Origin of the sequence: Paraburkholderia sp. Tr-20389, assembly GCF_017104565.1 — a bacterium.
GTDB lineage: Bacteria > Pseudomonadota > Gammaproteobacteria > Burkholderiales > Burkholderiaceae > Paraburkholderia.
Map to the genome: position 1 here is coordinate 57,672 of NZ_JAAGPD010000018.1, position 113,538 is coordinate 171,209.

The 113,538-nt window shown below is 62.3% G+C and carries 110 protein-coding genes and 1 riboswitch (2 of these 111 running past the window's edge); of the genes, 64 read left to right on the top strand and 46 right to left on the bottom strand.

Going from position 1 to position 113,538, the window contains the following annotated elements; all coding sequences use genetic code 11:
- The 3 genes from G3N95_RS18380 to G3N95_RS18390 form a co-directional block, all read left to right on the top strand.
- A protein-coding gene (locus G3N95_RS18380) for an NCS1 family nucleobase:cation symporter-1 (RefSeq protein WP_205971519.1) crosses the window boundary here: on the top strand, positions 1–235 show its final stretch. Its footprint begins 1,235 nt before the window's first position; the window shows 235 of its 1,470 coding nt (coding positions 1,236–1,470); its start codon lies beyond the left edge, outside the window; its stop codon occupies positions 233–235.
- Between the two features lie 242 nt (positions 236–477).
- Positions 478–1,404 (top strand): LysR family transcriptional regulator, encoded by a 927-nt coding sequence (locus G3N95_RS18385; protein WP_205971520.1) that lies wholly within the window; start codon positions 478–480, stop codon positions 1,402–1,404.
- 103 nt (positions 1,405–1,507) lie between these two features.
- The gene (locus G3N95_RS18390) at positions 1,508–2,059 is read left to right on the top strand and encodes an Rrf2 family transcriptional regulator (RefSeq protein ID WP_205971521.1); all 552 of its coding nucleotides are present in this window, start codon (positions 1,508–1,510) and stop codon (positions 2,057–2,059) included.
- Between the two features lie 75 nt (positions 2,060–2,134).
- Here G3N95_RS18390 and G3N95_RS18395 read toward each other — a convergent pair whose 3' ends face one another.
- The 3 genes from G3N95_RS18395 to G3N95_RS18405 form a co-directional block, all read right to left on the bottom strand.
- Positions 2,135–2,806, bottom strand: coding sequence for an NAD(P)H-dependent oxidoreductase (locus G3N95_RS18395; RefSeq protein ID WP_205971522.1), 672 nt, complete (start codon positions 2,804–2,806; stop codon positions 2,135–2,137).
- A 523-nt stretch (positions 2,807–3,329) separates the two neighbouring features.
- On the bottom strand, positions 3,330–3,653 hold the full coding sequence (locus G3N95_RS18400) for a DUF3331 domain-containing protein (protein WP_241018682.1): 324 nt from the start codon (positions 3,651–3,653) through the stop codon (positions 3,330–3,332).
- A gap of 449 nt (positions 3,654–4,102) precedes the next feature.
- The gene (locus G3N95_RS18405) at positions 4,103–4,534 is read right to left on the bottom strand and encodes a cupin domain-containing protein (protein WP_205971524.1); all 432 of its coding nucleotides are present in this window, start codon (positions 4,532–4,534) and stop codon (positions 4,103–4,105) included.
- A gap of 275 nt (positions 4,535–4,809) precedes the next feature.
- Between G3N95_RS18405 and G3N95_RS18410 the strand changes: the two genes are divergently transcribed.
- Entirely contained in the window at positions 4,810–6,030 is a 1,221-nt protein-coding gene (locus G3N95_RS18410) for a YbfB/YjiJ family MFS transporter (protein WP_205971525.1), read from the top strand.
- Positions 6,031–6,201: 171 nt separating this feature from the next.
- The gene (locus tag G3N95_RS18415) at positions 6,202–6,684 is read left to right on the top strand and encodes a hypothetical protein (RefSeq protein WP_205971526.1); all 483 of its coding nucleotides are present in this window, start codon (positions 6,202–6,204) and stop codon (positions 6,682–6,684) included.
- A gap of 17 nt (positions 6,685–6,701) precedes the next feature.
- On the opposite strand, the gene G3N95_RS18420 is transcribed toward G3N95_RS18415, so the two are convergent.
- Positions 6,702–7,592 (bottom strand): LysR family transcriptional regulator, encoded by an 891-nt coding sequence (locus G3N95_RS18420; protein ID WP_205971527.1) that lies wholly within the window; start codon positions 7,590–7,592, stop codon positions 6,702–6,704.
- Between the two features lie 90 nt (positions 7,593–7,682).
- Between G3N95_RS18420 and G3N95_RS18425 the strand changes: the two genes are divergently transcribed.
- From G3N95_RS18425 to catC, 3 genes are all read left to right on the top strand, one after another.
- Positions 7,683–8,840 (top strand): muconate/chloromuconate family cycloisomerase, encoded by a 1,158-nt coding sequence (locus G3N95_RS18425; protein WP_205971528.1) that lies wholly within the window; start codon positions 7,683–7,685, stop codon positions 8,838–8,840.
- A gap of 79 nt (positions 8,841–8,919) precedes the next feature.
- On the top strand, positions 8,920–9,822 hold the full coding sequence (catA, locus tag G3N95_RS18430) for a catechol 1,2-dioxygenase (RefSeq protein WP_205971529.1): 903 nt from the start codon (positions 8,920–8,922) through the stop codon (positions 9,820–9,822).
- Positions 9,823–9,947: 125 nt separating this feature from the next.
- The gene (gene catC, locus G3N95_RS18435; RefSeq protein WP_205971530.1) at positions 9,948–10,238 is read left to right on the top strand and encodes a muconolactone Delta-isomerase; all 291 of its coding nucleotides are present in this window, start codon (positions 9,948–9,950) and stop codon (positions 10,236–10,238) included.
- 115 nt (positions 10,239–10,353) lie between these two features.
- Here catC and hmpA read toward each other — a convergent pair whose 3' ends face one another.
- Positions 10,354–11,535 carry an NO-inducible flavohemoprotein gene (hmpA, locus tag G3N95_RS18440; protein WP_205971531.1) on the bottom strand — a complete coding sequence of 394 codons (1,182 nt, stop codon included), beginning with the start codon at positions 11,533–11,535 and terminating at the stop codon, positions 10,354–10,356.
- A gap of 131 nt (positions 11,536–11,666) precedes the next feature.
- Between hmpA and norR the strand changes: the two genes are divergently transcribed.
- The 10 genes from norR (at position 11,667) to G3N95_RS18490 (ending at position 26,772) form a co-directional block, all read left to right on the top strand.
- Positions 11,667–13,265, top strand: coding sequence for a nitric oxide reductase transcriptional regulator NorR (gene norR, locus G3N95_RS18445; RefSeq protein ID WP_205971532.1), 1,599 nt, complete (start codon positions 11,667–11,669; stop codon positions 13,263–13,265).
- Between the two features lie 87 nt (positions 13,266–13,352).
- Complete coding sequence (locus G3N95_RS18450) at positions 13,353–13,790, top strand: MarR family transcriptional regulator (protein ID WP_205971533.1); 438 nt, start codon at positions 13,353–13,355, stop codon at positions 13,788–13,790.
- Positions 13,791–13,948: 158 nt separating this feature from the next.
- Positions 13,949–14,386 carry a MarR family winged helix-turn-helix transcriptional regulator gene (locus G3N95_RS18455; protein WP_205971534.1) on the top strand — a complete coding sequence of 146 codons (438 nt, stop codon included), beginning with the start codon at positions 13,949–13,951 and terminating at the stop codon, positions 14,384–14,386.
- Between the two features lie 36 nt (positions 14,387–14,422).
- On the top strand, positions 14,423–15,931 hold the full coding sequence (locus G3N95_RS18460; RefSeq protein ID WP_205971535.1) for an efflux transporter outer membrane subunit: 1,509 nt from the start codon (positions 14,423–14,425) through the stop codon (positions 15,929–15,931).
- Positions 15,932–15,976: 45 nt separating this feature from the next.
- Entirely contained in the window at positions 15,977–17,278 is a 1,302-nt protein-coding gene (locus tag G3N95_RS18465; RefSeq protein WP_205971536.1) for an efflux RND transporter periplasmic adaptor subunit, read from the top strand.
- Between the two features lie 71 nt (positions 17,279–17,349).
- Positions 17,350–18,906, top strand: a complete 1,557-nt coding sequence (locus G3N95_RS18470) for a DHA2 family efflux MFS transporter permease subunit (protein WP_205971537.1) — start codon at positions 17,350–17,352, stop codon at positions 18,904–18,906.
- Positions 18,907–19,482: 576 nt separating this feature from the next.
- A complete protein-coding gene (mprF, locus tag G3N95_RS18475; protein WP_205971538.1) occupies positions 19,483–22,077 on the top strand; it encodes a bifunctional lysylphosphatidylglycerol flippase/synthetase MprF in 2,595 nt (864 codons plus the stop codon).
- Positions 22,074–23,351 (top strand): virulence factor family protein, encoded by a 1,278-nt coding sequence (locus G3N95_RS18480; RefSeq protein ID WP_205971539.1) that lies wholly within the window; start codon positions 22,074–22,076, stop codon positions 23,349–23,351. The genes mprF and G3N95_RS18480 overlap by 4 nt, the downstream gene beginning before the upstream one ends.
- A 665-nt stretch (positions 23,352–24,016) precedes the next feature.
- Positions 24,017–26,323, top strand: coding sequence for a molybdopterin cofactor-binding domain-containing protein (locus G3N95_RS18485; RefSeq protein WP_205971540.1), 2,307 nt, complete (start codon positions 24,017–24,019; stop codon positions 26,321–26,323).
- On the top strand, positions 26,311–26,772 hold the full coding sequence (locus tag G3N95_RS18490) for a (2Fe-2S)-binding protein (RefSeq protein ID WP_205971541.1): 462 nt from the start codon (positions 26,311–26,313) through the stop codon (positions 26,770–26,772). The genes G3N95_RS18485 and G3N95_RS18490 overlap by 13 nt, the downstream gene beginning before the upstream one ends.
- A gap of 30 nt (positions 26,773–26,802) precedes the next feature.
- Here G3N95_RS18490 and G3N95_RS18495 read toward each other — a convergent pair whose 3' ends face one another.
- Positions 26,803–27,156, bottom strand: a complete 354-nt coding sequence (locus G3N95_RS18495) for a BON domain-containing protein (protein ID WP_205971542.1) — start codon at positions 27,154–27,156, stop codon at positions 26,803–26,805.
- A 234-nt stretch (positions 27,157–27,390) separates the two neighbouring features.
- Between G3N95_RS18495 and pobA the strand changes: the two genes are divergently transcribed.
- Positions 27,391–28,563: a 4-hydroxybenzoate 3-monooxygenase gene (gene pobA, locus G3N95_RS18500; protein WP_205971543.1), complete on the top strand. Its 1,173-nt coding sequence runs from the start codon at positions 27,391–27,393 to the stop codon at positions 28,561–28,563.
- Between the two features lie 20 nt (positions 28,564–28,583).
- On the opposite strand, the gene G3N95_RS18505 is transcribed toward pobA, so the two are convergent.
- A complete protein-coding gene (locus tag G3N95_RS18505; RefSeq protein WP_205971544.1) occupies positions 28,584–29,477 on the bottom strand; it encodes a helix-turn-helix domain-containing protein in 894 nt (297 codons plus the stop codon).
- Positions 29,478–29,622: 145 nt separating this feature from the next.
- On the opposite strand from G3N95_RS18505, the gene G3N95_RS18510 reads away from it, so the two are divergent.
- The 4 genes from G3N95_RS18510 (at position 29,623) to G3N95_RS18525 (ending at position 34,031) form a co-directional block, all read left to right on the top strand.
- The gene (locus G3N95_RS18510; protein ID WP_205971545.1) at positions 29,623–30,453 is read left to right on the top strand and encodes an SDR family oxidoreductase; all 831 of its coding nucleotides are present in this window, start codon (positions 29,623–29,625) and stop codon (positions 30,451–30,453) included.
- A 29-nt stretch (positions 30,454–30,482) separates the two neighbouring features.
- On the top strand, positions 30,483–32,246 hold the full coding sequence (locus tag G3N95_RS18515) for an FAD-dependent oxidoreductase (protein ID WP_205971546.1): 1,764 nt from the start codon (positions 30,483–30,485) through the stop codon (positions 32,244–32,246).
- An 11-nt stretch (positions 32,247–32,257) separates the two neighbouring features.
- Positions 32,258–32,596 (top strand): NIPSNAP family protein, encoded by a 339-nt coding sequence (locus G3N95_RS18520; protein ID WP_205971547.1) that lies wholly within the window; start codon positions 32,258–32,260, stop codon positions 32,594–32,596.
- Positions 32,597–32,666: 70 nt separating this feature from the next.
- On the top strand, positions 32,667–34,031 hold the full coding sequence (locus tag G3N95_RS18525; protein WP_205971548.1) for an aromatic acid/H+ symport family MFS transporter: 1,365 nt from the start codon (positions 32,667–32,669) through the stop codon (positions 34,029–34,031).
- Between the two features lie 34 nt (positions 34,032–34,065).
- Here the strand turns inward: G3N95_RS18525 and G3N95_RS18530 are convergent, their stop codons facing one another.
- From G3N95_RS18530 to G3N95_RS18560, 7 genes are read right to left on the bottom strand one after another with little or no spacing between them, the layout of a single operon-like run.
- Positions 34,066–34,833 (bottom strand): ABC transporter ATP-binding protein, encoded by a 768-nt coding sequence (locus G3N95_RS18530; RefSeq protein WP_205971549.1) that lies wholly within the window; start codon positions 34,831–34,833, stop codon positions 34,066–34,068.
- Complete coding sequence (locus tag G3N95_RS18535; protein WP_205971550.1) at positions 34,830–35,711, bottom strand: ABC transporter ATP-binding protein; 882 nt, start codon at positions 35,709–35,711, stop codon at positions 34,830–34,832. Before G3N95_RS18535 ends, G3N95_RS18530 begins: the two co-directional genes overlap by 4 nt.
- Position 35,712: 1 nt before the next feature.
- Positions 35,713–36,627 (bottom strand): nickel transporter permease, encoded by a 915-nt coding sequence (nikC, locus tag G3N95_RS18540; RefSeq protein ID WP_205971551.1) that lies wholly within the window; start codon positions 36,625–36,627, stop codon positions 35,713–35,715.
- A gap of 58 nt (positions 36,628–36,685) precedes the next feature.
- Positions 36,686–37,756 carry an ABC transporter permease gene (locus G3N95_RS18545; protein WP_205971552.1) on the bottom strand — a complete coding sequence of 357 codons (1,071 nt, stop codon included), beginning with the start codon at positions 37,754–37,756 and terminating at the stop codon, positions 36,686–36,688.
- 12 nt (positions 37,757–37,768) lie between these two features.
- Positions 37,769–39,376, bottom strand: a complete 1,608-nt coding sequence (locus G3N95_RS18550; protein WP_205971553.1) for an ABC transporter substrate-binding protein — start codon at positions 39,374–39,376, stop codon at positions 37,769–37,771.
- A 58-nt stretch (positions 39,377–39,434) separates the two neighbouring features.
- Entirely contained in the window at positions 39,435–40,001 is a 567-nt protein-coding gene (gene ddpX, locus G3N95_RS18555; protein ID WP_205971554.1) for a D-alanyl-D-alanine dipeptidase, read from the bottom strand.
- Positions 40,002–40,006: 5 nt separating this feature from the next.
- Positions 40,007–40,885 (bottom strand): MurR/RpiR family transcriptional regulator, encoded by an 879-nt coding sequence (locus G3N95_RS18560; RefSeq protein ID WP_205971555.1) that lies wholly within the window; start codon positions 40,883–40,885, stop codon positions 40,007–40,009.
- Positions 40,886–41,317: 432 nt separating this feature from the next.
- On the opposite strand from G3N95_RS18560, the gene G3N95_RS18565 reads away from it, so the two are divergent.
- Complete coding sequence (locus G3N95_RS18565; RefSeq protein WP_205971556.1) at positions 41,318–42,751, top strand: catalase; 1,434 nt, start codon at positions 41,318–41,320, stop codon at positions 42,749–42,751.
- Positions 42,752–42,829: 78 nt separating this feature from the next.
- On the opposite strand, the gene G3N95_RS18570 is transcribed toward G3N95_RS18565, so the two are convergent.
- Entirely contained in the window at positions 42,830–43,318 is a 489-nt protein-coding gene (locus G3N95_RS18570; RefSeq protein WP_205971557.1) for a GAF domain-containing protein, read from the bottom strand.
- 186 nt (positions 43,319–43,504) lie between these two features.
- Between G3N95_RS18570 and G3N95_RS18575 the strand changes: the two genes are divergently transcribed.
- Positions 43,505–44,596 carry a linear amide C-N hydrolase gene (locus tag G3N95_RS18575; RefSeq protein ID WP_205971558.1) on the top strand — a complete coding sequence of 364 codons (1,092 nt, stop codon included), beginning with the start codon at positions 43,505–43,507 and terminating at the stop codon, positions 44,594–44,596.
- A gap of 13 nt (positions 44,597–44,609) precedes the next feature.
- On the opposite strand, the gene G3N95_RS18580 is transcribed toward G3N95_RS18575, so the two are convergent.
- Positions 44,610–45,281 carry a nitroreductase gene (locus G3N95_RS18580; protein WP_205971559.1) on the bottom strand — a complete coding sequence of 224 codons (672 nt, stop codon included), beginning with the start codon at positions 45,279–45,281 and terminating at the stop codon, positions 44,610–44,612.
- 191 nt (positions 45,282–45,472) lie between these two features.
- Between G3N95_RS18580 and G3N95_RS18585 the strand changes: the two genes are divergently transcribed.
- Entirely contained in the window at positions 45,473–46,126 is a 654-nt protein-coding gene (locus G3N95_RS18585; RefSeq protein ID WP_241018703.1) for a hypothetical protein, read from the top strand.
- Positions 46,127–46,173: 47 nt separating this feature from the next.
- On the top strand, positions 46,174–46,593 hold the full coding sequence (locus G3N95_RS18590) for a DUF6632 domain-containing protein (RefSeq protein ID WP_205971561.1): 420 nt from the start codon (positions 46,174–46,176) through the stop codon (positions 46,591–46,593).
- On the opposite strand, the gene G3N95_RS18595 is transcribed toward G3N95_RS18590, so the two are convergent.
- Positions 46,582–47,340 carry a sulfite exporter TauE/SafE family protein gene (locus G3N95_RS18595; RefSeq protein ID WP_205971562.1) on the bottom strand — a complete coding sequence of 253 codons (759 nt, stop codon included), beginning with the start codon at positions 47,338–47,340 and terminating at the stop codon, positions 46,582–46,584. The genes G3N95_RS18590 and G3N95_RS18595 overlap by 12 nt on opposite strands.
- 75 nt (positions 47,341–47,415) lie before the next feature.
- On the opposite strand from G3N95_RS18595, the gene G3N95_RS18600 reads away from it, so the two are divergent.
- Entirely contained in the window at positions 47,416–48,309 is an 894-nt protein-coding gene (locus tag G3N95_RS18600) for a LysR family transcriptional regulator (RefSeq protein WP_205971563.1), read from the top strand.
- A gap of 2 nt (positions 48,310–48,311) precedes the next feature.
- On the opposite strand, the gene G3N95_RS18605 is transcribed toward G3N95_RS18600, so the two are convergent.
- The 3 genes from G3N95_RS18605 to G3N95_RS18615 all read right to left on the bottom strand — a co-directional run bounded on the left by G3N95_RS18605 (position 48,312) and on the right by G3N95_RS18615 (position 51,159).
- Positions 48,312–48,926, bottom strand: a complete 615-nt coding sequence (locus G3N95_RS18605) for a lytic transglycosylase domain-containing protein (protein WP_241018685.1) — start codon at positions 48,924–48,926, stop codon at positions 48,312–48,314.
- Between the two features lie 117 nt (positions 48,927–49,043).
- A complete protein-coding gene (locus G3N95_RS18610) occupies positions 49,044–50,597 on the bottom strand; it encodes a phospholipase D family protein (RefSeq protein ID WP_205971564.1) in 1,554 nt (517 codons plus the stop codon).
- A gap of 88 nt (positions 50,598–50,685) precedes the next feature.
- Positions 50,686–51,159, bottom strand: a complete 474-nt coding sequence (locus tag G3N95_RS18615) for a response regulator (RefSeq protein ID WP_205971565.1) — start codon at positions 51,157–51,159, stop codon at positions 50,686–50,688.
- Positions 51,160–51,587: 428 nt separating this feature from the next.
- Between G3N95_RS18615 and G3N95_RS18620 the strand changes: the two genes are divergently transcribed.
- The 3 genes from G3N95_RS18620 to G3N95_RS18630 all read left to right on the top strand — a co-directional run bounded on the left by G3N95_RS18620 (position 51,588) and on the right by G3N95_RS18630 (position 54,406).
- Complete coding sequence (locus tag G3N95_RS18620) at positions 51,588–51,806, top strand: hypothetical protein (protein ID WP_205971566.1); 219 nt, start codon at positions 51,588–51,590, stop codon at positions 51,804–51,806.
- 366 nt (positions 51,807–52,172) lie between these two features.
- Positions 52,173–53,735, top strand: coding sequence for a methyl-accepting chemotaxis protein (locus tag G3N95_RS18625; protein ID WP_205971567.1), 1,563 nt, complete (start codon positions 52,173–52,175; stop codon positions 53,733–53,735).
- Between the two features lie 416 nt (positions 53,736–54,151).
- Entirely contained in the window at positions 54,152–54,406 is a 255-nt protein-coding gene (locus G3N95_RS18630) for a hypothetical protein (protein WP_205971568.1), read from the top strand.
- 38 nt (positions 54,407–54,444) lie between these two features.
- On the opposite strand, the gene G3N95_RS18635 is transcribed toward G3N95_RS18630, so the two are convergent.
- A complete protein-coding gene (locus G3N95_RS18635; protein ID WP_205971569.1) occupies positions 54,445–55,344 on the bottom strand; it encodes a hypothetical protein in 900 nt (299 codons plus the stop codon).
- Positions 55,345–55,548: 204 nt separating this feature from the next.
- Here G3N95_RS18635 and G3N95_RS18640 point away from each other — a divergent pair, with 204 nt between their 5' ends.
- The 4 genes from G3N95_RS18640 to G3N95_RS18655 all read left to right on the top strand — a co-directional run bounded on the left by G3N95_RS18640 (position 55,549) and on the right by G3N95_RS18655 (position 58,407).
- Positions 55,549–56,082 carry a carboxymuconolactone decarboxylase family protein gene (locus G3N95_RS18640; RefSeq protein ID WP_205971570.1) on the top strand — a complete coding sequence of 178 codons (534 nt, stop codon included), beginning with the start codon at positions 55,549–55,551 and terminating at the stop codon, positions 56,080–56,082.
- Between the two features lie 200 nt (positions 56,083–56,282).
- The gene (locus tag G3N95_RS18645; protein ID WP_012403284.1) at positions 56,283–56,687 is read left to right on the top strand and encodes an FKBP-type peptidyl-prolyl cis-trans isomerase; all 405 of its coding nucleotides are present in this window, start codon (positions 56,283–56,285) and stop codon (positions 56,685–56,687) included.
- A gap of 246 nt (positions 56,688–56,933) precedes the next feature.
- Positions 56,934–57,449, top strand: coding sequence for a protein tyrosine phosphatase (locus G3N95_RS18650; RefSeq protein WP_205971626.1), 516 nt, complete (start codon positions 56,934–56,936; stop codon positions 57,447–57,449).
- Between the two features lie 124 nt (positions 57,450–57,573).
- Positions 57,574–58,407: a CHAD domain-containing protein gene (locus G3N95_RS18655; RefSeq protein WP_205971571.1), complete on the top strand. Its 834-nt coding sequence runs from the start codon at positions 57,574–57,576 to the stop codon at positions 58,405–58,407.
- Between the two features lie 79 nt (positions 58,408–58,486).
- Here the strand turns inward: G3N95_RS18655 and G3N95_RS18660 are convergent, their stop codons facing one another.
- From G3N95_RS18660 to G3N95_RS18670, 3 genes are all read right to left on the bottom strand, one after another.
- Positions 58,487–58,684: a DUF3562 domain-containing protein gene (locus G3N95_RS18660; protein ID WP_205971572.1), complete on the bottom strand. Its 198-nt coding sequence runs from the start codon at positions 58,682–58,684 to the stop codon at positions 58,487–58,489.
- 266 nt (positions 58,685–58,950) lie between these two features.
- Positions 58,951–59,286 (bottom strand): hypothetical protein, encoded by a 336-nt coding sequence (locus tag G3N95_RS18665; protein ID WP_205971573.1) that lies wholly within the window; start codon positions 59,284–59,286, stop codon positions 58,951–58,953.
- A gap of 35 nt (positions 59,287–59,321) precedes the next feature.
- Positions 59,322–59,741 (bottom strand): secondary thiamine-phosphate synthase enzyme YjbQ, encoded by a 420-nt coding sequence (locus G3N95_RS18670; protein WP_205971574.1) that lies wholly within the window; start codon positions 59,739–59,741, stop codon positions 59,322–59,324.
- Between the two features lie 138 nt (positions 59,742–59,879).
- On the opposite strand from G3N95_RS18670, the gene G3N95_RS18675 reads away from it, so the two are divergent.
- Both G3N95_RS18675 and G3N95_RS18680 read left to right on the top strand, forming a co-directional pair.
- A complete protein-coding gene (locus G3N95_RS18675; protein WP_205971575.1) occupies positions 59,880–60,146 on the top strand; it encodes a cupin in 267 nt (88 codons plus the stop codon).
- A gap of 123 nt (positions 60,147–60,269) precedes the next feature.
- Complete coding sequence (locus tag G3N95_RS18680) at positions 60,270–61,133, top strand: oxidoreductase (protein ID WP_205971576.1); 864 nt, start codon at positions 60,270–60,272, stop codon at positions 61,131–61,133.
- A 122-nt stretch (positions 61,134–61,255) separates the two neighbouring features.
- Here the strand turns inward: G3N95_RS18680 and G3N95_RS18685 are convergent, their stop codons facing one another.
- Positions 61,256–61,516: a hypothetical protein gene (locus G3N95_RS18685; protein WP_205971577.1), complete on the bottom strand. Its 261-nt coding sequence runs from the start codon at positions 61,514–61,516 to the stop codon at positions 61,256–61,258.
- Positions 61,517–61,660: 144 nt separating this feature from the next.
- Positions 61,661–62,029, bottom strand: a complete 369-nt coding sequence (locus tag G3N95_RS18690; RefSeq protein WP_205971578.1) for a ribbon-helix-helix domain-containing protein — start codon at positions 62,027–62,029, stop codon at positions 61,661–61,663.
- Between the two features lie 191 nt (positions 62,030–62,220).
- Between G3N95_RS18690 and sctC the strand changes: the two genes are divergently transcribed.
- The 15 genes from sctC (at position 62,221) to G3N95_RS18765 (ending at position 75,283) form a co-directional block, all read left to right on the top strand.
- On the top strand, positions 62,221–64,149 hold the full coding sequence (sctC, locus tag G3N95_RS18695; RefSeq protein ID WP_241018688.1) for a type III secretion system outer membrane ring subunit SctC: 1,929 nt from the start codon (positions 62,221–62,223) through the stop codon (positions 64,147–64,149).
- Positions 64,146–65,246 carry a hypothetical protein gene (locus G3N95_RS18700; RefSeq protein WP_205971579.1) on the top strand — a complete coding sequence of 367 codons (1,101 nt, stop codon included), beginning with the start codon at positions 64,146–64,148 and terminating at the stop codon, positions 65,244–65,246. The genes sctC and G3N95_RS18700 overlap by 4 nt, the downstream gene beginning before the upstream one ends.
- A 139-nt stretch (positions 65,247–65,385) precedes the next feature.
- Positions 65,386–65,565: a hypothetical protein gene (locus tag G3N95_RS18705; RefSeq protein ID WP_205971580.1), complete on the top strand. Its 180-nt coding sequence runs from the start codon at positions 65,386–65,388 to the stop codon at positions 65,563–65,565.
- An 87-nt stretch (positions 65,566–65,652) separates the two neighbouring features.
- Positions 65,653–65,964 carry a hypothetical protein gene (locus G3N95_RS18710; protein ID WP_205971581.1) on the top strand — a complete coding sequence of 104 codons (312 nt, stop codon included), beginning with the start codon at positions 65,653–65,655 and terminating at the stop codon, positions 65,962–65,964.
- Positions 65,964–66,785, top strand: coding sequence for a type III secretion inner membrane ring lipoprotein SctJ (gene sctJ, locus G3N95_RS18715; RefSeq protein WP_205971582.1), 822 nt, complete (start codon positions 65,964–65,966; stop codon positions 66,783–66,785). Before G3N95_RS18710 ends, sctJ begins: the two co-directional genes overlap by 1 nt.
- Complete coding sequence (locus G3N95_RS18720) at positions 66,782–67,357, top strand: type III secretion protein HrpB4 (RefSeq protein WP_205971583.1); 576 nt, start codon at positions 66,782–66,784, stop codon at positions 67,355–67,357. Before sctJ ends, G3N95_RS18720 begins: the two co-directional genes overlap by 4 nt.
- Complete coding sequence (locus G3N95_RS18725) at positions 67,351–68,082, top strand: FliH/SctL family protein (protein WP_205971584.1); 732 nt, start codon at positions 67,351–67,353, stop codon at positions 68,080–68,082. The genes G3N95_RS18720 and G3N95_RS18725 overlap by 7 nt, the downstream gene beginning before the upstream one ends.
- Positions 68,079–69,062 carry a FliM/FliN family flagellar motor switch protein gene (locus G3N95_RS18730; protein WP_205971585.1) on the top strand — a complete coding sequence of 328 codons (984 nt, stop codon included), beginning with the start codon at positions 68,079–68,081 and terminating at the stop codon, positions 69,060–69,062. The genes G3N95_RS18725 and G3N95_RS18730 overlap by 4 nt, the downstream gene beginning before the upstream one ends.
- Positions 69,059–69,706 carry an EscR/YscR/HrcR family type III secretion system export apparatus protein gene (locus G3N95_RS18735; RefSeq protein WP_205971586.1) on the top strand — a complete coding sequence of 216 codons (648 nt, stop codon included), beginning with the start codon at positions 69,059–69,061 and terminating at the stop codon, positions 69,704–69,706. The genes G3N95_RS18730 and G3N95_RS18735 overlap by 4 nt, the downstream gene beginning before the upstream one ends.
- Positions 69,703–69,978 carry a type III secretion system export apparatus subunit SctS gene (gene sctS, locus G3N95_RS18740; protein WP_205971587.1) on the top strand — a complete coding sequence of 92 codons (276 nt, stop codon included), beginning with the start codon at positions 69,703–69,705 and terminating at the stop codon, positions 69,976–69,978. Before G3N95_RS18735 ends, sctS begins: the two co-directional genes overlap by 4 nt.
- A complete protein-coding gene (locus G3N95_RS18745) occupies positions 69,978–70,703 on the top strand; it encodes a flagellar biosynthetic protein FliR (protein ID WP_205971588.1) in 726 nt (241 codons plus the stop codon). The genes sctS and G3N95_RS18745 overlap by 1 nt, the downstream gene beginning before the upstream one ends.
- A complete protein-coding gene (locus G3N95_RS18750) occupies positions 70,700–71,440 on the top strand; it encodes an EscU/YscU/HrcU family type III secretion system export apparatus switch protein (RefSeq protein WP_205971589.1) in 741 nt (246 codons plus the stop codon). The genes G3N95_RS18745 and G3N95_RS18750 overlap by 4 nt, the downstream gene beginning before the upstream one ends.
- Position 71,441: 1 nt before the next feature.
- The gene (locus G3N95_RS18755) at positions 71,442–73,517 is read left to right on the top strand and encodes a flagellar biosynthesis protein FlhA (RefSeq protein ID WP_205971590.1); all 2,076 of its coding nucleotides are present in this window, start codon (positions 71,442–71,444) and stop codon (positions 73,515–73,517) included.
- 24 nt (positions 73,518–73,541) lie between these two features.
- Positions 73,542–74,852: a FliI/YscN family ATPase gene (locus G3N95_RS18760; RefSeq protein WP_241018690.1), complete on the top strand. Its 1,311-nt coding sequence runs from the start codon at positions 73,542–73,544 to the stop codon at positions 74,850–74,852.
- Between the two features lie 5 nt (positions 74,853–74,857).
- Positions 74,858–75,283: a hypothetical protein gene (locus G3N95_RS18765; protein ID WP_205971592.1), complete on the top strand. Its 426-nt coding sequence runs from the start codon at positions 74,858–74,860 to the stop codon at positions 75,281–75,283.
- A gap of 101 nt (positions 75,284–75,384) precedes the next feature.
- Here the strand turns inward: G3N95_RS18765 and G3N95_RS18770 are convergent, their stop codons facing one another.
- A complete protein-coding gene (locus tag G3N95_RS18770; protein ID WP_205971593.1) occupies positions 75,385–76,251 on the bottom strand; it encodes a DUF1521 domain-containing protein in 867 nt (288 codons plus the stop codon).
- A gap of 208 nt (positions 76,252–76,459) precedes the next feature.
- The gene (locus tag G3N95_RS18775; protein WP_205971594.1) at positions 76,460–79,936 is read right to left on the bottom strand and encodes a hypothetical protein; all 3,477 of its coding nucleotides are present in this window, start codon (positions 79,934–79,936) and stop codon (positions 76,460–76,462) included.
- 262 nt (positions 79,937–80,198) lie between these two features.
- On the opposite strand from G3N95_RS18775, the gene G3N95_RS18780 reads away from it, so the two are divergent.
- A complete protein-coding gene (locus G3N95_RS18780; RefSeq protein WP_205971595.1) occupies positions 80,199–80,675 on the top strand; it encodes a glycine zipper 2TM domain-containing protein in 477 nt (158 codons plus the stop codon).
- 46 nt (positions 80,676–80,721) lie between these two features.
- Here the strand turns inward: G3N95_RS18780 and atzF are convergent, their stop codons facing one another.
- From atzF to G3N95_RS18820, 8 genes are all read right to left on the bottom strand, one after another.
- On the bottom strand, positions 80,722–82,551 hold the full coding sequence (gene atzF / locus G3N95_RS18785) for an allophanate hydrolase (RefSeq protein WP_205971596.1): 1,830 nt from the start codon (positions 82,549–82,551) through the stop codon (positions 80,722–80,724).
- A gap of 41 nt (positions 82,552–82,592) precedes the next feature.
- A complete protein-coding gene (gene uca / locus G3N95_RS18790) occupies positions 82,593–86,204 on the bottom strand; it encodes an urea carboxylase (RefSeq protein WP_205971597.1) in 3,612 nt (1,203 codons plus the stop codon).
- A gap of 196 nt (positions 86,205–86,400) precedes the next feature.
- Positions 86,401–87,045 carry an urea amidolyase associated protein UAAP2 gene (locus tag G3N95_RS18795; protein WP_205971598.1) on the bottom strand — a complete coding sequence of 215 codons (645 nt, stop codon included), beginning with the start codon at positions 87,043–87,045 and terminating at the stop codon, positions 86,401–86,403.
- A gap of 15 nt (positions 87,046–87,060) precedes the next feature.
- Entirely contained in the window at positions 87,061–87,768 is a 708-nt protein-coding gene (locus G3N95_RS18800; protein WP_205971599.1) for an urea amidolyase associated protein UAAP1, read from the bottom strand.
- Positions 87,769–87,806: 38 nt separating this feature from the next.
- Positions 87,807–88,580, bottom strand: a complete 774-nt coding sequence (locus tag G3N95_RS18805; protein WP_205971600.1) for an ABC transporter ATP-binding protein — start codon at positions 88,578–88,580, stop codon at positions 87,807–87,809.
- The gene (locus G3N95_RS18810; protein WP_205971601.1) at positions 88,577–89,392 is read right to left on the bottom strand and encodes an ABC transporter permease subunit; all 816 of its coding nucleotides are present in this window, start codon (positions 89,390–89,392) and stop codon (positions 88,577–88,579) included. The genes G3N95_RS18805 and G3N95_RS18810 overlap by 4 nt, the downstream gene beginning before the upstream one ends.
- Positions 89,393–89,422: 30 nt before the next feature.
- Complete coding sequence (locus G3N95_RS18815; RefSeq protein WP_205971602.1) at positions 89,423–90,490, bottom strand: putative urea ABC transporter substrate-binding protein; 1,068 nt, start codon at positions 90,488–90,490, stop codon at positions 89,423–89,425.
- A gap of 57 nt (positions 90,491–90,547) precedes the next feature.
- Positions 90,548–90,668, bottom strand: a riboswitch (guanidine-I (ykkC/yxkD leader).
- 281 nt (positions 90,669–90,949) lie between these two features.
- Positions 90,950–92,485, bottom strand: coding sequence for an NADH-quinone oxidoreductase subunit M (locus G3N95_RS18820; RefSeq protein ID WP_205971603.1), 1,536 nt, complete (start codon positions 92,483–92,485; stop codon positions 90,950–90,952).
- 395 nt (positions 92,486–92,880) lie between these two features.
- Here G3N95_RS18820 and G3N95_RS18825 point away from each other — a divergent pair, with 395 nt between their 5' ends.
- Complete coding sequence (locus G3N95_RS18825) at positions 92,881–93,129, top strand: hypothetical protein (RefSeq protein WP_205971604.1); 249 nt, start codon at positions 92,881–92,883, stop codon at positions 93,127–93,129.
- 86 nt (positions 93,130–93,215) lie between these two features.
- Here G3N95_RS18825 and cyoD read toward each other — a convergent pair whose 3' ends face one another.
- The 4 genes from cyoD to cyoA are packed head-to-tail and all read right to left on the bottom strand — an operon-like array spanning position 93,216 to position 97,077.
- Positions 93,216–93,560: a cytochrome o ubiquinol oxidase subunit IV gene (cyoD, locus tag G3N95_RS18830; RefSeq protein ID WP_205971605.1), complete on the bottom strand. Its 345-nt coding sequence runs from the start codon at positions 93,558–93,560 to the stop codon at positions 93,216–93,218.
- Positions 93,561–94,166, bottom strand: a complete 606-nt coding sequence (gene cyoC / locus G3N95_RS18835) for a cytochrome o ubiquinol oxidase subunit III (protein WP_205971606.1) — start codon at positions 94,164–94,166, stop codon at positions 93,561–93,563. It lies immediately after the preceding gene.
- Positions 94,166–96,172, bottom strand: a complete 2,007-nt coding sequence (gene cyoB, locus G3N95_RS18840; protein WP_205971607.1) for a cytochrome o ubiquinol oxidase subunit I — start codon at positions 96,170–96,172, stop codon at positions 94,166–94,168. Before cyoB ends, cyoC begins: the two co-directional genes overlap by 1 nt.
- Before the next feature lie 2 nt (positions 96,173–96,174).
- A complete protein-coding gene (gene cyoA / locus G3N95_RS18845; protein ID WP_205971608.1) occupies positions 96,175–97,077 on the bottom strand; it encodes a ubiquinol oxidase subunit II in 903 nt (300 codons plus the stop codon).
- Positions 97,078–97,353: 276 nt separating this feature from the next.
- Between cyoA and G3N95_RS18850 the strand changes: the two genes are divergently transcribed.
- The 5 genes from G3N95_RS18850 to G3N95_RS18870 all read left to right on the top strand — a co-directional run bounded on the left by G3N95_RS18850 (position 97,354) and on the right by G3N95_RS18870 (position 101,009).
- The gene (locus G3N95_RS18850) at positions 97,354–97,773 is read left to right on the top strand and encodes a DUF1810 domain-containing protein (protein WP_205971628.1); all 420 of its coding nucleotides are present in this window, start codon (positions 97,354–97,356) and stop codon (positions 97,771–97,773) included.
- Positions 97,774–97,915: 142 nt separating this feature from the next.
- Positions 97,916–98,368 (top strand): transcriptional repressor, encoded by a 453-nt coding sequence (locus G3N95_RS18855; RefSeq protein WP_205971609.1) that lies wholly within the window; start codon positions 97,916–97,918, stop codon positions 98,366–98,368.
- 84 nt (positions 98,369–98,452) lie between these two features.
- On the top strand, positions 98,453–99,115 hold the full coding sequence (locus tag G3N95_RS18860; RefSeq protein WP_205971610.1) for a response regulator: 663 nt from the start codon (positions 98,453–98,455) through the stop codon (positions 99,113–99,115).
- On the top strand, positions 99,112–100,446 hold the full coding sequence (locus G3N95_RS18865; protein ID WP_205971611.1) for an ATP-binding protein: 1,335 nt from the start codon (positions 99,112–99,114) through the stop codon (positions 100,444–100,446). Before G3N95_RS18860 ends, G3N95_RS18865 begins: the two co-directional genes overlap by 4 nt.
- 302 nt (positions 100,447–100,748) lie before the next feature.
- Positions 100,749–101,009, top strand: coding sequence for a DUF4148 domain-containing protein (locus tag G3N95_RS18870; RefSeq protein ID WP_205971629.1), 261 nt, complete (start codon positions 100,749–100,751; stop codon positions 101,007–101,009).
- A 22-nt stretch (positions 101,010–101,031) separates the two neighbouring features.
- Here the strand turns inward: G3N95_RS18870 and G3N95_RS18875 are convergent, their stop codons facing one another.
- The 5 genes from G3N95_RS18875 to G3N95_RS18895 form a co-directional block, all read right to left on the bottom strand.
- Entirely contained in the window at positions 101,032–102,483 is a 1,452-nt protein-coding gene (locus G3N95_RS18875; RefSeq protein WP_205971612.1) for a heavy metal sensor histidine kinase, read from the bottom strand.
- A complete protein-coding gene (locus G3N95_RS18880; protein WP_205971613.1) occupies positions 102,483–103,160 on the bottom strand; it encodes a heavy metal response regulator transcription factor in 678 nt (225 codons plus the stop codon). Before G3N95_RS18880 ends, G3N95_RS18875 begins: the two co-directional genes overlap by 1 nt.
- 166 nt (positions 103,161–103,326) lie before the next feature.
- Entirely contained in the window at positions 103,327–104,190 is an 864-nt protein-coding gene (locus tag G3N95_RS18885) for an ABC transporter permease (RefSeq protein WP_205971614.1), read from the bottom strand.
- 24 nt (positions 104,191–104,214) lie between these two features.
- Positions 104,215–105,012 carry an ABC transporter ATP-binding protein gene (locus G3N95_RS18890; RefSeq protein WP_205971615.1) on the bottom strand — a complete coding sequence of 266 codons (798 nt, stop codon included), beginning with the start codon at positions 105,010–105,012 and terminating at the stop codon, positions 104,215–104,217.
- A gap of 51 nt (positions 105,013–105,063) precedes the next feature.
- The gene (locus tag G3N95_RS18895; RefSeq protein ID WP_205971616.1) at positions 105,064–106,080 is read right to left on the bottom strand and encodes an ABC transporter substrate-binding protein; all 1,017 of its coding nucleotides are present in this window, start codon (positions 106,078–106,080) and stop codon (positions 105,064–105,066) included.
- Between the two features lie 208 nt (positions 106,081–106,288).
- Between G3N95_RS18895 and G3N95_RS18900 the strand changes: the two genes are divergently transcribed.
- From G3N95_RS18900 to G3N95_RS18915, 4 genes are all read left to right on the top strand, one after another.
- Positions 106,289–106,966, top strand: coding sequence for a response regulator (locus G3N95_RS18900; RefSeq protein ID WP_205971617.1), 678 nt, complete (start codon positions 106,289–106,291; stop codon positions 106,964–106,966).
- Between the two features lie 16 nt (positions 106,967–106,982).
- The gene (locus G3N95_RS18905) at positions 106,983–108,383 is read left to right on the top strand and encodes a sensor histidine kinase (protein ID WP_205971618.1); all 1,401 of its coding nucleotides are present in this window, start codon (positions 106,983–106,985) and stop codon (positions 108,381–108,383) included.
- A gap of 160 nt (positions 108,384–108,543) precedes the next feature.
- Positions 108,544–110,136 carry a TrkA C-terminal domain-containing protein gene (locus G3N95_RS18910; RefSeq protein ID WP_205971619.1) on the top strand — a complete coding sequence of 531 codons (1,593 nt, stop codon included), beginning with the start codon at positions 108,544–108,546 and terminating at the stop codon, positions 110,134–110,136.
- A gap of 266 nt (positions 110,137–110,402) precedes the next feature.
- Positions 110,403–112,340, top strand: a complete 1,938-nt coding sequence (locus G3N95_RS18915; RefSeq protein ID WP_205971620.1) for an EAL domain-containing protein — start codon at positions 110,403–110,405, stop codon at positions 112,338–112,340.
- A 7-nt stretch (positions 112,341–112,347) separates the two neighbouring features.
- On the opposite strand, the gene G3N95_RS18920 is transcribed toward G3N95_RS18915, so the two are convergent.
- Positions 112,348–112,806: an Lrp/AsnC family transcriptional regulator gene (locus G3N95_RS18920; RefSeq protein WP_205971621.1), complete on the bottom strand. Its 459-nt coding sequence runs from the start codon at positions 112,804–112,806 to the stop codon at positions 112,348–112,350.
- 260 nt (positions 112,807–113,066) lie between these two features.
- On the opposite strand from G3N95_RS18920, the gene G3N95_RS18925 reads away from it, so the two are divergent.
- Positions 113,067–113,538 carry the start of an amino acid dehydrogenase gene (locus G3N95_RS18925; protein WP_205971622.1) on the top strand. The gene runs 602 nt beyond the window's last position, so the window shows 472 of its 1,074 coding nt (coding positions 1–472); the start codon lies at positions 113,067–113,069; the stop codon falls past the right edge of the window.

Genomic DNA, 113,538 nt, shown 5'->3' on the forward strand with positions numbered 1-113,538 from the left:
GGTACAAACTGCCGAGTTGTACACGATGGCGCCCACGGGCCGCTTCTACTACGACGGCGGCTGGAACCGGGTGGGCGTGGCGGCGCTCGTGCTGTCGGGCTGCATTTCCATTGGCTGGGAATTGTGCACGCAACTACTGCACGTGCTGCCTGAAAACAACTTTGGCTGGCTGATGGGCGCCGTGGCGGGTGCGTTGTTGTACGTCGTCATGATGCGAATCGCGCGCAGGACGTGACCGGCCTGTTTCGTTTGCATTCGCGGACGTCTGCAGCCATAGCACATACGCTCACGCGTTGGCGTGATGGACGGATTTGGGCGCTAGTTTGTCTTTAGAGACCGATCAAAGTATTCGATACTCAGGAGTCGATTCGTGACGTGCAAGGGCGCGCCACTGCCTTCATATGCGCACGCATATACCAGCAGGGCCGTCGAATCGAAACAACTCCATATTGCCAGCCCTTTCGAACGGACACGAAGATGGACCGGCTTGACGCGTTGAGGCTGTTTGTCGAAATCGCCGAAGCCGGGAGCTTTTCCGCGGCTGCGCGGAAGAGCACGGTGTCGACATCGACGGTAACGCTCGCGCTGCAAAAGCTCGAAGAGGAAGTCGGCGCGCGTCTCATCATGCGCACGACACGACGCCTGGCTTTTACGCACGAAGGTCAGCGCTTTCTCGACGACGCACGCCGTGTGCTTGCCGATTGGGATGCGGCGATTCTCAGTCTGCGCGAAGACGGTCCATTGAACGGCCCCATCCGGCTGACGGCCAGCACCGATTTCGGCCGCACGCGTGTCGTGCCGCTGCTGGACAAGTTCATGAGCCTGTACCCGCAAGTGCAGGTGTCGGTGCTGCTGACGGATGGCGTGATCGACCTAGTCGATCAACATCTGGACCTCGCATTGCGCAATGGTCCGCTGATCGATTCGCGGCTCAAGGCGCGGCTGCTGTTGACGGGGCCGCGCGTGGTGTGCGCCGCGCCGTCTTATTGGGCGACGCATGGCAAGGCGATGCATCCGTCGCAACTGTCGTCGCATAACTGCCTGATCCTCGCGCGGCCCGATGCGCCGTTCGCGAACTGGCCTTTCGTCGTCGACGGCAAGCAGATCGCCGTCCGGGTATCGGGCAATCGCGTGGCGAGCGATGGCGGCGTGCTGCGCGAATGGGCCGTGAACGGTTATGGCGTGATACTGAAAAACCGTTGGGACGTCTATCACGAACTGTTGTCGGGCAGGCTCGAGACGGCGCTGGATCAGTACATCGGCGAGCGCGTCGATCTGTTCGCTGTCTATGCAGGTGCGATGCCGAGCCGGCGGGTGGGTACGCTGATCGACTTCATTGCGCGTGAGCTGGCCGTCGACGATACGCTCGAACTGCATCCGCTAGACAGTCTTCGTCCGCTTTAGCATCGCTCTCCGTTTCCGATTGTTCAGACTTTAGCCGTACGACGAGTTGCACCGGCATCCGAAAGCAGGTAGCCTAACTGCGATTAACTTTGTCGGAGTGGCTATGTCTCACATCAGCGCAGGTGTCGAATACGGCTTGCACTGCCTGCTTTATCTCACGGAAACGGCGCCTGGCGGCGTTTCCGAGGCGAGCGTGCGCGATCTGGCCGAGTTGCAGGGCGTGCCCGCCGACTACGTCGCGAAACTATTTACCAAGCTGCATAAAGCGGGGCTAGTCATTGCGACGGAAGGCGCCAAGGGCGGCTTTGCGCTTGCGCGTCCGGCAAATCAGATTTCGGTACTCGACGTCGTGACGGCCATTGACGGCGACAAACAGTTGTTCGAATGCAGGGAGGTGCGCACGCGCTGTGCGGTATTCGGTGAAACGGCACCGGCATGGGCGTCCAGCGGCGTCTGCTCGATTCACGCCGTGATGCAGAACGCGGAAAAGCGCATGCGTGAAGCACTGGCTTCGCAATCGCTTCATGACCTCGCGGTGCGCACGTCCGCGAAGGCGCCGCGCACGTATGGGCCGCAAGTCGTCAAATGGCTGGATGGCCGTGCGACAGGCCGGCGGCGCGATCGCAGCGGGGCGGCTTCCGGCCAACGCTCCTGAGATACAGGCAGTCGATATGACGAAGGCCGCAGCCTGAAAAGCTGCGGCCTTTTCTTTTCGACTTTGTGCTGACGATTAAGCCGCTTCGACCAGTGCGTTGCCGACGCGTGCCCGTTCCCACGCGGCCCACTCGGCGGCCACGCCGGCAAGTTCTGCCTTGGCGCGCTTCAGTGCTTCCGTGCGCGCTTCCTGATCGGAGAACTGCAACGGTTGCGCGTCGACGAAGCACGGCTCGTTGACCCCGATGAAAGAGAATGCGGCCTTGAGCGCCGGCGTGAGCGCATCCATCGACGAAAACACCGTGCCGGGGCGCAGATCGGCGCCGCGCGTGGTGATGAACAGCGTCTTCTGTCGGTTCAACTGGCCGACGATGGTGCCCTCCTCGGAATTCTTGTAGGTCACGCCCGTACGCGTCACGTTGTCGATGAACGCCTTGAACGCCGAAGGCATGGACCAGTTGTACATCGGCATCGCGAAGACGAAGGCGTCGGCTTCCAGCAGCCGCTTGCACAGCGCATCGGACGGCGCCAGCGTGCCGCGCATGGCCTCGGTACGTTCGTGCTCCGGGTGGTAGGTCGCGATGGCGAACGCTTCGGTGACGTGCGCGGGCGTATCGACGGTGACGTCGAGATAGTCGACTTCGACATCCACGCCTTCGGCACGCAGGTTCTCGATGAACTCGCGCGACAGCGCGCGGGAATTGGATCGCTCGCGCTTGGCGCTCGAATCGACGTGGAAAATCTTCATTTCTTTCTCCATTAACTACGACTATACGTATCGTAGTTGAGAGGATAGGGAAATTGGCAGAACTCTGCAACTGCCGGGACGCAAGCGATTGACCGTGCGCATGTACTTCGAACACGTGTGAGAAAGCGCCGCGGCCTTGCGCAATAAGGCTCTCGCGGAAGCTTTAGCATGTAGTGCGACGGATAGGGGAGGAAAACGAGATTCAGTGTTTCGCGTATGCATGCGGTTGCGACACCACTATGTGGGCCGGTCGCGACCAAGGTGCCACCGTGCTGTCGTCGCTTCGATGTCTAGTCAGACTGGCGGCTATGGACTAGCCAAAAGTCACGCGTGTGACAAAGACACACAAACCCTGCGGGTCATGCGTGAAGATTCGATGCTGCACCTGCAACGAATGTTGCGCGGCTCGTGCGTCATTTAGCGACGTGCAGCACCGATGACAGGAAGCGCCAAAGGCTTTGCCGCCCGTGGCGCTTAAGATTTGTTCAGGCTCTACAGTATGCGAATGACCGTGCGTTCGAATTCAATCGAGCACGATACCGCTAGGACAAGACGGTACCGCGGATGCCAGAATCATCCGGTCTCGATTGGCGGGGAAGTAGCTCTCGCATGCTCGCGGGCGAAACACCGGGTCGCCGCGTCGTATCGGCATGCCTGTCAATACACAGAACGAATCCATGCGTGCGAGACCGATGCGCCACACCTGATCCGCGTAATGACCTGAGCGCGGATCGCTCCAGCATACGCTCAACGTCTTCGACGACAGTTGTTCGAGGATGGAGATATGCGCCGGCGGCGGCTCGGCGGGAGCAGGTTCGAGTGCTTCCGGCGGCGGCCGCTTGGTCATGCGGAATTTTTTCTTTGGACCGTATTGTGCTTTCTTGATCGATTCAAGGGGTGTGGGCATCAGGACGCCCACCAATGCGCGTCGAACGATATCTTCTTCAACCGGACGAGTCATCATTCACCTCCGTCACAGAGTTTGGCTGGCGGCACGCTCTGACGCGGCCGAGGTGCTGCTGCTGACGTGTTGTACGGTGTGGCTCGCAAGGCAGTTCCAGCGACATGCCTGCATGGCGCGCAGTTATGCGCGAAATCGATTCCCGCCATCAACGCGCCGTGACTCTATATTGGACGTTCAGGCGGCCATACAGCAAGTTAAGCGTTGTTAACCGGAATGCGCAACGTAATCTTGTCGCGCTTCAGGTCGCTGAACTTCTTAAGCCCGGCCAAAGCGCGTGCGCTATCTACGCGCATGGCCTGAGGGCTTGATATCGGCATAAATATGCATCGCTATTACTTCTTGTCCCAGGTAACGAGGTCCTTATCGTTGTCGTCGGCGACAAAGATCGCGAGCAGCTTGGCGGGTTTGGTCTTGCTCGCGTTCTCGCTGACCATGTGATGCGCGCCGAGGGCTTCCGTCCAGCTTTCACCTGCGTGATAGACGTGCTCTTCGCCATCGTCGACCTTGCTTCGGATCTCGCCTTGCAGAACGTAGCCGACCACGAATGCCTGCCCATGACGATGAGATGGCGACACGCCACCCGGTTTGTAATCGACGACGATGGCCGTCATGGTCTTGCCCGGCACGTTTGCGATTGCCGTCTGGAACGCCGGGCTGATGTGCTCGCGCGGGCCATCGACGCCATGCGCGTGCGCCGCGTGTGCTGCGCTCAGCGCGATGCAGGCGGTGGCTGTATATGCAAGAACGGTATGAACAAATTTCACTTGACTCTCCGATAAAAGATATCGACTGCAGTAACTACGACTTGTGTTGTCGTAGTTCGGAGAATAATCACTTTTGCGCTTACGTGCAAGGAGGCGTTCCGTTGGCCATGCCGCAGTCGATCCATTTCACCCTTTCATCGAAATGGATTCTTGTCATCTTTGTCATTGATGTCTAGAATTCGCGAAATTGACAGTCTTGTCAAAGATGGCGGGCGACTCGTTCCGCTACCGGCAAACCGCCGCGCGTCGCGCGGCTTCACGCGGAAGCTGTTTTCATGTCTACGGATGCATCACGTTCAACGACCGCCCTCGGCGGTCGAGCTGCCATCTGGCGGCACATCTTTGCGGGCTTCAGCGCAAGCCTTGTCGGAATCGGGCTGGCGCGTTTCGCCTATACACCGCTCATTCCGCCGCTGATTCAGGCGCATTGGTTCGCCGCATCGGATGTCGTGTATCTGGGTGCAGCCAATCTTGCGGGCTATCTGCTCGGCGCGCTGCTGGGACGTCCTGTTGCGCATCGGTTGACGAACACCTACACACTGCGCGCAATGATGGTGTTGGTCTCGGCGGCGTTTCTCGCCTGCGCGTTCCCGGTATCCGTCGCGTGGTTTTTCTTCTGGCGATTGTTGTCGGGTGTCGCGGGCGGAGCGATCATGGTGCTGGTCGCCGCCACGGTTCTGCCGCATGTGCCCGCCGATCGCAAAGGGCTCGCGAGCGGTTCGATTTTTCTCGGACTTGGCGTCGGCATTGCAGCATCCGGAACCATCGTGCCGCTGCTGCTCAACTTCGGCTTGCGCAATACGTGGATCGGTATTGCCGTCCTGTCGGCGGCGTTGACGGTCGCGACCTGGTACGGCTGGCCATCCGCAACAAAACATGTACACGCCGGACATGGGCTGTCGACGGAGAAAACACATGACCCCTCGATCGTTCGCGTGCTGTACGCCGAATACGCATTGATGGCGTTGGGCCTTGTTCCCACTATGGTCTTTCTGGTCGACTTCATCGCGCGCGGGCTCGGAGCGGGCGCACACGTAGGCGCGTCATACTGGATTCTGTATGGCATAGGCGCAATTTTCGGCGCCCCTGTATATGGTTTCGTGGCCGATCGTTTCGGCGGAAGCTTCGCGATCCGCGTGCTGTCGCTGCTGCAGGTGTTCGTCGTCGCGGTGTTGGCGGTGTCCGGCAACCAGATCGTAATTGGCGTGTTGACGCTCGTCATCGGCAGCTTCCCGCCGGGCGTCGTGCCAATGATGCTTACGCGTGTGCATGAAGTCGTACCGCATGATCATGCCAGGCAGCAGAGGGTCTGGAGCCGCGTGACGACCACCTTTGCGGCGTTTCAGGCCGTCGCAGGCTATGCATATTCGGCGCTGTTCAATGCGAGCGGCGGCAATCACCGGCTGCTGTTTGCGATTGGCGCGGCAGCACTCGTGTTGCTCGTGATCACAGACTTTGCATCGCCGTGGCTCGCACGAGATCGCAACGATGCATAGCACACGCTTCGTTTGAAAAGAACGCTCGATCAGATCGTCTAATGAGGATGAGCGGGCGCTTCACGTTAACAAGGATTAACTACCGACAGCGCCCTCGACGGCCGACAATGCCCTCATCCAGTTTTTGGCATGACGTGCGCATGCAGCTGTATCGACGCGGAGGTTTAGAACGTGAAGGCAGGCGTGGACCGTTCGTTCCGGAATGACACGGACGACGCCGATTCGCGGCGGTCGGCGGCCGTGCCATCGCCGTCGACGCGCCTGGCACTCGTACCGCACCTGCTCATTCTCGGCGTGTGCGGCTGGTCGCTGATCGAAACATCCGCGGAGTTCGATCCTTCTGCGGGCGAAGTTGGCATCGCGGCACTCGCGTTCGCGAAGATCGTATGGACGGTGATCGGCATTGCAGCCGCATGCGGAATCAGGCGTGCGCAATGGATCTTTTCGTTTCTCTGCGGACTGAGCCTGGTTGCGATCGTGCCGGGTTTGCCTGTCGAACTGAACGGGTCGGCGTGGATTTTCGCGCAATCGCTTGTCGAATGCGTGCTGAAGGCGGGTGCGCTGCTTGCGCTGGGTTTGTCGCGCGTCACGCGACCTGCGGCCATCGGCTACGTCGCGTGGAATGACGACAACGGCCGCACCCAGAAGCCATAAACGCGGCGTACGTTTCGCTAGGCGGTCGGCTTCCTGAACAGATCGCGCGCAATCGAACAGAACAGATCGGTCGTGGGACTCTGATCCTGCAAACGCCGGCTCATGATGATGGGCGACGACACCTGCGTTTCGTCGATCGACCGGTACGTCACGCCGCGCGCCCGCAAACCCCTCACACTTTCCGGCACGAGACACACGCCCACTTGCGCGGCCACGAGTCCGAGCGCCGTTTGCAGTTCGCGCACTTCGTGGATCGCTGTGGGTTCCACAGCGTGATCGCGAAACGCGGAGAGCTGCTGGTCTGCGTAACTCGGACGCGGCGTGGATGGATAGATGATCAGCGTTTCCTTCGACAGGGCGTCGAGCGTCAGCTTCGATGCATCGGCGAGCGCATGACCCGCAGGCAGGGCCGCAATCAGGTGCTCTTCGACAAGCACCTCGCGCGCCAGTTGCGAATCGTCGAAGCGCAGGCGGCCAAAGCCCACGTCGATACGACCGCCCTTGAGCGCGCTCAGCTGCTCGATCGTGAACATCTCGATCAACGAAATCTGGATCAGCGGCGCGGCCTCTCTGAACGCACGGATCACATCGGGCAGCGGGCCGTATAGCGTGGACGGCACGAAGCCGACCACGATGCGCTCCGCCAACTGCGCGAGACGCCGCGTGAGCGGCAAGAGTTCATCGCTCTCTTCGAGCAGGCGCTTCGCCTGCGCGTAAAACACGCGGCCCGCTTCCGTCAGCTTGAGAGGACGCGCGCCGCGTTCGAACAGCGCCAGGCCCACGCTGTCTTCGATCTGCTGGATTTGCCGCGAGAGCGGCGGCTGCGTCATGTTCAGGCGTTCGGCCGCCCGGGTGAAGTTCCTTTCCTCGGCGACGGCCACGAAATAGCGAAGTTGACGCAGTTCCATCTATGCCCCGAAGGTATGGAAATAGACTCAATCGGTCTTGGACGGATTCCGCCGGCGCCCCTAGTATGAGCACAACAGCAGGAGAGCCGTATGATACCAAGCCCCGTTCAGATACAAGCCGTAGAGACCATTCTCGTCGATGTTCCGACGATTCGCCCGCACCGCCTGTCGGTTGCCACCATGAATTGCCAGGCCCTCGTGCTGATCCGGATTCAATGCGCGGATGGTATAACGGGCTGGGGCGAGGCGACGACGATCGGCGGTCTCGCTTACGGCGAGGAAAGCCCCGAAAGCATCAAGACCAATATCGACACCTATTTCGCGCCGATGCTCAAGGGCATGGACGCGACCCGTCCTGGCCAGGCAATGGCGAAGCTGCGCGAATGCTTCCAGGGCAACCGCTTCGCCAAGTGCGGCATCGAAACCGCGCTGTTCGACGCACAGGCACAACGCTTCGGCGTGCCGTTGTCGGAACTGTTCGGCGGCCGCGTGACGGATTCCGTCGAAGTTGCATGGACGCTGGCAAGCGGGGACACCGGCCGCGATATCGACGAAGCGCATCTGATGCTGGAAAAGAAGCGGCATCGCGTGTTCAAGCTGAAGATCGGCACGCGTGCACCCGCCGACGACATCGCGCATGTGGCTGCGATCAAGGCCGCCGTCGGCGATCGCGCCGAAGTACGCGTAGACGTGAATCAGGCATGGAGCCAGACGGAAGCGATCTGGGCCAGCGAGCGCCTCGCGGACGCAGGCTGCAATCTGATCGAGCAGCCCATTGCCGCCGAAGACCAGCGCGGGCTCAAGCGACTCTCGCATCTGTCGAAGGTGCCGATCATGGCCGATGAAGCGCTGCACGGTCCCGTCGACGCATTCGACATCGCCAGCGCGCACGCCGCCGATGTATTCGCCGTGAAGATCGCGCAGTCGGGTGGCCTGACGGGTGCGGCGAGCGTGGCGGCCATCGCGCTCGCTGCCGGCATCGATCTGTATGGCGGCACGATGCTCGAAGGCGCGATCGGCACGATGGCATCCGCGCAACTGTTCAGCACGTTCCGCGAATTGAAGTGGGGCACCGAGTTGTTCGGGCCGCTGCTTCTCACGGAAGAAATTCTCACGGAGCCGCTGCGCTACGAGAACTTCTCGTTGCAGTTGCCGCATGGCCCCGGACTCGGTATTCAACTCGACCTCGACAAGATCGGGAGACTGCGCCGCGATTCGAAGCACGGCGCGAGTGTGGTCAAAGGTTAGCTATGACGGTGCTGGATCCGCAGCCCGTAAAGCACATTTGGCATCGTCATCAGTGATTGGACTAAAAGGAGACATCCCCATGAACATCGAAACCATCGACGCGCTGTTGAACAAGATCAACGCAAGCGCCACGCACGAAGGCAACGCACGCACGAAGCAAGTGGTGAACCGCATCGTTCGCGATCTGTTCGTCACGATCGACGAACTCGACGTGTCGCCCAACGAATTCTGGGCCGCGCTGAACTACCTCGGCGAAGCGGGCCAAAGCGGCGAACTGGGCCTGCTGGCAGCGGGTCTCGGCTTCGAGCATTTCCTCGACGTGCGCCTCGACGAAGCGGAAGCGAAGGCAGGCGTCGCGGGCGGCACGCCGCGTACGATCGAAGGTCCGCTGTATGTGGCGGGCGCGCCGGAGTCGACGGGCCACGCGCGTCTCGACAACGGCAACGAGCCGGGCGAAACGCTCGTGATGCGCGGCCGTGTGCTCAACGACGACGGCCAGCCGGTGAAGGGCGCACTCGTCGAAGTGTGGCACGCGAACCATCTGGGCAACTACTCGCACTTCGACAAGTCGCAAGCCGAGTTCAACCTGCGCCGCTCGATTCGCACTGACGCAGACGGCGTGTACAGCTTCCGCAGCGTGGTGCCGATCGGCTATAGCGTGCCGCCGGGCGGCAAGACGCAACAGCTGCTCGATCAACTCGGCCGTCACGGTCATCGTCCGGCGCACATTCACTTCTTCGTATCGGCGCCCGGCTTCCGCAAGCTGACCACGCAGATCAACATCGAAGGCGATCCGTATCTGTGGGACGACTTCGCATTCGCGACGCGCGAGGGTCTCGTGCCCGCGGTGAAGAAGGAAGAGGGCGCAACGGGCAAGCCCTATGGCATCGACGGCCAGTTTGCGCTGATCGACTTCGACTTCAGCCTCGTGAAGGACCGCAACGACGTGCCGACGAGCGAAGTGGAACGCGTGCGTGCCTGATCGCGCTGCACGGCAGCAGGGCACATAGTGGTGTGAACGCGGCCGCCGCTTCAGGCGGCCGCTTTTGTTTGAATCGCGCGAGTTGCGACGAACGCCGCGCAACGAACCTTTAAGGGAGTACACGCATGCTTTTTCACGTCAAGATGGTCGTCAAGCTGCCGCCGGATATGCCCGTCGAACGCGCCAATGAATTGAAGGCCACTGAAAAGGCAATGGCGCAGCGTCTGCAGAAAGAAGGCATCTGGCGACACCTGTGGCGCATTGCGGGGCTGTACGCCAATTACAGTGTGTTCGATGTCGAAAGTCCGGCGCAGCTAAACGATCTGCTGATGCAGTTGCCGCTTTATCCGTATATGGAAGTGACCGTCGATGCGATGTGCCGTCATCCGTCGTCCATTCACGACGACGATCGCTAAGCGCCTTTTATGCGCAAGCCCAGATGAAAAAGGAAGAGACCCGAAACATCGTCTCTTCCAAAGTACTACTGGGTAGCTTCAACAGACAACAACCACTACAACAAAAAACGCGGTATCAATCGAGTGCGGCGGCGGGGCCGAAGAACTCGAAACGGCTCTGCTTCTCCGGCACGCCAATCGCCTTCAGGTGACGCTTGACGGCCTTCATGAAAGGCTTCGGCCCGAGGAAGTACACATCGACGTCACGCGTCGCCGGCATCCATTCGATCAGACGGTCTTCGTCGATGAAGCCTTCGGCGTGATGCGCCTCGTCCTGCTGACGCGGCTTCTCGTACACATAGAAGCGCTTGAGCTGCGGATGACGCGCGGCCAGTTCGTCGATCACGTCGCGGAACGCGTGCACGCCGCCATGGCGCGTCGCGTGAATGAAGTGAATCGGGCGCGACGTTTGCAGCGCGGCATTCAGCATCGCAAGCGTCGGCGTGATGCCGACACCGCCGCTGATCAGCACGAGCGGCTTGTCGCTGTGTTCCAGCGTGAAGTCGCCCGACGGCGCGTACAGATCCAGCGTGTCGCCTTCCTTGATGGAATCATGCAGAAAGTTCGAGCCCTTGCCGTTCGGTTCGCGCTTCACGCTGATGCGATATTCGCGGCCGTTCGCCGCAGCCGACAACGAATAGTTGCGGCGAATTTCTTCACCGTCGACGATCAGGCGCAAGCCGATGTACTGACCCGGCTGGAATTCAAGCACGTCGCCACCGTCGGCGGGGCGCAGATAAAACGACGTGATCTCGTCGCTCTCCTTGACCTTGCGCGCGACCACGAACGGACGCGTGCCGCGCCAGCCGCCCTTCGACGTTTCCTTCTCGACATACACCTTCTCTTCGAGGCCGATCAGCAGGTCGGCCAGTTGACCGTACGCGGCGCCCCACGCTTCGATCACGGCGTCCGTTGCGATTTCCGGTCCGAGCACTTCGCGGATCGCGCGCAGCAGACATGTGCCGACGATCGGATAATGCTCGGGCAGAATGTTCAGTGCGACGTGCTTGTTGACGATTTGCGAAACCAGTCCGCCGAGTTGTTCGAGTTTTTCGATATGACGCGCATACATCAGCACCGCATTCGCAAGCGCACGCGGCTGATCGCCGGATTGCTGGTGAGCCTGATTGAACAGCGGGCGCACACTCGGGTACTCCGACAACATGGTCTTGTAGAAGTGCGTCGTGAGCGCTTCGCCGCCACTCTCGAGCAGCGGAACGGTTGCCTTGACGATTGCGCGATGTTCGGCTGACAGCATGAGTTGATTCCTCGCAGTTGGGGTGAGTGGGTCCCGCGCAAATGCAGCGGGCTTCGGCAGTTTCTAATGCAGCTATCGGGCCAGCTTTAAATCGTCGTAAAATCAGTCGCTTAGAAATATCAGGCGTGGATATGACAAGGGTTAAAACGACCTCTATAGAGGTTAAACTGACTGCATCCGAGGTGCTCGACGCGCTGATTCCGCTAGTCGAGGACCTGTCGCGCGACCTGCCGGAGCGCGAGCGCTATCGCCGTCTTCTGACCACGCTGCGTACGCTCTTCCCCGGCGATGCAGCGGCCCTGTTGCGTCTCGATGACGACACCCTCGTGCCGCTCGCGATCGACGGGCTGACGGGCGACACGCTCGGCCGCCGTTTTCGCGTGAGTGACCATCCGCGTTTCGAAGCGCTGCTGTCGAGCGAGCACCCGACGCGCTTTCCCGCCGACTCGGACATGCCCGATCCTTACGACGGTCTCGTGCAGGGCGTGAGCGGCCACCTCGAAGTGCACGATTGCCTCGGCTGTCCGCTACTGATCGGCGGCAGGCCGTGGGGTCTGCTGACGCTCGATTCGCTAAACCCCGAGCGTTTCGACAGCATCGACATGAATACGCTGCAGGCGTTCCTCAGTCTCGCGGCGGCGACGGTGAGTGTCGCGGAGCGCATCGACACGCTCGAACGCAATACGGAAGAGCAGCGTCAGCGCGCGGAGGCTTACCGCCAGGCGAGCGGGCAGAGCAGCCGCGAGCTGATCGGCAGCAGTACGGCGCATCAGCAACTGGTCAATGAAATCCGCGTGGTCGCGAACAGCGATCTGACCGTGCTGATCACGGGTGAAACGGGTGTCGGCAAGGAGCTGGTTGCGAACGCGATCCACAGCGGTTCGCCGCGCGCGAACAAGCCGATGATCAGCCTGAACTGCGCAGCGCTGCCGGATACGCTGGTCGAAAGCGAACTGTTCGGCCATGTGCGCGGCGCGTTTTCCGGCGCATCGTCGGACCGGCGCGGCAAGTTCGAACTCGCCGACGGCGGCACGCTGTTTCTCGACGAGGTCGGCGAACTGCCGCTCGGCGTGCAGGCGAAGCTGCTGCGTGTGCTGCAGAACGGCCAGTTGCAGCGCATCGGCTCGGATAGCGAGCACAAGGTGGACGTCCGGCTTATCGCGGCGACCAATCGCGATCTCGCTGAAGAAGTGCGCGACGGGCGTTTTCGCGCGGACCTGTATCACCGGCTGAGCGTGTATCCGTTGCGCGTGCCGCCGTTGCGCGAGCGCGGACGCGACGTGTTGCTGCTCGCCGGTTTTTTCCTCGAAGACAACCGCGCGCGGCTCGGGCTGCTCAGCATCCGTCTCGGGCAGGACGCGCAAACTGCGCTGCTGTCGTACAACTGGCCGGGCAACGTGCGCGAGCTGGAACATATGATCGGCCGTAGCGCGTTCAAGGCGTTGTCGCGCCACCGCGAGCGCCCGCGCATCCTCACGCTGACGGCGGCGGATCTCGGCATGTCGGCGAACAATGGCGGCGAACTGCCTGCAGCGGTATCGAATGCGGGTTCCGCCGCTGCCGGCGAAGCGAACGGCACCGACTTCCGCAGTGCCGTCACCGCTTACGAGCGCACGCTGGTCAGCGAAGCACTGGAGCGCAACAACCACAACTGGGCGGCCGTTGCGCGCACGCTCGGCATGGATCGTGCGAACCTGAACCGGCTTGCCAAGCGCCTCGGGTTGAAATAGCCGCCCATTCGCAGTGCCGCGGAGATCTGATTTGGTAGTATCTGATTTGTCAGTCAGATCGCCGATCGATCGTTCAGGAGGCTACGCGTGCGTCACTACACCAAAGACAATTTCAGGCTCACAGAGAGCGTCGGCTATCAGCTAGTCAAGGCGCGCAACCTGATCGTGACCGAGATGGACGCGGCGCTGAAAGATCTCGATATCTCCAGCCAGCAAATGGGCATCATGCTGATGCTCCGGCAGAAGCTCGCGTCGACGCCGTTCGAACTGTCGAAAATGCTCGGCATCGACACGGGCCTGATGACGCGCATGCTCGACAAGTTAGAAGCGAAAGGGCTGGTGGTGCGCTCGCGCGACGAAGAAGACCGTCGCGTCGTCAATCTTGCGCTGACGAAAGCCGGCATCGCGGTCGCCGACCAGATTCCCGAAATCGCGCCCGACGTGCTCAATGCGCGTCTGAAGGACTTTACGAAGGCCGAACTCAGCGAACTGCGCCGCCTGCTGCGTAAATTCCTCAGCGACTGAAGCCGCCGCTTCCCTTCTGTCTCCCGCCTGCCTCCGCCGCATTATCCGTTTGAAAGATAAGTGCTGTTGCATCTGACGTAACAATGAGTTGCGCTCAAGTGCCGTTGACTATATCTGACCTGTCAAGTATTGTTCGTGCAAATAGCGAGGAGTCAGAGATGTCGCACTATTCGAAGGAAGATTTTCATTTGACCGACAACGTTGGTTTCGCGATCAGCAAGGCACGCAATCTGATCGTCGGGCAAATGGACGCTGCGGTGAAGGGGCTGAACGTGCGGGCTCACCATGTCGGAATTTTCATGTCGCTGTTGCGCGGCACGGATACCACGCCGGCGATGCTGTCGCGGCATCTGGGTATCGATACGGGCCTGATGACGCGTACGCTCGACAAACTCGAAGTGCTCGGCATGTTGACTCGTACGCGCAATCAGGACGACCGCCGTGTGGTGAATCTCGAACTGACGGATGCAGGCCGCGAGGTTGCGCTGCGGATCACGGAGATTGCACCCGACGTGCTGAATGCGCGGCTTCATTGCTTCACCATGGACGAGTTCGATGAACTGCGCCGTCTGCTTCGCAAGTTTCTCAACGATTGAGCGTTTTTTTTATCCGATTATCTGATAGGTCAGACAATGAGCAATCAATCAAATGCCGGACGGCGCGCTTCGGGCGCACTGAAAATCGGCGTCTCGGTGATGTTCGCTGCCGTGCTGTCGGCATGCGTGAACTATGCAGGCATTCATAGCGATGCGAAGACGGCTGAGCCGCAGCAGTACGCGACGCAGCAAAGCATTCCCGCCGAGCAGGGCCATTGGCCCGCCGCCAACTGGGCCGATCAGTTTGGCGACGCACAACTGAAGGCGTTGATCGACGAGGCACTGAAGGGCAGTCCGACGCTCGAGCAGGCGCGCGCCCGTGTGGCGTCGGCGGCGGCCTATAGCGAAACGGCGAAGGCGAGCACGATGCCGCGCGTCGACGCCGATTATTCGCTCACGCGCCAGCAGTATTCGAGCACGGCGCTCGTGCCGCCTCCGACGGGCGGCTCGTGGCAGACGGAGAACAAGGGCCTGCTGACCGCATCGTACGATCTCGACCTGTGGGGCAAGAATCGCGAGGCACTGAAGGCGGCGATTTCGCAACTGCAGGCGAGCCAGGCCGATGCGGAGGTGGTCAAGCTGACACTGACCACGTCGATCGCCCGCACCTATAACCAGCTTGCGCGTCTGTATGCGTTGCGCGATATCGCACAGCAGGAAATCGCGCGGCGCGAACAGATCGACAGGATCACGGCGGGCCGCATCGCGACGGGCCTGGATACGGAGGTCGAGCGCAAGACGGCGCAGGCGAATCTCGCGACGAGCCGAGCGTCGCTGAAATCGCTCGACGGTCAGATCCTCGCCACGCGCTATCAGATTGCTGCGTTGCTCGGCGTAGGGCCGGACCGTGGACTTCAGATCGCACGCCCCACGCTCGGCATCGGCGACGACGTGAATCTGCCCGACAACCTGCCGGCCGATCTGGTGAGCCGCCGTCCCGACATCGTTGCTGCGCGCTGGCGCGTCGACGCGATGACGCACGACGTGAAGGAAGCGAAGGCTGAGTTCTATCCCGACATCAACCTGAGCGCCGCGATCGGACTCGACGCGTTCGGCTTCGGCCGCTTTTTGACGGCGGCGAGCCGCACCGCGTCGGTCGGTCCCGCGATTCATCTGCCCATCTTCGATGCCGGCGAACTGCGCGCGCAACTGAAGGGCCGTTACGCCGATTTCGACTATGCCGTCGCGACCTATAACCAGACGCTCGTTACCGCGTTGAGCGAGGTTGCCACGCAACTTGCCGGCGTGCGTTCGACGGACGGACAACTCGGCGACGCGCAAACCGCGCAGGACGCCGCGCGCCAGGCCGACACACTCGCGCTCGTGCAATACAAGGCCGGCCTCACGAACCAGTTGACCGTACTGAATGCCGACGTGAATGCGCTAGCCGCAGATCAGGCCGTCGCGAACCTGCGCATGGACCGCCGCGATCAGCAGATCGCGCTTGCATCCGCGCTGGGCGGCGGCTTCGTCGATACGTCGAACAGCGATCAGAACGCGCACGTCGCGTCCGCCGCTGAAACGTCTGCCAACGCCGCGCACTGAGCGCATACCGATCGCCTACCGACCGAATTGCCAGGAGAACAGAACATGAGCGAAATCGAAACCACCGAGCGCGATACGACGCAAACGCCGCAAGCACCGCACGCGAAGCCGGAAGCGGCGGCGCCCCGCGCTGCGAGCGCCGCCGAACCCAACACGCGCAAACGCAAGCTGCTGCTGTCGCTGCTCGGCGCGGCCGTCGTCATCTCGGCTGCTGCTTACGGCGCGTACTACATGACGTATGCGCGCTACCACGAGACTACCGACGACGCTTACGTGAGCGGCAATCTCGTGCAGCTTACGCCGCAAGTGACGGGCACCGTCATCGCCGTGAATGCCGACGATACGCAGATCGTGAAGATGGGCGACTCCGTCGTGAAGCTCGACGATGCCGACGCGAAAGTCGCGCTCGGCAACGCCGAAGCGACGCTCGGACAGACCGTGCGGCAAGTCAGCAGCCTGTACGTGAACAACGACTTCTATGCGGCGAACGTCGCGCAGAAGCAATCGGATCTGTCGCGCGCGCAGGACGATCTGCGCCGCCGCCAGGCGGTTGCCGGCACGGGTGCCGTATCCGCCGAAGACATCGCGCATGCGCGCGACACCGTGACGGCCGCGCAGGCCGCACTCGACGCCGCGCGTCAGCAGGCGGAGGCTAACCGTGCGTTGACCGATCGCACGACGGTCGCGCAGCACCCGAACGTGCAGGCCGCGGCGTCGAAGGTGCGCGATGCGTACCTCGCGTATGCGCGCAACACGCTGCCCGCGCCCGTCACCGGTTATGTCGCGAAGCGTTCGGTGCAGGTCGGACAGCGCGTATCGCCCGGCACGCCGTTGATGGCCGTCGTGCCGCTCGACGGCGTGTGGGTCGACGCGAACTACAAGGAAAGCCAGTTGCGCAACATGCGCATCGGCCAGCCCGTGACGCTAACGGCCGATGTGTACGGCGGCAAGGTCGAATATCACGGCCGCGTTGTGGGCTTCTCAGCCGGCACGGGCAGCGCGTTCGCCACGCTGCCCGCGCAGAACGCGACAGGCAACTGGATCAAGGTCGTGCAACGCCTGCCCGCGCGCATCCAGCTCGACGAGAAGGAGCTCGAAGCGCATCCGCTGCGTATCGGGCTGTCGATGGAAGTCGACGTGGACACGCGCGACAACACGGGCGCGCAACTCGGTGCCGCACAGAACACGACGTATCGCACGGACGTATTCGCCGAATACGGCGCGCAGGCCGACGCGGAGATCGACAGGATCATCGCGCAGAACATGGTGCCGACGCGTGCGGAATCCCGCCCGCTGGCGAAGCGCGAGCCCGGCGACAAAGCCGGCCCGGCGCAGCACGCGGGCTAAAGCGGAGCGGACACTCGGTTCATCGACGCGTCTTCGCGTACACGATTACCTGACAGGTCAGATAGAAAACCATGAATCCTTCGACGCAAACTGCACCGCCGCCGTTTACGGGCGGCAAGCTGGTGCTCGCGACGCTCGCCGTCGCGCTCGCCACCTTCATGAACGTGCTGGACTCGTCCATCGCGAACGTTGCCATTCCGACCATCTCCGGCAATCTCGGCGTATCCGTCGATGAAGGCACGTGGGTCATCACGCTGTTTTCGGCGGCCAACGCCGTCGCGATTCCTCTGACTGGCTGGCTTACGCAGCGCGTCGGGCAGATCAAGCTGTTCGTCCTGTCGATCCTGCTGTTCGTGTTCTCGTCGTGGCTGTGCGGCGTCGCGCCGAATCTCGTCGTGCTGCTGGCCGCGCGGGTGTTGCAAGGCCTCGTGGCGGGGCCGCTGACGCCGCTCTCGCAAGCGATTCTGCTCGCCTCATATCCGAAGGAGAAAAGCTCGACGGCGTTGTCGCTGTGGGCGATGACGGCGACCGTCGGTCCGATCGCGGGCCCCGCGCTCGGCGGCTGGATTACGGACAGCTACAGCTGGTCGTGGATCTTCTACATCAACATTCCCGTGGGCCTGTTCGCCGCTGGCGTGACCTGGATGCTTTATCGCGACCGCGAATCCGTGACGCGCAAGCTGCCTATCGACAAGGTCGGTCTGCTGTCGCTCGCCGTGTGGGTCGGCACGCTGCAGATCATGCTCGACAAGGGCAAGGACCTCGACTGGTTCAACTCGCCGGTGATCTGGACGCTGACGATCATCGCGGCGATCAGCTTCCTGTTCTTCCTGATCTGGGAGTTCACGGAGAAAAACCCGATCATCGATTTGCGGCTTTTTGCGGGGCAGAACTTCCGTGGCGGCACGATCGCGATTTCGGTTGCGTATGCCGTGTTCTTTGCGAACCTCGTGATCCTGCCGCAATGGATTCAGGGCTACCTCGGCTATCGTTCGGTCGACGCCGGTCTCGTCACGGCGCCGCTCGGCATCTTCGCCGTGCTGCTCGCGCCCGTGATGGCGAAGATCATGCCCAGGTCCGATGCGCGTGTGCTCGCGACGCTCGCCTTCATCGGCTTTGCAGGGGTGTTCATCATGCGCTCGCACTACACGACGGGCGTCGATCAGTGGACCCTGATTCTTCCGACACTGCTGCAAGGCATTCCGATGGCGCTGTTCTTCGTGCCGCTGACGGCGATCATCCTGTCCGGCTTGCCCGCCGAGAAGATTCCTGCGGCAGCGGGCCTGTCGAATTTCGTGCGTATTTTCGCGGGCGGCGTGGGCACGTCGCTAATCACGACGGGCTGGAACAACCGGACGATCCTGCATCATGCGCAGTTGGCCGAGCAGTCCAGCGTCAACAACCCGGATTACGGGAACGCGCTGGCGAGCATCCACGCGACGCTCGGCGGCGGCACAGATCAGGCCGTTGCATTCTTCGAACGGTCGCTCAACGCGCAGGCCGCGATGCTCGGTCTAAACGACATCTTCTGGCTGTCGTCGATGATCTTCATCGTGATCATTCCGCTGATCTGGCTGACGAAGCCCGGCAAGGGCGGCGGTGGCGCTGCGGCGTCGGGCGCGCACTGAGCACGGCGCACGCGAATTGAAATGGAAGGCCCCGGTTGGCGACGCAACCGGGGCCTTTCGCATTGGGACGCCGGAAATCGGGCGGCTGTCCGTCGCGGAAACGTAGGGTGTTGAAAGCCCGTGGAACGTTAAATAAGGGTAAACGTAAGGTCAAATCTGGTATCGTGCGTCCGGGCTCTAATGGATGAAATGGGGTGCGAGCGTCGTCAGGGTTTGTACCAGCCGGTACATCCGCCGCGCCGCCCCGGCTGGAAAGCGAGTCCGCACGCGGGCTGCCGCTGCGGCGCCCGGCTGGCAGCCGCGAGCCGCACCGCCCTAAAGCTCAGGAAAATTCGACTCAATTTCAGGTCGGCCATCCTCCATATCAGGATTTCTTAAGCGAAAACTGCAAAAAATCGCCTTCGGGTCGTTCCCGATGTCAACCTTTTGGACAATTTGCCGTTGTCCATTTGTAAAGAGTTGAAACAGGCGAAATTCGGACAGTAATAGCGTCCGGCGCGCTCCGAAATCCAACCTTATTCGATGCTTCAGCAACGAGACCATTGCTGTTGCATCAGGCAATACCCGGATTCATCCATGTCTGACCACCCCCGTTCTTCATTTAGCCGCGCGGCCGTGCTGCTTCAGCGAGCCTGCGCCGCGGCCGGCAGCCGCCGCGTGCTGTCGCCTGCGTTGTCGCTCGGCGTCTGCGTGCTGCTTCTGATCGTGTTCCAGCATCTGTCGCAAGCAGTCGATTACCGCTCGGTGATCCGTCATCTGCGGCACTTGACGGCGGGCGAATGGTCGGCTGCGCTCGGTGCGACGATCCTCAGCTATATCGCCCTCGTGGGGCGCGATGCCGTCGGGCTGCGCTACATCGGCAAGGCGGTGCCGCGCGCGGCGCTGTGGATCGGCGCGACGGCGGGCTCGGCGCTCGGCAACGCGACCGGCTTCGGGGCGCTGACGGGCGGCGCGGTGCGCGCGCGCGTCTACGCCGTCGCCGACGTGACGCCGGCGCAAATCGGCCGCATGACGGTGTTCACGAGCGTGTCGCTCGCACTGGCGCTCGTTCTGATGACCGCGCTGGGCATGCTGTGCGATGCGTCGACGCTCGCGCCGATGCTGCACAGCCCGACAGGCGCGCTCGCATGGGGCGGCACGGCGTTGCTGACCATGCTCGGTCTGATGACGCTCGCGTGCGGCAAGACCTCGCGCCAAATCCGTACACGCTGGAGCTGGCTCTCATTCGATATCCCCGCCCGCCGCGATTTCATCGCGCAGGTTCTGCTGGCCGTGCTCGACGTCGTCGCAGCCGGTCTCGCGCTGTGGGCGCTGCTGCCGCATGCGCATGTCGGTTTCGTGTCGTTCATCACGATCTACGCGGCCGCGATGCTGCTCGGCCTGATCGGCCATACGCCGGGCGGCGTTGGCGTGTTCGAGGCGGCGATGGTGTTCGCGCTCGGCGGCAGCGTGCAGACGCATTCGATGGTCGCCGCGCTCCTCGCGTATCGCGCGATCTATTTCGGCTTGCCGCTCATCGTATCGGCGGGCCTGCTGGCCGGCTTCGAAGGACGCGCGCTGAAGAAGCACCTGCCGCTGCATCACGCAGCCACGGTTTCGCAACTCGCGCCGCTGTTTCTTAGCCTGTTGACCTTCGTGGTCGGCGGCATGCTGGTGATTTCGAGCGCGACGCCTGCCTTCTTGCAACGCATCGCAATCCTGCGCGACCTGGTGCCGCTGTGGGTGCTCGAAAGCTCGCAGATGCTGTGCAGTGTGGTCGGCGTCGCGCTGCTGTTCGTCGCGCGCGGCCTGTCGAGGCGTCTCGATGCGGCCTGGTGGCTGACGCTGGGTCTCGCTGTCGTGAGTCTCGCGCTGTCGCTGACGAAGGGTCTTGCATTCGTCGAAGCGGGCGTCCTGACGACGCTCATCGCGCTGCTGATCGCGACGCGTTCGCGCTTCAACCGCCGCTCGTCGCTGTTCGCCGAGCCCTTCACGGCGGGCTGGCTGGTTTCCGTGGCGATGGTGCTGATGCTCGCGGTGTGGGTGATGCTGTTCGCGTTCCGCGACGTGCCCTATACGCGTGATCTGTGGTGGCAGTTCGCCTTCGACGAGCGCGCACCGCGTGCGCTGCGCGCGACGCTTGCCGCGAGCCTGTTCGCCGCGACCTTCTGCTTCTGGCAGTTGCTGCGTCCTGCTGCGGGCCGCTTCGTGAAGCCCGCGCAACAGGATCTCGCGGACGCCGCGCGTATCTTCCGCGCGCAGGAGCGCAGCGACGCGGGCCTCGCGTTGATGGGCGACAAGAGCTTCCTGTTCTCCGAGTCGCGCCAGGCATTCCTGATGTACGCGAAGTACGGCCGCACGTGGGCGGCACTGCACGACCCGGTCGGACCGCGCGCGGAGTGGGCGGATCTGATCAGCAAGTTCGTGGCGCTCGCGCATGCGCACGGCGGCCGCGCAGCGTTCTATCAGGTGCGCGCGAATGCATTGCCGCTGTATCTCGACGCCGGCCTCACGCTGATGAAGCTCGGCGAGGAAGCGCACGTCGTGCTCGATGAATTCGATCTGAAGGGCTCGCATCGCGCGCATCTGCGCTATGCGCTCAAGCGCTGCGAGCGCGACGGCTTCTCGGTCGAAGTGATCGAGCCGGCGCGCGTGCCCGAATCGATCGCGACGCTGCGCACGATTTCCGATGGCTGGCTCGACAGCCGCGATGCGCGCGAAAAGAGCTTCTCCGTTGCTGCATTCACGGAAGACTATCTGGCCGCGCAATCGGTGATGTTGGTGCGTCAGAACGGCGAGCCCGTTGCGTTCGTCACTTTCATGACGACCGATCTCAACACCGAGGCGACCGTCGGCGTGATGCGCCACGTGCCGCAGGCATCGCCGTATGCGATGGAATATCTGTTCACGCAGCTCGCGCTGCATCTGAAGCAGGCGGGTTTCCGTTCGCTGAGCCTCGGCATCGCGCCGTTCTCCGGCATGTCGCCGACGCCGCTCGCGTCGCGCTGGCATCGGCTTGCGAACATCGTGTGGCGCTTCGGCGGCCGCTTCTACAACTTCCGCGGACTGCGCGCTTTCAAGAGCAAATTCCAGCCTCATTGGGAGCCGCGCTATCTCGCTGCATCTGGTTCAGTCGGCGTGTTCTTCACGCTTGCCGACCTTTCGCTGCTGGCAGGGGGCCGGCGTTCATGATCATGCAAAAGTTTTACCGGCTCGCCGCACTGGCGGGCGTTTCGTTGTGCTCGTTCGCCGGCGTCGTGCCGGCGGCGCATGCGTATGAGACGGTATCGGGCGGCCGCTATGGCGACGTCACGGTGACGAAGCCCGTGGGCGACGTGCGCGGCTTCGTCGTGCTGTTCTCGCGTGAAAGCGGCTGGAAACCCGCCGACCAGCAGGCGGCCGACGCGCTCGCGAAGAACGGCGCGATGGTGGTCGGCGTCGATACCGCGAAGTACGTGGCGAATCTCGCTGCAAAGAAGGAAGCGTGTCATCAGCTGGTGGGCGATGCCGAAGCCGTGAGCCATCAGCTCGAACGGCAGGTGCAGTCGAACCGCTATTTCATGCCGATCGTCGCCGGCACGGGCCAGGGCGCGACGCTCGCAATGCAGGTGCTCAAGCAGGCGCCTGAAAATACCGTGGCGGGCGCAGTGTCCGTCGCGGCGCAGGGCAATCTCGACAAGCGCTTCAATCCGTGTGCGCCGGACCCGACCGTGACGCACGGTCCTGGTCTGCCCGGTTTCGCCGAAACGGATGCGAATACGTCGGCGGGCACGCAGCGCATCGTCGAACTGACGACGCCGCATCTGCGCGTCGCGGTGATGAAGGAAGAAGACGTCTCCGATCTGCCGCTGATCGAACTGCCTGCCGCGCATCCGACGGGCTTGATGGCAATCGTGATTTCCGGCGACGGCGGCTGGCGCGACCTCGACAAGACGATCGCCGAAGAATTGCAGAAGGACGGCGTGTCCGTGATCGGCTGGGACAGCCTGCGTTACTTCTGGTCCGAGCACTCGCCGCAGCAGACGAGCCATGATCTCGCGCGTGTGCTGCAAACCTACACGACCCGCTGGCATGCTGATCACGTCGCGCTGATCGGCTATTCGTTCGGCGCCGACGTGATGCCCTTCGCGTACAACCGTCTGCCCGATGCCGTGCGCGCGAAGGTCTCGCTGATCTCGCTGCTGGGCTTCGCACCCTCGGCGGACTTCCAGATTCGCGTGACCGGCTGGCTGGGCATGCCCGCCAGCGACAAGGCTCTGTCGGTGAAGCCGGAATTCGCGCGCCTGCCGCCGAAGATCGTGCAGTGCTTCTACGGCGAGCACGAGGACGACACGCTTTGCCCGACGCTCACGAAAACGGGCGTCGAAGTGATCCGTACCACGGGCGATCATCACTTCGGACACGACTATGCCGCGCTTGAAAAACGCATTCTCAATGCATTGAAAAAGCAGGCCAACGGAGCCTGATGAGAAGCGGAAGCGGAGTCTGTTAGAAAAGAAGGCAATGAAACGCGGGTGTACCCCATATGGGCGTACCCCGCGTTTGTACTTCTGGGAAGCGATCGCAATGATCGCGCTGGCTGTGCGTCCTCAGTGGAAAATCAGATACAGAATCACAAGGACGATAAGCGGCACACCTAGCAACCAACCAATCAGATAAGGCATCTCTCCTCTCCCTGTGCGACTGCCGAGACCAGGCGGTCGTCGTGACACAGCGCTTGCCGATCAATAATGCAAGCGATATGCCACTGCGTTTCAACCGCAGTGCAGCATGCAGGGAGACATACGCCAAAGCCTTGTCGCAGCGCGCTTTAAACGCCTTTGCCCGACATCGAAGCGAATGCGCTTATTGCACTTCGCACGCGCATTGCGCCAAAAGACGATGCGGGAATTGCCGCATCGTCGCAATCTTTTCAGCCTTTATTTTCCGTTCATTGAATGCGGCGAAATTCGCAACGCGCACTAATATGAACGTTGACGGAAATGAGTGGCGCTTGTCGAACCGGACAGATTGCAGATGTGGCGGACGCGCGCAGCGGCGCAGTGGCAGTGCTTGAATTCGCAGGGTTTTCAGTTGAGCCGCGGCTGGTGCGTTTTACTGGTGTCCATGCTGGATTCCTCTGAGAGATGCCATGCTGAAGCGTCGAACCTTCCTGCTGGGCGGCGTGGGCGTAGCCGGTGCGCTGGTTATCGGATGGTCGGCGCTGCCGCCGCGTCAGCGGCTGGTCGCGTCGGAGCCGATGCCCGTGCGTCCCGGCGAAGCGGCACTCAACGGCTATGTGAAGATCGCCGCCGACGACACCGTCACCGTGATGATGTGCAGGACGGAGATGGGGCAGGGCGTGCACACGGGGCTTGCGATGCTCGTCGCGGAAGAACTCGACGCGAATTGGGCCGACATCCGCGTGGCCAATGCGCCGCTTGATGAGATCTACAACAACATCGAAAGCGTGGCGGGCGATCTGCCGTTTCGCCCCGACGATGACGGTGTCGTCAAGGAAGCCGTCGTGTGGTTCACGCGTAAGCTTGCGCGTGATTTCGGCACGGTGATGACGGGCGGCTCGTCGACGATCAACGATCTCTGGCAGCCGATGCGCGAAGCAGGCGCATGCGCGCGCGCGATGCTGATCGCGGCGGCTGCCGAACGCTGGGCCGTCAGGGCTGCCGATTGCCGCATCGAAAAGGGCATGGTGGTGCACGACGCGGGGCACAAGGCCGCGTTCGGGCAACTCGCGATGGAGGCGGCGCGTCAGCCGTTGCCGCGCAAACCCGTGCTGAAGGATCCCGAGAAATTTCAACTGATCGGCAAGCCGCTCACGCGCATCGAAGCCGCATCGAAGCTGGACGGCAGCGCGGTCTTCGGTATCGATGTCGTCCCTGAGGGGCTGCTCTACGCGAGCATCGCGATGTGTCCGACGCACGGCGGCACCGTTGCGCACTTCGACGCTTCGGCGGCAGGGGCGCTGCACGGCGTGCACAAGATCTTCGCCGTCGATGCGTACAACGGTGGCACAGGCGGCGTCGCGGTGATCGCGGAGAACATGTTCATCGCGATGAAAGCGCTCGACATGTTGAAGATCGGCTGGAACGAGGGTCCCATGAAAGGGCTGACCGTTCCGGAGATCGAGAAGCGCCTCACGAAGGCGCTCGACGAAAGCGAAGGGCACGCGTGGTATAGCCACGGCGATGTCGACGGCGCACTGGGCCGCGCTGCGCACACGCTGAAGGCGGAGTATCGCGCGCCTTATCTCGCGCATGCTCCGCTGGAGCCCGTGAATTGCACGGCGCAAGTGAAGGACGGCAAGGCGACGGTGTGGGCGGCGACTCAGGTGCCTGCCGTCGCGCGCATGCATGTCGCGCGAGTGCTCGGCATCGGCACGGATCAGGTCGATCTGCAACAGCAGATGCCGGGCGGCGCGTTCGGGCGCAGGCTGGAAGTCGACTTCATCGCGCAGGCGGTCGCTATCGCACGCGAAGCAGAGGGACGCCCGGTGCAAACGCTCTGGACGCGTCAGCAGGACATGCGTCACGACTTCTATCGGCCCGCATGCGTATCGCGCTTCAGGGCGGGACTCGATGAGCAGGGGCAGTTGATAGCGTGGCACAACGCGTCGGTGAGCCAGTCGGTGGTGGCCAGTTGGCTCGCGCGCAACTATCGCATTCCCGATCTCGGCCTCAACATCGACAAGACCGTTTCCGAAGGCTCGTTCGATCAGCCGTATGAAATGCCGAACGTGTGGATCGGGCAACGCACGATAGAACTGCCGATGCCCGTCGGATTCTGGCGTTCCGTCGGCCATTCGCATCAGGCGTTCTTTATCGAAAGTTTTATCGACGAACTGGCTGCGTTGGCGGGCAAGGATCCCGTCGCGTTTCGCGCGAGCCTGCTGACGAAGCATCCGAGGCATCTCGCCGTACTGCGGAAAGTGGCGAGCATGTCCGGCTGGCGCATGCCTGCAGTGTGGACGGAGAAGGGCGTCAAGCATGCTCGCGGTGTCGCGCTGCACGAAGCTTTCGGCAGCGTGGTCGGGCAGGTGGTGGATGTATCCCTGCAGAAGGACGGCACGGTGAAGGTCGAGCATGTGTATTGCGCGATCGATTGCGGCTTGCCCGTCAATCCGAATCTCATCCGTCAGCAGGTAGAAGGTGCGGTCGTCTTCGGCCTTTCCGCCGCGTTCAAGGAAGAGATCACGCTCGATGACGGCGCGGTCGTTCAGGGCCTGTATAGCGAATTCGATGTCGTGCGGATGGACGAGTGCCCGGATATCTCCGTCGAGATCATGCCGTCGAAAAGCCATCCGCAAGGCGTCGGGGAGTCTGCGGTGCCGCCTGTTGCACCCGCCGTCGCGAACGCGCTGTACGCGCTCACGGGCACGCGCGATTACGCGTTGCCGCTCAAAACGAAGCTGTATGCCGGGGGTGCAACATGCTCAAGCTGAATCTCAACGGCAAGACAGTCGAGGTGCAATCCGAGCCCGACACGCCGCTGCTTTGGGTCTTGCGCTGCGAACTGAAAATGACGGGGACGAAATTCGGCTGCGGCGTCGGCGTGTGCGGCGCGTGCACGGTGCACGTCGGCAAGGACGCGAAGACGTCGTGTCAGGAAAAGCTCTCTGACATCGGCGCGAATCAGGTCACGACGATAGAAGGTTTGCACGGACCGCAAGCACGCGCATTGAAAGACGCATGGATGCGCGTCGACGTCGTGCAATGCGGCTATTGCCAGAGCGCTCAATTAATGGCGGCAAGTGCGCTGATACAGCGCAATCCGACACCGAGCGTAAAGGAAATAGACTGCGCGATGCACGGCATCATCTGTCGCTGCGGCACTTATCCGCGCATCAGGCAGGCCATTCTCGAAGCGACGGGGCAGGGCAAGCGAACATGACACAAGCCTGTCCGCCCTCCCGGCAAACGATCAATTATTCCCGTGCGAATACAGCGTCAGCTTGTTGGTGACGGACGTCACGCCCTCCACGCCTTTCGCTATTTGCGCCGCCTCCTCGATCTGCGATCCCTCAGGGACACTGCCCGATAACGTCACGGCGCCGCCGCGCGCTTTCACGAAAACGTTCGACACGTTGAAGCCCGGTGCTTTCGACAAAGCCTTGCGTACGTCGCGGGCGAGCTTCTTGTCCGCAGATGTCGCCTTCTTTGAATGGGTAGCGGGAGCGGACGCCATCGACGTATCGCTCGCTTGCGCATACACGTTTGACGTCAGCGTCACACAACCGACGACGGCAAGCCATTGCAGAGCCCTGCGGATCTTCATGATTGCTTCTCCTTGTTTGCGTTCGGGACCGCTTAGCGGGACCGCTCAGTAAAGATAGGCAAACAATCCGCTTCCGCCAACGCTGCGTTTGTTTGCCTAGGGAAAACCCGCACTCATCTACTATCGCGATTGGAGATAACGCTTATTCACGCTATTGCGTTGCTCGATAGAGGCGCCGACGGCACACTTTGACCCACATCAAAGCAACGCACCACGCATTCAGGAGACACACTCATGCGTACCCAAGTCGGCATCATTGGCGCTGGTCCTGCTGGACTGCTTCTCTCCCATCTTCTTCATCTGCAGGGTATCGATTCAGTCGTGCTCGAATCGCGCAGCCGCGAGCAGATCGAATCGACGATCCGCGCTGGCGTGCTCGAGCAGGGCACCATGGATCTGCTCACGGAAACCGGTGTAGGCGAGCGGATGAGAGCGGAAGGTGCGCTGCATCACGGGTTCGAACTCGCATTCGAAGGCAAGCGCCGCCGCATCGATCTCACCGACCTCACGGGCAAATCGATCACGGTCTACGCGCAGCACGAAGTCATCAAGGATCTGGTCGCCGCGCGCGTGGCGGCGCAAGGCGCATTGTATTTCGGCGTGTCGGATGTCTCGCTGCACGATATCGACGGCACGACGCCGACTATCCGCTATCGCCATCAAGGCGAAGCGCATGAGTTGCAATGCGATTTCATCATCGGCTGCGACGGCTCGCAGGGCATTTCACGCAACGCGATTCCCGAAGCACTGCGCCGCGATTATCAGCGTGTTTATCCGTTCGGCTGGTTCGGCATTCTGGCCGAAGCGCCGCCGAGTTCCGACGAATTGATCTATGCGCGTCACGAGCGCGGCTTTGCGCTGGTCAGCACGCGCTCGCCTAACGTGCAGCGCATGTACTTCCAATGCGATCCGAAGGACAACGTCGACAACTGGTCCGACGATCGCATCTGGGCGGAAATGCACGCACGCGTCGATTCGGATGAAGGTCACAAGGTGGTAGAAGGCAAGATCTTCCAGAAGAACATCGTCGGCATGCGCAGTTTCGTATCGACGACGATGCAACACGGCCGTCTGTTCCTCGCCGGTGATGCAGCGCATATCGTGCCGCCCACGGGCGCCAAGGGTTTGAATCTCGCCGTTTCCGACGTGCGCATTTTGTCCGATGCATTGCGCGCGTTCTACAAGGAAGATCGCAGCGATCAGCTGGAACGCTATAGCGAAACGGCGCTCAAGCGCATCTGGCGTGCAGAGCATTTCTCGTACTGGATGACCCGCATGATGCACCGACTCGACGATGCATCGCCATTCGAGCAGCAATTGCAGGTTGCGGAACTCGAGCACGTGACAACATCGCGCAGCGCGGCGATTTCGATGGCCGAGAACTATGTGGGTGCGGTCGCGGTTTAAGGCTTAAGCTTTAAGACGCTTCAGTTCAAAGACAGATCGGTGTGCGCGGCGGCCTGAAATTCTTTGGGCGTCGCGCCCGTCTGCTTGCGGAAATAGCGGCTGAAATAAGCCGCATCCTCGAAGCCCAGCGCATGCGCGATCTGCTTGATCGTCAGGCCTGAATAGACGAGATCGCGCTGTGCTTCGCGTATCAGATGTTCATTCACTAGCGACATCGGCGAATGGCCGAGTTCGTCGCGGCAAATGCGGCTCAATTGAGCCGTCGTGATGCCCAGTTTCTCCGCATAGAACTCAACGGGACGATGCTCGCGAAAGTGTGCGGCGACCAGTTCACGAAAGCGCTTGATCTGCCCGCTGCGGCGGTCGGCGACGGCGCTCGTCGCGGACATTGCCGCCGCGTCGCTCAATCGCGACACTTGCACGAAAAGTGCAATCATCAATGACATCCCCGCTGCGATATGACCGCGTGCATTGCCGCGGTATTCCTGTTCGAGCAGCGTGAAGAGCGGCATCAATGTGTCGTCACCCGCCGACGCTCTCACGGGAATTACGCCTGCACGCTGAATCACAGGCAGCAGACCGGGCGACACTGCCTTCGAAATCGATTCAAGCGCGCGCTGCGCAGCCGTGATGACAAGCCCGTCGATGTCGGGCGAAAACACGAACCCATGCACGGTTTGCGCGGGCAAAACGACGACGCAGGGCGGCGAGAGCGCGTGTTTCTCGCTCTCGATCACGACATGCCCGCTGCCGCTGCGTATGTACAGAATCTGCAAGAGCGCGTCGTGCCGATGCGCGGCGATATGCCAGTCATTCGGCCGGCTGCGTTCGGCAATCCACTCGAAATTGAACGCGTCGAACCAGGGCGGGCGCGCGGATTCGCCGTACAGATCGTAGTTAGGGATTTTCCTCATGCCGTTTCGTCTCCTGTGTACGGATTGTCCTGCGATGCGTGCTCTTTGTCCAATCCAGGCACACCGTGCGTCCCTATACTTTTCTCCATGAATCGCGCGATCGTACCGATGAATCGCCGATCGGAATGAAGACATGGAGATTGGGATGACTAAACAAATAAACGCGGAATGGCTGGCGCTCCAAGGAAAGGTTTGCGTCGTGACGGGCGCGGCGGGCGGTATAGGCAGTGCGATTGCGCGCGTGCTCGGCGAAAGCGGTGCACGCATCGCATTGCTGGACCGCGAAGCGGGAAAGTGCGAAGACCTTGCGCAGACGCTGGTCGCGAACGGCATCGAAGCATACGCATTCGAATGCGATATCGGTGACGCGAAGAGCGTCGAGTCGACTGCGGAACGCGTCGAAGCAAAACTGGGTGCAGCCGATGTGCTTGTGAACAACGCGGGCTTGCTGCGTCCGGGCGGCATCGAAGACATTGCGCTCGACGCATGGAACGCGATGCTTCAGGTCAATCTCACCGGCTACATGCTATGCGCGCAGGCATTCGGCCGCGCGATGCTGCGCAAGGGCGCAGGCAGCATCGTGCATGTGGCGTCGGTGGCTGCGCATCATCCGCAGACATGGAGCGGCGCGTATAGCCCCGGCAAGGCAGCCGTCACGATGCTGTCGAAGCAGATCGCGGCCGAGTGGGGCGCGCGCGGCGTGCGCAGCAACGCCGTATGTCCAGGCATGATCCGCACGCCGCTGTCGGCGTCGTTCTATGCGCAAGGCGACGTCGAACAGCGCCGCAGCGCGATGACGGCGAGCCGCCGCATCGGCGAACCGGTCGATATCGCGGACGCGGTCGCGTTTCTCGCGAGTCCGCGCGCGAGCTACGTGAATGGCACGGAACTGACCGTCGACGGGGGACTGGAATGCATGCTGATGGACCTGGTGCCGCGCCCCGGTTACGAAGCAAAGGCAGGCGCGACACGCTAAAGCAAAAGGACATGAGCAGGAGACACAGCATGGCTACTCAAACTGATTCAGGCTCACCATTGACGTGCGATGTACTCGTCATCGGCTCGGGCGCAGGCGGACTCTCGACGGCGATCACCGCGCGCAAGCATGGCCTCGATGTCGTGGTGATCGAAAAGGAAGCGTATTTCGGCGGCACGACGGCGTTTTCGGGCGGCGTGCTGTGGATCCCGGGCAACCGGCATGCGCGCGCGAACGGCGTGAACGATACGCGTGAAGCAGCGAAGACGTATATGCGCAATGAAACAGGCGCGTTCTTCGACGAAGCGGCCGTTGATGCGTTCCTCGACGTCGGTCCGCAGATGCTCGATTTCTTCGAGCGCGAGACGGAAGTGAAATTCGTCCCCACGCTTTATCCCGACTATCACCCGACTGTGCAAGGCGGCGTGAACATCGGACGCTCGGTCGTCGCGGCGCCCTACGATGCGCGCAATCTCGGCGACGACATCGCGCGTCTGCGTCCGCCGCTCAAGACGATCACATTCATCGGCATGATGTTCAATTCGTCGAACGCCGACCTCAAGCACTTCTTCAACGCGACGCGCTCGCTCAAGTCCGCTTTATATGTGGCGAAGCGCCTTGGAAGTCACCTGAAGGATCTCGCGCTCTACCGGCGCGGTGTGCAGATCACGAGCGGCAATGCGCTGGCGGCGCGGCTCGCGAAAACAGCGCTTGCGATGGGCATTCCGATTCACACGGATACTGCTGCGCAGGAACTCATCGTGTCGAACGGGCGCGTAACGGGCGCAATCGTCAAAGGTCCGAACGGCGAGCGTCGCATCGCTGCCCGACGCGGTGTGGTGCTCGCATGCGGTGGTTTCTCGCATGATGTAGCGCGCATCGCCAAAGCGTATCCGCATGTGATGCGTGGCGGCGAGCATTGTTCGCCCGTACCGAAGGGCAACACAGGCGATGGTGCGCGCATGGCCGAACGCGTCGGCGCGCAAGTGCCGATCCGTTATCCGCAGCCGGCCGCGTGGATGCCCGTGTCGCGTGTGCCGATGCGCGACGGCACGTTCGGCGTGTTTCCGCATCTCGTCGACCGCTACAAGCCGGGCATCATCGGCGTGACGCGCAAAGGCATGCGCTTCACGAACGAAGCGAACTCGTATCACGATGTCGGCGCTGCGATGATCGAAGCATGCCGACACGAAAAAGAAACGGCGATGTGGCTGATCTGCAATCACGCGACGATCCGCAAGTACGGGTTGGGTTTTGCAAAGCCCGCGCCCGTTCCGTTGAGGCCGCTGCTGCGCAATGGCTACCTCGTCAAAGGGCGCACGCTCGCCGAGCTTGCGCGCCATGCGGGTATCGATGCCGCTGCGCTCGAAGCGACGGTGCGCACCTACGACGAAAGCGCGAAACACGGCGAAGACCGCGAGTTCGGACGCGGCTCGACTTCCTTCAATCGATACCTCGCCGATCCCGAACACAAGCCGAATCCATGCGTCGCGCCCATCGGCGACGGGCCTTACTACGCGCTCAAGGTCGTAATGGGCGACCTGGGCACGTTCGACGGCATCACGACAGCTGTCACGGGAGAAGTGCTGGATGCACGCGGCGGCGCCATCGAAGGACTGTACGCAGTCGGCAACGATCGCGCGAGCGTGATGGGCGGCAACTATCCGGGCGCGGGCATCACGCTGGGTCCGATCATGACGTTCGGCTACATCACGGGCCGCCGCCTCGCGGGCGTGGCCGACGTGCCTGCCGGCACGCACGCGCAAAACGCGCGGCAATCCGCAACCGTATAGAGGACCGCATCATGAGCAGCACCCAACCCTTTGTCGATCACCGCATTTATACGATCCGGCCGCGTGGCATGAACGAGTTCATCGAGGTATTCGATCGTCTCGCGATGCCGATTCAGTTGAAGTATCTCGGTGCACCCGTCGGTTTCTATATGAGCGATATCGGCGCATTGAATCAGGTCGTGCATCTGTGGGGCTACGAAAGCATTGCCGATTACGACCATCGCCGCACCGCGCGCGATGCAGACCCGGAATGGCCTGCGTATTTGCAGGCGTCCGCGCATCTGATCGTCGCGCAGGAAAGCCGGATTATCCGGCGCGTCGAATTCAGAAGCCTCACTGCGCTGCGCTAGAAAAATAGAAACAGCCAGCGCTATCACAAACATATGGAGACGTAGCACCCGCGTATCAAGGAGACACGCAATGAGCCAGCACAAACGTACAGTCGATGTGCAGAGTTTCATCGACGGCGAACGCTTTTCGCCTTTTCAATGGACGATTCTTGTCCTCTGTTTTCTGGTTGTCGCTGCCGATGGCTTCGACACGGCTGCGGTCGGTTTCATCGCGCCTTCGCTGGTGCAGGACTGGGGCGTTGCGCGTTCGGCACTCGGGCCTGTGATGAGCGCCGCTCTCGTCGGCCTCGGGATCGGCGCATTGGCCGCCGGGCCGTTTGCCGATCGCATCGGGCGCAAAACGGTGCTGGTTTTGTCGGTGTTTTTCTTCGGCGTATGGAGTCTCGCTGCCGCGCATGCGACCTCGATCGAATCGCTTACGGTGCTTCGCTTCATGACAGGCCTCGGACTCGGCGCCGCGATGCCCAATGCGGTGACGTTGATGTCCGAATACTCACCGTCGCGCATTCGTGCCGTGGCCGTGAATGCGATGTTCTGCGGCTTCTCATGCGGACTCGCGATCGGCGGTGTGGCGTCGGCGTGGCTCATTCCGCACTTCGGCTGGCAGAGCGTGCTCGTCGCGGGCGGTATCGGACCGATCGCGCTGACGTTCGTGCTCATCGTTCTGCTGCCTGAATCCGCGCAATTCATGGTGACGCGACAACGTGGCGACGCGCGGATCGCTCGCGTTCTTTCGCGCATCGCCAGGCACACACATCTCGAAGCATGCCGGTTCGTCACCGCGGAGGCCGTCGCCGGGCATCGCGGCTCTGCATTGCGCGTGGTGTTGTCGACGCGCTTTCGCTTCGGCACGCTGATGCTGTGGCTCGCGTACTTCATGGGCCTGCTGATCTACTATCTGCTGACCAACTGGCTGCCCACGCTCTTCAAGGACACCGGCTTTTCCGGGCAGAACGCTGCGCTGATGACATCGCTGTTTCCACTCGGCGGCATACTCGGCAATCTGAGCGTCGGCTGGTTGATGGACCGCTTCAAGGCGAATCGCGTGATCGCGTGCACGTATGTCGTCGCGGCCTTGCTGGTGATGCTGGTCGGGCGCGGGATCGGGCATCAGGTCTGGCTCGGCACGTTGATCTTCCTGACGGGCACGGTCATCACCTCCGCCGTGACGTCGATGTCCGCGCTGGCGGCGAGTTTCTATCCGACGCAAGGGCGCGCGACGGGTGTCGCATGGATGCTCGGCGTGGGGCGCATCGGCGGCGTGGCGGGTGCGCTGGTCGGCGCAGCATTGATGGGGTTGGGCTGGCAGTTCGGCTCGGTGTTCAGCCTGCTTGCCGTACCCGCGATGATCGCCGCATTCGGCGTGTTCGCCATGGCGCGGGGTCCGGGCGCGTCGCACCGCGAAGAAGGAAAACTGACGCCGGCCGTGGAATGAAAAAACGCGGCCCTAAACGGGCCGCGTTTTCTTCTCAAAGCGACGTGTCGACGCCCATCGCCTCGACGGCTTTTCGTTGATAACCACCCGTCGCAAGCAGCAGGCTGCGCGAATAATCATTGTCGACCTGTTGCGCACGAATCCGCTCGATATCGAGTTCTTCGACAATCTCGCCATTGCGCATGATCGCAACGCGTGAACACAGGAAGCCGACCACGGCCAGATTGTGGCTGACGAGAATCATCGTCAGATTGCGCTCGTGATGCAGGCGCTTGAGCAGGTTCAGTATCTCGGCCTGTACGGAGACGTCGAGCGCCGACGTGGGTTCGTCGAGCAGCAGCACACGCGGCTCGACGATCAGCGCGCGTGCGATGGCGACGCGCTGCCGCTGTCCGCCCGATAGCTGATGCGGATAGCGAAAGCGAAACGACGGGTTGAGTCCCACTTCACGCAGCGCATTGACGATACGCTCTTCATGCTGCGCGATGCCGTTGATGCGCAAAGGCTCGCGCAAGGTTTGATCGACGGTGAAGCGTGGATGCAGCGAGCCGTATGGATCCTGAAACACCATTTGCACGCCGCGCTTTTGCGCCTGTCCATCTGGCAGCGCAATGCGCATGGTGCCTTGCGCAATGGGTGTGAGTCCGCTTAATGCGCGCAAGATGGTTGACTTGCCCGAGCCCGATTCGCCGACCAGTCCGAACACCTCGCCTTGCGCGACATGAAAGCTTGCGTTGCGCACGGCGTCGACGACGCCGGCCGCCGTCTTGAAGCGCACCGTCAATGCATCGACGTCGATCATGCGGATGCTCCTTGCACGTCGTTGAGCCACGCGGGATCGCGCGAAAGCACGGGCAGTTCGGCGGGCGGATTGGCAAGCGGCGGATTCGCGGCGAGCAGGCCGCGTGTGTACGGATGTTGCGCGTGCACGAGGTCTCGCGCCGCACAGGTTTCCACGACACGCCCCGCATACATCACCACGACGCGATCGCAGAACGACATCACGAGCGGCAGATCGTGGCTGATGAAGATGAGGCCAGTGTCATGTTTTGCGATCATCTCGTCGAGTACGGCGAGCACCTGCATCGACACCAGCACGTCGAGCGCACTGGTCGGTTCGTCGGCGATCAACAGGCGCGGTCCCGTCGATACCATCATCGCGATCATCACGCGCTGTCCCATGCCGCCCGAGAGTTCATGCGGATACGAATCGGCGACGCGTTCGAGGTTGCGGATATGCACGGCTTCGAGCGCGGCGACGATCTTCTCGCGCATCGCGCGGCGGCCCAGTTTCGGGTCATGCAGCGCGAACGCTTCGCGCATCTGTTGCGCAACGGTCATCACCGGGTTCAGCGAGTATTTCGGATCCTGCAGGATCATGCCCATCTGCTGGCCGCACAAACGGCGGCGTTTGTCGGCGCGCATCGACAGCAAGTCCTGTCCGTCGAAGCGCAGCGCTTGCGCGGTGCAATGCGCGGCGGGTGGCAGCAGCCCGAGCAGCGCGCGTCCTGTCAACGATTTGCCCGAACCCGATTCGCCGACGATGCCGAGCCGTTCGCCCTTGTTCAATGTCAGCGAAAGGCCGCGCACCGCTTCGTTCATCGAGCCATCGTGAGCGCGAAACGCGATGCGCAGATCGTCGATTTCGCACAGCGGGATCTGTGCTTCGTTCATGCTCATGTCAGTCTCCGTGGCGCGGATCGAACACGTCGCGCAAGCCGTCGCCGAGCAGATTGAAAGCAAGGCTCACGAGCAGAATGGCAAAGCCGGGTATCGTCGCGACCCACCAGGAATCGAGCAGCACGTTGCGGCCCGACGCGACCATGAAGCCCCATTCGGGGCTCGGCGGCTGCGCGCCGAGCCCGAGAAAGCCGAGGCCCGCGACGGTCAGGATGATGCCGGCCATGTCGAGCGTCGCGCGCACGATCACCGACGACGAACACAGCGGCACGATATAGCGCAACAGAATGCGCGTGTTCGACGCCCCTTGCAGCCGTGCCACGTGGATGAAGTCGGCCTGCACCAGCCGCAGCGTCTCGGCGCGCGCGAGTCGCGCATATGCAGGCCACGCAGTGATCGAAATCGCGATCACCGCATTGATCACGCCCGGACCGAGCGCGGCGGCGAACGCGAGCGCGAGCACGATCTTCGGGAACGCCAGCGCAATGTCCGTCACGCGCATCAGCACGTTGTCGACCCAGCCGCCGAAGAAGCCCGCCGTCGTGCCGATCAACAGGCCAATGGGCACGACCACGACGACGACGAGTATCGCGATCGACAGCGTGAGCCGCGAACCGTAGATGATGCGCGAGAGAATGTCGCGGCCAAGCTGATCGGTGCCGAGCCAATGCGATGCGGAACCGGGCGGCAACAAACGGTCGGAGAGAACTTGCTGCAACGGATCGTGCGGTGCGATCCACGGCCCGATGATCGCGACGATCACGAGCAGCACGAGAATCGACAGTCCGAATACCGAAAGCGGATTGCCCGCGAAGCGCCGCCAGCGCCGGTACGCAAGGCCAAGCGCCGCTTGTCTGCGCGACGCGGGCGTGTCCGTGAGCAGCCATTCTTTCCATGTGGGACGCGGCGCGTTCATCGGCCAGTCCCGAGCCGAACGGTCAACAGGGGGTCGCACGTCGAAGGTCTCCGTTGCATCAGCGGGCGCGCGGATCGAACACGCGATAAAGCGCGTCGGTCAGCAGATTCAACGCGATGAAGGTCACGCCGATCACGAGCGTGCTGCCGAGCACGGCATTCATGTCGGCATTGAGCAGCGCGCCCGTCAGATATGAGCCGATGCCGGGCCACGCGAACACGATCTCCGTCAGCACCGAGCCTTCGAGCAGGAAGCTGTACGAGAGCGCGATCACCGTGAGCAGCGGCACGGCGATGTTGCCGAACGCATGGACCCACACCACCCGCCGCTCGGACAGGCCTTTGGCGCGTGCCGTGGTGATGTATTCCTGACTCAGCTGGTCGAGCATGAACGAGCGCGTCATCCGGCTCAGATACGCGACCGAGTAGTAGCCGAGGATCGCGGCAGGCAACGCGATGTGTGACAGCGCATTGAAGAGCACATCCCATTCGCCGGCTATCAGCGCATCGATCAGCAGACTGCCCGTGTGCGTATCGACCATGCCGTCGAACACGGGGTCGAGCCTGCCCGGTCCCGACACCCAATGCAGCTTCGCGTAGAACAGCAGCAGGCCCATGAGGCCCAACCAGAACACGGGAACGGAGCTGCCGATCAACCCGATGAAACGCGCGACGTGATCGATCCAGCGGTTATGCCGGGTCGCCGCGATCACGCCGAGCGGCACGCCGATCAGCACGCCGATGATGGTCGCCAGCGTGGCGAGTTCGAGCGTTGCTGGAAACACGCGTTTGATGTCGTCGATAACGGGGTTGGCGGTCAGCAGCGACACGCCGAGATCGCCGTGCAGCACCGCGTTCACATAGATGAAGAACTGTTCGGCGAGCGGCTTGTCGAGGCCGAGCTGGATGCGCGCGGCCGCGTATGCGCTTGCCGATGCGCGGTCGCCGAGTATCGCGAGCACCGGGTCGATCGGCACCTTGCGGCCGATCACGAACGTCACGGCCAGCAGCCCCGTGAACGTGATCGCGAGCGTGAGCGCCCAGCGCAGCATGCGCAAGGTCCAGCGCACGCCCGCGCTGCGCGTGGACGCAGCGCGGATCCGGTCGATGGGAGTGAGCGTCGTCGACATGTCGCTATGCGCTTACTGCTTCTTCACGTGCAGATACGACACGAGGTCGTTGATCGGACCGACTTCGAGGCCCGACACGCCCGGACGCATCGCCACTTGCGACACCTGCTGGAACATGATGACGAACGGCGACTTCGCGAGCATTTCCTTCTGCATCGTCTGATAGAGCTGGGCGCGTTTTGTCGTCGACGATTCGGCGAGTGCCGCGTTGGTCTCTTTCGTCAGATCGGGAATGTCCCATGAATTGCGCCACGCCAGCATTTTGTACGAAGACTTGTCCGAGTTGTCGGGATTCCACGCGTAGCCTTGTGCATTGCTGTGCGGATCGATGTAGTCGGCCGACCACTCGCCGATATAGATATCGTGCTGCCGCGCACGATACTTCGCGAGCGTCTGCTTGTTGTCGCCGGGAATGATCTCGACCTTGATGCCGCCCTGCGCGAGGTTGGCTTGCACGGCTTGCGCGATTTCGTTGTACGGGTAGGCGCTGCGCACGTCCATCGTCACGTTGAAGCCGTTCGGCAAACCGGCCTTGGCGAGCAGGGCTTTCGCTTTCGCGATATCCTGGTGATACGGATTGCTGTTGAGCGCGCCGAGAAAGCCTTCAGGCAGGAAGGTCTGATGAACCTTGAAGGTGCTCTTCGTCACGTTCTTCTGGATGCCGTCGTAGTCGATCAGCCACTTCATTGCTTCCTGCACTTCCGGCTTCGCGAGATTCGGGTTCTTCACGTTGAGGCCGAGGTAGAGCAGCGTGGCCTGCGGCACCGAATTCACAGTGACCTTGTTGCCCTTCGTGAGTGCGGCGAGATCGTCGGGGCTCAGGTTGCGCGCGACATCCGCGTCGCCGTTTTCGAGCAGCAGACGCTGGCTTGCCGCCTCGGGCACATGGCGCATCACGATGCGCTTCATCGCGAGCGGCATCCGGTAGCCGTCGAACTTCTGCAGGATGATGCTTTCGTTCGCGCTCCATTTGACGAGCTTGTAGGCACCCGAACCCGCCTCGTTCGTGCGCAGCCATTCGTTGCCGAAGTCGTTGCCCTTCTGATGCGACATCAGCAGCGTCTTGTCGACGACCGACGCGGGCCATGCGCCCAGCACGTTCAGCACGAACGTGGGCGCGTATTTCTGGTCGGTCGTGATGCTGACGGTCGAGTCGTCGACCTTCTTCACGTTTTGCAGCGCGTTGTCCTTCGTCAGGCCGATGCCTTGCAGCACGGCCGCAGCGCCCTTGTCGAGCAGCACGCAGCGCTGGATCGACCATGTGACGTCGTCGGCCGTGAGCGGGTTGCCCGAATGGAACTTGAGGCCGGAGCGGATCTTGAACGTGAACGTGAGTCCGTCGGGGCTGACCGTCCACGATTGCGCAACATCGCCGTTGAACTTCGACGGGTCTTTGAGATCGACGCGCACGAGACGGTCATAGGTGTTCGCGACATACTCTTCGGGCACCAACTCGTACACTTCGCCCGGATCGAGCGTCGAGAATTCGTCGAGTGTGGTGGCGATCACCAGCATGTCTTTCGGCGTGGCGGCCAATGCAGTGCTTGTTGTCGTCATCGTAAGCGTCAGTGCCGAAACGACGGCGACTGCCGCTAGCGCATTGCGCAGAACCAGATTCATACTCGCTCCGTATCGAGAGGGAACATGCGGACAATGAACAGCAAAGAAATCAACGTGATTACATCAGTTTCAACGGGCCGCTTTCGCTGTTGTCGATGATGGGCAGCGCGCGCGAGCCGGGTATTTCGTAGTGCCACCACTCGCTTGCAATATGCGTGAAGCCGGCCGCATGCATGATGCCGAGCAGCAGCAGCCGGTTGCGCTGCACATGCTGCGGCAGCCCTTTGTGAAAGTGCTCGGACTCCTTGACCATCGCATCGAAGCCGGTGCCCATATCGAGCGCCTCGCCGTTGCCGTCGATCAAGGTCAGATCGAGTGCGGTGCCGCGGCTATGATTCGAGCCGCGCCCCAGCTCCGCGATGAAAGTCGGATCGGGCAGAAAGTCCCACAGCACCTGTTGCGCTTGCGGCGGACGGTACGCATCGAAAATGCGCAGCGTCATGCCGACGCTGTCCGCGAGTTCGACGGCTTTGCGCAAGCCCGCTTCGGCGGGCGCGAGCAACAGGCAGTGCGCTTCCTTGTAGATCGGTTTGCCGGTGAAATTGTCGGCGGTCGCGTACGCGAGGTCGAGTTCGACGCGATGCGTTTCCGGCGTGATATGGATCAGTTGCGGTTTGTCGGTCATGAGGTTCAAAGGTCGAATTGATCGAGTTCGCGCTGCAACTCGCGGTTGCGCGCGACGCGTTCGTCGATGACGGGGCCGAGCCTTTCGACAATCGCTGTCAGCAGCAGATTGAACAGACAGGTGAGCGGTGCAAGCGAGTCCCAGAACTGGCCGACATCCGTCTTCACCTGAATCAGATCGCAACAGAACTCGCGCGCCCACGGGCAATAGAGATCGGTGACAAGCGCAAACGGCAACTCGCGCCGCGCAGCGGCTTCGCAATAGCGGCGCGCGATGCGCGAGTAGGCGCGCGTGTCGGTGACGATCAGATACGGCGACGCGAACTCCGAATTGAGCGAGTCCACATACGAGCCGGACATGCCGTCGGAATAGAACACGCGGGGGCGCAGGTATTCGAGGTAGCTATAGAACGCGTTGGAAATGCCGCGCGTCGATTGAATGCCGAGAATGAAAACGGCATCGGCTTCGGCAATGCGCTGGGCGATGCGCGCGAACGCTTCGCTTTGCGCCAGCTGGTACACATAGCGGATCGCGTCGACTTCGAGATCGAGCGAACTGGCCGGCGCGGCGTCGATGGCGTCGAGGTTGTTCGCGTCGCCGCTATCGCGCTCGCTGCGATAAGCATCGAGCCGGTCCGTGATGAACCACGGGCGCGACTGCGCGCCGCGAAGCTCGCGCTTCAGGTCGTCCAGATTGCGATAGCCGACGCTGCGCAGAAACCGTCCCACCGAAATGCCGCTCGTGCCCGTCTGCTGCGCGATCTGATCCGCCGTCTCCAGACCGAGGCGCTCCAGATTCGCCAGCATATAGCTGGCGATGCGCTTCGCCGTTGGCGTGAGCGTCGCAAAGCTTGCTTCGACTGTGTGGGCGAACGCGGTGGACATCGAGTGTCGTTCCGATTTCTCGTTAGTTATCTGTCATTGGCCGGCAATCTGGTATGTATATGACAAGGACAATAAAGCGAGCGCTAACTTAAAATTTTTATCGGATTGCGCAAGTTCATAGTGACGAGATGCGCCGCGCATTGACTGTCATTCATGACTCTTCCACTTTTAGCCGTGCATCGCGCACCGGTTGCATCCTCCGGTTAAACGCTTACCCCTTGTCTGCTTGTTCATTCGAATGGCGATAAGATCGCTCCCGCAGTAACGGTTGGCGCGTGTGGAGCACCGCGCGGCCTTCATTTCGACGGCGTTTGCCGTCCCGATTCCGCCTCCGGAGACAGCGGTTGCCGTTCGGCCGTCGTCGCTGGAAAACCCACAGTACGATCCGGTGGCGCGTCCCCGGAGCTTCCTATCAGTGTTGGAGGGCTAGACGTGAACAAGTTGACGACCGCTTTTGGCGCACCCGTTGTAGACAACCAGAACATTCAGACGGCCGGGCCGCGCGGTCCTGCATTGCTGCAGGACGTGTGGTTCCTGGAGAAACTGGCGCACTTCGACCGCGAGGTGATCCCTGAGCGCCGCATGCACGCGAAAGGCTCGGGCGCCTTCGGCACGTTCACGGTCACGCATGACATCACGAAGTACACGCGCGCCAAGATTTTTTCGCAGATCGGCAAGAAGACGGAGCTGTTCACGCGCTTCTCGACGGTCGCTGGCGAACGCGGCGCCGCCGATGCCGAACGCGACATCCGCGGCTTCGCGGTGAAGTTCTATACGGACGAAGGCAACTGGGATCTCGTCGGCAACAACACGCCGGTCTTTTTTCTGCGCGATCCGCTGAAGTTTCCCGACCTGAACCACGCGATCAAGCGCGATCCGCGTTCGGGCCTGCGCAGCGCAGAAAGCAACTGGGACTTCTGGACGCAACTGCCCGAAGCGCTGCATCAGGTGACGATCGTCATGAGCGATCGCGGCATTCCGAAGTCGTTCCGTCATATGCATGGCTTCGGCAGCCACACCTTCAGCTTCATCAACGAGGACAAGGAACGCTTCTGGGTGAAGTTCCACCTGCACACGCAGCAGGGCATCCAGAATCTGTCGGACGCGGATGCGACGGCGCTGATCGGCGCGGATCGCGAAAGCTCTCATCGCGACCTGTACGAAGCGATCGAACGTACCGAGTTCCCGAAGTGGACGATGTACGTGCAGGTGATGCCGGAGAAGGATGCGTCAAAGACGCCGTATAACCCGTTCGATCTGACCAAGGTCTGGCCGAAGAAGGACTATCCGCTGATCGAAGTGGGCGTGATGGAATTGAACCGCAACGCTGACAACCATTTCGCCGATGTCGAGCAGGCTGCGTTCAATCCCGCGAATGTGGTGCCGGGCATCAGCTTCTCGCCGGACAAGATGCTGCAAGGGCGTCTGTTCTCATATGGCGACGCGCAGCGCTACCGGCTGGGCGTCAATCACAGCCTGATCCCTGTGAACGCGGCGAAGTGCCCCGTGCACAGCTATCACCGCGACGGCTTCATGCGGGTCGACGGCAACATGGGCGGCGCGACGCCGTACAACCCGAATACGCGCGGCGAATGGCTCGATCAGCCTGATTTCAGCGAGCCGCCGCTGTCGATCGAAGGCGCCGCCGACCACTGGAATCACCGTGTCGATGACGACTACTTCTCGCAGCCCGGCAATCTGTTCCGCCTGATGTCGGCCGAACAGAAGCAGACGCTGTTCGACAACACGGCGCGCGCACTGGCGGGCGTGTCGGAGCCGATCCGGAAGCTGCATATCGAGCACTGCACGAAGGCCGATCCCGCATACGGGCAAGGCGTGGCGGCTGCGCTGGAGTCGGCGAAGTAAGTTGGCGCGATGTCGGATCTGCCCCGAAGATCGAACGGTCTTCGGGGTTTTTTCGTTTCGACGATACGAAAAGGTCGCTTAGCCCAGCGAAGCGACGAAGATCTTCGCGACTTCTTCGAGTCCGCGCCGGTCCTCGTCGTCGAAACGTTCCAGCACGGGACTGTCGATATCGAGCACGCCGACCAGTTCGCCATTCGCCTTTTGCAGCGGAATCACGATCTCCGAGCGCGACGCCGAATCGCACGCGATATGTCCGGGGAACGCATCGACGTCGGGCACCACCTGCGTTTCGAGCGTTTGCGCGGCGTGACCGCATACGCCACGGCCCATCGGAATGCGCACGCAGGCCGGCTTGCCCTGAAACGGGCCGACGACCAGTTCGCCGTCGAGCGCGAAATAGAAACCCGCCCAGTTCAGTTGCGGCAGGCTGTGAAAGATCAGCGCCGACAGATTCGCCGCATTGGCAGTCTGATTCGATTCGCCTTCGAGCAGCGAGCGCGCCTGCGACGCCAGTTCACGATAGAACTCGGCCTTGGGCAGCGCGGTATTGATGGTAGCTTCGAACATCGGATGCACTCGGTTTGGTTGCAATGTGCCATTGATTTTCTCACCAACGCGCGGAACGTGACGGCAGGCTGCTCACAGGCATGCACGTTCGCGCATCACGGTACAGAATACGGTGGCTGGATTTCCATCTGTTCTGGCAGGCGTATTGGCAACATGAACGGCCCGTGCGGGCCAAAGGGAAAGCTGATGCGTACACCGTTTGCGAAGTTCTGTACGGCACTCGCGGCCATTACCGCGCTGTTCATCGCATTGACAGCCGATGCGTGCACGCGTGCGCTCTACGTCGGCGAAGACAACCTCGTCATTACGGGCCGCACGATGGACTGGTCCGAAGACATGATGTCGAACCTGTGGGTGTTCCCGGCGGGCATCGAGCGCGATGGGCGCGCGGGGCCGCGTTCGCCGCGCTGGAAAGCGAAATACGGCAGCGTGATCGTGTCGGGCTATGAAATAGGCAGCGTCGACGGCATCAACGAGCGCGGGATGGTGGCGAACGCGCTCTATCTGGCGGAGACGGATTACGGCAAGCCCGACCCGGCGCGCGCGCCGATGTCGATCAGTTTGTGGGCGCAGTATGCACTCGACAACTTCGCGACGGTCGCCGAAGCCGTCGACGCGCTGGGCAAGGAGCCGTTCCAGATCATTGCGCCGCCGCTGCCGAACGGCAAGCCGATCACGATACATCTGTCGCTCTCCGATGCGAGCGGCGACTCCGCTATTCTGGAGTATCTGGACGGCAAGCTCGTGATTCATCACGGCAAGCCGTACAAAATCATGACGAACTCGCCCATCTACAGCGAGCAGCTTGCGCTGGATACCTACTGGCGCGGCGTCGGCGGACTGACTTTCCTGCCCGGCACCAATCGCGCGGCCGACCGTTTCGTGCGCGCGTCGTTTCTACTCGATGCGATTCCGAAGCAACTCGATCCGAACTATATCGTCGGCGTGCCGAACCGTTCGTATGCGTATCAGGCCGTCGCAAGCGTGATGAGCGTGATGCGGTCCGTCAGCGTACCACTCGGCATCAGCACGCCCGACCAGCCGAATCTGTCGTCGACGATCTGGCGCACGGTCGCCGATCAGAAGAACCTCGTCTATTACTTCGATTCGTCGACGCGGCCCGATACGTTCTGGATCGATCTCCACAAGCTCAATCTGAAACCGGGCGCACCCGTGCTCAAGCTCACCATCGACAAAGGCCAGGTCTATTCCGGCGAAGTGTCGGGCAGGTTCGTGCCGACGCCGTCGTTCACGTTCATGCCCGCGAAGGCGTCGTGAACAAGCGGGACGATCAGATGCCGATGAACTGTGCAAACTCGTCCAAAGGCGTGCGCTGCGCACGCCACTGGTTGATTGTGGCGTTCGTGTCTTCGTAGCCGATCGCCATGCCGCTGAACAGCATGCGGCCGTCGGGCAGATCGAGAAACGCGCCGATCGTCGTCGGATACTGCGCCCAGCATTCTTGCGCGCAGCTATGCAATCCTTCCTCGCGCAACAGCAGCATCACCGTCTGCATGAACATGCCGAGATCGGACCATTGCGGCGGCCCCATCCGGCGGTCGACGGTGCAGAAAAGCGCGAGCGGTGCATCGAAGAACGCGAAGTTGCGCGCGAACTGCGCAAGGCGCGCGGGACGGTTCTCGCGCGCAATACCGATGCTGCGGTAAAGATCTTCGCCGACCTGAAAGCGCCGCTCGCGATACGGCGAATGAAGGCTTGGCGGATAGATGTCGTATTCCGTGTCCTCGCCGCCGGGCGCATCGACGACGCGCTCGCGCATGATGTGCTTGAGACGCGCGAGCGCGTCGCCGCCTACCACGTGGATATGCCACGGCTGCAGATTGCCGCCGGAAGGCGAGCGCGCGGCGGTCGCGAGCACGCGGCGGATGATATCGGGTGCGACGGGCGTGGCAAGAAACTGGCGGACGGATTTGCGGCTGGTGAAGGCTTCACTGACGTTCACGCTGTGCTCCTCGGGCAAGGCGTTGCGATTCGCGTGTTCGCGGCATCGTAGAGATCGACTGATGCCGATGATACAGGCGGCCGCGTTGCGCAGTCCGCAAGCTCGCCGCGCTAAAGCTTCTGTAAGACTGTGCCGTTAATGCGGGCGAATCAGTACGACCACATAAAAACGGGGAGCCGCATTTGAACACGATGAAGCTGGCCACATCTTTCGCGGCAATCGCCGCATTCGCCGCGCTTGCCGGTTGCGTCACCAGCGAGCAGCAGATCGCTGCCGCGCCCGCAAGGCCGCGTCCCGCTGTCGTCGCGGTACAGGCGCCGCCGCCACCGCCGCCTGCCGTCGTCGTGCGCGCGCCGGCACCCGCTCCGCAGCCCGTCTATGTGGCCGCACCGAGCGACGTGTATATCGCGGGTGTCGTCGATCGCGACGTGGTGTTCGTCGGCGGCAGCACGTATCTTTGGGTGGTCGGACCGGACGGCAAGCGTCATCGGCATTTCTATGCGCATGGCGACCGCCGAGCCGAAGTCTTCCGCCGACGCGAACATCTGCGCGTCGAGATGGCTCGTCATGGCGCGCATCCGCCCGTTCACGCAATGGCCGCGCCGCGCCGCGAAGAGCATCGGCCGCATCCGCATGGCGAGCGGCCCGGGTATGCGCAGCAGCCGCATCGGCCGGAGCGCCACGATGGGCCGCCGCCCATGCGGCACGCGGAACATGGCCCGCAACAAGGGCCGGCGCGCGTGGCCGATCGTCGTGGACACGAACCGGCGCCGCGCGATCACCGGCATCCGCCGCGCGTCGACGAAGCGCAACAGCAAACGCATCGTCAGGGGCAGGCGGGCTAGCGTCTATCATGAGAGGCGCCAGCCGCACCGCTACCGGGAGGCCCCTCATGAATCAAGCCGCACGCATCGCCTATCTGCGCATCGCGCTCATCTGCATCGGGCTGATCGCGCTCGTCTGCTTCTATCCGTTGATGATCGTCTGGCCGTCCGGGTGGGCGTGGCATACGGGCTACTCGGACTATCCGCTGATGATCGTCGGCATTTACGCGACGCTCGGCGTGTTCCTGCTGATCGCTGCACGCAATCCGCTCGAGCATCTGAGCCTGATCTGGTTCACCGTGTGGTCGAGCATCGTGCACGGCGCGATCATGGCCGTGCAGTCGCTGATGCATGACGGGCATCTCGGCCATCTGCTCGGCGACGTGCCGGCGCTGTTCATCGTCGCGACCGTGCTTGCCGTGCTCACGCCGAGAGGCGAAGCGGCGCGCATGCTGCGGCGCGCGGCGTGGCTGAAGTCATCTTCCTGAGCGGTAGGCACGCACGAAAAACGCAATCGTTATGCAGGCCGTCAGCAGCAGCGTGCCGTAGCGAATGACGTTGGCGGGCGCGCGGCGTCCCACCTGCGCGCCGCCGTATCCGCCGATCGTCGCGCCGATCAGCATGACGATGGTCTCGGGCCAATGCACCGCATGCGCAATGACAAACGCGACCACGGCCATCGTATTGGCGGCGCTCACCAGCAGCGTGCGCGGTGCATTGAGCAGCTTCAGTTCGCGGCTGTCGAGCAATCCCCACACGGCCATCATCATGATGCCGACCGCGCCGCCGAAATAGCCGCCATACACGCCGAGCGCGAACTGGATCGCGAGTACGGCTGTTTGCCCGATGTGCCAGCGCCGCCGCATCCATTCGCCGAAGCGCCGGCCGAATGCGAGCGCGAGCGTCGCGACGAGCAGCAGCCAGGGCACGACGAAATCGAAAGTCTTCGACGGCGTGAGGAGCAACAGCAACGCGCCGCCTATCCCGCCGATGAGCGTCGTGACGAGCAGCGCGCGAAGCCGCACGGAGCCGATTGGCCCGAGTCCGTCGCGATACGCCCACGCGCTCGCCAGTCCGCCCGGATACAGCGCGACGGTACTCGAAGCGTTCGCCTGAACCGAAGGCACGCCCGCCGCGATCAACGCGGGCAGCGTGACGAACGAGCCGCCGCCCGCCAGCGCGTTCATGCCGCCCGCCACCAGCCCGGCGCCTGCCACAAGGAATAGATCGTTCATGCGACGCATCATAGCGGCGCGGGCTTCGCGGATACAATCGGGATTCTCCGATGCCAGCGTTCGCTTTAGACGAAGATGACCACGTCGCGTTTTGACCTCACTGACCTGCGGCTATTCCTGATGGTCGTCGAGCAAGGCAGCCTCACGCGCGGCGCGCAGGCGATGCATCTCGCGCTCGCTTCGGCGAGTGAGCGCATCTCGGGCATGGAGTCGGCGCTGGGCACGGCGCTGCTCGAACGCACGCGCCGCGGCGTGCGGGCGACGCCCGCCGGCGAGGCGCTGGTGCGTCACGCGCGGCTGATCGTCGGACAGATCGAACAGATGCGCGGCGAACTGCGCAGCTACGCGAAGGGCCTGAAAGGCCGCGTACATCTGATGTCGAACACGGCTGCGCTCGCTTCGTTTTTGCCCGAGCAGATTGGCCGCTTTCTGATTGCACATCCCGACCTGTCCGTCGATATCGACGAGCGTCCGAGCGCGGACATCGTGCGCGCCGTTGCCGAAGGTCGCGCGGATCTCGGTATCGTCGCGGATATCGCCGACCTCGCGGCGCTTCAGACGCACATGATCGTCGACGATCAACTGGTGGTAGCCGCGAGCCGTGCGCATCGCGTGGCGAACGAGGCGCGCGTCGCGTTCGCCGATATCGTGGACGAGCCGTTCGTGGGTCTGTCCGATGCGGCGCTGGAGCGGCATCTGACGGAGCGCGCATCGCGCCTTGGCCGGCAGATGCAGTATCGCGTGCGCTTGCGCAATGTTGCCGATCTGGGGCGTCTGATCGCTGCGGGCGTGGGTATCGCGATTCTGCCCGCTGCCTGCACGCAGCCGCTGCGGGATGCGGAAATCGTCGTGTTGCCGCTCTCGGAGGCGTGGACGACGCGGCGTCTGCATCTGTGCGCACGAGACTTCGCCGCGCTCACGCCGCATGCGCATGCGCTCGCGCAACAGCTGATGACGCTCGGTGAGTGATATCAGGGAAGCGTGCCCGAGACGGGTTGCACGCTCGTGCGCAACACGGCGTTGAAGCGCTGCATGTGCAGCGCGACGCGGCGCGCATAGCCCTTGCCGCCGCCGCTGTAGCGCCACAGCGCGGCATCGATGTCGCCGCCCGACGCGTCGAGATAGCCGCGCAGAATCGACGAGCCGATATGCACGTTGATGGCGGGATCGTCGAGTTCCTTCACGTTCGAGAACGCACGCGGATGCGCGGCAGGCAACACCTGCATCAGTCCGCGCGCGCCGAGCGTGCTCACGGCGCGCGGATCGAAGCCCGATTCGACGGCCATCACCGACAACAGCAGTGCGGGCGACATCGAATAGCGGTTGGCTTCGGCGAGAACGGCTCGTGCGATCACGAGTGCATCGGTGGCGGAGACACGGAACTGCGCTCGCAGCGTCGCGACGATGTCGGCGGGCGACGGGAGAAGCGGCGCGCCGGATGCCTGCGATGCTTCAGGCGCAGGTTCCGCTTGCGCATGCGTGAACGGCAGCGCGCTGCATAGCGCGAGGCTCGCCGCCATCAATGCGAGCCTGACGAGTGCGTACTTCCAGCGTACTTTGGCGAGGTCGAGTTGTTGTTCTTGCATGTCGTCTGGTACGAGCCCGGATGCAAGCACTCTAAGCACATTGCCGTCGAGATTTTCAAAAGAATCGAGGGCCGCGCGTAAAGAGCGCGTAAAGATGGAGCCCGTGCGGGCGGCTCGCTATAGCTGCGATTCGATCGGCAAAATGCCCAGAAGCCAGACGCCCGTCTTGCGCAGTACCGATACGTCCGGTTCTCTGTCGAGCACTTTCACGGTGCCGTCCGGCGCGGTGTCGATCCAGACGATGCTGTTCGTGCCGTTCAGGTTCGGGCGCAATTCGAGCCGCCATGCAATGCGATCGAGGCTCGGCTCCAGCGTATCGACCACTTGCGCGGCGGCCGCCGCACTTTCGCAAAACACGCCGATCTCCGTATTGAGTTCGACGGAGCGCGGATCGAGATTCATCGAGCCGATGAAGATGCTGTCGCGGTCGAACACATAGGTTTTTGCATGCAGCGAAGCCTTCGACGAACCGAACAGATGCTTCTTTTCTTCCGTCTTGTCCTCGGCGACGGGCTTCAGTTCATACAGGTGCACGCCTGCTTCGAGCAGTGCCTTGCGGTAGCGTTGATAGCCGGCATGCACGGCGGCGACATCGGTGGCGGCGAGCGAATTGGTCAGGACCGTCACGCGAACATGCTTTTGCGTGAGGCCGGAAAGCCACGCGACCCCTGCTTTTCCGGGCACGAAATACGGCGAGACGACGAGCATCTGTTGAGTCGGCTGCAGGTCGAGCGCCTTGAACTGCGTCATCAGGTGACCTTCCGAGTCGCCCGGCGAGCGTGTGATTTTCGCGGGGTCGTCGTAGAGCAGCGTGGCCTTGCCCCAGGAAAACACCGCGTCCTGCGAGTGAATGACGTGCGTGAGCCGCTCGCGCGCATTCACGACATAGGGATTGTTTTCCTCTGACACGACATAGGCGTCGAGCTTGCTGCGCGCGTCGGCCAGTGCCGCGGCGTCCGCCTTGCGGCCCATCAGCGCGTCGATCGGATAGGACGCCGCGGAGTTCCAGAACAGGTCGAACGCCTGCGATACCTCGGGCACGACGGGACCATGCACGAGCACATCGAGATCGCCGAACGCGACATCCGTCGATGCACCGAAATACTCATCGCCGATATTGCGTCCGCCGAGTATCGCCCCCTGGTTGTCTGCGATCATCGACTTGTTGTGCATGCGCCGGTTCACGCGAAGGAACTCGGCGGCCATGCCGAGCTTCTTGAACGTGCGGTTCGCGACGGGATTGAAGAGGCGGATCTGCACGTTTGGATGTGCGTCGAGCGCGAGCAGCAATTTGTCGTCGGCATTCGTGCCGAGATCGTCCAGCAGGATCCGCACGCGCACCCCGCGGTCGGCGGCGCGCATCACTGCCGCCGCAAGTTCGCGACCCGTCAGGTCGTCGTGCCAGATGTAGTACTGCAGGTCGAGCGTGCGGTCGGCTGCTTCGGCGAGCACGAGGCGCGCGACCAGCGCGTTGACGGCATCGGGCAGCAGATGGAACGCGGACTCGTCCGGATGCTGCTTTTCCTGCGGCGCGAACGCAATGCCGAGCCGTGTGTTCTGCGTGCCCGACAGGGCATGCGTCTGGACACGGTCTGTCTGTGGCGGCAGGCTCGCGCACGAAGTCAGCAAGGCGACGGCGAACGCCGCGAGAAGACTTCGTAATGTGATCATGAGCGCGCTCCGCGTCTGCGATGCGCGTCAGATTAGCGGGACCGAACGTCCGTTACAAGTAGCGCCTTACCGTGCGGGATGCGCTACGTCATGACGAGCGGAACGAGTACGCGAGATTGAGTGCGGCCGTACCCAGAAACGTCGCGAGTATTTCGACGACCGTCAACGGGTCGATCGGCTTCGCGCAGACGCCGTCGAAGCCGCCGTCGCGCAACTGCGCATAGTTGTCTCCCGTTTCATAGGCCGTGTACGCGAGCAGGGGCACGGAGGCGGTCGCGGGCGACTCGCGCAGTGCACGTGCGACGGCGAGGCCCGACACGCCCGGCATCGCGATGTCGAGCACGATGCTGTCGGGATGCCATTCATTCGCGATTGCCAATACGTCGCCGCCGTTGTACGCGACGCGTGTTTCAAAGCCGGTGGTGGCGAGAAACGCGGCGAGCGCGTCGGCGGAATCGATGTAATCGTCGACGATGAGGACGCGCGGCGGGAACGACTGGGCGATGAAGCGTGCCGCCGTCCAGACCTGACTCCGCGTTGGCGTGAAGGTTCTGCTGCGCATGTTTGCCCCTGTTTCTTCGGCGCGAATGTCCGCTGTCGATTAAGCCGCTGTCGATTAAGCAATTACAGCAACAGGTATTCCATGCTTGATGCCGGTAGCCGGTCCGGTGCTGGGTTCAACGCGCCTTGCATGGTCCGAAAGCCGCGTGGACATTGGCTCGACGCTGATCGGGCGGAGACTCGATGCGTCTGCGAGGTTGATTGATTCCGTGTGCGTGGATGCAGCGAATGCGCAAGCCGGTTATGCAACATTGCAGCTTTTGCACGGCGTATCGACGGTTGCACGGCTTGAAACACTGGTTGCGAACGTGCGATGCAGCGCAAATGAAAGGGGGAGACGTGCGCGTTGCCATGCTAGGATTCTTCCATCCGCCGGGATGAGGCCCAGACCCGGATTGCATCGCACTTTCTCGCTGATGGAGGCTTGCCATGCATTTCGACTACAAGGGATTCCATATCGACTGCCGTGCACGGCACGACGAAGATGGCCATTACGTCGCCCAGGCCAAACTCACTCGCCCGGCATCGGGCAATACGGCCGCCGAAGTTCATCAGTCGGGCGACATCGATTCATTCGTCGATGAATCCGACGCGATGACATGCGCGCGCACATGGGCCATTGAATGGATCGACGAGAACTGGGACTAGCCGGTTCTATTCGCTTCGCATTTCGTCGAGCGTTCTTCCCAGACGTTTTCACTGAGGTTTCACAGAGCCTGTCGCGCGATGCGAAGGGTATGCGCGCACCCCCTGATTTCTCGCGTAATAAGGACAATGACCGGCGAATTCTTCAGATTGTCATCATGTCGGCGTCAAATGCCTGCGGAAAACCCTCAAATGTTAAATATTGGGGAAGCAGCGTCCGATAACCAGTAAACCAAAGCGAATCCACGCGCCGCACACGAAGCGGCCGCGGGAGATTCACGCCACGCCTGAACTGAGAGCAGGCGTTTTTTTGCATACAAAAGATTCATCGCGACAGCAGATTTTTTCTTGGTCAACCGGGGGCCAACAGTGAAGAAGACCTTAACCATCAGGACGAGGCTGTTCGTCGGTTTCCTGTCCATGGCGGCAATCGCCGTCGTTATTTCCGTCGTCTCGCTGTTGAGCCTCGCGAGCACGACACATGCGTTCAGCCGGTATGTGCACGGCATCGACGCACGCGCGCAGGTGGCGGCCGAGGTGCGCGCGGCTGTCGACCGCCGCGCAATCGCCGCGCGCAATCTCGTGCTCGTCACGACGCAGGCGGACCTCGACCTCGAGACGGAAGCAGTGAAACGCGCGCATGCAGATGTCGGCATCAAGCTCAAGCAGCTCAACGACATGATCAACAGCGCGACCGATACGAGCGAGACCGCGCGTTCGCTGGTCGCCGAGATGAACCGCGTCGAGGGACTCTACGGCCCTGTCGCGCTGAACATCGTGGGCCTTGCGCTCGACAAGCATCACGACGAGGCGATCAAGGAGATGGACGAGCATTGCCGTCCGCTGCTGGCCGCGCTCGTCAAGGCAACGGATGACTACGCGACGTACACGAAGACTCGCCAGGACGAGATCGTGCAGAACTTCGAAGATCGCTACGCGATGCTGCGCAACGTCATTCTCGGCGTGAGCGCGCTGGCGATACTCGCGTCGATCGTGCTCGCCGTGCGGATGGTGCGTTCGATCACGCAGCCGATCACGCGCGCCGTTCAGGTCGCGCGCACCGTTGCGAAGGGCGATCTGACGAGCCGCATCATCGTCGATCGCGACGACGAAGCGGGCGAACTGCTGAAGGCGCTGCGCGACATGAACGAACGGCTGACGGAAACGGTTGGCCGCGTACGCATGAGTAGCGCAAGCGTGTCGAGTGCGACGACAGAAATCGCCACGGGTAATAGCGACCTGAGCCGCCGTACGGAAGCTCAGGCTGCCTCGCTGCAGGAAACGGCCGCGAGCATGGAGCAATTGACGTCGACCGTGAAGCAGAATAGCGACAACGCGCAGCATGCGAAGTCGCTGGCGTCGAATGCGTCGGTGATCTCGCAGCGCGGCAGCGAGACCGTCGAACGCGTCGTGACGACGATGGAAGCGATCAGCGCAAGCTCGGGCAAGATCGCCGACATCACGGGGATCATCGAAGGCATCTCGTTCCAGACGAACATTCTCGCGTTGAACGCTGCCGTCGAAGCAGCGCGTGCAGGCGAGGAGGGCCGCGGCTTCGCGGTCGTCGCGGGTGAAGTGCGCAGTCTCGCGCAGCGTTCGGCGCAGGCAGCGAAGGAGATCAAGGAACTGATTGCGCGTTCCGTGCAAGAGGTTCAGAGCGGCGCTTCGCTTGCCGATGACGCGGGCCAGACGATGGCCGATGTGAAGCAGGCGGTCGCGCGCGTGTCGGAGATCGTCGAAGAGATCGCGGCGGCATCGGCGGAGCAGGGGCGCGGCATCGAGCAGATCAACCTGGCGATCACGCAGATGGACACGGTCACGCAGCAGAACGCCGCGCTTGTCGAGCAGGCGTCGGCTGCGTCGCAATCGCTGCGAGATCAGGGCCGCGAACTGGACGACACCGTTTCCGCGTTCAGGCTCGCGGCGGCTTGAGCGCAGTACATTGCATGGCGGATGAACCACGCCTGATTGCGTAGTTCATCCGCACCGCTCACATTGCCAGCAAACGCATTTGCCGTAATTTATCGAGTGCGTTTATGCGCATCGACTTTCTTCTTGAATTGAAACGAAACGCTTAATGCGACTGCGTTGCAAACAGGTTGCAGTGCGGTATAAACCTACTATCATAAGAACATCGCGCGAAGCTCGATGCGATAAGCGTTAGCGGTTTTCAAATGCAGCGTTTCATATTCAAAGTTGCGCAGCCGATTGATGAGCTTATTCAATCGCGCTAAAGACGTGCACGGATGCACCTGCTTGAAGTGCAATCCGATTGCATGCGGAACCTGAGAGAGCAAACGCACCGGCGGCCTTGGCCGAGGGGGGCGTTTGAAGCGTGAGAGGGCACGATGAACGAGGCATTGACCATCGAATCGTTCTGGAAGGCGTTTTGCGCGCGTCAGATTGCGCGCGGCGTTTCACAGGCGCAGTTGCAAGCGTCGGAGACAGCGTTCTATTCGGGCGCGGTGGCCATGTACGACCTCATGATGATCGTCACCGATCCCGATCTCGATCCAATGGACGCACGCGCAATACTCGCCACACTTTACGACGAGCGGGAAGATTTCCTGCGCATTCACGATATCGCGGCTATCGACCGCTAGGCGTCGCGCCACTGCGCGTCGCGCAACCTCGAATTGAGTTATTGCGCCGTTTGCTCGCGCTGGTACTCGTTCTTCTTCATCTGCAGGTACTCCTGTCGATCCAGTTCATGCAATTGACGCGGGTATTGCTCCGTGGCGTCGAACCACGTGGCGAAGCGCTGATCGACGCGTTTGCCGGCAGGAAAGGAGAGAGAAGCGAGATATGCGTCGATGGCGAGGTAATAGCGCATCGTATTGCGCTCCACGAGGCCGCGCACGCCACCTATATAGTCGCCCGATGCCTGGGTGAATCCCACTTTCGCACTGCCTATCGTCGCGAGGTAGGTCTTCATCGCGATGCGGCCGGCCGTGCCGAAGCCGTATGAATACGTGAGATGCAGGAACGTGTGTCCTTTGCCGATATCGACGGCTTCGAGCACGATCCGATAGTCCTTCGTGCTGAGCGGTCCCGTCGCCGCGCTCAGGTCGACCTGGAAATAGTCAGGGTTCGTCGCCACCGATCGGTAATTGAACTGCACACGGTAGGTGTCACCAAGGTCCTGCTCCGTCTTCTTGCCGACGTTCATGCTGATGATCGCCGCGCCGTTACTGCCCGCCGATGCATGGCAGTACTTCGTGTTCAGATGCAGGATCAGCACCTCGCACCAGTTCGCGGGGCCTTGCTGAGGGTCGTTGAACGCGTTGTTGACGGTGGCGAACGGATAATCCACCACCGCGTAGATATCGCCCTTCAACGAGTTTTGCGTCTCTTCCGAATCCAGATGAATCGGCCGATGAAACACGTTCGATTTGAGCTGCGGCGCGAGCGCATCGTATTTGTCCTTGAGCGCGGCGGCGTTGTCGTCGGCCCAGGATAGCGCGCCGAGCGACAGGCCCAATAGTGCGAGAACGATCAGGACGAACCGTTTTGTTTTACGCATGATCCCGTGAGTGCTCATTTCAGGCGCTCCCGCTGACGACCCTGTGATAGGGCGAATGTCGCACGAATATAGCAGAGCCCGCCCAAACGGCGATGAGCCGTTCGAGCATAAACGTGATTTGAACCAGCATTCACGCTAGCAACGCTCGTTCCTAGAATGACTTCCATGCGCTGACCCAGTCACGCAAAGGCAAATACCTCGATCAACTCATGGAGAAACATCATGGAACGTCTCAATCGCCAACCCGTCGCCGAAGCAACCGGTCAGGCAGCTGAACTCTTCGCAGGCATCAAGCGCGCGGTCGGCATGGTGCCGAACGCTTATGCAGCGATCGGTTCGAGCAGCCCGGCCGCACTGCAAATCGTGCTTGCCACGGGCGATGCACTCGGCAAGGGCGCGCTGTCGCGCAAGGAAGTGGAAGCAATCAAGCTCGCGATCAGCGGCGTCGCGGACTGTGACTACTGTCTCGCCGCTCACTCGCTGACGGGCAAGAAAGTAGGCATCGCGGCCGACGACGTGGCCGCACTGCGCGAAGGACGCGATTCCGCCGACGCCCATCTGAACGCGATCGCCACGTTTGCGCGGACCGTGTTCACGTCGCGCGGCACGGTGCCCGCAGCCGTCGTCGATGCCGTGAAGGCGGCAGGTTACAACGATCAGCAAATCACCGAAACGCTGCTCGCCATCGCCGACATCACCTTCACGAACCTGTTCAATCGCGTGAACGACACGGTCGTCGATTTCCCGAAGATCTGATCGAGCGGCACTCGGGCAGCTACGCGCCAGCCCTTTTTTGCCCGCGACCGGTGATCCAGCCGGTCGCGGGCAATCTCACGTTTGCGCGCGCAACGTTTCATCGCATGCAAGGGTTGCATTTGTTGCAAGTTGATTCAGGTCTCTGTCGGGAAGGAGTGATCCGCTAGAATGGGGGCGCTTTTTTAACCAAGGAGATACGCGTGAAATCAGTTGTTGCCCTGCTCGCCGCAGCCGCGCTCGCATCGGTGGCGCTCAACGCTAACGCCGCATCGACGGAGAAGCTGCCCTCCGGTGTGGTCGTCGAACACCTGACGCAGGGAAGCGGCCCGCAGCCCACGGCTGCCGACGTCGTGCGCGTCAACTACCGCGGCACGCTCGCGAACGGCACCGAGTTCGACAACTCGGCCAAGCACGGCGGCCCGGCAGAGTTCCCGCTCGGCCGCGTGATCCCTTGCTGGACGCAAGGCGTCGCAACGATGAAGGTCGGCGAGAAAGCCAAGCTGACCTGCCCGGCCGCGACCGCATATGGCTCGCGCGGCGTCGGTACGATTCCGCCGAACAGCGATCTGACGTTCGAAGTCGAGCTGCTCGCGATCGTCAAGTAACCCTCTTGCAAACCCGGTCATCCCGTGGCCGGGTTTGCTTCGCGCGCAGCGCGCTCCACTGCGCTGCGTCGCGCCGGGCTTGTCACAGAGCCCGCACCCGCCGTTCATTATCGTTAACGCTGGCTGGCCGAAGCTAAATTGGCGTGATACCTAAACGGTCTTGCGGCGAATCGGTTGGACGATTGGGATTCTGTCACCAATATGAAAAACTGGACGCTCAGAATCCCGCAAAAAAATAGAATCTGCATGACGGGGTGTAGGGTGACCAGAAAACAAAGAGTGCTGTTCCTTTGCAGGGACAACGCGACGCTTAGCATCCTGGCGGAAGCCTTGCTACGCGAGCTGGACGGATTGCATTTCGACGCATTCAGCGCAGGTCTCGAGCCCGCCGACCGGGTTCATGCTGCCGCTATGGGAGAGTTGCGCCACGGCTTTTCGAGCCTGGATCTGCTGAATCCCAAAAGCTGGCTGGAATTCACTAGCGAATGGGCGCCGGAGATGGATTTCGTCGTGACCTTGTGCGACGAGTCGTCGGGTGTCGACGTGCGCGCGTTTCACGGTGCGCCGAAACTGCATCATTGGGCGCTGACGCCGTCCGCTTACGGCGCAGCCGCTGCGATCGAAAACGCGTTCTGGCAGATCCTCAAACGCGTCGAAGATTTCATCACGGCTGAACGCCGCCCGTGGCCGTCGTCGCTGAAACTGCCGGCCGTGGCCAGTTGCTCCCCGGACGCCTGCGACCTTCTGCTCAGCGGGCAATGACCCGTCACGCCGCTGCGGCATCGTGTGCCGCTGCAGGCCGCCGTTGATTTCAGGCAGGCGGGAACCTGATTTGCTTACCCAATCATTACAAGCACACCGGGTCAGCAACCCATCAGGGAACACGATGAAAGCAGAAACACCGAACGGGCTGCCGCACGACGGCACCGCGCAAGCCCACTTTTCGCACTACGCCGCACCCTTGATCGACAACGCGCTTGCCTGCGCCGCCGCATTGCACTCGGACCCCGACGCCGAAGTGCTGCACAGGCTGCGCGTGTCGCTGCGGCGCTTGCGCACGTTGTTGTGGGCGTATCGCCCGCTGCTGGATGAACAGTTCGACAATCAGCAGCGCGCACTTTTCAAGTTCTACGCAAGCGCCGCCGGCAAGACGCGCGACTGGGACATCCTGATCGGCTTGCTCGACGAAATCGGCGGCGCGCGGGAACAGCCCTGCGACGCGCTGCAAGCCGCCCGGGCGAAAACGTTCGATGCGAGCCGCGCGACGCTCGAACAGGCCGATGTGAAGCGCGCATTGCGCGAGACGCTCAAGGAAGCGAACCGCGAACTGAATACCGCGCACGAACGCACGCCGCTGCCGAAGTTCGCGCGCAAGCGTCTCGCGACGGCGCAGAAGTCGATGGCCAAACGCATGAAGCGCGCGGCGCGCGCCAAACGCTCGGACTACGCGTCTTATCACGAGGTCCGCAAGGCGGGCAAGAAGCTGCGCTATCTGACCGAGTTCTTCCAGCCGATGCTCGCGAAGAAGCAATTGAAGGCCATCAAGCCGCTCAAGAAGCTGCAGAAGCGCTTCGGCGCGTTGAACGACGTTGTCGCGAGCGAACAGTTGCTGCGCGATAACCAGACCCTGTACGTCGATGACGCGGCCGCCTCGCATGCACTCGATGCGCTCGCGCAAGAACGCAAGCGCCGTATGCGCGACGCCGGGAAGCTGTTGTAGAGCGAATGGGTTGAGGTCGCGCCGGTCGATCGGCGCATGCGAACGTGCGAGCGCAACCGGATGGCGCTCGCCGCGTTCGTCAGCGGCGTGTTGCAGTCCGCGAGCGCAAGGTTTCGCGCACCCGCTTGGCCGCGAAGAGCGGCACGTAGTCGAGAATGCGTGCATCGCGTTGATACGCCTGCACGGCATCGGTGTACATCTGCGATACGACTTCTTCCGGCGCGTCAGTGGATTCCGCTATTTCGTGCACGATCTTCTGCGAATCTTCCGTCTTCATGCAAGCCTCCTTGTCGGTCAGCGGTCGGTCAGAATCCTGAATTGAAGGACATGCGATGCGAGGGCGCCAATAGAACTTCGCAATCGATGGACCCGCTGCGTGGAGTACGCGCTTGCAGTTGCGTTACCACTCGGAAGAAAGCCTGTTCGCTCAGACAGATAGCGCGCGTGCCCCAAACTTTTCCACAGCTCTTTCAACAGAAACTGTGGATAACGTGATTGCAAATCAATCGCGACGAAGGCGCGAGCGCTCGCGCTTGTTAGCGACTATTGAAGCCACTTGCGTACGTCTTTCTCCCATTCGGGGTCGCCGCAGCCTTGCGGGTTTTCGGGGCCGAGCACGGTGATGTAGCCCTTGCTTTTCATGCAAGATTCGTAGGCGCGCACTTTCGCGCATTGGCCCGTTCCAGCGTTCTTCGCGACGGTCTTGCACTGCGCGATCGAGCGGTCCATTGGACCGAAGTCGAGGTCGCTCGAACTGCTGTTGAGTGTCAGCGCGTCCGCGCCGGTCACGGAGAATTCGACGGGCCCCGTGTGAGTGCAGCCCGCCGTCAGCAATACAAGCGATGCCGACGCGACCAGACGATGCGCGCGCAAGACCATGATTCGCTTCCTTGTCGAAGTGGTTTGTTCAGTTGTTATTCGCCGATCAGATGCAGCACGATATCGCGCTCCTGCGGACGCGCGCGATGCTCGAACAGATAGATGCCCTGCCATGTACCGAGCGTCATGCGGCCGTGCTCGACCGGTATGGACAGCTGCACCTGCGTGAGCGCGGTGCGCAGATGCGCGGGCATGTCGTCGGGGCCTTCCGTGTCGTGCTCGTAGCGCTCGGCGTCTTCGGGCGCGAGCAGCGCGAAGTGCCGCTCGATATCGCGCTGCACGGAAGGGTCTGCGTTTTCCTGAATCAATAACGACGCCGACGTGTGCCGGCAGAACAGCGTGAGGATGCCCGTGTCGATCGACGCATCGTGCACGAATGCGGCAACCTGATCGGTGAACTCGAACAGTCCGCGAGCGCGCGCCCTCACGTTCAGATGGCGAATGGTCTGGCGCATGAGTCGTTCTCCGTTGTGCGGTGTCGTGTTGTGCAAAGGCGATGTCCTTGGCCAAGTTTACCGCGAGCGCCGTGCCCGATCCCGTCATGCGAACGGGTCTATGCCGATGCGTAGGTGCAGACGAACAGGGAGGCTGTGATGGACCGCGACGAATTCATCGATGCATTGAAGCGCGAAGGCTTTGCAGAAGTCGTGACCGTCACGCGCGACCCCCACGGCACACTGGATGACCCTACCCATCCATTCGAAGCCCGGGCACTGGTTTTGCACGGTGAATTGACGATTCGCACGGGCGCGACGGAGCGCGTGTACAAGACGGGCGACGTATTCCATCTGCAAGCGAATGAAAGCCATTCGGAGCGCTTCGGAGCGGACGGTGTTCAATATCTGGTCGGCCGCAAGTGATGGAGGCGGGATCGGTCACGCCGTCAGCAAGGTTTGCATCGAGCGGATACTATTTTTCTCTCCCGTCCGTCGACGTCACGCGTCGGCGCGTCAACGCTCATTCCATCATCGAGGAGGTTCTGAATGCCCACGTCTACGACACCCGTCTGGTTCATCACCGGATGTTCAACCGGCTTCGGCAAGGAACTGGCTCGCGCGGTGCTCGAGCGGGGCTGGCGTTGCGTGGCGACCGCGCGCGACGTCGCGTCGCTCGCCGATCTGGCCGAGCCAGGCAGCGATGCCGACGCGCGGCTCTTGCGCGTGAAGCTCGACGTGACAGATGCCGCGCAGATCGACGTTGCCGTCGAGCACGCACAACAACGTTTCGGTGCCATCGACGTGCTCGTGAACAACGCGGGCTATGGTTATCAGTCGTCAGTCGAAGAGGGCGACGAAGCGGAGATCCGCGCACAGTTCGACGTGAATGTGTTCGGCCTGTTCGCGATGACGCGCGCTGTGCTGCCCGGCATGCGCGCGCGACACAAAGGACATGTGCTGAACATCACGTCGGTGGCGGGTCTTGCGGGCTTTCCGGGCTCGGGATATTACGCAGCGAGCAAGCATGCGGTGGAAGGCTGGTCCGATTCGCTCGCGACGGAAGCCGGGCCGCTCGGTATCCATGTGACCTGTATCGAGCCGGGTCCGTTTCGCACCGACTGGGCGGGCCGTTCGCTCAAGCAGACGCCCAACAAGATCGCCGACTATGCGGAGACGGCGGGCAAGCGCATGCAAACGACGGCGGAATATAGCGGTCATCAGCCCGGCGACCCGAAGCGCGCGGCGCAGGCGATGATCCTCATCAGCGAAGCGGAACACCCGCCGCGTCATCTGGTGCTGGGCGCGTTCGGTGTCGATGCCGTATCGAAGCGCGTGCATTCGACACTCGCGGATATCGAAGCATGGCGCGACACGAGCCTCGGCGCGGACTTTCCGGAAAGCGAGCGCTGATCCTGAGCGCACATTGAAGCGGGCGAGCCCGCGTTCGGCACATTCGCTGGGCCGCCGCGAGTCGGGAAAAACGCGTTGCCGTATTTCCCCGCGGCGGCCGTTTCAATGGAAGCGGGGTTCCATCAGCCGCCGCCGCCACCACCCATCATGCCGCCGAAAGCACCTGACATCATGCTCATGAGGTCCTTCAGCATTTTCATCAGGTCTTGCAGTACATCGCCGCCGCCTCCCGACTGGCCACCGTCACCGCCGCCGCCACCATCCGGCGAGATCGTCTGGGACTGCTGGGCTTGCATGCCGCCCGCATGCCCCGTTCCATGAGACTGATGGCTATTCATCGAAGAGGTCTGCGTGGTCGTCGATTGAGTGACATCCATTGACATTTGGTATTCCTCTATATAAAACGCATTAAAAATAGGCTAATTAACGATGAGCATGAACATGCTCGCATAGTTAGACAATTTGCGATGTTGTTTACATGGGATCCTCCGCAAGCATATGAGTAAACGTCCGGCCGGCGGCAGCACCTATTGGGTGTCGCGAACCTTGGACGAAGCGGGTTGTCGCGAAAAATCCATCGAAAGCGTCGGACTCATGCGATTGATTAACTGAACGACGCACACTACTCGGATATACCCGGTGAAATTCCAGACAGACTCCTCAGCGAGATCCATTTCCATTGCCCATCGCGAAATTAGCTTCCCCACCGTCAGCGACTCGCTGCGCGCGAGTTCTTCGATAATCGACCAGTAAATCTCTTCGAGCCTCATGCAAGTCGCGAGGCCGTTGACACGGATTGATCTCTGTCTCGGCCTGAGGAGATCGGTACTGAAATTGCAATATCTTTTGTGTGTCATTTTTCGCTCACAATTTCCTCTAACTCTGTGCCCGCCCATTACGAGAATGGGATCCTTCTGTATTTATCAGGTCGTCGATGCAAAATGAATAGGATCACTTACCATAATCTATTGAGATAATCGATAAACCGACCGTTGCCATACTCCTAGACTCGGAAGCTTCTAGGTGATACATCCGTATGACCCCGTTGAAATCAGCGAGCGATAAATTTCCGTTCGTCGTATGAGACATGTCCACGGGGGAAATGCAGATGTTCATGACGCGGCGTGGTGCGCGGGCGAATCGCAAGGCGAGAGGTGTCAGACGGTATCGAGCCGTCACTGGCATTCGTCGTGCCGTCGTTGCCGGAATGGTGTTGCATGCATCGGCAGCGAGCGCTGCATCGCCGATGTGGCGCGCGGAAACCATGCACTACTTCGCGAGCAATACGCCGTTGCCCGATGTGCTGAAAGAGGTGGCGAGTGCAGGCGGGCTCCCGGTCGAGATCGCGCGTGGTGTGAAAGGGCCCGTCAACGGCGAGTTCGTCGAAGTGCCGGCGCGTGTGTTCGCCAGATTGATCGACGCATACGGCCTGGTCTGGTATTTCGACGGGCACATGATTCACGTATCGCCCGCATCGGACAGCCGTAGCCGGACGATCCCGTTTTCTCCGATGACACGCGACCAGGTGGCCGGTTTGCTATCGAGTCTCGGTCTCAACGACAGTCATCTCCCAGTCCGCTATTCGGATACGACCGCCGTCGTGTCGGGGCCGTCGCAATTCGTCGATGCGATCTCCGACGCTGTTGCACAGGCGCAGCGGCAGGCCACGGTGACGCCCTCCGTCGACGACACCGAGATCCGCGTATTTCCGCTGCACTATGCGCAGGCACAGGACATCACGTACACGTCCGGCGGCCGGCCGCAGACCGTGCCCGGTGTCGCGTCGTTGTTGCGCAATCTCATGGCGGGCGTGCCGGCCACCGTGCCGGACAGAGAGAGTGTTGCGAGGCCGCGCAATCCGGCACGCCCTGCGCGAGGCGGTCCGCCGCCGCTTCCCGGATTGCGCGGCCTCGGTCTCGCGGATGCCTCGTCCGCATCCGACATCGACGCGCCATTGCCGGATACAGAAACGATGCGTCTCGCCACGGCGTCGATACAACGCAATATCGTTGCCGATATTCGTACGAATTCGGTCGTCGTGTACGACGTGCCTTCGATGATGCCGAACTACGAGCGCACGATCGCGATGCTCGACAAGCCGCAGGATCTCGTCGAAATCACGGCGGTCGTCATCGACGTGTCGACAGATGCCGCGAGCGATCTGGGCATACGCTGGGGCGCCGGATCGAGGGGCGAGGGCGGCGCGTACGCGATGCTGAATTCCTCGCCCAGGACGCCCGATTCATTCATCGCTCCGGCCCTGTCGGGCCTCAACCTCGCGACGATGATCGGCAGCTCGGCCAATTACCTGTTCGCGAAGATTCACGCGCTCGAACAGAACGGCAAGGCCCACATCCTGTCGCGTCCGCAGGTGCTGACGCTGAACAACTCGGAAGCGATTCTGTCCTCGCGCAACTCGGTGTATGTGCGTGTCGCGGGCAATCAGGACGTCGATCTCTACAACGTCGATACGGGGCTGATATTGAAGGTGACGCCGACCGTCGAGCCGCTGTCCGACGGTACGCAAAACGTGCTGTTGAACGTGCAGATCGACGATGGTGCATTCGATTCGTCGTTGACGGTCGACGGCATTCCCAAGGTCAACAATCATTCGATCGTGACACAAGCCGTTGTCGCCAACGGGGAAAGTCTGCTGCTTGGCGGATATCAGTACGAAAGCAGTCAGACATCGTCCTCGCAGGTCCCCGTGCTGGGCAATCTGCCCTATGTAGGCGCGTTGTTTCGCGACAGGCAGACCCAGGTCGAGCGTCTCGAACGACTCATCCTGATCACGCCGCGCATCAAGAAGGTGACGGGCCTCGCCGCGAAACAGGAAACGCTGGACGTGCCTTCGGCGGTCGTGCAACCCGCGCCAGCGTTCGCGGACAACGACGCGGCGAATCGGGCAATGATGCGTCAACGTGGGCCGACTGCGCCCGCCTGGAGCAGCGCGGTACCGCCGCTGCCGCCCGGCTTGCCGCCCGGTCCCGCGTCGACGAAGGGGGCGATCCGATGAGCGGGGGCGGAATCATTGCAGTGACGGGCGGCATTCACGCGGGTGCAAGTGTGTTGATGTCCGACAGCCACGACCTGACGATAGGCAGCGGCGACGGCGACAGCCTGCTGCTCGTCGATGACGGCATCGTGCCGCAGCATGTGACCATCTGCCTCGTCGGTGACAAGCTGAAGCTCGTCGCACATCACGACGGCGTCGCCGTATTCGGCTACGCATGGGCGCCGGGCAAGGCGACGCTGCTGAGAGCCGGGGCGTCCTTTACGATCGGCGACGCGCAATTCCAGTTCAGCGGACGCGATCCTCTGACGCAGGATGCCGTGCGCGACGCGGAACTCGCGTGGCTGCTGAGCCATGCGCCGCTAGCCTATGTTGCGCGCCGCTGGGCGCATGCATCGCGCGGCAGAAAGCTGTTGTTGATCACGGTGCTGGCCGGGACAGGCCTTGGATGGCTGTGGTCCATCTACGGCCCCCATGACGCCGGCCGCGCGATGCCGCAACTCGACGGCGCGTTTCGCTTCGTGACCGTCCATGAGGACGCGAAGACGCACGCATACGTCTACGAAGGCTACGTGACCAGCACGTCGGAGCTTGCCTGGCTGGCGGCGAATGCACGCCGTGACAACCGCATGCCGCTGATGCGCGTGAAGGTCGTCGATCAGATCAGGGAGCAACTCGCGGACTTTCTCCAGAAGTACTATCGCGACGCTCAGATCAAACCGGGCGTGACGGGCTCGTTTGCCGTCGTTCTCCCGGCCGTGGATTCGTACCTGCTGCCGGAGTCGTGGGACTACGGACGCATCGCGCGCCTCGCACGCGAATCGGTCAACGGATTGAGCAATCTCGAGTTCGAGGGACACGCCGCGAGCAAGGGGCCGGTGCGCATACCGCTTGAGACGATCGGCATGAACCTCGTCCATTCGGCAAATGGCACGTGGCTCGTCAACGGGCAGGGGGAGCGTTATTTCAGCGGCGCACGTTTGCCGCTCGGCAAGATAAGGGGAATCTCCGATTGCACCGTGACGATCGAGCGCAGCGACGACGGAACGCTATACGAGTTCTTCGTCGAGGGCGCCAGGAACGCGAGCCGCTGCAAATGAGCGGGATGAACCGCGCGATCTCGATCGACAGTCGCCGCTAGTCAGGACAGGATCTGCCCGCCGGGTCTTCGCGTGCGTACCGGTGTGCGGTTGATTGACAGACAGAACTACGCGCGCTTTTTATTAAGGATATCGAATCATGGCAGTCGGTAACGTGGGCGGCGCAAGCCCTGCAGCTAGCGCAGGAAATGGACAAACCATGCAGGACCTTCAGGATCAGAAAGCGCAAAACGCTTTCCAGGAAGAGATCACGAAGGAAAGCAACATGGAATCCAAACGTAACCAGACGCGAATGGGCGTCATCGGCAACCTGAAGTAATGACCTGAAAGAGGCGTCGCGACAGCGGCGCCTCGCCCCGATCAATCGTTGAAGAGAGGCAACGACATGCTATTGCAGCCCGTGGTGATGAATGTATTTCCCCCAGAGCCGCCCCCTGAGCCGCGACAGACCCAGCCGTATGGCGAGCCACTGGGAGAAACCGAAAACTCGCTCACGCTCATGCTGATCGCGAACGCCGAGCAGATGTGCAAGGCACAGGACAAGCGTATTGCAAGCGATCTGGCTTCCTACGCGCAAAACCGCTCGTCGCACGGACGAACGCTCGATCTACTGCGTCTTCAATACGACCTCGACGACATGCAGACGAGCGCCATGCTGGCGAAGAACATCGCCGACAAGGTCGGGCAGGCCATCACACAGCTGACACAGAGGAACTAATGCGACGCGTACTCATTTTGCTGCCGCTGCTGTTACTCGTCGGCTGCAAGGCATCATTGTTCGAAAGCCTGGAAGAGAACCAGGCGAACCAGGTTATTGCCGTCCTGAGCCAGCATGGCATCGAGGGAGTCAAGGAGCGCAACGCCGACAAGACATGGAACGTTTCCGTCGATGCCGACGACGTTGTCACAGCAACGGAAATCACGCGCGAATACGCGTTGCCGCATGGCAATCACGCCAATCTGGGTGACCTGTTCAGCCGCCAGGGCTTGATCTCCAATCCCGATGAAGACCGCGTGCGTTATGTCTACGGCCTGACGCAGGAACTATCGGAAACGCTCGAGAAGATCGACGGTGTACTGGTGGCGCGGGTCCATATCGTGCAACCGGAGCGCGATCCGCTGAATCGGCAGGTCACGCCGCCGTCGGCCTCGGTGATGCTCAGGTATCGCAGCGACTACAACCTCGAATACATGAGGGACAAGATTCGCGGACTGGTTGCGGGCAGCGTGGAGGGTTTGACGCCTGACCATGTCTATCTGACGTTCATTCCCGTCACGCCGATTGCCGAACCTGTCGACGCGAAGGGCGGCGCGGATGCTCACATCGCGGCAGGGACGGGTGGCTCACGTCACGACGCAACGCTGACGATGATCGTCCTGACGGTGATGGGGATGTTGCTGATCCTCTCGGTGTGGGTGTGGGACAGCGGCATTCGCTCGTTCACGCCGACGTTCTTTCGACGCAGAAAGCTGAAGCGCGCTGCAAAGAAGCGCGCGGAAGAGCAGTCTGAGACTAACGATGGAGGCGACGCATCATGACCCGCGTTTCCATCCTCGCACTATCCCGGTGGGCACATCATAGCTGGCTGCCGCGCGGCGAACGCGCGCGCAGCGAGCGTGCCCAGGCCGACGCGAACGCAAGCCTGCTCGAACTCATGCCGCAACTGGCCAGCGCGCGTGCGATAGCGGCTGTGCCTCAGTTTGCTGTATTGCCGCGCCCCGCTTGCGCGAAAGTGATGCGTGTAGCAGCGTCGCTTGCGCACGCGCATTCACTGCGCAAGGTGGTGAGCGCTACCGCGCGCGAGAGTTTCGCGAGCAGGGTGGCACCCCACGTGCTGCGCGCCATTCAGTCCGATGCACGGGCGAAAGGCTGCGATGCCGGCATCGGTCCGATGCTCGACGTGTTCGATCGAATGGATATGACGGCAGCCGGTCTGCGGATTGCGTTGCATGCGCACGCCGATCCCGCACTGCACGCACTGATCGAGCTGCGTCTGCCGCGCGCGGTCGCGCAACGCGCGTCGCACTTCCGCGCGGACGACCTGAGTCCGCAAACCGCGAGCGGCTTGCTCGACGCCGCCTATGTACTGGGTGGAGGCCAACCATGCTGATCTGCCGAAGAGGGGACTGGCGCGTCGAGTCGGACGGCTATGTGTCATCCGCGGACCTGCGCGAGCTGGCCGGCTTGCGTGAAGTCGAAGCGTTTCGCGCTCGCGAGGCCGAACGTGAGACTGCACGTCTGGCCGAACGCGTCCGCGAACTCAAGCGTCGCGCCGTGCGCCGCGGATATGCCGCAGGACGCCGCAACGCGCTGCGAGAGTATGTCGTGCCGCCCGCGGCCGCATCGTTTGCGGCACGCTGCCTCGAAGAGCGTCTTGCGGGTCTCGCGTTGAATGCCGTCACCGAGATACTGGGCGAATTGCCAGCCGATGCGACCTTGCATAGCCGCTTGCGACGCTGCATTGGCGCGCTGCGCGGGCAGCAGGTCATATCGGTGCGCGTATCGGCCGACGATTGCGAGCAGACCCAACGCATCGCACACACGCTGGAGCGGGAACTCGATCTGCCCTTGTTCATGGTGCTGGCGGATGCCGGGCTTCCACCGCATTCGCTCGTCGTCGAAACGGAAAGCGGCGTGATCGACGGCAGCCTCGCGCTGCAATTGCGCGTGCTCGAACGCGGGATGAGGGACGCGATTGGTTTGGTGCTGAACGAATACCGCTACATCGACGGCGAGTCGGCAAGGATGTTCGACGTCATCGAAAGCGGGTTGCGCGATGTGATCCAGTTGCTCGGGCAGCATGTCGAAGCGCGGCATGGTGGAGAAGTCCAATGAGCCCGTGGCAAGACATGGCGCGCATCACGCTCGCGCACGCGAAGCGGCACAACGTGGCCGCGCTGCATTTCGGCACGGCATATCCGTTGAGCGTCGGCAATCGCGCGTTCACGCTGCAATTCGAGCCTTGCCGTGCGAGTTATCCATTGCGGATACACGCGCGGGCGATGGGCGAACCCATGTCGCTCGATTGCGATGCGCAGGCGCTGTTTCCGGAGTTGAACCGACAGGTGCTGGCGCAAGCGGACGATCAGGCCATACGGTTGATTGCCGAAGCGCTCGACGAGTGGCTGAGCGCACTCGAAGGCGCGTTCGGCTTCTCAATTGACGTAACGGACCTGTCGTTCGACGCGCAGCCGTCGCCCGGCGCATACGGTCTCGCGCTTACCCATGCGCGCAGCCATCGCACCGCGCACTTCGCGCTCGACAGTCCGGCTGTCGACCAATGGCTGATGCAACGGCCCATTCCTGCCGCACAGGCCGACGGGCTCGCGAGCCGGCTGATGGTGCGCGTCCCCGTATGCATGGTGGGCCCGGCATTTTCGCTGCAGCGCCTGCGCAAGATCAGACCTGGCGATGCGCTGCTGGTCGACCGTTCCCGTCAGTACCTGCGCCTGCCGATTCACCACGGCGCGCGTCGAATCTTTCTCAAACCCAGTGGAGAACATATGGTCATAGACCGCCCTTTGATGGACGACATCAACGAGTCCGCCGAGATGACGAGCGAGCTGATTCCCGCGCATGCACTCGCGTTTTCATTCGACGTGGTGATCGGTACGTTGTCATTCACGCTCGATGAGTTGATGCGCCTGCGGCCCGGCTCGATCGTGTCGTTGCAACTGCCTGCGCGCCGGCATGCGGTCACGCTGCTCTGCCAGGGCATTCCGTTTGCACGCGGCGAGCTGATCGACATCGACGACGCGCTGGGCGTGCGCATCGTCGACCTCGCCCATATGTCGAATGCACAGACGCCATCATGAAAGACCAGGTCGTCAACTTTCAGATCATCGTCTTCTTCTTCGTGCTCGGGCTGTTGCCGCTGATCGTGACGATGACGACGTCCTTCACGAAGTTCAGCATTGTGCTGACGCTGCTGCGTTCCGCGCTTGGCGTGCAGCAGGCGCCGGGCAACATGGCGATCTCGGCATTGGCGTTATCGGCGACGCTGGTCGTGATGGCGCCGACCGTCGAGAAGATCGGCGCCGAGCTGTCGATCGGCGAGCGTATCGAGCGCGGCGAGGTGCCTGATGTCACCGAGGTCTATCGGGCGGTGCGCGGGCCGCTCGGCGAGTTCATGTTGGAGCATTCGCGGCCCGCCGAGCGCGCGTTTCTCGTGACGGCGGCAAAGCGTATCGATCCCGGACACGACGTCGAGGAAACCGATCTGTCGCTGCTGATTCCCGCGTTCATGATCAGCGAAATATCGAGCGGCTTCGAAGCGGGCTTTCTGCTCTACATGGCGTTTCTCATTGTCGATCTCGTGGTGGCCAATGTGTTGACGGCGATGGGCATGGTGATGCTGTCACCCACCACGGTCTCGACGCCCCTGAAGCTCTTCGTGCTCGTATCGGTATCGGGCGTATCCAAGTTGATGCATGGACTGATTGTCAGTTACGCAAAATGAACTCCTCTCCCTCACTTGCTTCGTTGTCGAGCGATGCATTGCTGCTGGTCTTCTGGCTGTCGCTGCCTGCGCTCGCGGTCGCCACGGGGATCGGCGTGCTGATCGGGCTGGTTCAGTCGATCACGCAGATTCAGGACCAGGCGCTGCCCTACGGCGCCAAGATCATCGGCGTGGGACTCGTGATGATCGTCGCGATGCCGTGGGGCAACAGCGAAGTCACGCGTTTCGTCGAGCACGCGTTGTCGTACATCGCGGCGGCAAGGATGCAGTGATGACCGGGTATATCGGCTATATCGAAGGCTTTGCGTTTTGCACCATCCGGCCCGCGATCGCACTCTCGCTCGTTCCGTTCGGCGGCAATGAGTCGCTCGGCGTCGCGTTGCGGGTACCCTTGATGCTGCTCTTCGCGACGTTGCCGCAACTGACGGGATGGCCGGACAATCTCATCGTCGCGATGGCCGTCGAGGTGCTGATCGGACTCACGCTGGGTCTGTTGCTCAGCGTGGTGTTTCATGCGGCCTCTGCGGCGGGCGCGATCGTCGATCAGCAGGGCGGCTATTCGATCGGCGCATCATACGACCCGAACTTTCGCGACGAAGCCGCACTCTTCGAGCACCTGTTCGGCTGGTTCGCCACGCTGACGTTTTTCACCGGCAAGGGCCTGGAGGCCGTCTACGGATTTTTCGCCGATGCGTGGTTGCTCTGGCCGCCCGGTGCGCCGCGTCCTGACTTCATGCGCGTCATGCGTGACTTGTCCGAACAGCGGCTAGCGTTGTCGATCGCCGAGGGCGTCAAGATCGCGATGCCGCTCGTCGGGCTGATGCTGCTCGTCGATATCGCGCTTGGCCTGATGTCGCGTTACGCGAAGCGGCTCAACCCGTTCACGACTGCGCGCAACGTGAAGGCGATCGTGTTGTGTCTCACGATCGTGTCCTGCGTGCCCGTGCTGTTCGAGCGGTTCAACGCGATCTTTCTGCAAAGTGCGGTGCTGCGATGAGCGACAAGACAGAACCACCAACCCCTCATCGGCTCAAGCGCGCGCGCAAGGACGGCGACATCGCGAAGAGCACACATGTGACCGTCGCCGTCAGCGGGCTCTTCTGGTGGCTGTTTCTGGTGGTCGATGCACCGCATATCTATCAGGTTTGCGTGCATGTCGTGGACGCCGTGACGCAGATCGATCAGGGTTTGCCGTTCGCGGAGCGCTATGCGCGGGTCGCGAGCGCGCTAGGCGGAATGCTGACCATCACCCTTGCGACGCTCGGCGTGGGCGCGCTTGCCGTCATCGTGCCGGAGGCTGCGCAAGCGGGCGGCGTTCTCGCGTTCAAGCGTCTTGTGCCTGACCTGAAGCGTCTCGACCCGGTGAAAGGCCTCAAGAACCTCTTCGGATTGAAGATGCTGTTCGAAACCGGCATCACCCTTTCGCAGTTCGCGATCTTGCTGTTCATCTTGTGGCATGCATTTTCGACGTGGTGCGCGCAGTTGCTGCCTTCATTCGCGCTGTCGTTTGGCGGACAACTGAGCGCGACAGGGGAGTCGATTGCACGTCTGATGGGCTTGATGGCGCTATCGCAACTCGCGCCAGCCGCTGTCGACATCTGGCTCCAGCGTATTCAATGGCGGCGCCGGCTGAGAATGGACAAGAACGAAATCAAACGCGAACACAAGGACGAGGACGGCGATCCGCACGTAAAGGGCCGCCGCCGAGCCTTGCACAGGGAACTGGTGCGATAACATGAAAAACATTCCGAAGTTGCGCCGTATCGACCTGCTGGGCGTGGCGCTGCGCCATGCCGATCTCTCGGTGGGTGTGGGCATGCTGGGCGTGCTGCTCCTGCTGATCCTGCCCGTCCCGCCGTTCGTACTCGATCTGTCCATTGGCGTGAGCTTCACGGTCAGCTTCGTGATGCTCACGGCGACGCTCTATGCCGCGAAGGCGGTGGAGCTGTCGAGCTTTCCGTCGCTGCTGCTGATGACCACGCTGCTGCGACTCGCGCTCGCCATCGCATCGACGAAGATGATCCTGCTGCACGCGCATGCCGGGCAGATCATCGGTGCGTTCGGCGAAATGGTGGTCGGAGGCAATGTCGCTGTCGGGATAGTGGTGTTCATCGTGTTGTCGGCGATCCAGTTTATCGTCGTTGCGAAGGGTGCGGACCGCGTTGCCGAAGTGTCGGCGCGCTTCACGCTCGACGGCATTCCGGGCCGCCAGATGAGCATCGACGCGGACTTGCGCGGCGGCTTGATCAGCGGTACGGAAGCGGGGCAGCTGCGTCGCGAGCTGGAGCGTGAAACGTATTTCTACGGCTCGCTCGACGGCGCGATGAAATTCGTCAAGGGCGATGCGATTGCGGGGCTCGTCGTCGCGCTGGTGAATATCGTCGGCGGACTTGCCGTCGGCATCGGGCAGCGCGGCATGTCGTTCGGCGACGCGCTTCACACCTATACGATCCTGACCGTCGGCGATGGACTCGTCTCGCAGATCCCATCGCTGATCGTGTCGATTTCGGCGGGTCTACTGGTCACGCGCGTATCGTCCGGCAGCGACAGCAGGAATCTGGGCGGCGACATTCTCACGCAGCTCTCGTTGCATCCGCCTGCGCTCGCGATGGCGGGCGTCGCATGCGTGGCGCTCGCTGCGATTCCGGGCTTTCCGCACGTCCAGTTTCTTCTCGTCGCGTCTATGCTGATCGGCGCCGCCGTGGCGATGATCCGGCAGCGCGCGGCCGCGCAACGCTCCGCGCGTCCGAGGATGCCGGCGATGACGCGCGACGGCGGCAACTACGTGCAGCGCATTCTCGACGATGTCGAACTGGGCACGAGCACGCTGCTTCGTGTGCGGCTTGGGCGTGCGGCATCGCAGGCGCTGGACGGCGTCGAACTGAACGATCAGCTCGCGGCGTTGCGCCGAGACCTGATCGTGCGTCTCGGCGTGCCGTTTCCCGGCCTCGTGCTGCTGAAGGATGAGCGACTCGACGAGCATCGCTATATCGTCGATATCGAAGACGTGCCGTACTCCGGCGGTACGTTGGTGCCGGATCATGTGCTGGTGAGCGGCGAGGCGGCGCTGGTGACGATGGAAGGCACACCGGGTTACCACCCGAGTGCCGAGAAATCGATCTGGGTGAGTCGCGAAGCAGCCGCTGCCATCGACGATCCGCAATTCATCAAGTCGTCGCCCAACGAATTGCTGTGCGCACATCTGACTGTCGTATGCGAGGAGCGCGCATCGTCTTTCGTCGGTACGCAGGAGACGAAATTCCTGTTGAACCTCATTAGCGTCGAGTTCCGCGAACTCGTGGCGCTTGTTCAAAAGTCAGTGACGACGGTTCAGCTTGCCTTTGTGTTGCGCAGTCTGCTGGAACAACGCGTGTCGATCCGCAATATGCGGGCCATTCTGGAAGCCGTTCTTCGCGTGCCGGACGGCGAACGTTCCCTCGACCGCATGGTGCGCGACGCACGCATTGCGCTTGCGTCTCAACTGGTGCGCTCGTACGCGGATCTGAACACCTGGCAGGTCGACGCCACCGTGCTCGATCCGGCGTGGGAAGCGGACCTCGAAGCGCAGATCGAATACGGTCACGACGGCGAGCCGCGATGCGTGCTGAACGCCGACAGCCTCGAAAGCATCAAGCGCAGCTTCACCGAACAGCAGGACGCGACGCGCGTCATCGTGACGACGGCTGTGCTGCGTCCGCATCTCGAACGCATTCTGCGTATGCTCGGCATTCGCAGCGATGTGCTCGCGATCGATGAGATCCCGTCCGATAGCTATCGCGTGCGGGTTGTCGCGAGACTCGCGCCGGGTTGATGCATGCAGATGACGAAGGTCGAAATGAAAACAGTCGCTGTAGTGCCGGCGCCGCTGCTGTCGAGTCCGCTTGAACTCAGTGCGAGGATCGTCGAGGCGCGCGGCGTGATTGTGCGCGTGGTGGGCGCGTCGTTGCGTATCGGCGAGATGGTCCGGCTCACTCGGCCTGACATGCGTGAAGCGCAAATCGGCGAAGTGGTCGGCTTCGCGCAGGACGGTGCGTTCGTCGTGCCACTCGACGGACTCGCCGGATTGTCGAACATCACCCAGGTCGCAGGCTGCGGACTCAGCTGGGCACGCTTCGACGCACCTGGGCTGCTCGGACGGGTGATCGACGGGCTGGGCAGGCCGCTGGATGGTGGCGACATACCCAAGGCAGCAAGCGGCCAGCGATCGACGCTTATGCTCCCGCAAATCAATCCGCTCGAACGTCCGGTGATATCGACGCCATTCGCGACGGGCGTGCGGGCGATCGATGGACTGCTGTCGTGCGGGGTCGGGCAGCGGGTCGGCATTTTCGCGCCGGCGGGCGGCGGCAAGAGCACGCTGTTGGGGATGATCGCGAACGGCGCGCATGTCGACGCGATCGTCGTCGCGCTGATCGGCGAGCGCGGCCGCGAAGTCGGCGAGTTCATTCACGATCATCTTGGATCCCGCCGCGCCTCATCGGTTGTGATCGTATCGACATCCGAGCGGCCAGCGGCGGAACGCATCAAGGCTGCTGAGCTGGCTTGCAGCGTGGCGAGCGAACTGCGCGCCGAGGGCAAGCAGGTCCTGTTGCTGTTCGATTCGTTGACGCGCTATGCGCGCGCGCTGCGCGAGGTGGGTCTCGCGGTGGGCGAACCTCCCGTGCGCCGGGGTTATCCTCCGCGCGTGTTCGCCGAGCTGCCGAAGCTGATCGAGAGTGCCGGCCTCACGAAGCAGGGCGCGGTCACGGCTTTCTTCACTGTGCTGGCCGAAGACGAGGAGATGTCGGACCCTATCGCCGAAGAGTCGCGCTCGCTGCTCGACGGACATATTCAGCTGTCGGGGCGCCTTGGCGCAGCGGGTCACTATCCCGCCATCGACGTGCTGAAGAGCAAGAGCCGCGTGATGACGCGCGTGACGGCTGCCGCGCATCGCGACGATGCCAATCGCGTTCGCGGATGGATGAGCCGCTATCAGGAAGTCGAGCTGTTGTTGCAGATCGGCGAATACCGGCGCGGCAACGATGCCGCGAGCGATCTTGCCATCGATCGTCACCCGATGATCGAACGTTTCTTGCGTCAAGGACACGACGAGTACTGCAACTGGCAGCAGACCCTGATGTCGTTGCGTACGCTTTGCCGCGGATAGCGCCGATGAAGGACGCGAGGCAGATGCGTTTGTGGACGCTGCTTGTCCAGGTGCGGCGGTTGAGGGTCGAGCGCAAGCGGCGTGTGTTGAATGCGGCGCGTGTTCGCGTCGAACGCGCTGCCGCCGATACCGCGCGGCAACGCGAGGCGATCGACGGGCACGATGCGAGGCGCGGCGGAATTCTCGATGCATGCACGACGGGAAACATCGCAGCCGCGCTATGGCGTACCGCCTTGCATCGGCACGATGACGAGCGACACACGCTCGACGATGCGTTGTCGGAGGCGTTGCACGCTGAGCAGGCTGCGCAGACTGAAGCAGCCAACGCGTCGCGTGCGTTGCAGCGGGAGATGTTGGGTGAGGACGACGCGCGAACCCGCGTGCGTCGTCTGAAGGCCGAGCAGTACGACGATGGCGATCCCGATGAATGATGGTGGAGCAGGCGCGGTTTGTCGTTGGTCGTGCTTCGATGTGAAATCGGGTTGGTAAATGAACGAGGGTCGCCGTGACAAGGCGACCCTTTTTTACTGCATCAGTGAGCGTTGAAGTCGGCTGCCGTCGGGGCGTGGCCTGTCTTCGGATCGATCCAACCTTTGCCGTTGCGGTTCGCGACCAGCTCGTAACCGTCCGGGGTCTGCGCATCGAGCTGGCGGCCATTGCCCTGACGTTGGACCGTAAGCGGTGCGCAGTCCTTTTGACTCAGTCCATTGACGACGTAGGCGTTGTTGCCGTTCGTGATCGTTAGCTTGTCAGCATAGGTGACATTACCGTCCCCCTTCGTTCCGACGGTGACCTTCGTGCCACCGGGCAGATCGAATGTCATCGGGCCTTTGAACATGTTCGAGCTGCCATTCGTGTCGATGTGCGGATCGCCCCATACCTTGGTCGTCTCGCCTGTCTTCTTGTTCGTCATGAGCATCGACGAGTCGCTCTTGTTCAGATCCAGTTTGTAGTTGCCGAGATCAATCGTCGATTTGTTGTTCGTGACGGGCGTGTTGCTCCAGTTGTTGTTGTTCGAGCAGCCCTTCGAGTCGCCCATGTGGATGGAAGTCTGCTGGGTGGTCTGCTGCATCTTGAAGTCGTTGCGCCCACCGTCTCGTCCGTTCCAGGAAGTGCGCATTTGCGTCGAGTTGCCGTGTACATTACTTCGCGCGTCTTGCCTCTGATATGAGATGCTTGAGAAGGATTGCGAAGCGGTGCGGCCGGCTGCGCTGCCATTATGGAAGCCCATCGTGGATTGTATGACTTGCGTTGCACTGGATATCACACGCTCTCCATGGGCACGATCGGACACGCTGCTGCGCGATTGCTCGGTGCTCGTCTGGGTCGTGACGCCATGAGTGTTGATTGATTGCTGCATGGCGCTGGAGGAAGAGTAGCTATTGAATGTCGATTGCATGGAATGAGTTCCGGTTGATTTTCAATTGAAGTGACTTGAACTTGCGTGACCGAACACGCTGCGCGCTGTTCTGGAACACGCAAACAAAGTGTAGATAGCATGTGAACTCGATATGCACTACATAAGTATTCAATTGAAGCTCGCTTGTCACGGGCGGGAGGGTCGACCGGGACAAGCGAGCATCAGGTGTGGTCCTGCGGACGCGACATCACGGTATCCTTCCGAGCCACCGCAACACATCGTTCGTCTGCCCTTCGGTGAGCGTGTTGGGACGGTTGATGTAATCGCGCACGATGGCTGGCGTCAGACCCGGGAAACCTTCTTCGATCATCTCCTGTTGCAGCCCCTCCGGTGCGTTTGCGTCGCCTGCCAGCCAATCCAGGATCGCATTTCGGGCGCGCGGGTCCATTGCGTTAGCGAGGTTTTCATCGGTGGAAAAAAACATTCTCATCTCCGCTCGTCCCCAATTGACGGCGTCAGTGCCGCCGACAGGTCCGGTCGCGGGCGCCGCAGGAGCGCCTGCTGGCGATGCAGGATTCGTCGCTGAGGTCGAGGCTCCTGCTACGGGTGATGACGGATTTGCTGTTGACGTAGAAGGGCCTGCCACTGGCGATGAAGGATCGTCCAGACGCGGGCGCTTGGTCGGTGGCTGCGAATTTGCCGGGTCATAAGGCGACTCGACGTAGGCCCGCTTCGACGGCGAATAATAGCCCCAGCCATGCTGGATGTTTTCGACCGTAGCCTGCGATACGCCCGTTTCCTGCGAAACCTGCTGCGGGGATTCGCCCTCGTCGAGAAGCCGGGAGACGTCGTCATAATCCAGGACGGGCAGAGGATCGAGCTCGGGTTGCGGTACCGGTCCGGCGGCAGCAGCGGCAGCGACAGCCTGGGGCGCCGGACGATGCGCCTGTTGATACTGGACCCATGCGTGGTCGATTGGTTGTGTGGGCTGATGCTCAAGGTAGGCATGGCGCTTCGCGGCCATAAGAGCTAATTCGACGTCCCCGTGTGTATACTCTTGCGCGACCTCTTCAAGGGGTTGTCCTCGGGACAATCTTAGATAGATAACCGGCCCGGATAGTTGAATAATTCGGCGATCGGGTGGTGCAGCAATTCTAACGTGGCGTCCACTTGCAGCCTCGTACTTTCGAGCCCAAAGCAACATCACGCCATCACCAACCGCAGGATCGACCCTTTGCCTGACTTCTTCCGAGGAGAGCCCGACCTCGAAGAGCTCAAAGGCCATCTTGCCCTTTTCCGGGGTATAGCGGGTGGGCCCCCCCCTCGCCCCCCCCGCCCCCCCCGCCCCCCCCTTCAACCCCACATCCGGATTCAACTCCCACGTCCCATCGCCCTTGAGCCGCACAGGATATGACGGCTTGGCCCCGCCTTCAGGCGAGACCACGCGCCACGTTGCATTGTCCCGGTCGTACCTCACCGCGTAGGTCTTTCCGCCCTGCTTGATGTATCCCTGCCCCATGCTGTCGCGATAGATGCCCGGCGACGGTTTGTCCGGCGTCAGGCCGCCGTTGCTCGTGGCCTCGTAGGTATCGGGCACCCAGCCCGTACCCGATGCCGCGGGTTGCGGCGTCGCGCTGCCCGTACCGCCGCTTTTCACTTGTCCGCCGGTACCAGCCGCATCGCCCGCACTGTCCCTGGTGGGCGACGAAACCGGTCGCGACAGCGGACGGCCTCCCTTCGTGCCGATGTCGGTATTGATAGACCACTCCTTGCTCGCCGGATCGAAACGGACGGGATAGCTATACCGATCAGGAGAAGACGGATTGACGATGCGCCAGCCGCCGTTGGCCGGATCCTCGGAGACCTTATAGTAGGTATCGCCATGTTTGATGTAATGCACGCCATCCTCACCCGTGTATACGCCCGGTGTTTTCTTGTCGGTTGTCAGCGTGCTGGTGTCGGGGGTGGCTGCGTATTCATCGGGAATCTGCATCGGCTTGCCGTTCATGCGTGCCCTGACCGCAAGAACGTTCGGGTCTTCCGAGGGGCCGCCCTCGACGGGTTTGTACGTGGCGGCGGCGGGTTCGCCGGGGTTGTTCACAGTGCTACGCGTCGTCGGCGCCAGCTCGCCGCCGGTACGCAGGCCCGGCTGCCCTGCCTCGGCCGCGTTCGTCTCTCTGCTGCCGCCCTCCACCGCAGCGCCCCCTTTTTTCGCGACCGTCTTTCCGGCATCGCCGACACCGTCGGCAACCTCAGCAGCAAACCTGCTCCCCAGCTTGAGCCCGCCCGTCACAGCCCCGGGCAGTTGATCGAGCAGAAAAGAAACGACGCCGGCGGCGACGTCGATACCTAACCTCGCTTGTGGAGAGAGGTTGGAATACAGGTATTTGTCCAGCAGCATGCCCGGCAGCGTGGGCGCAATATTCTGCGCAAAGCGGTAGATACCCTCCAGCACACGATTGAGGAGCGTATTGGGAAGATGGATGGGCTTGAGGCCGAAGGGATTGTTGTAAGCCGCCACGCGTTCGCTGTCGGCTGTTTGCTTGCCAACGTGGGTGTAAGCGTCAGCCAGATCGCGGACATAGTCCGGGCCGGCGGGCGGCGGATGGTCGATCGCGTCTGCATAGGACGATGGCGTCGGCGCACCGTCTTCGTTGAGCACTTTGCCTGCCTCGACTTGCCAGTTGCCCAGTTTCATACGCAGGTTCTCGTCGTCGCGAATGCGCTGGGTGAACGCAAGCACGCGCTTGTCGGCGACAGGGTCTTCGCCCATGCCGGTATTGAACGAAAACAGCGCGTCGTTGATGGACTTGTAGCGTTTGACCGGGTCGTGAATCTTCTCAGCATCCTGCAGAACCTGATCTACATACTTATTGGCGTCGTTCCACTCGGCGCGATCTTTCTTCAGGTAGGCGTCCGTCGCGTCCGACACCGCGTGCTGCAGTTTGTTCTTCAGTTCCGCTGCCTGTCGGAAGATGTTTTCGCGAGCGGCTGCGTTCGGCGCGCTGAGGAAAGCCTTGCGCAGATTGTCGACCTGCGCGAGCAGCTTGGTGTCCGCAGCACTCAGATAGCCCTCGCCGAGCGGGTGGTTGAAGATCGACAGCGCATGGTCCAGCGGATCGTTGATCGACCGGTTGTATTCCTGCAGGATCGCGTTTGCGAGTTCCTGGGTCTTTTGCTCGAGCAGGTGTCTCGCTTCGGGCAAGGTGATACTGCTATAAGCAACCTGAAGCACGGCGAGCTGGCTCACGTAGAAATCGCGTACTTCAGGCGGCAACGTAGACAGTCGCGCCTGCGTATCACCAAGGCTCAAGCCGAAATGCGCGACATCGGGCGGATAACCGGTGTAATCGAGCTCGCGACCCGGGTCCAGCTTGCTTTTGATGTTGGCGTCGTTATCGAGGCTGCGCGACTGCTTCCGGCCGTCGACGGTCTCGGTGTCGTACTTGTCGGATAGTCCCTTGAGTTCGTCGGCTGTCGCGCCCTTCAGCGTCTGCGTGTCGGAAGTCGTTGTCCAGCCGTTGCCGGGCTTCGCATTGCCGGGTGGATCTTGTGGAATTGGGCCATCAGACCCAGGTACGGCGTTTTCCTTGGTTTCATTTGTGGGTGCGTCCCGCACGTAGTCCCCGCCAGAGCGGGTTTCCGGTGCCGGGTCCTGATCTTTATCATCTTCGCTGTAACGACGATAAGAAGGGTAGCCGCCGTTGATACTTGAGATGCTCACGATTTCGCTCCATGAAGGACAGACATCACTGACCGTTGCGATGCGTCGCGCACGGTCAGAACATTGAAGCGCTAAAGCATCTGTGTCGTGTGATACGGCGGTAACTGACCCCGATGGCGTGTCAGTCCGAGACGAAACGCCGCGTGCGAATTCGCAAATCCGCTCCTCATTTTTCTCTCATTCTTCGAGCCTACGATGCACGCATCGAGAGAACCCGCAACGCACGGCACCCAACGGCGCGCTGCTCACGGAGGGGAACATCATGAACAGGTCATTCGTTACAGCATGCGCATCGGCACTCGTCGTCTCGCTCGCGTTGAGCGGTTGCGCGACCTTCGACGGCTCCGCCACCGTGTACGGCGCGTCACAGGCACAGCGTGAAGCAACGGTGCGCTTCGGTACAGTCGAAAGCGTGCGGGGCGTGACGATCGACGCGAGCAACGGTCAACCCGGCGTGCTGGGCGCAATCGGTGGAGGGCTGTTGGGCGGGGTGGCGGGCAGTGCGATCGGCGGCGGACGCGGCTCGCTGCTGACGGGCATCATCGGCGGGCTGGCGGGTGCCGTGGCCGGCAACGAGGTGCAGCACCACTTCGAGCAGAAGCACGGCGTCGAAATCACCGTGCGGCTCGATGACGGCACACTGCGCGCGATCACGCAAAGTACCGATGGCCCGATGTTCTATGCGGGCGAACGCGTGCGGCTGCTGTCGGAAGGTGGCATCACGCGCGTGACGAGTTGAGCGGACGGCGCGCGCATCGCACGCGCGCCGCATCGCGACGGCTCAGCTACGCAACGGAAGCCTCGGCCGCCTGCGATGATGCATCGCGTTGCAACCATGCGCGCCAGCCGCCGTACGACGTGATGTCGACGGCACCGTCGACTCCATACGCTTCGCACACGAAGCCCGTTTCCCAGCTACCGTCCGCAAGCTCGACCTTGCCGAGCGCGAGCGGCGCGGGTATGCCCGCCAGGAACGAGCCGGCTTCGCTGCTGGGCAGTTCCCACACTTCGACGGCGATGGCGGCGCCGTTCGTCGTGTCGCGAACCATGCCAGGACGTTGCGTCGTGACGCCCGCAAGTGCATACAGCCGATAATGCGGCGCGCTGACGGTCGCTTCGACGAGCCGCGCGCCGCGTGACATCAACTGCCCGTTCAACGCCAGCCCTTCGAGATGCGCGCCGCACACGACCAGCTTCATTCTGTCGTGACGCGCAGCGCGCGCAGGTACGTCGGCATCCTGTTGCGCTTTGCCAATGAGCGGCACAGCGAGCTTGCGATGCAGCGCATCGGCGACGCTCAACAGGTATTGATCGGTGAACGCACGGCCGAACAGCGTCACGCCCCACGGCAGGCCGTTGCGCATGAAACCCGCAGGCGTCGCGATCGCGGCGTAGTCGAGCAGGTTCATGAAGTTCGTGTAATGCCCGAGCAACGAGTTCGCGCCGACAGGTTCGCGCTCAAGTTCCGCCAGCGTGACCGCGCGCGGAATGGACGGCGTCAGCACGCAATCGAGCTGTGCGAGCACGGCATCGCAATGCTGCTTCAACGCCTGGAGTTTGTACTGCGCACGAAACGCATCGACAGCCGTGGTGCCCGGTGCTTTTGCGAGCACGTCGCGGATCACGGGCAGCACCGCATCGGACTGCGATTCCATCAACTCGCCCGCCACGCTATAGCGCTCGGCGACCCACGGTCCTTCATAAAGCAGACGCGCCGCTTCGAGAAACGGCGCGAAGTCGATTTCGACGGCCTCGCCGCCGATCGCTTCGAGCGCTGCGCGTGCCTGCGCGAACAGCGCGGGGCTTTCGTCGCAGCCGGCAAATTCGAGTTGCGTGGGCACGCCAAAGCGAAAGCGCGTGACGGCGCCAAACGCCGATGCGTCGTTCCATTGCGGATTCGCGCGGCTATACGCATCGGCGGGATCGAGGCGGGCGGTGAGCGCGAGCAGTTCGCTCGCTTCGCTCGCGGTTGCCGTGAAGTACGTCACGCAGTCGAGCGTGCGGCACGCGGGCACGACGCCCGCGGTCGACAGCAAGCCCTTCGTTCCCTTCGTGCCGACGAGGTTATTGAGCGCGGCGGGCACGCGGCCCGAGCCCGCTGTATCCGTGCCGAGCGCGAAGCTCGCGACGCCCAGCGCGACGGCCAGCGACGACCCCGCGCTCGATCCGCCCGACGGATAGTCAGGATGCACGCTATTGCGGCACTTGCCATACGGCGAACGCGTGCCGTTGAGGCCGGTGGCGAATTGATCGAGATTCGTCTTGCCGATGGGCACCGCGCCGAGTGCGATCAACTGCGCGACGAGCGTCGCGGATTCGCCCGGCGTGTACGCGAACGCGGGGCAGGCCGCGGTCGTCGGAATGCCGGCGAGATCGATGTTGTCCTTCAGCGCGAACGGCACGCCATAGAGCGGCAGCGAATCGATGTCGCGCTCATCGAGCGCGGCGAGATAGGGTTCGCTTTCCGCATCGGACAGCAGATGAATGAAGAGATGAAAGTCCGGGTTCAGCGCTGCGGCGCGCTCGCGCAATGTGGCGAGCAGCGCGCGAGGCGTGACGCGGCCTTCGCGATACGCGGCCCGCAATGCGGGCAGACGCAGATCGAATGAATCCATGTCGAGTGGTTCCTTGAATGCGTTGATGTCAAATGCGTGCGTCACGCGTGCTGTTCGATCACGACCACACGTTGCCCGGCGCGCACGGGCGAACCCGGCGCGACATGAATCTCGCCGATCGTCCCCGCACACGGCGCGACGACGGAAATCTCCATCTTCATCGACTCGATGACGAGCAGCACGTCGCCGGCTTCGACCGTCTCACCTGGCTCGACGCGCACTTGCCACAGGTTGCCCGCGATCTCGCTGTCGACGGCAATCTGGCCATCGATGAGCGGCGCGATGTCGGTGTCGGCGGCAACGGGCGGTTCGAGCGTGTCTTCGTTGCTGCCCGCTTCGTGCCAGCGTTGCCGCTCCGCCTGAAACGCGGCCTGCTGACGCGTACGAAACTGCGCGATCTCTTCCGCGTCGCGAGCGAGAAACGCCTGATAGTCGGCGAGCGACAACTCGGTCTCTTCGATCTTCAACGGGTAACGCCCGAGCGGAAACGCTTCGCGGATACGCAGCAGCTCATCGGCAGACACTTCGTAGAAGCGGATCTGATCGAAAAAGCGCAGCAGATACGGACGTCCCGCGAAATCCGCGACGTCGCGATAGCGGTTCCACATCTGCAACGTGCGTCCGACGAACTGATAGCCGCCGGGCCCTTCCATGCCATACACGCACAGGTACGCACCGCCGATACCGACCGAGTTCTCCGCCGTCCACGTGCGCGCCGGGTTGTACTTCGTCGTGACGAGCCGGTGACGCGGATCGAGCGGCGTCGCGACGGGTGCGCCGAGATAGACGTCGCCGAGTCCCATCACCAGATAGCTCGCGTCGAACACGATGCGCTTCACGGCGTCGATCGAATCGAGATCGTTGATGCGGCGAATGAACTCCAGATTGCTCGGACACCACGGCGCGTCCTTGCGCACGGTGGTCATGTACTTGTCGATCGCGAGCTGGCATGCCGGGTCGTCCCACGACAGCGGCAGATGCACGACACGCGACGGCGCGCGCAGATCTTTTTGCAACAGCACGCGCTGCCATGTCGTCGCGACATGATCGAGCAGCGTGGCGAGCGGCAATTGTTCGGGCTGATAGTGGACCTGCAAAGAGCGGATGCCGGGCGTCAGATCGATCACGCCGGGCAACTGCAACGCGTCGAGCGATTGCATCAGCGCATGGCCGCGAAAGCGCAGTACGAGATCGAGTTCGGGCGGCCCGATTTCGAGCAGCAGATGCGTGTCGCCGGACAGACGCGCGACGAGCCGCTCGTCGCCTTCGCCGACGTTCAGCACGATGGGCGATTGCAGGGGCTTCTGTACATCGCCGTCCGGCAATGCAGTTTGCTCGCTGAGCGTGGCGACTTCCTGAAGACGCGCATGTGCCGCCGCGCGCGCCGTCGCGATGTCGACGGGAACGAAGCGCACCTTGTCGCCTGCCTTCAACTGACCGATCTGCCACAGGTCCGCTTCGATCACCGTGACGGGGCACACGAAGCCGCCGAGGCTCGGGCCATCCGGACCAAGTATGACGGGCATGTCTCCCGTGAAGTCGATCGCGCCGACGGCATACGGATTGTCGTGAATGTTCGACGGATGCAGCCCCGCTTCTCCGCCATCCGCGCGCGTCCATTCGGGCTTCGGGCCAATCAGCCGGACACCCGTGCGGCTCGAATTGAAATGGATCTCCCAGTCGGTCGCGAGGAACTGCTCGATATAGGCTGCGCTGAAGTATTCGGGCGCGCCGTGCGGACCGTAGATCACGCGCAGCACGCGCACGTCGTCGAGTCGATGCGCGAGCGATTCAGGCAGCGTTGCGCCTGCATCGCGCTCTGTCAGTGCATGCAGATGCAGCACGTCGCCCGCACGCAGCGCGCGTCCGCCGTGTCCGCCGAACTGGCCGAGCGTGAAGGTGCTGCGGCTGCCCAGATACTGCGCGACGTCGAGGCCGCCGCGCACGCACAGATACGCGCGCGCGCCTGCGCCGCGCAGCGTGCCGAGCGAAAGCGTCGAACCGGCGGCGACCGCGAACGTCGTGTTCATCGGTTGCGGTGTGTCGTCGAGCATGACAGGCAGCGTCGCGCCCGTCACGACGACGACCGCGTCCGTGTTGAAGCGCAACGTGGGCCCGCTCATCGTGATTTCGAGCCCCGCGGCTTGCGCATCGTTGCCGAGCAGACGATTGCCGAGGCGCAACGCGCGGTCGTCCATCGGTCCCGACGGCGGCACGCCGACGGCCCAATAACCCGGACGTCCCGGGTAGTCCTGCACGGTGGTCTGTGTGCCGCCGCTCAGCACTTCGAATGTCGACGCGCGATAACGCAGACCTTCGAGGCAGCGCGTCCACGGATGGCCGCTCGCGAACGGCACATCGGCGAGAATCTGCCGCAGATAGTCGCGATTGGTCTCGACACCGTAGATGCGCGACGCTTCGAGCGCGGCGTCGAGCGCATGACGTGCATCGTCGCGCGTCGGTTGCCATGCGATCAGCTTCGCGAGCATCGGATCGAACCACGGCGGCACTTCGCAGCCTGCTTCGATCCATGTGTCGATACGCAGCTCGCGGCCGTCAGCGGACGGGAACGATACGTCGGTCAACAGCCCCGGACAGGGCTTGAAGTCGCGGCCCGGATCTTCTGCATAGAGGCGCGCCTGGATCGCGTGCCCCTGCGGTTTCAGATCGCGCGACAGCACGTCGAGCGGCGCCAGCGTGCCCGCTGCGAGTTCGATCATCCAGCGCACCAGATCGACGCCCCACACCTGTTCCGTTACGCCGTGCTCGACCTGCAGGCGCGTGTTCACTTCGAGAAAGTAGAAGCGCGCGGCATCGCTGTCGTAGACGAATTCGACCGTGCCCGCCGAGCGATATGAAACCGCTTGCGCGAGCCGGATCGCCGCGTCGCATAGCGCCGCCTCGACGCCGTCGGGCAGATTCGGCGCGGGTGTTTCTTCGAGCACTTTCTGATTGCGCCGCTGCACCGAGCAGTCGCGTACGCCGAGCGCAATCGCTGCGCCCTTGCCGTCGCCGAACACCTGCACTTCGAGATGGCGCGCTTTCTCGATGTACTTTTCGAGGAACACGCCGGCATCGCTGAAGTTGTTTTGACCAAGCCGCTTGACGATATCGAACTGCGCGGCGAGTTCTTCATCCGAGCGGCACACGCGCATGCCGATACCGCCGCCGCCCGCCGTGCTTTTCAGCATCACCGGATAGCCGACGCGCTGCGCCGCATCGAGCGCCGCTTCGAGACCGTCGAGCAGGCCCGTGCCTTCGAGCATCGGCACGCCCTGTTCGGCGGCGATCGCGCGTGCCGTGTGCTTGAGTCCGAAAGCTCGCAACTGTGCGGGTGTCGGACCGACGAAGGCGATGCCGGCGGCTTCGCACGCCTCCGCAAAGGCCGCGTTTTCCGACAGAAAGCCGTAGCCTGGATGGATCGCCTGTGCGCCTTGGGCACGTGCGATCTCCAGAATCTTCGCGATGTCGAGATAGGTGACGCTCGCCGCGCCGTCGCCGAGGCTGCATGCCGTATCGGCGAGGCTGACGTGACGGCTCGCGCGATCCGCTTCGCTATAGACGGCGACGCCTTCTACGTTGAGTTCGCGCAGCGTGCGCAGAATGCGGCACGCAATCGCGCCGCGATTCGCAATGAGGACTTTATCGAACATGAGTGGATGTTCAATGCGTGGGCGGGTCGTCCCGCCACGTGGACATGCATGCCGAGGTCGTCCACGGCAGGTCGCTTCGCGTTCGTGTGCGAAGCGCGCGAGGTTCAGTGCTTCGTGTACGTTGCAGAGCGATCGAAACGAATCAGGCGTTCGGCCCGCGCTTTCATCATCGTGTACAGCCACAGACGCAGCGTGCTCAGTTCCATATCGTCAGCTCCGCAGGCGTGGGGTTGTATGCGTTGCACGGATTGTTCAGCTGCGGGCAGTTCGAGATCAGCACGATCACATCCATTTCCGCGCGCAATTCGACGTACTTGCCCGGTGCCGAAATGCCGTCCTCGAAGGTGAGGCCGCCCTCGGATGTGACGGGCACGTTCATGAAGAAGTTGATGTTGGCGGCGATGTCCCGCTTCGACAGCCGGCCGTCGTGCGCGCAGGCTCGCAGGTAGTTGTCGCGGCAGCTGTGCATGTAGCGCTTTTCCAGTGCGTAGCGCACGGTGTTGCTCTCCTGCGCGCATGCGCCGCCGAGCGTGTCGTGACGCCCGCAGGTATCGGCGACGATGGTCAGCATCGGGTTGCCGAGATTCGAATAGAGCACGGTGCCCGTCGTCAGATAGAGGCTCTGCTGGCGACGCAGCGTGCGCTGCGCGTCGTAGCGTTCGCGGGGATCGGCGAGGCTGTAGAAGAGCGTATCGATGGCCTGATTGCCTTCGACGTCGCGGATGCGCAGCGTCTGGCCCGCCTTCAGTTCCTTGAGCCACGGCTCGCCGGCGGGCAAGGTTTCGCGGAAGAGCGCGTCGGCGGGGTTGAGCGTGCTGGCTGTGAGTGTGGATGTCGTCATGGCGCGCCTTGTCGCTCAGAGGAAGAATCGTTCGGTGTTGATGAAGCCGCGCGTGTTCTCATCGCACGACGTGCGGCAGAGTTCCGCGATGTGGCTGTCGGCGGCGCGCAACGCGAGCTTCACGGGCTTCGGCGCGTACTCCGGGTTTGGATCGAGCGGATGCTGGATCGCCGTCAGCACGACGAGCGTGTTCATCGGCGCATACAGTTCGACGTAGTCGCCCGCTTTCGAATTACCCTCGACGAATTTCATCGCGCCCGTGTCGGTCACGTCGACGCGGCTGAACAGATTCAGCGTCATCAGCAGGTCCGACACGCCGAGCCCCCATTTGCCGAGTTCGACGAGCAGGTTGTCGGTGCCGTTGCGATAGAACGCGTTGCGCAACTCCTGATAGCGGCCCTCGCCGTATTTCTCCAGCACTTCCGCTGCGTCCGACACGCCTGCGAGACTGTCGTGCCAGCCGCAGGTGTCGCCGACGATCGCGGCGAGTACGCGGCCCATGTCGGAATAGATGCAATGGCCTTGAGTCAGCTTCGCTGTGTGCTGACACTTGAGCGTGTCGGGCAGATTCATACGCTCGCTTTTTTCGGCGGCGTTGAAGAGCAGCATGCCGACGTTCGCGCCGCCGCGTGAGTCGGTAATGCGCAGCACCTGGCCGCGCCTGACGATCAGCGACGCATGGCCGCCGCCGGGCACGGTTTCTTCGAGCAATGTTTCGTTCATGTCCTGTGTCCTTGATTCGTTCGCATCGGTTGCGTGGGTCATGCGGGCACGGCAAGCAGCGGCGGAATCGCCGTCGCTGCCTGCGGCTCGCGCACGCCGTTGCGTTCGAGCGGAATGTCATAGGTGATGCGCGCGCCATACGCCTGCGGCGCTTGCGGATCGATGCGCACCTTGTCGAAGACGAGCACGCGGCTGCCGAGCGTGAAGCCTTCTTTCAGATCGTGCGTGACCATGAAGACGGTCAGCTTCGCTTCGCGCCAGAGGCCCGTCAGCAGTTCGTGCATGTCGCGCCGGATGCCGGGATCGAGCGCGCCGAACGGTTCGTCGAGCAGCAGCACGCGCGGCTTCATCACGAGCGCCTGAGCGAGCGCGAGACGTTGCTGCATGCCGCCCGACAGCTGATGCGGATACTTGTCGAGCGAATCGGCGAGGCCGACGCGCGCGAGCATCGCGACGGCTTCATCGCGTGCAAGCCGGCGGCGCCCGCCGAACAGGCGGCCCGTGAAGCGCGCATGCGGCAACTCCAGCCCGAGCATCACGTTGCGCAGCACGGTCAGATGCGGAAACACCGAATAGCGCTGAAACACGACGCCGCGATGCGGGTCCGGTTCCGGCGGCAGCGGCTCGCCGTCGAGCAGGATCTCACCGCGCGTCGGACGCTCCTGGCCGAGCAGCATCCGCAGGAACGTCGACTTGCCGCAGCCCGACGCGCCCACCATCGAGCAGAACTCGCCTTCCGCGATGCGCAGATTGAGCCGCTCCAGTACGACCTGATCGTCATACTGCTTCCACAGGTTGCGGATCTCGATCATGCGCGGCCCCCGTTATACCAGGGGAACGCCCACTGCGTGAGACGGCGCAGCGCTTCGTCGATCAGCCACGCGAGCAGCGTGATCCACGCGACGTACGGCAGGATCACATCCATCGCGAGATAGCGGCGCACGAGAAAGATGCGATAGCCGAGGCCATCCGTCGAAGCGATCGCCTCCGCCGCGATCAGAAACAGCCACGCGGAGCAGAGCGCGAGACGCAGCGCGATCAACAGACGCGGCAGCAGTTGCGGCACGATCACGCGCACGATCAGCGTCCAGCTCGACGCACCGAGCGTTTGCGCCTTGATCCACAGTTCCTCGGGAATCTCGCGCGTGCGCTGCTGCAAGTCGCGGATCATCATCGGCGTGATGCCGATGACGATCAGCACGACTTTCGACAGCTCGTCGAGGCCGAACACGATGAAGAGAATCGGCAGCACCGCAAGCGGCGGAATCATCGATATCACCGTGATGAACGGCGACAGCGTCGCGCCCGCAAGCGGAATGGTGCCCGTGACGATGCCGAACACGAGCGCAATGGCCGCGCTCGCGACGAGCCCGATGCCGAGCCGCCTCATGCTCGACACCGTGTCGTCCCACATCATGTATTCGCCCGTGCGCTTGTCCTCGGTGAACGCGTACTCGTGCAGCGCGTCCTTCATCTGGGCGGCGCTCGGCAACAGCTTGTCGTCGGGATTCGCCTGCAGGCGCAGCGACGAGCCGGTGAAGTACACCGCGATCAGCACGATGAAGGGCAGCAGCAACAGCATCAGACTGCCGGTGCGGCCAGGATGTCGGTTGATGAGCCGCATGGGCCTCTCCTGCTCAGAATGAAGCGGTGCTCAAAGCTTGCCTTGTGCGGCGAGGCGCACATACGTCGGATCGAAACGCAGCTTCAGGTTGCTCTTGTTGCCGACGGTCACGTCGTTGTCGAACGCCATGCCGACGGCGCCCGCGTTCGGCGCGCCTTTGCCGAGCAGGCCATGATCGAACGAGAACTGCGCGACGCGCGTCATGATCTTCGGCATGTTCGGGCTGGTGGCGAAGTCGAGCGCCTGTTGCGGCGTATAGAAGAGGGCAGTGGTCGACAGTTGCGACTTGTAGCCGGCGAGATCGGTGCCCGACGCTTTCGCCATGGACGTGAGCGCGGCCTGGCTGTCGGGCGACGTGCTGTGCATCAGCTGCATGATTTCGAACCACGCTCCCGTCAGCGCCTTGCCGAGCGCGGGGTTGTCGTGCAGCGTCTTCGTGTTGACGACCATCATGTCCATGATCTCGCCCGGAATGCGGCTCGAATCGAACACTTCGGTGACGTTCGGCTTCGCCTTCAGATCGGCGAGCATCGGGTTCCACGTGACGGCGTTGTGCACGGTCGGCGTCGCGAATGCACCGGATATATCGGCGTCCGACGTGTTGACGGTCTTGATGTCGCGCTCGCTCATGCCGGCCGATTCGAGCGCGCGTGCGAGCAGATAGTGCGAGACGGAGAGTTCGACGAGATTGACGGGCTGGCCTTTCAGATCGGCGACCTTCTTGCCGCTGCCCTTGATGAGCACGCCGTCGTTGCCATTCGAATAGTCGCTGACGATCAGCGCGGTGCTATCCACGCCGCCCGTTGCGGGAATGGTGAGCGCGTCCATGTTGGTCATCGCGCAGCCATCGAACTTGCCGGCCGTGTACTGGTTGATCGATTCGATGTAGTCGTTCAGTTGCACGACATCGACGTTGATGCCGTACTTCTTCGCCCACTTGGACATGATGCCTTGCGTTTTCGCATAGCCCCACGGCATCCAGCCGGCGTAGATGGTCCAGCAGACCTTGAAGTCCTTGCGAGCTTGAGCGAACGAAGGGGTGGAAACGCAAAGGGAGAGAGCGACGGCGGCTGCGGCGAAAAAGCGGAGCTTGCGCATGAGGTTGACCTCGCGGGGACGGTTATCGACGGCAGGAGCGGCGCGACGCATCGCGTTCTCTCCCGGGCTTTTATCCCGCCGTGTAACCTCGATCGAGGTCGACAACTCTCGGACCAGCGTCGCGCAACGAATGCCTCTGTTTGCATTGATGCGGACCGGAACCCTAGTCGTCCATTTGCCAGATTGTGACTGCTAAACCGGATGCTGCACCGGCTCCTGCACATCACTAAGCGATAAGCATGCCATTGCCGTCGCAGCGTCGATCCGCGCCTGAGCGCGCAGCTTTTATGCACAACGTTGAAGCGCACTCGCGATATGCATGCGCGTGCGCGCACCAGTCGGGTGCCTGGCTTGCCATGTGAAAACGGCCTCGCGATGCGAGGCCGCCCGGTTTGCAGCTAGCTAAAAGAAAAACGGGCGTCCAATGGACGCCCGTCGAATGCAGTCGGTTGAAGCCGGTTAGCCCGGCAGGCGAGTCGAAACCGTCGCCGCGCGGTTGTTCGAAGCAACGCCGGTATCCGTCGGCAGCGCGGAGCCTTGCGCCTGCGCGACGAGGTTTTCGGCGGACGGGCCGATCGCGTCGGTGAAGGTCTTCGGACGCACGCCGATGGCGAGCACCAGCACGGCCATCGCGCCGAGCAGCACGAACTCGCGGCGGCCCAGATCGCGCAGGCTCGACACACGCGTGTTCTTGATCGCGCCGAACATCACGCGCTTGTACATCCACAGCGTGTACGCGGCGCTGAGAATCAGCGTCAGCGCAGCCGTCGCGCCGACCCAGAAGTTGAAGCGGATCGCGCCCATCAGCACAAGGAACTCGCCGACGAAACCGGACGTGCCCGGCAGGCCGACATTGGCCATCGAGAACAGCATCGCGAAGGTGGCGAGCTTGGGCATCGAGTTGGCCACGCCGCCGTAGGCGTCGATCGAGCCGTTCTTCGTGCGGTCGAACAGCATGCCCGTGCACAGCAGCATTGCGCCCGACACGATGCCGTACGACAGCATCTGCACGACGGCGCCTTCCGTGCCCATCCGGTCGAACGTGAACAGGCCCAGCGTGACGAGACCCATGTGCGCGACGGCCGAGTACGCGAGCAGCTTGCGCATGTCGGTTTGAGCGAGCGCGAGCAGGCTGCCGTAGATCACCGCGATCAGCGACAGCGCGATCATCGCCGGGGCGAAGAAGTGGCACGCGTCGGGGACGATGGGCAGCGCGAAGCGCAGCAGGCCGTAGCCGCCCATCTTCAGCATGCCGAGCAGCACGGCGGCGCCCGTCGGGCCGTCCGAGTGGACGTCGGGCAGCCACGTATGCACAGGCCACATCGGCACCTTCACCGAGAACGCTGCCAGGAAGCCGATGAACACCATCAGCTGCGGCGTGAAGTCGAGCTTGAGCGTGCGCCACGTGGCGATGTCGAACGTGTGCGCGTGCGCCCACAGGTAGATCAGCGAGGCCAGCATTGCCAGCGAGCCGACCAGCGAAAAGAAGAAGAAACGCACAGCCGCGTAGACGCGGCGCTGTTCGCCCCACGTGCCGATGAGCAGGTACAGCGGGATCAGCGTGGCTTCGAAGAACACGAAGAACAGCATGCCGTCGAGCGACGTGAACACGCCTTGCATGCAGCCCGACAGCAGCAGGAACGCGCCGTAGTACTGCGCGACGCGCGTCGAGATCGATTCCCATGACGCGATCACGATGATCAGCGTCGTCACGGACGTCAGCACGGTGAACCACAGCGAAATGCCGTCGACGCCGAGGTGATACGAGATGCCGAATTCGGGCAGCCAGGCGAGCTGCTGCTCGTACTGCATCGTCGCCAGCGACGAGTCGAAGCCCGCTACCAGCGGGATGACGGGCAGGATGCTGACGGCAGCGCCGGCCAGTGCGAGCCAGCGCGTGCGGCTGCGCGCGCTGTCAGAGCCGCCGAGCAGCACAAGGATACCGGCGACGATGGGGACCCAGATCAGGAGGTCGAGAACTGATGGGAGGTGCATTTGCTCTTTCGATGAAACGCCAGGACGCGAATAGCAGGCCCTCGCCCTCAGGCGAAGGATCAAAAACCTTACATGGACATTTCGACGGCCGGCCCCTGAGCGGAGCGGGACGATGCGCAGACTTGCGCACGCGCGTAACCAAAACGCATGAGACGGTCAGGGTTAACGAGGATAACTCAAAATAATAATGTTGCGCTGCCACAAGCTCAATATTTATTTATTGCGAAACTCGCGCTTGACTTTACGTGGCGCGCCTGTGCAGACATTTGCGGTGCACAAAAAAACAGCAGTGGAAGCGCTTCCACTGACCTGGCGCGACTATTTGCCTACCGGGGTTGCCCTGGATTTGCGCCATAGTTGTTCGCGATACGCTTAAGTCGCGAGGAGACGAACCTATGAGAAAAGTTTTCCACATCGCCGTTATCGCCGTTTTGGCCTATCTGGTCGCCGATAAGGCATTGCTGCATGCGCAGGCGAAAGAAGCCAGCACGTTCGCGTGCTCGCAAGGCGCGGAGCAGGTGAAGCTGGATGCGCTGAGCCGGGGCTTTGGCGACGCTGCCGCGAGCAGTCAGGGCGAAGCGTTCAGGTCGGGATGTCTGGTGACGGGCCGAGGCCGTCCGATGGAGATGCTGGCGCGCAACTGATGCGCTGGTGAGGCGGGGGAGGGGAGCGTGCCGGCCGCACGATACGGCATGTGCAACCGGCACGGGATGCGCGCTTAACGCAAGGTTTAGCGCGACATCATGTTCATGCTGACGTTATGCATGACCCACAGCGTACCGCCGATCACGATAACGGCCGTCAACACGGTAAACGCGAACGCGGTCACGTTCCAGCGCTGACCCGACGACGTGTTCATGTGCAGGAAGTACACCAGGTGCACGACGATCTGCACGAGGCCGAGGCCGGCGATCGCGTAGAGCGCCTGCGTGCCCGTCGCCCAGCCCGCCAGCACCACGCCGAATGCGGCTGCCGTCAGGATGACGGACAGCACGAACCCGATCATGTAGCTGCCGAAGCTGCCGTGGCTTTCGTCCGCGTGCGCCGAATGTGATGAGTGAGAATGGCTGCTCATTTAGATCACGCTCGCAAGATAGACAAACGAAAAGACACCGATCCAGACGATGTCCAGGAAGTGCCAGAAGAGGCTCAGGCACGTCAGACGGCGCAGTTCGCGCTCGCCGAGAGCCGGCGCGCGCACGACCTGAATCATCATCACGAGCATCCACACCAGACCCGACGTCACGTGCAGGCCGTGCGTGCCGACCAGCGTGAAGAACGCCGACAGGAACGCGCTGCGGTCCGGGCCTGCGCCCTCCGCGATCAGGTGCGAGAACTCGCGGATTTCCAGCACGACGAACGACGCGCCGAGCACGAACGTCACGGCCAGCCAGAACAACGTGCTGCCCTTGTTGTTCTTGTGCGCGCCGAGCATCGCGAAACCGTACGTGATACTCGAGAACAGCAGGATGGCCGTTTCGATCGCGACGCCCTGGATCTCGAACAGATCCTTGCCGCTCGGACCGCCGGCGAACTGATGGCTCATCACCGCAAACGTCGCGAACAGCGCCGCGAACAGAATGCAGTCGGTCATCAGATACAGCCAGAAGCCGAATACCGAATTGGACGGAGCGTGATCCGCGTCGTGATGCGGTTCCGCAAGAATAGCTTTTTGCAACATCAGGCAATCTCCTCAGCTTCGGGCAGTTGCTTGGCGATAGCCGCGCCCGAACCAGCGCCGTTACGCTCTTCGATCAGGCGAACCGTATCGGCCGGGATGTAGTAATCGGTGTCGTTATCGAAGCTGCGCGCGATCCACGTACCGATCGCACCAATGAACGCCGCGATAGCCAGCCACCAGATGTGCCACGTCAGCGCGAAGCCCAGCGCAAGGCTGAACACGCCGATGAAGAAACCGGCGCTCGTGTTCGACGGCATGTGGATGTCGCGGTACACCGGCGTCTCGACATTGCCGCGCGCCTTCATGTCGTGGAATGCATCCAGCTCGTGCACGACAGGGACGGTAGCGAAGTTGTAGATCTGCGGCGGCGAAGTCGTTGCCCATTCGAGCGTACGGCCATTCCACGGATCGCCCGTCAGGTCGCGGTTTTCCGGCTTGTTGCGGTCGCGGATCGAGACGACGATTTGCAGCAGCTGGCAGCCGATACCGATTGCGACCAGCACGGCGCCGAGTTCGGCGACGAGCAGCCACGGATGCCATGCCGGGTTGTCGTAGTGATTCAGACGACGCGTCATGCCCATGAAGCCGAGCACGTACAGCGGCGTGAACGCAACCCAGAAGCCGATCTGCCAGAACCAGAAAGCGGCCTTGCCGAGCTTCTCGTTGAGCTTGAAGCCGAAGGCTTTCGGGAACCAGTAGTTCATGCCGGCGAGGTAGCCGAACAGCACGCCGCCGATGATCACGTTGTGGAAGTGAGCGATCAGGAACAGCGAGTTGTGCAGCACGAAGTCCGCGCCCGGAATCGCCATCATCACGCCCGTCATACCGCCGATCGTGAACGTGACCATGAAGCCGATCGTCCACAGCACAGGCGTCGTGAACTCGATGCGGCCCTTGTACATCGTGAACAGCCAGTTGAACACCTTCACGCCCGTCGGGACCGCGATGATCATCGTCGCAATGCCGAAGAACGCGTTGACGTCAGCGCCCGAACCCATCGTGAAGAAGTGGTGCAGCCACACGAGGAACGACAGCACCATGATCGCGCAGGTCGCGTAGACCATCGTCTTGTAGCCGAACAGCGGCTTGCGCGCGAACGTCGAGATCACTTCCGAGAAGATACCGAACGCAGGCAGGATCAGGATGTAGACCTCAGGGTGGCCCCATGCCCAGATCAGGTTCAGGTACAGCATCGCGTTGCCGCCGGCTTCGTTCGTGAAGAAGTGCATGCCGAGGTAACGGTCGAGGCCGAGCAGCGCGAGCGTGACGGTCAGGATCGGGAACGCGGCCATGATCAGCACGTTCGTGCACAGCGCAGTCCACGTGAACACGGGCATCTTCATCAGCGTCATGCCCGGCGCGCGCATCTTGATGATCGTGACGAAGAAGTTCACGCCCGTCAACAACGTGCCGATACCCGAGAGCTGCAAGCTCCACAGGTAGTAGTCGACACCGACGCCCGGACTGAACTGCAGTTCCGACAGCGGCGGATACGCGAGCCAGCCCGTTTGCGCGAATTCGCCGACCAGCAGCGAGATGTTGATCAGAATTGCGCTGATCGCCGTCATCCAGAACGACAGCGAGTTCAGGAACGGGAACGCGACGTCGCGTGCGCCGATCTGCAGCGGCACGACCAGGTTCATCAGGCCGACCATGAATGCCATCGCCATGAAGAAGATCATGATGACGCCGTGGGCCGTGAAGATCTGGTCGTAATGGTGCGGCGGCAGATAGCCCGGCGCGTGATACGCGAGAGCGAGCTGCGTGCGCATCATGATCGCGTCGGCGAAGCCGCGCAGCAGCATGACCATCGCGACGATGATGTACATCACGCCGAGCTTCTTGTGGTCGACCGACGTGAGCCACTCGGTCCACAGATACCGCCACTTGCCGAAATACGTGATCGCGCCGAGCACTGCCAGCGCGCCGAGAATCATCCCGGCACCTGCGACCACGATGATTGGCTCGTGGTACGGAATGTCCGCCAGGGTTAATTTACCGAACATGCTTACCCCTTCGTCCCGTTAGGTGCACAGTTCACGTCCTTCATGTTGTCGATGACGTGACCGTTGTTGTAGCGGGCTACGATGTTGTTGAAGAGCTTGGGATCCACCGACGAGAAGTACGACACAGGCGCCTTCTCTTCGGGCTGCGCGACCTTGTAGTAGCGGTCCATGTCGAGGTGATCCGTCGACGCGCGCGCTTTCGCGACCCATGCATTGAATTCTTCAGGCGTTTCGGCCAGCGTGCGGAACTTCATGTCCGAGAAGCCCTTGCCGCTGAAGTTGGCCGACGTGCCGGCGTAATCGCCGGGTTCTTCCGCCAGCAGATGCAGACGCGTCTGCATGCCTGCCATCGCGTAGATCTGGCCGCCCAGTTGCGGGATGAAGAACGAGTTCATCACCGTGTCCGACGTGATGCGGAAATTCACCGGCGTGCCGACGGGAATCGCCAGCTGGTTCACCGACGCGACACCCAGATCCGGATAAATGAACAGCCACTTCCAGTCGAGTGCGACGACTTCGACGTTGATCGGCTTCACGTTCGACTCGAGCGGCTTGTACGGGTCGAGCTCATGCGTGCTCTTCCAGGTCAGGACGGCGAGGAACAGAATGATCAGTGCGGGAATCGTCCAGACGGCGACTTCGATTGCCGTCGAATGCGACCAGTTCGGACGGTATTCGGCGGACTTGTTCGATGCGCGATAGCGCCATGCGAACAGCAGCGTCAGGAAGATGACGGGAATCACGACGATCAGCATCGCCCACGTCGAGGTCGCGATCAGCGACTTCTCTGCGGCACCGATGGGACCTTTCGGCGCGAGTAGATCAAGGTTGTTGCACCCCGATAGCAGGAACGCTGGGGCAATTGAAACGAGACCGGCTAGCCGGCCCGCGATTTTTTTCATCATCGCGGCCCTCTACAAAAACAAACGAACGAACGCATGCATTTCCTTGCTCCTTTTCTAAGCGCTCGCATAATACGAAATGCACGTGTTGCAGTACAGCACTTTGATGCGAACGAACTATTGCGCGATCAAGGGTGAGACATAGTGTCGCAATGCCGCGCCGCAGGAATTTTTGGGACGCCAGGCGACCGGAAAAATGCCTTTGAAAGGATTTCGTAGGGAGTTGGTGGCATGCCGGATCCGTTCGGACGGCACGTAAAAATGACTGCGGAGGACGGGATGAACGATCAGTTCGACCTTCGGCGCTTCGTCGATGCTCAGGCACCTATTTTTGAGACGGCGCTAGCCGAATTGCGGGCGGGACGCAAGCAAAGCCACTGGATGTGGTACGTGTTTCCCCAGTTTCAGGGCCTCGGAGAGAGCCAAATGGCCCAAAAATTTGCCATTCAATCACTCGACGAAGCTGTCTCATATTTGCAACATCCGGTGCTCGGTCCCCGTTTAAGGGAGGTAACCCGCGCGGTCAACGAAGTCGAGGGACGGTCGATCGAGACGATCTTCGGCTACCCGGATTACCTGAAGTTCCGCTCGTCGATGACACTGTTTTCGAAAGCCGCACCCGACGAGCCGCTGTTCACGCAAGCTCTCGCCAAATACTTCGGCGGTGCGGCGGACGAGAGGACGCTGGCGCTGCTTTGAGCACAGTGCGGCACCGCTGTCGCAAGGCAATCCGGCACTGCACGACAGGCAGGCCCCGATAAGCGAACCTTAAGGATCGCGCGACCAGAATGTCCCGTCACGAAGCCCGTCAGCGAGGCTTCGACACAAGACGGGGCCCCACATGATTGCGATTTACGCGGCACTTAAAACGGCCGGTCTGCGGCCTACCTCCAGTCGGGCGTCCGTACTGAGGCTCTTCCACGAATTACCGCACGAGCATTTCACGGCCGATCAGGTGTATCGCAAGCTGTCGCGCGAACCCGAGCCTTGCAGTCTCGCGAGCGTCTATCGTGCGCTCGCGCAGTTGCATGAGGCGGATCTCATTTCGAGCGCGTCGCTGGGCGATGCGCGCATCGTCTACGAACTCAATCGCGGCCGGCGTCACTACCATCTCGTTTGCGGCCGCTGCGGCCGCATTCAGGATGCGTACGACCCGGGCCTCGAACAGCAGCAGGCGAGAATCGCCGCCGATCATCACTTCCACTACACGAGTTCGAGCCTCGTGATATTTGGCCGCTGCGAGAACTGCGACGCCGTGCCTGCGGCGGCGGCACCGCGCGCGAGCGCGAGTTGACGGACGTACATGCAGCGGTAGCGGCGAATGGCGCGGTAAGCTACGGGTTCGAAGCATCACGGCGATTGACGGAGAAATGACGCCATGCGTTTGCTGCTGGTGGAAGATGATGAAATGATCGGCGAGCCCGTCGTCGATACGATGCGCGGCGCAGGCTATGCAATCGACTGGGCGCACGACGGACGCGAAGCCGAGCTGTCGCTGGCGCATGACGTCTACGATCTGGTGCTGCTCGATCTCGGCCTGCCGAAAGCCGACGGCATCGACGTGTTGAACCGCTACCGCCGGCGCGGCGGCGCCGCACCCGTGATCATCCTCACCGCGCGCGACGCGGTCGAGAACCGCATCGCCGGACTCGATGCGGGCGCCGACGATTACCTCGTCAAACCCTTCGATCTCGACGAACTCGCCGCGCGCGTGCGTGCGCTGCTGCGCCGTCGCACGGGGCACACCAACCCTGTGTATGCGCATGGCGATCTGACCTTGAACCCCATCACGCATGAAGCCACGCTGAACGGCGACATGCTCGCACTCGTGCCGCGCGAATTCAGCCTGCTGCAGGCGTTGATCGAAGAACCGGCGCGCGTGTTCACCCGCAGCGAGCTGGAAGAAAAGCTGTACGGCTGGGGCGAGGAAGTGGGCAGCAACACAATCGAGGTTCATGTCCATAGCCTGCGGCGCAAGATCGGCGCCGAGCAGATCGTGACCGTGCGCGGCGTCGGCTATCGGCTCAAGCGCGGCGTATGACCTCGATCCGGCGCTGGTTGCTGGGCTGGCTGATCGCCGGCCTCGCGGTCGCGGCATTGATCGCGGCGTACGGAATCTTCTACACGGCGCAGCAGGAAGCGACCGAACTCTTCGACTACGAATTGCGCACGGTGGCGCTCTCCGTGCCCGCGACCATCGCCGGCACGAACGGATTCACGCAGCGCGGTCCGGACTTCGACGGGCTGGCCGACGACCGTCTGTTCATCGAGGTATGGGACGGCACGGGCCGGAGCGTGTACAGGTCGGTCGCCGGTGTCGTCGTGCCGCGCTTTCCGCCTGGTCTGCGCACGATCGAATACGACGAGTATCACTGGCGCATCTTCGGCGTGCAGGAAGGCGACCGCTTCGTGCAGGCGGCGCAGCCGATATCCGTGCGCGAAGATCTCGCGCGGCAACTCGCATTGCGCACGTTGTGGCCGCTCGCGTTGTTCCTTCCTGCGATCGTGCTGATCGTGCTGTTCGTGGTCGGCCGCGGTCTCGCGCCGATTGGCGCCATCTCGCGCGCGCTCGCCACCCGGTCGTTCGATTCGCTCGAACCGTTGCATTTCGAGGGCCGTTTGCCCGTCGAGATGCAACCGCTCGTCGATGCACTCAATGATCTGCTGCATCGGTTGAATGTCGCGTCGCAATCGCAGCGCACTTTCGTCGGCGACGCAGCGCATGAATTGCGGTCGCCGCTGGCCGCGTTGAAGCTGCAATTGCAGGCGGCTGAACGCGACGGCTCGCTGGTAGGCAGCAAGCAGACGTTCGAGCGTATCGAGGGCCGTCTGAACCGGCTGATCCACCTCGTGCATCAACTGCTGACGATGGCGCGCGAAGACGCGCAACGCAGCGCGCATTTCGAGCCGGTGAGCCTGCGCAGACTGTGCGAGCGCGCCGTGGCCGACTTTTCGATGCTTGCCGAGGCGAGACAGATCGACCTCGGGCTCGAGTTCAATCCTTCGGGCGGCGCGGACGACGTGTACAAGGTCAACGCCGAGGCGAACGGAATCGAAGTGCTGCTCAACAATCTGATCGACAACGCGATCCGCTACACGCCGCATGGCGGCAAGGTGGATGTGATTCTCGCGCGCAGCGGCGACGAGGTCAGCATCTGCGTGTCGGACAGCGGGCCGGGTGTGCCGGAAGCGGAGCGCGAGCGCGTGTTCGACCGCTTCTACCGCAGCGCGGGCAACAAGGTGCACGGCAGCGGACTCGGACTGGCGATCGCGATGAAGATCGCGCAGCGTCATCATGCGACGCTCAGCATGAGCAACAATGAAAGCGGTGTCGGGTTGCGCGTGACGCTAGCCGGGTTGCGTGCGGAATAAGGGCTGCTTCGGTGCCGCACATCCATGTGAGCAGTTTGCGATATATGCGCGCAAGACTCGCGCATTGTTCGTCATCTTCCGCTGTGTGCGCTTAGCAGATGCTTAGCGTGCGCGATGAAATTTTTCTTCCTCCGAAGGCTATCAAAATCGTAATCGCACGGTCAGTGTGAGGTCACGGCCTCCCCGCCAGAATGATTCCATCGGCTCCAGTTGCTTCGTCGTTCGAACGGACGGCGAGCCGGGCAGGAAGCCGATCGATCAATTTCGGAAAGGAGAACACCGTGAAGAATTCAATCTGTCTGATGATGGGTGCACTGGCCTGTTGCGTCGCGATGACTGCTTCGGCGCAAACCGTATCGACGGGCAAGACGCGAGCGGAAGTGCGTGCCGAACTCGTGCAGGCGCAACGCGAAGGCCTCGTGCCCGCGCCGAAGCACAACTATCCGCCAAGCGCAGAAGAAATCCGGCACAACGCCGAGGTTTACGCTATCCAGCATGGCGGCGGCGATACACGTACCGCGATGCAGACACCCGCGAATGCGAGCGTCGACAACATGCAATGAACGGCAAACGGGCGGCGTGCGCTCAGCGAAACGTCAGCACGAAACGCGTGCCGCGCGCGTCGCTTTCCGCATGGACGGTGCCGCCATGCAGATCCATGATGGTACGCACGATCGCGAGGCCCAGCCCCGTCGAACCCGGCGACCCTTGCGGCGAACCGGACGATGGCAGCGCGCTGCGTGACGGATCGACGCGATAGAAGCGGTCGAAAATGCGTTCGAGATGTTCGGGCGCGATCGGCTCGCCTTCGTTCGATACGGTGATGCGCACGCCGTTGCCGACCTCGTGCGCGTCGAGCACGATCTCCTTGTCGCGTGGCGTGTAGCGCAACGCATTCGCCAGCAGATTGCTGACCGCGCGGCGAAAGAGTTCGAGGTCGGCGGTAAGCATCGCGGCACCTGTGACTCGCATACGCACGCCGGCATCTTCCGCAACGCCTTCGAAATACTCGCCGATACGCGTCAATTCCTGCACGGCATCGAACACCCGCATGTGCTTGACGAACTGCGGATGCTCCGCGCGCGCAAGAAACAGCACGTTCTCGATCATGCGCGACAGGCGTTCGCATTCTTCGAGATTCGATGCGAGCAGCGCTTCGTATTCGTCCGCGGAGCGCGGACGCGCGAGCGCGACTTCCGTTGCGCCCCGCATGTTGCCGAGCGGCGTGCGCATGTCGTGAGCGAGATCGGCGGTGAAGCGCGACATCTGCTTGAAGCCGCGATCCATGCGCTCTAGCATCGCGTTGAGCGTCGTCACCAGTGTTTCGAGTTCGCGCGGCACGCTCTTCACGGCAATGCGCGTGTTGAGCCGGTTCACGGTGACACTCGCGGCGCTCGCGGCAATATCGTGCACGGGCCGCATCGCCGCGCGAATCAGCAGATAGCTGAGCACGGTGGTCAGCAGCACGCCGACGATGCCGTAGATCTTGAGCGTGTCGCGATAGTGATCGAGCAGCTCGTAGCGATCGCTCATGTTGCGCGCGATCAGAATGCTGACCATTTCGCCGTCGCGCAGCTTCGCGTCGGTGGCGACGCCGCGTATCGGCGCGCCCGTGCTGTTTTTCCATCCGACGATCGCGTCTTGCGTGATGCGATCCGCTGCAGGGACGCGCTGAATGGAGCGGCCGGCGGCGAGCAACGTGCTGTCGTTCGCGGGCGTCGCCATGCCGAGCGTGCTTTCGAGGTTGTGTTCGATCGCCAGTTGGCCGTTGGGATCGAACACTTCCATCGACATCCCCGGATTGCCGAGCACGATGCTCGTGATGCGGTCTCCATGCTCGCGAATGCCGCCCGACGTATCGATCTCCTCAGCAAGACGCCGCGCGTGGCGCGCCGACAGCACGATGCTCATGTCGTCCTGGGAACTGATTTGCTGTTCGAGCGCGCGATAGAGAAAGTTGCCGACCAGCACGAACACGACGAGCGTCGTCGCGCCGAATGCAAGCGCGAGCGTAGTGGTGATCGAGCGGCCGTGCATCAACCCGCTTCCTTGATTTCGAGCACGTAGCCCACGCCGCGAACCGTGTGAATCAGTTTGACGGGAAAGTTGTCGTCGACCTTGCTGCGCAGGCGGCGGATCGCGACTTCGACGACATTCGTGTCGCTGTCGAAGTTCATATCCCACACATAAGAGGCGATCTGTGTGCGGCTCAACACTTCGCCGTGGCGTCGCGCGAGCAGTTGCAGCAGCGAGAATTCGCGCGGCGTGAGATCGATGCGCGTGGTGCCGCGCTTCACGCGGCGACGGTTGATATCCATTTCCAGGTCGCCGATGCGGATCAGTTCGCTTTCGCGCGGCGGTCCGCGGCGCGCGAGCGTGCGCACTCTCGCGAGCAGTTCGACGAAGGCAAACGGCTTGACGAGGTAATCGTCGGCGCCGAGTTCGAGGCCGCGCACACGGTCGTTCACGTCGTCGCGCGCGGTGAGAAAGAGTACGGGTGTGGCGCGCGTGGCGCGCAGCGTCTTCACGACGGTCCAGCCGTCCATCCACGGCAGCATCACATCGAGGATGATGACGTCGTAGTCTTCCTCCTGCGCGAGGATCAGACCGTGCGAGCCGTCATTCGCCACTTCGACCGAATAGCCGGACTCTTCGAGCCCTTTCTTCAGATACGCCGCCGTTTTGGGCTCGTCCTCGATGACCAGGATACGCATCGTTGTGCTCCGCTTCGCTTGCCGCTGATTGATCTTTCAATCATACCGGCATGTGTGCGGACGCTGATTACATTTCGGTAATGTCCCCGCAGCCTCGTTTCAACGAAAAAAAGCGCCCCATAAAGGGGCGCTGTGCAACGACAAAACAACCACTGCGAGAAAAGAGTCAGTTGCTATTCGGCCGCCACTTCAGCAAGCGCTGCTCGACGGCAGTCAGCAGATAATCCGCGGCCAGCGCGACGACGGCCAGCACGATCATCGCGGCGAACACGCCGCTTGCGTTGAACGCGCCCTGTGCCGTCGAGATCAGCAGACCGATGCCTTGCTTGGAGCCGAGGAACTCGCCGACCACCGCGCCCACCAGTGCAAAGCCGAAGCTCACGTGCAGGCTCGCGAGAATCCAGCTCAATGCCGAAGGAATCACGACGGACGTCGTCACCTGCCGGCGTGATGCGCCCAGAATCTGTGCGTTGGCGATCATGTAGCGGTCCGCTTCGCGCACGCCCTGAAACGCATTGGCGAACACCACGAAGAACACCATCACCACGGCCAGCGCGACTTTCGACGCCATGCCGAGACCGAGCGCGATCACGAACACCGAGCCGAGCACCACGCGCGGAATCGAATTGGCGATCTTGATGTAGAGGCTGAACACGTCGGAGAGCAGCTTGTTGCGGCCGAGCACGATGCCGCAGAACACGCCCGCCACCGAGCCGATGATGAAGCCGAGCCCCGTCTCTTCGAGCGTGACCCACACCTGCGTCAGCAGCGGCCCTTGCGAGGTGCCGTTCACGAACCAGTCGACGATCTGCTCGAAGATCAGCGACGGCATCGAAAAGAAGAACGGGTCGATCCATTTCATGCGGGCCGACACTTCCCAGCCGCCCAGCACGAGAACGAGGACGGCGATGCGCAGCCCGATCACGAGCGCGTTGCGCTGGCGGATGCGCTTCTGCGCGATGCGTTCGACCTGCGCGAGCGAAGTGGGATCGAGCCCGGCAGGCATCATCTGTTGAGGCGTTGTGGACATGGAATGAATCTCTGCTTGGGTTGATCAGCCGATCTGCACTTCTTCGCGCAGGTCGTGCCAGATATCGCGCGAAATTTCGATGAAGCGCGGGTCGTAGCGGATTTCCGATGTGACGCGCGGACGCGGCAAGTCGATCTCATAGACCTTCTTCAACGTCGCGGGCCGCGCCGTCAGCACGAACACGCGGTCCGCGAGCGCGATCGCTTCTTCGAGATCGTGCGTGACGAACACGACGGAGCCAGCATTCCCCGACCACAGCTGCAGCAGTTCGTCCTGCATCAGCGTGCGCGTCTGCATGTCGAGTGCGGAGAACGGCTCATCCATCAAAAGGATTTCCGGCTTGTTGATGAAGGTTTGCGCGAGCGCGACGCGCTTTCTCATGCCGCCCGACAACTGGTGCGGATAGTGCTTGCCGAACTTGTCGAGCCCGACACGGCGCAGCCATTCGTTCGCTTCGTCATAGGCGGCCGCTTTCGAGCGGCCGCGATACAGCGGACCCGCCGCCACGTTGTCGAGCACCGAGCGCCACGGAAACACGGCATCGGCCTGGAACACGAAGCCGATGCGCGGGTCGATGCCGTCGACGGGCGCGCCCATCACGCGCACTTCGCCCGTCGTCGGCTTGAGCAGGCCCGTGATCATGCTGAGCGTCGTGGACTTGCCGCAGCCCGTGGGCCCGACGACGGCGACGAACTCGCCCTTCGCCACCGACATGCTGAAGTCGCGCAAGGCGATCGTCGCCTTGCCGTCGGGTGAAATGAAGCGGCACGATACGTTGCGCAACTCGATCGCGGGTGCGCCGTGCGGCCTGGATTGATTCATCGCGTGCTGCCCTTTTCGTTGCGAATGTGGGGTAACGGCTGGCGTCGCCGCTTACTTCGAAGCCGTCGAAACGGTCGACACGTACTCGTTCGAGTAGGTCTTCGCGAGATCGATATGCTTGCCCTTCACGGACGGATTGAACGACGCGAGCACCTTCAGCACGGTCTCGGGACCGTCGGCGGGCATCTTGCCGTCCTTCGTGAACATCGGCAGCGAGGCCTTCAGCGCGGTGACGTACAGGTCCTTGTTGCTGCCGTAATAGTCCTTCGGCATCTTCGCGGCGATGTCTTCCGCGCTATGCGTTGCGATGAAGTTCAGCGTCTTCGCGAATGCATGCGAGAGCTTCGTGGCGTCCGCCTTGTGCGATTCGGCCCACGCGCGCTGCACGTAGAAGCTCGATGCCGGATACGTGCCGCCCAGCGCGGCGCGCGTGCCTTCGATCGTGCGCATGTCGACCAGCACCTTCGCGTCGCCCATCTTCAGCAGTTGCGAAACGGTCGGCTCGGTGGTCATGCCGGCGTCGATGCGGTCCTGCTTGATCGCGGCGATGAAGCTGTTGTCTGCGCCGACGGGCAGCAGCGTGTATTGCGTCGACGGGATGCCCGCGCGTTGCGCGAGATACTGCGTGAGGAAGCTCGTCGACGAGCCGAGGCCCGTCACGCCGAGCGTCTTGCCCTTCACGTCGGCCATGCTCTTGAGCGTCGCCGATGCCTTCGTCGACACCATTTCGACTTCGCCCGGCACCTGGCCGAAGATCACGAGCGCCTGCACTTCCTTGCCCTTGCTCTGCAGGTCGATTGTGTGATCATAGAAGCCGACCACGCCTTGCACGGCGCCCGCGAGCAGTTCGTTTTCGGCATCGACGCCCGCAGGTTGAGAAAGGATCTCAACGTCGAGCCCTTCGTCCTTGAAGTAACCGAGCTGCTCCGTGAGCTTCGCGGGGAGATAGATGATCTTGGCGGCACCGCCCACCATGATCGAGATTTTTTCTGCGTGAGCGGTGGCGGAAGCGGCTGCGAGGGCGAAGGCAAGTCCGGACACGGCGGCGATCTGGCGGATGGTACGCATCAACAGTCTCCTTTAATGAGGCGCCACCCCGTTCGACGCGGCGCCATTTTTGAATGAGTGGGGCGATTATAGAAAGCTCAATCCTTCTGTAAGCTTTCTGGGCAGGCGGCAAAACATGGGTGTTAACCCGATGCAGGAGACGCCGTGGTGCCGACTTACAATCGCGCGGCAACGCCGCACGAACGCCTTTCATGCATACCGGTTACCGATGAAGCTGCTGTTGATCGAAGACAATCCGACGCTGTCGCACTGGCTCGCCCGCATGCTGGAGCAAGATGCATTCGCGCTCGATGCCGTGCAGGACGGCGAAGCCGCCGACCAGTTGCTGCGCACGAACCGCTATGACGTCGTGCTTCTGGATCTGAATCTGCCGAGACTGTCGGGCAAGAACGTGCTGCGCCGTTTGCGTCAGCGCGGCGACGCGACGCCCGTGATGATCCTCACCGCAAGCGGCTCGATCGACGAGAAGGTTGAATTGCTGGGAGCGGGCGCGGACGATTATCTGGTGAAGCCGTTCGAGGTTCGCGAACTGATCGCGCGCGTGAAGGTGATGATCCGGCGGCAGACGGCATCGACGGCGAATGAGGTGTCGTGCGGCGACCTCGTGTTCGACATCGACACGCGCCAGTTCACGCTGAAGGGCGTGCCGCTGAACGTGACGCCGCGCGAGCGCAGTGTGCTCGAAACGCTGACGCTGCGCATGGGCAAGACGATATCGAAGGCCGCGCTGATGGACTCGATCTTCACGCACGAGGATCAACCCAGCGAAGATGCGCTCGAAATCTACGTGTCGCGGCTGCGCAAGAAACTCGATGGCAGTTCGGCCGCGATCGTCACGTTGCGCGGTCTCGGTTATCTGCTGCGCAAGAAGGACGACGTCGAATGATGCCGAGGAGCGCCACATGACGGGCAGCCTGCGCATCCGCCTGCTCTGGTGGCTGCTGGTGCCGCTCGCGATCTACGTGTTCGTGACAGGCAAGGCCGAATACGACAACGCGCGCCGCACCGCGGATCTCGTGCAGGACAACACGCTGCTGGCGTCGGCACGCATGATCGCGGGCGAAGTCGAATGGGCGGACGGCACGTTGCGCGTCGACATTCCGCCTGCCGCGCTCGAAATTTTCGCGTCGCCGTATGGCGACCAGGTTTTCTACAACGTGAGCGTCGACGACGACAGGCTGCTTGCCGGCGTGCCGGACTTTCCGTCGAGCGCTTCGGCGACGGTCTCCGCGACGCACGACACACCCACGTATTACGACGCAGAGTTGCACGGCGCATCGATACGCGCGATCGGCTACGTGCGGCGCATGTACGACAACGGCGCGACGCGGCGCGTGCTGGTTTCGGTCGGCAAGACGCAGGCCTCGCGCGATGCGATGAGGCGCGAACTGTGGCGTCCGCAACTGGTGCGCCAGCTCGAAATGATGCTGCTCGCGGTCGCGCTGGCGTGCATCGGCCTCACGTTCGAATTGCGCCCGCTGCTGAAAGTGAAGGACGAAGTGATGGACCGCGATCCGATGCAGTTGGAGCCGTTGCGTGTGGATCGTCTGCATACGGAGCTACGGCCCATCGTCGACGCGATCAATCAGTGCATTGCGCGACTCGGCTTGCAGGTTGCTGCGCAACGGCGCTTCATCGCGGACGCCGCGCATCAGTTGCGCACGCCGCTCACGCTGCTCGATACGCAACTGCAGTACGCGCGGCAGCATCGCGAACTGGAGCCGTCGCTCGGCGAAGCGCTTGCGGCCATGCAGCGCAGCAACCGGTCGATGGTCGGACTCACCAACAAGTTGCTGCTTCTCGCGCAGGCGGAAGCGGCCGACTACACGCAACTCGCGAATCAACCTGTGGATCTCGCATCGATCGCGAAGAGCGTCGTCGAAGATCTCGCGCTGTTTGCGCAGAAACGCGAGATCGACCTCGGCGCGGAACTGGACGAGTCCGCGTGGGTAATCGGACACGAAGGCCTGTTGACGGCGCTGGTGTCGAATCTCGCGGAGAACGCGATCCGCTACACGCAGCGAGGCGGCCACGTGACGGTTGCCGTACGCGGTGGCGCGGCGCGCGTTGCGCTGAGTGTCACCGACGACGGCCCAGGCATCCCGGCCGAAGCGCGCAGCCGCGTGTTCGAGCCGTTCTACCGCGCATCCGCCGACACGGAAGGCACGGGCCTCGGTCTCGCAATCGCGCGCGAAATCGTGCAGGCGCATCGCGGTGAAATCGCGCTGGCAACGGGCGAAGGCGAAGCGCGCGGGCTGACCGTGAGGGTTGCGTTCGCGGCGGCATCGACGGTTGCGGCATGACGCTGCACAGCGTCTATGATTGATCTGGCAATACGTGGGCAATTCGCATGGGCGATAGCGCTGCCGACAACGCAACGCGACCCTCGCGCCCATTCCATTTTGCATCGTGTTCTTTCGTTAGCTAACAGCAAGCGGCTCGCTTGCAAGAGGTGGAGCGAATATGGATGCAGTCCGGACGTTGCTTGAATCGCAGCCGTTGCTCACATTGTTTCTCACCGTCGCGGTGGGCTATGTGATCGGCGAATGGAGCATCAAAGGCGTGGCGCTCGGTTCGGGTGCGGTGCTGTTCGTCGGACTCGCCATCGGCGGTTTTGCGCCGAAGTCCGCGCCCCCCGCGTTGCTCGGCACGCTCGGGCTGCTGCTGTTTCTCTATGGCATCGGTGTGCAATACGGCGCGCAGTTCTTCGCCGGGCTGTCGAGCGCGGATGGACTCAAGGCGAATGCCGCCGCCGTGCTCGGCGTGCTCGGCTCGGGTTTCGTGTCGCTCGCGCTCGGGCCACTGTTCGGCGTGAAGCTCGATCAGGCGCTGGGGCTCTTCGCCGGCGCGGGCACCAGCACGGCGAGTCTGCAGGCAGTGCTCGCGGTGCTGAAAGGCGAAGGTGCCGCAGTCGGCTATAGCGTCGCGTATCCGTTCGGCGTCGCCGGGCCGATCCTGTTTCTCTATCTGTTGAGCGTGGCGCTCGCGCGCCGGATCGAAACGCCGCCTGCGCATCTCATCGAAACCGCCGAGATCGCGTTGCGCAACCAGGCGTTTGTCGGGCTCACGTTTCCCGAACTGAAGGCACGCCTGCCCGCGAGTCTCGGCATCGTGGCCGTGCGCCGCGCGCATCACAACCAGTTGCCCGCCGACGATCTCGTCATGCAGACCGACGACGTGCTGCTCGCGACGGCAATGGACCGCGACGAACTGCGCAAGGCAGCCGAACTGCTCGGCGAATTGCAGCCCGGGCGCATGATGCGGTCTCGCGAAGACCTCGACTATCTGCGCGTGTTCGCTTCGAGCCGTGTCGTGGTCGGCCATGCGCTGCGCGATATCCGCTTTCCCGAAGGCATGGTGTGCACGATCGCGCATGTGCGTCGCGGCGACGCCGACATGCTGCCGACCCCGGATCTGATTCTCGAGTTCGGAGACCGCGTCGGCCTGCTGATCGGTCCGGGTCAACGGGATGCCGTGCGCAAGCTGTTCGGCGATTCGATCAAGGGCACGGCGGAGCTCAGCTATATCTCGATCGGCGTGGGCGCCGCACTCGGCTTGCTGGCCGGACTGATTCCGTTGCCCATACCGGGCGTCGGCAAGCTCTCGCTCGGTCTCGCGGCGCTGCTGCTGGTCGCGCTCTATCTCGGGAAGATGCGGCGTCTGGGCAGCCTCGTCTGGACGATGCCGCTGTCCGCGAATCTGGTGTTGCGCAACTTCGGTCTGACAGTCTTTCTCGCGCAGGTCGGGCTTTCTTCGGGACCGAAGTTCTTCGCGACGATCGGCCTGACGGGCATCTCGTTCCTGCTGTACGGCGCAGCGATTCTGATCGCGCTCGTGTGCATCACGGCCGCGTGCTGCCTGTGGATTTTCCGCCTGCCGTTCGATGCGACGGTCGGCGTGATCAGCGGCGCGACGGGCAACCCCGCGATCCTCGCGTTCGCGAACCGCATCGCGCCGACGGATCGCCCCGACGTCGGCTACGCGATGATCTTTCCGTCGATGACGATCGTGAAGATTCTGTTCGTCGAGATCGCTGCCGTGATCGTCGGCGGATAGCTTATTCATCTGATGAATGCGTGGCGTCGTTGCGCATCGCGCTACGCATGAAGGGTGCATGAGGGGCAAGCGTCTGTCGCGTCGCGGAGACACTAAAGCACGTGTTCGCGCGTGAATGATCGGCTTGAGAATCCGTCTCGTATCATCAAGTTCGCCGCGAACCTGCCGTAAAAGCGCAGGAACGCGACTGACGTCACCGCCATTCGCAGCCAGAACTCTCGACGGGCTGTACTCCGGACTTGCCGACCCCTTTACGCTGCCGAGCCATGATTCGCCCGCAGGACCCCGCACCGTTTCGTACCGATCCTGCCGAACAGGCCGCGCTCTCACGCTCGCAGTTCGACGCGTTTTCGCGGCAATTGCCGTTGCTGTACGTGATCCTCGTGATCAACAGCATCGCGGTGGCCGTCACGCACGCGGGCGTCGCGCCTGCGTGGCTTTCGATCTGGCTGCCAGCGGCCATGTGCACGGCGTGCGCGATCCGGCTCGTCGTGTGGGTGCGGCGCAGACAGTACCTCGCGTCGCTGACGGACGAAGAGGTCGCGGCGCGGCTCAAGACGACGGTCTGGCTGATCGCGCTTCTGGGCGTCGCCTTCACGGGCTGGGGCCTGTTGCTGTTTCCGTATGGCGACCCGTACGCTCGCGCGCACGTTGCCTTTTACATGTCGATTACGGTGATCGGCTGCATTTTCTGCCTGATGCACATGCGCAAGGCCGCGTTGCTGTTGACGGCCATCGTGATCGTGCCGTTCTCGCTGTTCTTTTCGCTGACGCATAACGCGGTGCTCGTCGCGATCGCGATCAACATGCTGCTGGTCGCGGTCGCGATGATTTTGGTGTTGCTCACCTACTATCGCGATTTCGCGAATCTCGTCGCGTCGAAGCATGCGTTGCAGGGGAAGCAGGCGGAACTGCAACGGCTGAGCGACGAAAACTCGCGTCTCGCCAATCTCGACAACCTGACGGGACTACCGAACCGGCGACGTTTTCTCGCCGATCTCGACACGCTGTTTCAAACGGCACAGGCGGAGCATGCGCGCTTTGCCGTCGGCGTGATCGATCTCGACGGCTTCAAGCAGGTCAACGATCTGTACGGTCACGGCGCGGGCGACCGCGTGCTCGAAGAAGTCGGCCGGCGGCTGCTCGACAGGTCGGGGCCGCGCATCCGGCTCGCGCGTCTGGGCGGCGACGAGTTTGGCCTGCTCGTGACGGACGTGCGCGAGCCGCAGGATTTGCGCGACATCGGCGCGGCGATCTGCGAGACGCTGCGCGCGCCGTATGCATGGCCCGGCGCGACAGCGCGGCTGTCGGGGTCGCTTGGTTTCGCTATCTATCCGGACGCGGGCGTTTCGCCGGCGCAGCTGTTCGAGCGCGCAGACTACGCGTTGTACTTCGCGAAGGAACATCGCCGCGGCGGTACGACGATTTTCTCGGCGGAGCACGAGAAGCAGATTCGTGAGCTTGGACAGATCGAACAGGCATTGCGGCAGGCGGACCTGGAGCGCGAAATGACGCTGCATTTCCAGCCTGTCGTCGACGTGGTCCGGGAACGGATCGTGTCGTACGAAGCGCTCGCGCGATGGAACAGTCCGACGCTCGGTTCAGTGCCGCCGTCGCTGTTCGTCAAGGTGGCCGAGCGCAGCGATTTCATTCACGCCGTGACGGTCGCGCTGTTGCGCAAGGTGCTCGCGACGATGCGCGAGTGCGAACCCGCCGTGCGCGTCGCCTTCAATCTGTCGGCGCGCGACATCGGCTCGGCCGAGGCGGTGGCGAATATCACTGAGATCGTCCGCGAGAGCGGCATCGAGCCTTCGCGGCTGACGTTCGAAGTGACGGAGACGGCCGTCATCCAGGATTTCGAGCAGGCGTCCGCTTCGCTCCACGCCTTCAAACAGCTCGGCGCGCATATCTCGCTCGACGATTTCGGCACCGGTTATTCGAGCCTCACGTGCATTCACCGGCTGCCTCTCGACAAGATCAAGATCGACCGCGGCTTTCTCGATCGCATCGACGCCGATCCGGCGGCGCAGGACATCGTGCGCAGCATTGTCGATTTGTGCCGCTCGCTGGAATTGACTTGCGTGGCGGAAGGCGTGCAGACGGAAGCGCAGGCGAACGTGCTGCGCGGACTCGGCTGCACGGCGATGCAAGGCTTTTACTTCGGCATGCCGATGCCTTTCGACGAGCAGTCGCTCGTGGCGTGACGAGCGCTCAAGGTTCGACGGATACCGAACGTTTCAGGCAGCGCAGCGCGAACATCGAGCGGCTGTCCTGAAAGCCGGGCAGCCGGTACAGCTTGCGCCGCAGGAATGACTCGTAGCCTTCCGTCCCGGCGACGGCCACCTTGATCAGGTAGTCGTATTCCCCCGACACGAGAAACGCCTCGACGACTTCGGGCAGATCGGAGAGCGCTTCGCCGAAGCGGTCCAGCGTCCGTTCGTCGTGCTTCGCGAGCTTCACCTCGATGATCACCGTATCCGGCAGGCCGAGCGCTTTCTGGTTGAGAAGCGCCGCATACCCTTCGATCACCCCCGCTTCTTCGAGCGCGCGCACGCGGTTCCAGCACGGCGTCGCCGACAGGCCGACGCGCTCGGCCAGCTTCGCGTTCGAAAGGCGTCCGTCGTTGCGCAGCTCGCGCAGGATCCGCTGATCGGTGGCGTCCAGTTTCATGCAGTCTCCGTTGCAGACGATTCGTCTTCATATTTCGATTGTGATGGTCGATTATTCTGCCATGGCAGCGGCGTCGGCAGATAAACAGAACGAATTTCCGAAATTGACCGCATACACTTTTGCGACGGAGTGCCGTGCGTGTTGCGCCGGCACCGAACCTTTAGCCGTGTGCATCCGCGACCCGGATGACATGCGGCCAGCCGGCGCGAAGCGATCGCTTCGCGCGGACTCAACTGCCTGCCCACAAGGAAGGAACACAGATGGACCGACTGACGACGAATTTCGCTGGAACGCTTTTCGGGCTTCACGGCGAACCGGCACACGAACGCATTGTGGTGGCCAGCGATGCGGACTCCGGCCTGCAAGCCGTGGTGGCGGTGTACAGCACAGCGCGCGGCCCGGCGTTCGGTGGCTGCCGCTACTGGCAATACGCATCGGACTACGAGGCGTATCACGACGCGCTGCGCCTGTCGCAGGGGATGGCGTTCAAGAACGCGCTCGCCGGTCTGCCGTTCGGCGGCGGCAAGGCGGTGATCCTCAAGCGTCCGGAACAGATGGATCGCACGGCGCTGTTCAAGGCGTTTGGCCGGCTCGTGGAGTCGCTTGGCGGTGTCTATCTGACGGCTGAAGACGTCGGCACGACAGCCGACGACATGCGCGCCGTGCAGAGCGAGACGGCCTACGTGAGCGGCATTCCGCGCGACAACGACGTGTACGGCGGCAACCCGTCGC

Coding starts and splice junctions, on each gene's coding strand:
- G3N95_RS18820 (WP_205971603.1), bottom strand. CDS start 92,485: ATGCACCTCCCATCAGTTCTCGACCTCCTGATCTGGGTCCCCATCGTC.
- G3N95_RS18870 (WP_205971629.1), top strand. CDS start 100,749: ATGATGGGTGCACTGGCCTGTTGCGTCGCGATGACTGCTTCGGCGCAA.
- G3N95_RS18485 (WP_205971540.1), top strand. CDS start 24,017: ATGCTGAAGCGTCGAACCTTCCTGCTGGGCGGCGTGGGCGTAGCCGGT.
- G3N95_RS18690 (WP_205971578.1), bottom strand. CDS start 62,029: ATGGGCGGGCACAGAGTTAGAGGAAATTGTGAGCGAAAAATGACACAC.
- G3N95_RS18805 (WP_205971600.1), bottom strand. CDS start 88,580: ATGATCGAGATCCGCAACCTGTGGAAGCAGTATGACGATCAGGTCGTA.
- G3N95_RS18880 (WP_205971613.1), bottom strand. CDS start 103,160: ATGCGTATCCTGGTCATCGAGGACGAGCCCAAAACGGCGGCGTATCTG.
- G3N95_RS18700 (WP_205971579.1), top strand. CDS start 64,146: ATGAGCGGGGGCGGAATCATTGCAGTGACGGGCGGCATTCACGCGGGT.
- G3N95_RS18510 (WP_205971545.1), top strand. CDS start 29,623: ATGACTAAACAAATAAACGCGGAATGGCTGGCGCTCCAAGGAAAGGTT.
- G3N95_RS18635 (WP_205971569.1), bottom strand. CDS start 55,344: ATGAGCACTCACGGGATCATGCGTAAAACAAAACGGTTCGTCCTGATC.
- norR (WP_205971532.1), top strand. CDS start 11,667: ATGACAAGGGTTAAAACGACCTCTATAGAGGTTAAACTGACTGCATCC.
- G3N95_RS18755 (WP_205971590.1), top strand. CDS start 71,442: ATGAAAAACATTCCGAAGTTGCGCCGTATCGACCTGCTGGGCGTGGCG.
- cyoB (WP_205971607.1), bottom strand. CDS start 96,172: ATGTTCGGTAAATTAACCCTGGCGGACATTCCGTACCACGAGCCAATC.
- G3N95_RS18390 (WP_205971521.1), top strand. CDS start 1,508: ATGTCTCACATCAGCGCAGGTGTCGAATACGGCTTGCACTGCCTGCTT.
- sctC (WP_241018688.1), top strand. CDS start 62,221: ATGTCCACGGGGGAAATGCAGATGTTCATGACGCGGCGTGGTGCGCGG.
- G3N95_RS18685 (WP_205971577.1), bottom strand. CDS start 61,516: ATGTCAATGGATGTCACTCAATCGACGACCACGCAGACCTCTTCGATG.
- G3N95_RS18810 (WP_205971601.1), bottom strand. CDS start 89,392: ATGCGGCTCATCAACCGACATCCTGGCCGCACCGGCAGTCTGATGCTG.
- cyoD (WP_205971605.1), bottom strand. CDS start 93,560: ATGAGCAGCCATTCTCACTCATCACATTCGGCGCACGCGGACGAAAGC.
- G3N95_RS18855 (WP_205971609.1), top strand. CDS start 97,916: ATGATTGCGATTTACGCGGCACTTAAAACGGCCGGTCTGCGGCCTACC.
- G3N95_RS18795 (WP_205971598.1), bottom strand. CDS start 87,045: ATGACGACATCCACACTCACAGCCAGCACGCTCAACCCCGCCGACGCG.
- G3N95_RS18905 (WP_205971618.1), top strand. CDS start 106,983: ATGACGGGCAGCCTGCGCATCCGCCTGCTCTGGTGGCTGCTGGTGCCG.
- G3N95_RS18410 (WP_205971525.1), top strand. CDS start 4,810: ATGTCTACGGATGCATCACGTTCAACGACCGCCCTCGGCGGTCGAGCT.
- G3N95_RS18730 (WP_205971585.1), top strand. CDS start 68,079: ATGAGCCCGTGGCAAGACATGGCGCGCATCACGCTCGCGCACGCGAAG.
- G3N95_RS18585 (WP_241018703.1), top strand. CDS start 45,473: ATGAAGCTGGCCACATCTTTCGCGGCAATCGCCGCATTCGCCGCGCTT.
- G3N95_RS18490 (WP_205971541.1), top strand. CDS start 26,311: ATGCTCAAGCTGAATCTCAACGGCAAGACAGTCGAGGTGCAATCCGAG.
- catC (WP_205971530.1), top strand. CDS start 9,948: ATGCTTTTTCACGTCAAGATGGTCGTCAAGCTGCCGCCGGATATGCCC.
- cyoC (WP_205971606.1), bottom strand. CDS start 94,166: ATGTTGCAAAAAGCTATTCTTGCGGAACCGCATCACGACGCGGATCAC.
- G3N95_RS18525 (WP_205971548.1), top strand. CDS start 32,667: ATGAGCCAGCACAAACGTACAGTCGATGTGCAGAGTTTCATCGACGGC.
- G3N95_RS18595 (WP_205971562.1), bottom strand. CDS start 47,340: ATGAACGATCTATTCCTTGTGGCAGGCGCCGGGCTGGTGGCGGGCGGC.
- G3N95_RS18710 (WP_205971581.1), top strand. CDS start 65,653: ATGAATGTATTTCCCCCAGAGCCGCCCCCTGAGCCGCGACAGACCCAG.
- G3N95_RS18875 (WP_205971612.1), bottom strand. CDS start 102,483: ATGCACGGCCGCTCGATCACCACTACGCTCGCGCTTGCATTCGGCGCG.
- G3N95_RS18780 (WP_205971595.1), top strand. CDS start 80,199: ATGAACAGGTCATTCGTTACAGCATGCGCATCGGCACTCGTCGTCTCG.
- atzF (WP_205971596.1), bottom strand. CDS start 82,551: ATGGATTCATTCGATCTGCGTCTGCCCGCATTGCGGGCCGCGTATCGC.
- G3N95_RS18465 (WP_205971536.1), top strand. CDS start 15,977: ATGAGCGAAATCGAAACCACCGAGCGCGATACGACGCAAACGCCGCAA.
- G3N95_RS18620 (WP_205971566.1), top strand. CDS start 51,588: ATGCATTTCGACTACAAGGGATTCCATATCGACTGCCGTGCACGGCAC.
- G3N95_RS18600 (WP_205971563.1), top strand. CDS start 47,416: ATGACCACGTCGCGTTTTGACCTCACTGACCTGCGGCTATTCCTGATG.
- G3N95_RS18825 (WP_205971604.1), top strand. CDS start 92,881: ATGAGAAAAGTTTTCCACATCGCCGTTATCGCCGTTTTGGCCTATCTG.
- nikC (WP_205971551.1), bottom strand. CDS start 36,627: ATGAACGCGCCGCGTCCCACATGGAAAGAATGGCTGCTCACGGACACG.
- G3N95_RS18655 (WP_205971571.1), top strand. CDS start 57,574: ATGAAAGCAGAAACACCGAACGGGCTGCCGCACGACGGCACCGCGCAA.
- G3N95_RS18495 (WP_205971542.1), bottom strand. CDS start 27,156: ATGAAGATCCGCAGGGCTCTGCAATGGCTTGCCGTCGTCGGTTGTGTG.
- G3N95_RS18745 (WP_205971588.1), top strand. CDS start 69,978: ATGACCGGGTATATCGGCTATATCGAAGGCTTTGCGTTTTGCACCATC.
- pobA (WP_205971543.1), top strand. CDS start 27,391: ATGCGTACCCAAGTCGGCATCATTGGCGCTGGTCCTGCTGGACTGCTT.
- hmpA (WP_205971531.1), bottom strand. CDS start 11,535: ATGCTGTCAGCCGAACATCGCGCAATCGTCAAGGCAACCGTTCCGCTG.
- G3N95_RS18615 (WP_205971565.1), bottom strand. CDS start 51,159: ATGCGCAGCAGAACCTTCACGCCAACGCGGAGTCAGGTCTGGACGGCG.
- G3N95_RS18570 (WP_205971557.1), bottom strand. CDS start 43,318: ATGTTCGAAGCTACCATCAATACCGCGCTGCCCAAGGCCGAGTTCTAT.
- G3N95_RS18735 (WP_205971586.1), top strand. CDS start 69,059: ATGAAAGACCAGGTCGTCAACTTTCAGATCATCGTCTTCTTCTTCGTG.
- G3N95_RS18590 (WP_205971561.1), top strand. CDS start 46,174: ATGAATCAAGCCGCACGCATCGCCTATCTGCGCATCGCGCTCATCTGC.
- G3N95_RS18470 (WP_205971537.1), top strand. CDS start 17,350: ATGAATCCTTCGACGCAAACTGCACCGCCGCCGTTTACGGGCGGCAAG.
- G3N95_RS18400 (WP_241018682.1), bottom strand. CDS start 3,653: ATGACCAAGCGGCCGCCGCCGGAAGCACTCGAACCTGCTCCCGCCGAG.
- G3N95_RS18515 (WP_205971546.1), top strand. CDS start 30,483: ATGGCTACTCAAACTGATTCAGGCTCACCATTGACGTGCGATGTACTC.
- G3N95_RS18675 (WP_205971575.1), top strand. CDS start 59,880: ATGGACCGCGACGAATTCATCGATGCATTGAAGCGCGAAGGCTTTGCA.
- sctJ (WP_205971582.1), top strand. CDS start 65,964: ATGCGACGCGTACTCATTTTGCTGCCGCTGCTGTTACTCGTCGGCTGC.
- G3N95_RS18550 (WP_205971553.1), bottom strand. CDS start 39,376: ATGAATCTGGTTCTGCGCAATGCGCTAGCGGCAGTCGCCGTCGTTTCG.
- G3N95_RS18545 (WP_205971552.1), bottom strand. CDS start 37,756: ATGTCGACGACGCTCACTCCCATCGACCGGATCCGCGCTGCGTCCACG.
- G3N95_RS18920 (WP_205971621.1), bottom strand. CDS start 112,806: ATGAAACTGGACGCCACCGATCAGCGGATCCTGCGCGAGCTGCGCAAC.
- G3N95_RS18860 (WP_205971610.1), top strand. CDS start 98,453: ATGCGTTTGCTGCTGGTGGAAGATGATGAAATGATCGGCGAGCCCGTC.
- G3N95_RS18815 (WP_205971602.1), bottom strand. CDS start 90,490: ATGCGCAAGCTCCGCTTTTTCGCCGCAGCCGCCGTCGCTCTCTCCCTT.
- G3N95_RS18530 (WP_205971549.1), bottom strand. CDS start 34,833: ATGATCGACGTCGATGCATTGACGGTGCGCTTCAAGACGGCGGCCGGC.
- G3N95_RS18630 (WP_205971568.1), top strand. CDS start 54,152: ATGAACGAGGCATTGACCATCGAATCGTTCTGGAAGGCGTTTTGCGCG.
- G3N95_RS18605 (WP_241018685.1), bottom strand. CDS start 48,926: ATGCAAGAACAACAACTCGACCTCGCCAAAGTACGCTGGAAGTACGCA.
- G3N95_RS18455 (WP_205971534.1), top strand. CDS start 13,949: ATGTCGCACTATTCGAAGGAAGATTTTCATTTGACCGACAACGTTGGT.
- G3N95_RS18705 (WP_205971580.1), top strand. CDS start 65,386: ATGGCAGTCGGTAACGTGGGCGGCGCAAGCCCTGCAGCTAGCGCAGGA.
- G3N95_RS18425 (WP_205971528.1), top strand. CDS start 7,683: ATGATACCAAGCCCCGTTCAGATACAAGCCGTAGAGACCATTCTCGTC.
- G3N95_RS18650 (WP_205971626.1), top strand. CDS start 56,934: ATGACGGGGTGTAGGGTGACCAGAAAACAAAGAGTGCTGTTCCTTTGC.
- G3N95_RS18660 (WP_205971572.1), bottom strand. CDS start 58,684: ATGAAGACGGAAGATTCGCAGAAGATCGTGCACGAAATAGCGGAATCC.
- G3N95_RS18765 (WP_205971592.1), top strand. CDS start 74,858: ATGAAGGACGCGAGGCAGATGCGTTTGTGGACGCTGCTTGTCCAGGTG.
- G3N95_RS18915 (WP_205971620.1), top strand. CDS start 110,403: ATGATTCGCCCGCAGGACCCCGCACCGTTTCGTACCGATCCTGCCGAA.
- G3N95_RS18535 (WP_205971550.1), bottom strand. CDS start 35,711: ATGAGCATGAACGAAGCACAGATCCCGCTGTGCGAAATCGACGATCTG.
- G3N95_RS18480 (WP_205971539.1), top strand. CDS start 22,074: ATGATCATGCAAAAGTTTTACCGGCTCGCCGCACTGGCGGGCGTTTCG.
- ddpX (WP_205971554.1), bottom strand. CDS start 40,001: ATGACCGACAAACCGCAACTGATCCATATCACGCCGGAAACGCATCGC.
- G3N95_RS18850 (WP_205971628.1), top strand. CDS start 97,354: ATGAACGATCAGTTCGACCTTCGGCGCTTCGTCGATGCTCAGGCACCT.
- G3N95_RS18720 (WP_205971583.1), top strand. CDS start 66,782: ATGACCCGCGTTTCCATCCTCGCACTATCCCGGTGGGCACATCATAGC.
- cyoA (WP_205971608.1), bottom strand. CDS start 97,077: ATGATGAAAAAAATCGCGGGCCGGCTAGCCGGTCTCGTTTCAATTGCC.
- G3N95_RS18895 (WP_205971616.1), bottom strand. CDS start 106,080: ATGCGTACCATCCGCCAGATCGCCGCCGTGTCCGGACTTGCCTTCGCC.
- G3N95_RS18460 (WP_205971535.1), top strand. CDS start 14,423: ATGAGCAATCAATCAAATGCCGGACGGCGCGCTTCGGGCGCACTGAAA.
- G3N95_RS18670 (WP_205971574.1), bottom strand. CDS start 59,741: ATGCGCCAGACCATTCGCCATCTGAACGTGAGGGCGCGCGCTCGCGGA.
- catA (WP_205971529.1), top strand. CDS start 8,920: ATGAACATCGAAACCATCGACGCGCTGTTGAACAAGATCAACGCAAGC.
- G3N95_RS18640 (WP_205971570.1), top strand. CDS start 55,549: ATGGAACGTCTCAATCGCCAACCCGTCGCCGAAGCAACCGGTCAGGCA.
- sctS (WP_205971587.1), top strand. CDS start 69,703: ATGAACTCCTCTCCCTCACTTGCTTCGTTGTCGAGCGATGCATTGCTG.
- G3N95_RS18725 (WP_205971584.1), top strand. CDS start 67,351: ATGCTGATCTGCCGAAGAGGGGACTGGCGCGTCGAGTCGGACGGCTAT.
- mprF (WP_205971538.1), top strand. CDS start 19,483: ATGTCTGACCACCCCCGTTCTTCATTTAGCCGCGCGGCCGTGCTGCTT.
- G3N95_RS18665 (WP_205971573.1), bottom strand. CDS start 59,286: ATGGTCTTGCGCGCGCATCGTCTGGTCGCGTCGGCATCGCTTGTATTG.
- G3N95_RS18890 (WP_205971615.1), bottom strand. CDS start 105,012: ATGAATCAATCCAGGCCGCACGGCGCACCCGCGATCGAGTTGCGCAAC.
- G3N95_RS18750 (WP_205971589.1), top strand. CDS start 70,700: ATGAGCGACAAGACAGAACCACCAACCCCTCATCGGCTCAAGCGCGCG.
- G3N95_RS18885 (WP_205971614.1), bottom strand. CDS start 104,190: ATGTCCACAACGCCTCAACAGATGATGCCTGCCGGGCTCGATCCCACT.
- G3N95_RS18505 (WP_205971544.1), bottom strand. CDS start 29,477: ATGAGGAAAATCCCTAACTACGATCTGTACGGCGAATCCGCGCGCCCG.
- G3N95_RS18385 (WP_205971520.1), top strand. CDS start 478: ATGGACCGGCTTGACGCGTTGAGGCTGTTTGTCGAAATCGCCGAAGCC.
- G3N95_RS18610 (WP_205971564.1), bottom strand. CDS start 50,597: ATGATCACATTACGAAGTCTTCTCGCGGCGTTCGCCGTCGCCTTGCTG.
- uca (WP_205971597.1), bottom strand. CDS start 86,204: ATGTTCGATAAAGTCCTCATTGCGAATCGCGGCGCGATTGCGTGCCGC.
- G3N95_RS18910 (WP_205971619.1), top strand. CDS start 108,544: ATGGATGCAGTCCGGACGTTGCTTGAATCGCAGCCGTTGCTCACATTG.
- G3N95_RS18575 (WP_205971558.1), top strand. CDS start 43,505: ATGCGTACACCGTTTGCGAAGTTCTGTACGGCACTCGCGGCCATTACC.
- G3N95_RS18800 (WP_205971599.1), bottom strand. CDS start 87,768: ATGAACGAAACATTGCTCGAAGAAACCGTGCCCGGCGGCGGCCATGCG.
- G3N95_RS18760 (WP_241018690.1), top strand. CDS start 73,542: ATGAAAACAGTCGCTGTAGTGCCGGCGCCGCTGCTGTCGAGTCCGCTT.
- G3N95_RS18560 (WP_205971555.1), bottom strand. CDS start 40,885: ATGTCCACCGCGTTCGCCCACACAGTCGAAGCAAGCTTTGCGACGCTC.
- G3N95_RS18520 (WP_205971547.1), top strand. CDS start 32,258: ATGAGCAGCACCCAACCCTTTGTCGATCACCGCATTTATACGATCCGG.
- G3N95_RS18770 (WP_205971593.1), bottom strand. CDS start 76,251: ATGCAATCGACATTCAATAGCTACTCTTCCTCCAGCGCCATGCAGCAA.
- G3N95_RS18680 (WP_205971576.1), top strand. CDS start 60,270: ATGCCCACGTCTACGACACCCGTCTGGTTCATCACCGGATGTTCAACC.
- G3N95_RS18900 (WP_205971617.1), top strand. CDS start 106,289: ATGAAGCTGCTGTTGATCGAAGACAATCCGACGCTGTCGCACTGGCTC.
- G3N95_RS18865 (WP_205971611.1), top strand. CDS start 99,112: ATGACCTCGATCCGGCGCTGGTTGCTGGGCTGGCTGATCGCCGGCCTC.
- G3N95_RS18395 (WP_205971522.1), bottom strand. CDS start 2,806: ATGAAGATTTTCCACGTCGATTCGAGCGCCAAGCGCGAGCGATCCAAT.
- G3N95_RS18420 (WP_205971527.1), bottom strand. CDS start 7,592: ATGGAACTGCGTCAACTTCGCTATTTCGTGGCCGTCGCCGAGGAAAGG.